This is a genomic window from Halarcobacter mediterraneus, assembly GCF_004116625.1.
Taxonomy (GTDB): Bacteria; Campylobacterota; Campylobacteria; order Campylobacterales; family Arcobacteraceae; genus Halarcobacter; species Halarcobacter mediterraneus.
Genome location: NZ_NXIE01000001.1, coordinates 461372 through 576714 on the forward strand (window position 1 = coordinate 461372; position 115343 = coordinate 576714).

Consider the following 115343-nt stretch of genomic DNA (forward strand, 5'->3'; position numbering starts at 1 on the left):
TTTACATAAATCTACACTTCCTTCTGTATGACCTGTTCTTACTAAAACTCCTCCATCTTTTGCGATTAAAGGAAATATATGTCCAGGCTTTACTAACTCTGTTTTCTTTGAAATAGGATTTGCTAAAATCTTAATTGTATCATCTCTTTCACCTGCACTAATTCCTGTTGCTGCATCTGCTGCATCTACAGATACTGTGAAAGCTGTTTCATAAGAAGAAGTATTAGATTCAACCATAGGATTTAAATCTAATCTTACTGCTGTTTGTTTAGGTACAGAAACACAAATTAAACCTTTTGCATAACTTGCCATAAAATTTACTTTTTCTGGACTACTCAAAGCAGCTGAATAAACTAAATCTCCTTCATTTTCTCTATCTTCATCATCCAACATGATTACCATGTTACCTTTTTGTATCTCTTCTATAGCTTCTTTTACTCTTTGTATTGCATTCATTATATTCATCTTTCATTAAATAAAATTTTATAAAGTTTATATCATTATAGCAAAAATTTTAAAATTTCTTCTAAAAACCCTTGACAAAAGATTCAAAATTAACTATAATTTCGTCACTTAAAAAATGGGGTATCGCCAAGCGGTAAGGCACTGGTTTTTGGTACCAGCATTCGCAGGTTCGAATCCTGCTATCCCATCCATTTTAAGAGTATCGCGGAATAGAGCAGTCCGGTAGCTCGTCGGGCTCATAACCCGAAGGTCGTTGGTTCAAATCCAGCTTCCGCAACCAATTTTATAACTGATGTCTTATGTCAAGGTAGCTCAGCTGGCTAGAGCGCTGGTCTCATAAGCCGGAGGTCGAGAGTTCAAGTCTCTCTCTTGACACCATTTAAAATATCTCAAATCGTGGGATTGGATAGACATCAATTATGTTTCCCTTTAAATATTTATATATTTATTTGCTGGTGTAGCTCAGTTGGCTAGAGCAGCTGATTTGTAATCAGCAGGTCGGGGGTTCAAATCCCTTCACCAGCTCCACTACATTTTAATCGACTTTATTATACTATTTCATAATGAAAACAAAACTTTTTTTAATTCCAGGTTTAATGTGTGATAATAATCTTTGGTCTAAACTAAATATTCATAAAGAATTTGATTTAGTTTATCTAGAACTTCCTAGTAAAAACTCTATAAATGAAATAGTATCTTCTTTTCACAAACTTTTAAAGAATGAAGAAAAAGTGAATATTTTAGGTTTTTCTTTAGGTGGATACTTAGGATTATATTATTTATGTAAATACCCACATAAAATAGAAAAGGCTTACATTATCTCCTCAGGAATAAACTCTTTAGTAGAAGAAGAAATTAAAAATAGAAAGAACCTAATTAAATTAATTGATAACAATAATATAACTTCAATAAGTACCAAATCTATAAATAAACTTTTAGAAAATAAAAATGATTTACAAAATATTGAAATTATCCAAGAAATGTTTATAAACTTGGGAATAAAGACATATAAAAATCAATTAATTTCTACATTATATAGAAAAGATTTGTACCCTACTCTTTCTAAAACTAAAACTCCAATAAAATTTCTATATTCAGAAAATGACTATCTATTTAATAAAAATCAATTAAAAAAACTTATTTTAGAAAATCATAACATAGAAGAAAAAGTTTTAAATTCTAATTCTCATATGCTACCCTTAGAATATAATGAATTACTATCTAATGAGATTAAAAAGTTTTTTAAAAAATAAGGATATAATTCATAATGTTAAAAATAAAAAGTCTAAAAAATTTATATATTACTTATTCAATTGTTTTTTTATCTCTTGTTTTCTGGGCATTTTTTGCCTTCACTACAATGAATCAAATGATTTCTACTCAAAAAAAATATGCAAAGATAATAAATATAACAGGTAAACAAAGAATGTTATCACAAAGAATAGTTTTAATGGCAAAATTTTATTATGAAGAAAATGATATTTATTATTTAGATGAAACAATGAAACTTCTATATGAAATGAAAGAAGATTATAAGTTTATTACATCTAATTTCACCTCAAAGAATATTAAAAATATATATTACACAGAAAAACAAATCAATCTTTTTACAAAAAGCTTTTTTAGAATAATTCAATCCTATATAAAAAATCCTCAAAAGAATAATCTTCAAAATTTAGAGACATATTCTAATATTTTACTTCCAAAACTTGATTATGCAGTAAAATCATATGAAAAAGAAAGTGATAATAGCATTGAAAAACTAAAAAAACGAGAATTATTTATTCTTTTAGGTACTTTATTAACATTACTACTTGAAGCTATATTAATTGTTCTCCCATCAATTTCTTTTAATAAAGAAAAGGAGGCACAATTAAAAAAGTTAAATAGACAATTAAAAGAAAAAATAGATATAGAAATAAATAAAAATAAAGCAAGAGACTTAATAATTCTTGAACAATCAAAAAAATCGACTATGCAAGAAATAATTAATAATATTTCTCATCAATTAAGACAGCCATTGTCTGTTATTTCAACGGTAATTAGTAGATTAAAATTGAAAAAAAGAAATGATGTAATTACCTTAAAAGATTTAGACTCAACAATTAATATAGCTCTTAATAACTGTAATTCATTATCTAATTTAATAGAAGAGTTAAGAAGCTTTTTTAATGAAAATGAAAATAAATATTATACATTTAAAGAAGCGATTGACAGAGTTAAACTTTTCTTATCACATAAATATATTGATAAAAGAATAGAAATCATAGAAGAAATACAAAATGTCTCATACAACAAAGACTTTAGTAAGCTAGTACAGATTATTTTCAATATTCTAAATAACTCAATAGATGCTTTAGAGCATAAACTATCAAAAAAATATATATTTATAAATATAAAAACAAAAAATGATTTAGTTTTTATACAAATAAAAGATAATGCAGGTGGTATCGCTGAAAATATAATAAATAAAGTATTTGAACCATATTTTACAACAAAAAATAAAGACTATATTGAAAGAGGAATAGGATTATATAGTAGTAGGCAAACAATAGAAACAATTTTTAAAGGTAAAATCATGGTTTCTAATGAAACATATTCTTATAAAAATAAAAATTATATAGGTGCTTGTTTTACTGTAGTTTTACCTAAAATAGTTACAGAAGAAGATTATTCTTCCTCTTCTGTCATTTTATGAATTGCTTTCTTTGTTGCTTTATAAGCCTTTTTAGTCTCTGTTTTAGTTGTTTTCCAAGCATCTGAGGAGTCTTTTTTTACTCCTTTCCATGTAGCACAAGCACTAAATAAAAAAATAGTGCTAAACAAAAGTAAAAAAGTTTTCATATTTGTCCTTAAAATAATTTAACTTATATTGTAATTTCTTTAATATCTGCAATTTCTTTAAATGTTTGATATATTTTACCAATAATATTTTTTCTATTTGCTTTAATACTATCATTTTCATGATTAACAAAAACATTATCAAAGAAATTATCAAGTTGTGGTTTTAAAGCAAATAAAGCATCTAACTCTTCTTCATAGTTAGAGTATTCTTTAGAAGTAACACTAGTAAATACTTCATATAACTCTATTTCTTCTTTGTCTTCTAGAAGCTCTGGTTTTACTTCTAGTTCTGAATTAATATCTAAATCTTTAATAATATTTGCAACCCTTTTAAATGTTGCAGAATACTCTTTAAAGTTGTCACTTAAAACAATTGGATTTAAAGCACAAAGTTTTTGAGAGATTTCATAAATATTACTTTCATTTGAACCAAGAACTGCTTTTAAAACAGATGGGTTTACATCAAAAATTTTAAATAGTCTCTCATTGAAAAACTCTACAAGTTTTGCTTTCTGTAAACCTTTATAGTTTAAGCTTAATGTATCAATAATCTCTTCTAAATCAATTGGTAATTTATGTTCAATTGCAATCTTTACAATACCAGCTGAAGCACGTCTAAGTCCAAATGGATCTTTTGAACCTGAAGGAATCTTTCCAACAGAAAATAGTCCCATTAAGTTATCAAGTTTATATGAAAGTGCAATAATAGAAGAGAATACAGTTGATGGCAACTCAGAATCTTCACCATCTGGTAAATATTGCTCTTTTAGTGCCGTATAAACTTCTTCTTTTTCTCCAGCAATTTTTGCATAGTAGTATCCCATAAGTCCTTGAAGTTCTGTAAACTCAAATACCATTTCAGACATTAAATCAGCTTTTGAAAGCATTACTGCTTTTTGTACTAATTCTTTATCTTCACCAAGTTTTTCTGCTAAGAATGTAGCTATTTTAGCTTCTCTTTCGCATTTTTCATACATAGAACCTAAACCTTCTACAAAAGTTAACTTTTTAAGCCCCTCATTTGAAAGTCCATTTGCAATATCATTTTTCCAGAAGAACATACCATCTGCAAGTCTAGGTCTAAGTACTTTCTCATTTCCAGCAATAATATAAGAGAAATCTTCAGTTTTAGAGTTTGATACAACGATAAAGTTATTTGTTAGTTCTCCATCTTTATAAACAGCAAAATATCTTTGATGCTCTTTCATTGAAGTTACAATAACCTCTTGGGGTAACTCTAAAAACTCTTCATCAAATTTACCAATTAAAGCAGTTGGATATTCAGTAATTGCAACAACTTCTTCTAATAACTCTTCATCAATATCAATTTTTACACCATTTGAAGCTTCAATCTCTTTCATTTGCCCTAAGATTCTTTTTCTTCTTTCATCTGGGTAAAGAATAACACCATTCTTATCTAGTTTGCAGAAATAATCACCTGCAAAATCATAAGTGAAAGGCTCATATGAAACCATTCTATGAGCATATGAAAAATTAGAAGATTTTACACCAAAAAGTTCTGCTTCCACTACTTCTTCACCTAATAAAATAGCTAAAGATCTAATTGGTCTAATAAAACTGTCAGTTCTACTTGCCCATCTCATTGATTTTCCAAAATCTAAGCTTGAGATAAACTCATTTACCATATCATTTAATAAATTCTTTGCTTCAATACCTGAAACTTCTTTTTTATAGTATAGAACTTCACCTTTACCTTGATCTTTTCTTTCAAGTTCCTCAACACTTACACCACATTTTTTTGCAAAACCAAGTGCAGCAGGAGTTGGTTCTGCATCTTTAAATGCAATTTTTACAGGAGCTCCAAACATTTCTTCAACTGAATCTTCTTGTTTAACTTGAAATTCTCTATGCCATAATACTAATCTTCTTGGTGTATAAAAAAAATCAAAATCACATAATAATCTATTTTCTTCCAATATTTTTGCCCATTTTTTTTCAATATTTGGTAGTTCTTTTAAAAATGGAATAGCTGGTAATTCTTCTACACCAATCTCTATTAATAATGGTTTATTCATTTATATTATCCTTAGTATTAACTCTATGAAGTATTTTATTATTTATCTTAAGAAGTAATTATTTTATCTAATGAAGGCTTATTTTTTGGTTAGTATTTAATAAAAAGATTTAGGCTTAACCTAAATCTTTTTATACTTTTAAGTATAAAGTTTTTTTTCAGTATTTAATCCCTTATATAAACTAATACACATTAGTATTAATATGATTGTAAAAGGTAATCCTGTTGAAATAGCTCCTGCTTGTAAAGCATCTAAGGCTTCTTTCCCTCCAATATAAAGTAAAGAACCAGCGATTAAACCTTCCATTGTTGCCCAAAAAATCCTCTGAGGAATTGGGGCATCAACTTTACCCCCAGAAGTAATTGAATCTATCACCAATGACCCTGAGTCAGAAGATGTAATAAAAAATACTAAAACTAAGATCACTGCTAAAAAAGAAGTAATTGCACTTAAAGGTAAATTTTCTAACATTTGATACATTGCTAAAGGAACTTTTGTAATACCATCACTTAAAGCACCTATATTATTCATTGTTTGATCTAATGCCGATCCACCAAAAGTAGACATCCATACTATAGTTACTAAGGTAGGAATAACTAAAACAGCAATTAAAAATTCTCTTACTGTTCTTCCTTTTGATACTCTTGCAATAAACATACCAACAAATGGAGACCAAGAAATCCACCAAGCCCAGTAAAATACTGTCCAACCATGAAACCATGTAGAATCTTCTCTATCAATCCAAGTACTTAAAGGAATAATATTTGTAATATAACTATTTGCTGTAGAAAAAACCCCTGAAAAAATATCAAGAGTAGAACCTGCAAAAAATACAAAAGATAAAAGTACTATTGCAATTAACATATTTATATTACTTAATAATTTAACTCCACCATCAATCCCTCTAATAACTGAGATAATTGCAACTGAGGTAACAAAAATTATAATTCCAATTTGTGTATTTATTCCTGCTTCAATATTAAAAAGATAACTTAATCCTGAACTAGCTTGTTGAGCTCCTAATCCTAAAGATGTAGCTAAACCAAAGATTGTGGCAAATACAGCTAGTAAATCAATTAAATGCCCAGGCCAACCCCAAATTTTTTCACCTAATAAAGGATAAAAAGCTGATCTTACAGTAAGAGGTAGACCTTTATTATATGTAAAGAAAGCTAACGATAATCCTACTACAGCATATATTGCCCAAGGATGAACACCCCAATGGTACATTGTAGCACCCATTGCTAAATCTGCTGCTTCAGCAGTATTTGCTTCGACACCTAAAGGTGTTTTATACCAGCCAGTATAATAAGCAACTGGCTCAGCAACACTCCAGAACATCAGTCCTATACCCATACCTGCTGCAAATAACATTGCAAACCATGATAATCTAGAGTACTCTGGTTTAGTATATTTACCACCTAATCTAATCTTACCTAAGGGAGAAAATATTAATGCGATACAAAATAATACAAAAATATTACCACCTAGCATAAATAACCAATCAAAATTATTTATTGACCATGTTTTCATTCCACCTAAAATCTCTTTAGACCCAATGGGGAAAACTATTGTAACAATTACAAATGACAAAATTATTAATGCACTAATAATAAATACAGGATTATGTATATCCATTCCAAAGGCTTTGAGGTTATCCTGTCCCACCTCATAATCGGTATCATATTCAATTCTTCTCATAAAACTCCTTTATACAAATTGTATAATAGAGTACAGAAATAAGCTTAATTAACAATTAATTAGAAACTTTTATGTAATTTTAATGATTATTTAGTATCTTTTTTGGAAGAATCAATTTTGTCTTTATATTTATCAATTTGCTGTTTATTAAAACCTTTTATAAACATAAAAACAAAAAAGACAAATAAAGCAAGAACTATAAAGTCTAAGATTTCTTTCATTTTTTTATTCTCCTATTAATAAAGAAGAGTATATAACTCCATCAATTTCATTTAAAGCAATTTTTTCTATTTCAGTATTATCATCAATTATTGCAAGAACTCTTGAGTCAAAAATATAATTGTCTGCAAGCTTTTGTATTGTTTTAGCAAGTTTCTTTTCACAAATAATATATTTAGAATTAAGGGCATTACAATAAATAGCTTCTTTTATTGAGTTAACTATAACAGCAAAATTCAAACTATTTTTACTACAATAAAGTAATAAATTTTCATCATAACTAAAAATTATTGTTGAATTTGCTAAGGTATGTTCAATATCTGCAATAGAATCAACAAAACTTAGTTCTTCATAGGGAATAATTTTATCACCAATTAAAATCAAAGAATCTCCTATTTATTTATTAAACATTCTTTTGAACAGTAAAACTGTCCATTACTTAAGATTGCTTCTTTTTTTGAAACAAATGTCCCACAAGTAGGACATTCAACCATTATGTCTTCTATTTTTTCATCTTTTTTATTCGTTTTTACTTCTTTTTCCCTATCTTTTTTAAATAAGACAATATAAATAAGAAAAAGTACAATTGCTGCTACTAGAAATTTTAAAATCATAAATTACCTTTTAAATAAAGATAGTTTCTATCTTTTCTTTTTTTTATAATACAATCTTCTAGTTTTGCATCTTCTACTTCTGTCTCAAGTAATGAGCCTTTGTAAAAAAGAAAAGATGTATTTTCTTTGGAAATATTTGTAGTTAAATCTAATAATAATTTTGTATTTGTAACAGCCCTTGAAGTAATAAGGTCAACTTTAATATTAGATACTTCTTCTACTCTTTTAGAAATTATTTCTATATTATTTAAAGCTAAAGTATTTTTAACAAAATTTAAAAAAGCAACCCTTTTTTGACGAGGTTCTATTAAATATGCTTTTTTATCTGCTCTTGCCATAGCTAAGATAAGTCCAGGATAACCTGCTCCTGTACCAATATCAGCAAAACTATTGTATTCATTAATAAATTCTAAAGGAGTAATTGAATCAATAATATTTTCTTCAATATCAATTTGTGTTAATTTTCCAGTTAAATTATGAACTTTACCCCACTTTTGTAAAAGTGAGATAAAAGTTTCACATCTAGAAAAAAATTCTTTATCTAAATTTAATTTATCAATATCAATTTTATTAAGCATTAGAACATATGTCCCATTTGCTCTTTTTTTGTATTAATATAATTCTTATTATGGTTATTAGCTTTTGTAATAGCTGGAATTCTTTCAACTATTTCAATACCTAAAGACTCTACGTATTTTATTTTTTCAGGATTATTTGTAATTAGTTTGATTTTATTAAGATTTAAATCTTTAAAAACCTCTTCAACTACACTATAATCTCTATCGTCTTCACCAAATCCAAGCTCTAAGTTAGCTTCAATTGTGTTTCTACCTTGGTCTTGTAAAGCATAGGCATTAACTTTATTTAGTAAACCTATGTTTCGTCCTTCTTGTCTGTGATAAATTACTAAACCACCCTCTTTTGAAATAAACTTTAAAGCTAAGTCAAGTTGATTTTGACAATCACACTTTAAGCTTCCTAGAGTATCCCCTGTTAAACATTCTGAATGAACTCTTACATAAGGAGCCTCGATATCTTCGAAGTTTTTACTCATAATAGCTAAGTGTTCTTGATTATCTTGTTTATAAGCTCTAATTTTAAATTTTCCATATTTTGTAGGTAGGTTAGCAATAGTTGATTTTTCTATATTCATATCTTTTTAAACCTTATATTGTTAAAATAAGCACGATTATAGCTAACAAAGGTAAATATAATGTTTAAAAGATTTAGAAGATTAAGAATTAATGAAACTCTAAGAAACTTAGTACAAGAAACTACTTTAACAACAAATGATTTTATATATCCACTTTTTGTAAAAGAAGGAGAAAATATTAAAATAGAAGTTTCTTCAATGCCTGGTGTTTTTCAAATGAGTATTGATGAAATCCTTAAAGAGTGCGAATATCTTTATTCAATTGGATTAAAATCTATTATTTTATTTGGTATTCCTGATGTAAAAGACTCTGTAGGAAGTGAATGTCTATGTGAAGAAAGTATAATTGCAAGAACAATTAAAGCAATTAAAGCAAAATTTCCTGATATGTTTATTGTTACTGATTTATGTTTTTGTGAATATACAGACCATGGACACTGTGGAATTTTAGACCCAAGAACAGGTACTGTTGACAATGATAAAACTCTTGAGATATCAGCACAACAAGCAATAGTTCATGCAAAAGCTGGTGTTGATATGATTGCACCTAGTGGAATGATGGATGGAATTATAGAAACATTAAGAACTGCTCTTGATGAGAATGGATATGAAGACCTTCCAATTATGGCTTATTCTACAAAATTTGCAAGTGCTTATTATGGTCCTTTTAGAGATGTAGCAGAATCAAGTCCATCTTTTGGTGATAGAAGAACTTATCAAATGAACCCAGCTAATAGACTAGAAGCACTAGAAGAATCATTAGAAGATGAAAAACAAGGTGCTGATATTCTTATGGTTAAACCTGCATTATCTTTTATGGATGTAATTAGAGATGTTAGAAATAATACTAATCTTCCAGTTTGTGCTTATAATGTAAGTGGAGAATATGCAATGATTAAACATGCTGGAAATGCAGGTTTAATTGATTATGAAAAAGTTATGATGGAAACATTACTTAGTTTTAAAAGAGCAGGAGCAGATTTAATTATCACTTATCATGCAAAAGAGGCTTGTGAATTATTAAATAAATAATTATTATGAATCAAACTTACCAAGAAGCAATTGAAAATTCAAATATTGTATCAAGAACAGATACAAATGGAATAATAACTTTTGTAAATGATGAATTCTGTAAAATTTCAGGCTTTACAAAAGAAGAGCTTCTTGGAAAGAATCATAATATTGTACGTCATCCAGATGTTCCAAAAGAGAATTTTACTACTCTTTGGCAAACTATCTTAAATAAAAAACCTTATAAAACCACTGTAAAAAACTTATGCAAAGATGGTTCAACTATTTACTTAAATACTACTATTACTCCAATTTTAGATGAAAGTAATGATATTAAAGAGTTTATTGCTATAAGATATGATGTAACAGAAGAAGTAAATTTAAAAAAGAATTTAGAAATAAAAGATAAAGAATTAAAACTTCTAAATCAAACTTTAGAAGAAAAAGTACAAAAACAAACAGCACAGCTTTTAAAATTAAATCAAACCTTAGAACATCGAGTTCAAGAAGAAATTGCTAAAAATGAGGAAAAACAAAAACTTCTTTTTTGGCAATCAAAAATGGCAAGTTTAGGACAAATGATTGCAAATATTGCTCACCAGTGGAGACAACCTCTTACAGAACTTACCCTTACTTTATTTAATATGAAAAAAGAGACTTCAAAAAATAATATAAAAAAATCAAACTTGTATTATGATGAATCTCTTAAAATAATAAATAATATGTCAAAAACAATTGATGATTTTTCTAATTTTTTTAATCCTAATAAAGAAAAAGAGTTTTTCTTTTTAGAAAATGCTATTAATGAGGCTTTATTTATTACAAAAAAAATGCTTGAAAAAGAGAGTATCTCTATTTATTCTAATTTGGAAAATATAAAAGTATTTGGTATTTCAAATGAATTATCTCAAGTTATTATAAATCTATTACAAAATTCAAAAGAGGCTTTTTCAAATAAAAATAATAAAGAAGTTAAAATAGATATCTCCAAAAAAAACAAATTTGCAATAATTGAATATTCTGATAATGCTGGAGGAGTAAAAGAAGAACTTTTAGAAAAGATTTTTGAACCTTATTTTACTACAAAACATCAGTCAAATGGAACAGGTTTAGGTTTATTTATGTCTAAAATGATTTTAGAACAAAGTTTAAATGCTGAAATTATTGTAAAAAACTTTTGTGATGGACTTAAATTTGAGATTATAATTCCTATGGAGAAATAAATGAAATATGAAATATTAAAAGATTTAAAGATTCTATTTGTTGAAGATGAAAATAATATTTCTAAATTACTTAAAAATGCAGTTAGTGACTATTTTTATTCTTTTATTACAGCAAAAGATGGTAAAGAAGGAATTGAAAAATATAAAAATACAAGCCCTGATATAGTTATATCAGATATTATGATGCCAAATCTTGATGGATTAGAGATGACTAAAGTATTAAGAGAAATAGATGAGAGCTTACCTATTATTATATTAAGTGCTTTTTCAGATAAAGAAAAACTATTAAAAGCTATAGATTTAGGAATAAACAAATATTTTATAAAACCTTTTAATCCTGAAGAGTTATTAGAATACCTTTCTACTTTGGCTGAAAAACTAGATAAACAAAGAATACTTTGTATAAATAAACATTTTTCTTATGATAAAAACTCAAAGAACTTATATGAAAAAGATGAATTAATTAAATTATCAAAAAGAGAAAAAATGTTTCTTTCTTTACTTATAAAAAATAAAAAAACTTTTGTATCAAATGAATTAATGAAAAAAGAATTATGGGAAGAAGCTGAGGTTTCACCTGAAAGAATAAGAACTTTTATAAAGAGATTTAGACAAAAAACAAAAAAAGAGTTGATAAAAAATATTTCAGGACAAGGATATCTAATTTCTAAAGACGACATCTAAAGTTTTATGAAGTTTTGTAGTATCAAAATTTTTTTTGCTATCTTTTAAATTTGCAAAATTCTCAGTTTCTAAGAAATTTTGAATAAAAAAAGTTTTATTATAGCCTTCATCTTTTAATACTTTTTGCATAAAATTAATATCTTCTTCATTTAATAAGTCTTTATGAAGAGTTGTTCTTACCTCATATTCAATAGAAGAATTTATTAAATACTTTAAAGATTTTATAAATCTATCATAAAATTTACCTTTTGTTATAAACTCATATTTTTCTTGTGTTCCTTTAAAATCTAAAGATACAAAATCAAGAAATTTCTTTTTTAACAACTGTTTTAAAAGTTCTGGATTAGTACCATTCGTATCTAATTTTATTTTAAAACCTAGTTTTTTTATTTTTTTACAAATTTCTAATAAATCATGAAGAGAGGCTTCTCCTCCACTTAAAACAACAGAATCAAGAAGCCCTACTCTTTTCATAAGAAAATCCATTAAATCTTCAACTGTATATTGTCCATTTTGAGATGTCACAATATCATAATTATAACAATATTGACATCTCATATTACAATGAACAAACCACACTATACAAGATAAATGGTTTTCATAATCAACAGTTGTAAAAGGTGTTATATTATAGATAATCTTTTTCAAGAAATTTTACCCTTTGTCTATGCTCACCTTTTTTACCAATGTTAAAACTTTCTACTGGTCTATGATATCCCATTACTCTCGTATATACAATACACTTTGTTCTTTTTTCTTGTAACTTTTTAGGCTCTAAGCTTTTCATTATTTAATTCCTCCTCTAGAATTTCTTCATCACATTTTGGACAATATTCATATTCTCCACTAATATAACCATGTTTTGGACATATTGAAAAAACTGGTGTAATAGTGATATATGGTAAAGTAAAATTTGAAATAACATTTTTTACTAATTTTCGACAAACTTCTGCACTAGATAATTTTTCTCTCATATACAAATGAAGTACTGTTCCCCCTGTATATTTCCCTTGCAAATCATCTTGTAAAGTAAGTGCTTTAAATACATCATCCGTATAGTCAACTGGAAGTTGAGAAGAGTTTGTATAATAAATATTTTCTCCAAAACCTGCTTGTAAAATATCTTTATATCTCTTTTTATCTTCTTTTGCAAAACGATAAGTTGTTCCTTCTGCTGGTGTTGCTTCAAGATTATATAAATTTCCAGTTTCTTCTTGATAGGAAATCATTTTATTTCGCATAAATTCTAGAATCTCATTTGCAAAATTTATCCCAAAATTACTAGTTATATCAAACTCTTTTTCTGAAAAATTTATTATCATCTCATTTATGCCATTAACACCAATTGTTGAAAAATGATTATTAAAATTTGGAAGATATCTTTTTGTATAAGGGAATAGTCCTCTTTCATACATTTCATTTACAAAAACTCTTTTTTTCTCTAAAGTAGATTTAGCTAAATCCATTAAGTCTTCTAATCTTTCAAAAAGTTTTTCTTTATTTGCTTTATATAAAAAGCCTAGTCTAGCCATATTTATTGTCACAACACCTATACTTCCTGTCATTTCAGCACTTCCAAAAAGTCCACCACCTCTTTTTAAAAGTTCCCGTAAATCTAATTGTAATCTACAACACATTGATCTAACATGTCCTGGTTTATAAGCTTTTTCATTTGGAATCAAATTACCATTATCATCTTTTATATATTGACTTCCTATAAAATTTTGGAAATAAGAACTTCCTATCTTTGCAGTATTTTCAAAAAGTAAATCTGTATTTTCTCCATACCAATCAAAATCTTCAGTTAAATTTACAGTAGGAATAGGAAAAGTAAAAGGTTGCCCTGTTTTATCACCTTCTGTCATCACTTCATAATATGCTTTATTTATCATATTCATTTGTTTTTGAAAAGCTTTATATGTCATATTTGTAAGTTTTTCAAAACCTTTAGATTTAGCTATTTCTAAAAGTTCTTCATCTTCTAAGCCTTCAAATAAATGTTTCTGATTTTTAGTAGGTGTTTGATCTTTTAAATCACTAGGAACTGTCCAATCAATTGTAATATTGGTAAAAGGGCTTTGTCCCCAACGGGCAGGAACATTTAAATTATAAATAAAACTTCTAATACTTTTTTTTACCTCTTCAAAAGATAATTTATCTTTAAAAACATATGGAGCTAAATAAGTATCAAAAGAAGAAAAAGCTTGTGCTCCTGCCCATTCACTTTGTAAAATTCCTAAAAAATTTGCCATTTGTCCTAAAGCTTCTCTAAAATGATTTGGAGCATAACTTTCAACTCTTCCTCTTACTCCATTAAATCCTTCATCTAATAAAACTCTTAAACTCCAACCTGCACAATAACCACTTAAACAATCTAAATCATGTATATGATAGTCTGCATTTCTATGAGCATAACCTTCTTCTTTTGAGTAAACCTTATCTAACCAATAATTTGCAATAACTTTTCCTGCTGTATTATTTATTAATCCAGCATGAGAATAACCAGTATTTGAATTTGCATTAATTCTCCAATCACTTCCATTTATATATTCTTCGATTGTTTGAGTAGAGTTAATATAAGTAGTATCTTCATCTAATCCTAATACTTGTTCTCTTTGTAATTTATGTAAATGCCTATAAAGCATAAAAGATTTTAATTCATCAAAATATCTTGCTTTAAATAATTCATTTTCAATAATATCTTGAATATCTTCAACTGCAACAACTCTTTTTTCTTCAATTTTTTCTAAAACATTAAAATAGATGGAGTAATCAAAAACAGTATGAACACTTTTAAAAGCTTTTTTTATAGCATCTTTTATTTTATAAGAATGAAATGCTTCATTTTTACCATCTCTTTTTAATATACTTTCTACCATAATTTTTCCTTTATTCGTAGGTAGAAGTTTAGAGCTTTCGTACTTAAAAAATAATAATTAAAATTGTCACAAAAATGTCATTATATAGACTTTTAAAATAAAAATACTTTCTTATGATTTTAAGAAAAAACTCATCTAAGAAAAGAGTAACATAGTTTTAGGTAATATTTATTCTTTTTTCAAATATAAAGGTAGACTATGAGACACTTTTTAACTTTAAAAGATTATACTAAAGAAGAAATTTTAGAAATTTTAGAATTAGCTTCAAAAATCAAAAAAGAAACAAAGAATAGAGTTTTTAAAGACTATATGCCAAAGCATACTTTAGGAATGATTTTTGAAAAAAGCAGTACAAGAACAAGAGTTAGCTTCGAAACAGGAATATATCAACTTGGTGGAATAGGATTATTTCTTTCATCAAATGATATTCAACTTGGAAGAGGAGAACCTATGTCTGATACATCAAGAGTTGTATCAAGTATGGTAGATATGGTTATGATTAGAACTTTTGCCCAATCAAAAATTGAAGAGTTTGCAAAATACTCAAAAGTTCCAGTAATAAATGGATTAACTACAGAATATCATCCCGTTCAATTAATGGCTGATTACTTAACTATTCAAGAAGCAGGATTAGATAAAGATTTAATTGTTTCATATATTGGAGATGGGAATAATCTTGCACATTCATGGTTAATGTTAGCTTCAAAACTTGGATTTGAACTTAGAATTGCAACTCCAAAAGGTTATGAAGTAGATGAAAACATTTTAAATGATGCTTTAAAATTTGCAAAAGAGTCTGGAGCAAAAATCACTATAGGAAATGACCCTAAAGAAGCGTGTAAGAATGCAACAATTATTACAACAGATACATGGGTTTCTATGGGACAAGAAGATGAAAAAGAACAAAGAATTAAAGACTTTGATGGATATATAGTTGATAGTAAAATGATGGCACTAGGAGCAAACAATGTAAAATTTTTACATTGTTTACCTGCTTACAGAGGCTATGAAGTAAGTGAAGACATAATTGAGGGGTCTCAAAGTTTAGTTTTTGAAGAAGCAGAAAATAGACTACATGCACAAAAAGGTGTTATGGTTTGGCTTAACAATATAAATAAAAAAGATAAATAATGATTGATTTTAAAAAATTTGAAAAATATTCAAAACCAGGTCCAAGATATACTTCTTATCCTACTGCACCTGAATTTACAGAAAGTTTTTCGCAGGAAGATTTAATTAACTATTTTAAAAATCAAGATAGTAATAGAAATTTATCTTTATATGTGCATCTTCCTTTTTGTAGAAGTGCCTGTTATTTTTGTGGTTGTAATGTTATTTTTACATCAAAAGAAGAAAAAAAAGTTACTTATTTAGAATATTTAAAAAAAGAATTAAATATTTTAAAGCAACATTTAAATACCAATAGAAAAGTTACTCAAATGCATTTTGGAGGAGGAACACCAACATACTTTTCTCCCGAACAATTACAAGCAGTTATTTCAATGATAAAAGAAGTATTTCCAAACTTTAGTGAAGATGCTGAAATATCTTGTGAAGTAGACCCTCGATACTTTACAAAAGAGCATATGGATGTTCTTAAAGCAGGTGGATTTAATAGACTGAGCTTTGGAGTTCAAGATATAAATGAAGAGGTTCAAAAAACTATTCACAGAATTCAACCATATGAAACAACTTTAAATGTAATGAATATAGCAAGAGATGCTGGAATTAAATCTATCAATATTGATTTAATTTACGGGCTTCCTCACCAAAATAAAAAAACTTTTCATGAAACAATTGAACAAGTAATAAAACTAAATCCAGATAGATTAGCTGTATTTAACTATGCTCATGTTCCATGGCTTATGAAAACTATGAGAAAGTTTGACGAATCAACTTTTGCTCCACCATCAGAAAAGTTAGAGATTTTAAAAGATACTATTGAGTTCTTTACTACTAATGGTTATAAAATGGTTGGAATGGATCACTTTGCAAAACCTGAAGATGAGTTATTTAAAGCCATTGAAAAAGGTGAGCTTCATAGAAACTTCCAAGGTTATACAACTAAAGGTGGTGCTGATTTAATAGGAATTGGTGTTACTTCTATTGGAAATGGTGTTGATTATTATGCACAAAACTTCAAAGACTTAAAACAATATGAAGCTGCAATTGATAATGGCGATTTACCAATTTTCAAAGGTTATAAATTAAGTGATGATGATATATTAAGACAATATGTTATTATGGAACTTATGAGTAACTTCTCTTTAAATATAAAAAGAGTAGAAGAAAACTTTAATATAGCTTTTAATGAATACTTTGATGATGCATTAGAAGCTTTAAATGAATTTATAGAAGCTAAACTTGTAGAGATTACAGAAGAAAAAATACAAGTATCTCAAACAGGAACAATGCTTATTCGAAATATTTGTATGCCATTTGATGCATATTTAAATAAAATTCCCGAAGATAAAAGAAGATTTTCTAAGACAATTTAGTCTTAGAAAATTCATAAAAAACATTCACTAACTCTTAACACTTTTTATTGTATAATCCAAGAAAATTTACAAAAATTATTTTAAATTTTATTTAACTAAGGTTATAAAAAAACAATGGAAAAATTTGACTATACCACAATTTCAGATGACTGTGTAAAATGTGGTAAATGTAAACCTGTATGTACAATCTTTAATATAAACCAAGATGAAACAACAAGTCCAAGAGGCTTTATTGATTTACTTGGAGCATATAAAAGAGATGAATTAGAACTTGATAAAAATGCTAAAGATATTTTTGAATCATGTTTTTTATGTACAAACTGTGTAGAAGTTTGCCCTAATGATTTACCAACTGATATGATTATCGAACAAGTAAGAAGTGATATTGCCCAAAAATATGGTATTGCTTGGTATAAAAGATTATTCTTTTTCTTACTTAGACATAGAAAAACTATGGACTTTTTATCAAAACTTGGATGGATGTTCCAAACATGTGCATTAAAAGTAAATGAAAAAAAGAAATCTGCACTTCCTAGATTTTCTTTACCAATTGTAAAGAAAGATAGAGCTTTACCTTATGCTGATTCAAAATCATTTTTAAATAAATATCCTGAAAATATTTCATCAAATAAAAAAGAGATTATAGATTCTAAGAAAAACAAAGTTGCCATTTTTATTGGATGTATGAGTAATTATACTTATACAAAAACTGGGGACTCATTAGTAAAAATCCTAAAAAAACTTGAATTAGATATTTTTATTCCTAAAAAACAATTATGCTGTGGTGCTCCTGCATATTTTACTGGAGCATTTGATACAGTTGATTTCTTAGTAAAACATAATATTGAGTATTTTGAATCTTGGATTGATGATGTTGATGCAATTATTATACCTGAAGCTACATGTAGTGCCATGATAAACCAAGACTGGGAACACTATTTACATAACCAACCTGAATGGAAAGAAAGAGCAGCTAAAATCTCTAAAAAAGTATATATGGCTACAAAATGGCTTGAAAATAATACAGAACTAAAAGATATATTAGCTAAGTCTAATAAAAAAATGAATGAGTTAGTAACCTACCATGATCCATGTCATGCTAAAAAAATGCAAGGTGTTTGGCAAGAACCAAGAACCCTTTTACAACAAAACTACAATTTACAAGAAATGAGTGATTCAAATAGATGTTGTGGTTTTGGTGGAGTTACAATGCAAACAGAAAAATATGACTTTGCAAAAGCAGCAGGACTACCGAAAGCTGCAATGATAAAAGAAACAAAGGCTCAAATTGTAAGTGCTGAATGTTCTGCCTGTAGAATGCAAATCACGAACTCTTTACATCTAGCTGATGTTGATGTTCAATTTAAAAATCCAATTGAATTAATTGCAGAGGCTTTAGATTAGGAGAAACATTGGAATATTGGCAAAATATATACTCACAATTTAACCCTGTAGCTTTTAATTTAGGTTCAATTGCTGTACATTGGTATGGAATTATGTATGCATTGGCTTTATTATCTGCTATTTTTGTTGCAAAATGGCTAATAAAAAAAGATAAATTAGCTATTTCAAATGAACTATTTGATTCTTATATATGGTGGGTTGAAATAGGCGTAATTCTAGGTGCAAGATTAGGTTATGTAATTTTTTATGACCCAAATACAATTTACTACTTAACTCACCCTTGGCAAATTTTTAATCCTTTTGTAAATGGTGAATTTACAGGTATTTCAGGAATGAGTTATCACGGTGCTTTTATTGGTTTCTTAATTTCATCAATTCTATTTTGTAGAAAAAACAAAGTTTCTTTTTGGTTTTTAGCTGATATTGCAGTACTTGGTATAAGTGCAGGATATGTTTTTGGAAGAATCGGTAACTTTTTTAATCAAGAGTTAGTTGGGCGAGTTACAGATGTTCCTTGGGGTATTTATGTAAACGGAGTATTAAGACACCCTTCTCAGCTTTATGAAGCAATATTAGAAGGAATTTTAATTTTTGTTATTCTATATATAGTAAGAAATAAAAAAAGCTTTGATGGGCAACTAGCTATTATGTATGGAATACTTTACTCCGTAGCAAGAATTATTGCAGAAATATTTAGGCAGCCTGATATTCAATTAGGTTTTATATATAGTGATTGGTTAACAATGGGAATGTTAATTTCTGCAGTTTTTGCATTTTTTAGTACAGTAGTTTTATTAATAATAATTAATAAAAAAAGAAAGTTTATCTAACGGTAATCTTTCCATACTGTTTTTCATAAGCTTCAATCAAATCTTCCAAGTTTTCTATTTTTTTTCTATATTCATCTATATAACTTTGTAAAGTTTTTATTGCTTCTTGTGATTTTTCTAATTTTTCAGTAATTAAAATATTTTTCTTTTTAAAGCTTTCATACTTTTCTAAAGATATAATTGCATTTTTATGAACTTTTTCAATTCTTTCTTGATAGTTTGTCTGCATATTATCTATTCTATCAACAGCATTTTTAAGTTTTCTTTCTAAAGAAAGGATTCTTCCTTTTCCATCATTATTTTTTTCTCTTAATGACTTTATTTGTTCATTAAGACCTTGTATAAACTTTGCCATTTTTTCATCATTTGCCATTTTTGCTGCATGAACAGCATCATGAAATTCTTCTTGTAATTGTTTTTCATGTTTCACTTGCAAAGATTTTTGATTCATTATATATTTTTTCAGTTTATGTTTTTCCTGTTCCTGCTCTGTGATTAAAAATCTACTTGAAACATATTTTTCTATTTCACCATCAGCATTTAATATAGGAAACATTGTTGCTTGAACATAGTAAGTAGTACCATCTTTAGTTAAATTTTTAAGTTTACCTTTCCAAGTTTTTTTATTTTGAATAGTATTCCATAATTCCTCATAAATTTTCTCAGAAACATCTGGATGTCGTACAATATTATGATTTTGACCTATTAACTCTTCTTTAGTATACCCTGAAACTTCACAAAAAATATCATTTACATATGTAATGAAACCTTTTAAATCAGTTTCACTCACTAAATTTTCTTTATCTAAAATATCTTTATATACTAATAGTTCATTTTGTTGTTTTTCTACAAGTTTCTTATTTTCAACATCTTCAAGAGTTTTTCTCATAATATTTAGAGTCGTATTAAATTGAATAGGTTTTAGTATATAGTCAGTAATTTTCAACCTTATTGCTTTCATAAGCTCTGAATTATCTTTAAAAGTAGTAACAAGTAAAATTGGAATATTAATATCTATTTCTCTTATTTTAGAAATAAAATCTATACTTTTTTTATCTAGATTAACTAATATAATATCAATTTTAGATTTATTTTGAGAATATAATTTAATACTGTCTTCTAAATCATTAGAGCTAAGTACTTCATTAAAAGTATCATTAAAAAGAGATAAAGCATTTGTTTCAATAACTTTATCATCTTCTAAATATAATAAGGTTACTTGATTTAATATTGTTTCTTTAAAATTTATTTCATTAGTTTGATTCAACGTATCCATACTCTATTGCCAATTCTTCAATTTTTTTTTGCAATAGATCTATTCTCCAACCATGCCTATTCCCAAAATTTTCTATTTCAAGTTCTCTTTGTTCAGGAGTACAAAAAACAAATATTCTCTTTAAAAATGGTTTAGGTACTTGAATTGCTATTAACTGAAAATAGTTTTCCTTACAACTTCTTGAGCAAAAAGCCTTACTCATCGCAATTTTCTTACCACAATATGGACAATGTGACATTATTTCTTCCCCTCTTTCGGTATTAGTTTGTAAAATTTAGCATTAGAAATATCTTGTAAATATTTAGGTTCGACATCATGTAGTGCAACAATCTCTACTTCTTCTTCACCCATTATCCAACCATTACCAGAATCAATAATTTTTTCTTCTTCAAATAATTGTATCAATTCTTCTTTAGATAAAACTTGTTCTTCCATATTTTTCTACATTTTTTAATTTTCGTCTAGGGTATAACCCTTATTAGAATGATTTCTTATTATTTCATAATAAGTTTTTTGTCTAATTTTATTAACAATATTTCTCATTGTATAAATAGACATATTCTTACCTTTCCATACTACATTCTTTATAGTATCATAATCAACCAATTCTCCTCTTTTAGAAATAAGAAGTTTCATAAAACCTTTTTCTAATCGAGTAAAATCAATTAAAACACCACCTGCTTTAAAAAATTGGTCTCTATATTCATCAAAATAAATTCCATTTTGAAACTCTACTTTATCTCCTCTTTTAGTCTGATTTAAACACATAATAATAGATAATCTGATATCTTCAGCTCTTAAAGGTTTTGTTAAAAAAGTATAAGCACTATTATTAATAGCAACAACAATATTTTCATTAGTTGCATTTGAAGAAATAATTATTTTAGGGAGAGTTGGTGCAACTTGTGTTATTCTATTACAGGTAGCATCAAAATCTTTTGTATTTATATCTGTATCAATAATAATCATATCAAAACTATGTTCTTGAACTAAGTGAGTAGCTTGATTTAGATCATTCACCAATTTTAATTCTTTGAAATAATCATCAAATTTTGTTTCTATTGTATTCTTTACTTCTTCATCACTACTTACAACTAGTAATTTTGCGTTATATAATTTTCTAATATTTTTTAAAGTTTTAAGCATAATTCAACTCTTTATATACAGGTTTTTGTGTATTTTATCAAAATAATATCTAATTGTCAAAGAAAAATTATTATAAAATAAATTTATTTTATATTTTTTCCTTTATTTTAATTCCTGCCAGCTTGAACCTATTGAACTAGTCACTCTTAGAGGAATATTTAACTCATATATATTTTCCATAATATATACTAACTCATTAGTTATTTTTTCTACTTCTGACTCTTTTATTTCAAAAATTAATTCATCATGAATTTGTAAAAGCATTTTAATATTATTATTATCCTTAAATTTTTTATAAATTTCTAACATTGATAATTTTATTAAATCTGCTGCACTTCCTTGAAATAAAGTATTTACAGACTCTCTTAAATATGCTGCTCTCATCATTGCATTTGCTGAGTCAAAATCAAAAAGCCTTCTTCTTTTTAATAATGTTTCAACATATCCATTGTCTAAAGCACCCTCTTCTACTGATTTAAAATAATCTTTTACACTAACAAAAGCTTTAAAATATGACTCAATATATGTTTTTGCTTCTTTTGTAGATATCCCTAAAGTATCTGCAAGTTTTCTACTTCCCATTCCATAAAGTAATCCAAAGTTAATTGATTTTGCAATAGATCTTTTTTCTTTAGCTTCTTCTTCACCAAATATTTTAACAGCGGTTTGGTGATGAATATCTAAATCATTTTTAAAAGCTTCAACTAAAGCTTTATCTTTGCTAAAGTGAGCAAGAAGTCTTAGCTCTATTTGAGAATAATCAATTCCAACTAATTTGTATCCTTCTTTTGGTATAAAGATACTTCTAATTAAAGCTCCGGCTTCACTTCTAACTGGAATATTTTGTAAATTTGGACTTTTTGAACTTAATCTTCCTGTTGCTGTTCCTGTTTGCAGGAATGATGTATATATTCTATTTTTTTCATCTTTTAATGCTAATTCTAATAAAGGTTCTATATATGTTGATTGTAATTTAAAAGCTTCTCTATACTTCAATAATAAAGGTATTACTTCATGTTCATTATATAATTTTTGTAAAACAACTTCATTTGTACTATAACCACTTTTTGTTTTTTTAGAAGGTGGCAATTTTAAAGTTTCAAAAAGAACCTCTCCTAATTGTTTAGGAGAATTTATATTAAACTCAACACCTGCAGTTTCATAAATTTTTGTTTTTAACTCTTGTATATTTAAAATACTTTTACTTTTTAACTCTTCTAATTTTTTTATATCAATTTTAATTCCATTTTCTTCCATATTTGCAAGAACATAAATAAAATCAAACTCTATATCATGAGCTATTTGAATTAAATGTTCACTTTTGTTTTCTTTAAGCTCATCAAGTAGTTTAAAGTATATAGCTCTAGTAAAAAGTGCATCTTCTGCTGCATATTTACAAGCTTCATTTATTTCTACATTAGAAAAGTTTTCACCTTTTTTGACAATACTCTTAAAACTTATCATTTCATGTTCAAAATATTTTAAAGCTAAAGCATCAAGACCTACTTTAGAACTAGTATCTAAAAGCCAGGCAAGAATCATTGTATCTGCATATAACTTTAATTCAAAGTTTAATTCATTTTTTATTATTGAATAATCATATTTGAAATTTTGTAATACTAATTTTTTCTTATTCAAAATTTCAATGGCTTCTTTTGCTACTTTTTTTGAGACTTGAGAGGGAACACCTAAATAGTTATGACCCATAGGTATATAATAAGCTTTACCCTCTTCAAAACAAAATGAAAACCCAACTAAAGAAGCATTTTTTACATCTAAATCAGTTGTTTCTGTATCAAAAGCAACAATAGCAATATCAGGAATAGAAGAAACTACTTCTAAAAGTTTTTTCTCATCATTTAATAAAATATATTCTTTTTTTAGTTCTTGTTTTACTTCTACAGGTTTTTCTTCATACCCTTTTGGTATAGTTGTTTTATAACTTAATCCATCTTTTTCAACTTTTGATATAATTCTATTTAAATCATATTCCATTAAAGTATCTGCTATTTTTAAAATAGGGTTTTCAGTAGGTAAAATATATTTATCAATATCATCAATACTATGACACTCGGTGTAAAGAGTTACTAATTTTTTTGAAATATATGCTAATTCTTTACCTTCAGTTAAAAGGTTTTTCCATCTTGTTTTTTCTATATTTTCAAGATTTTCATAAATATTGTCTAAAGTTCCATACTCTTTTATCAGGGCTTCTGCTGTTTTAGCTCCAACTCCTTTTACACCAGGGACATTATCAGCACTATCTCCTAGTAAAGACTGATAATCAGTAAATTGTGCTGGTGTTACGCCATATTTATCAAAACACTTTTCTTCATTAACAACTGTTTTTTTAATAGGGTCAAAAAGATAAACATCATCACCAATTAATTGATATAAATCCTTGTCATGACTTACAACTCTAACTTCAAGATTCTTTTCTTTTGCATCTTTTGCAATTGAGGCTATTACATCATCTGCTTCATAACCATCTTCCATAGCTATTTGAAAGCCCATCTTTTCAATCCATTCAATTGCTATAGGTAACTGTTTTAATAAGTCTTCGGGAACATCTGGTCTATGAGATTTATACTCAGTATATATCTCTTTTCTAAAAGTATCACCCTTTGAGTCAAGGGCAAAAACTAAATAATCTGTTTGAAAGTCTTTTCCTATATTTGAAATAAAGTTCATAAATCCTGTTAATAGTCCTGTTGGAAAACCGTTTTTTGATTTTAAAGGTGGAAGTGCATAGTAACTTCTAAATAAAAATCCAAATGTATCAATTACTGTAATTGTTTTTTTCATAAAATATTTCTCTCAAAATTATATTTTTTAAATAAAGTACTCTTGTTTAAAGATTTTATATTATAATAAAAAGAACTGAAAATAAGGTTTATAATATTGATAAATGAAGATATAGAAAAAATCAAAAAAAACAATGAAGAACTTCTAGAAATTATTAATAACTCATGGGATGGGATTGGAATAATTGACTCCAATTCAAAATTGATTTATGTAAATAATGCTTTCATGCCTATTTTAGGTTTTCAAAAAAATGAATTAATAAAACACCAATTAATAAGTTTTATGGAAAATAAATATATTGACTCTTTTTTAGAGCTTTTAAAACCTATAGAAAAAGATAAAAAGTATAAAGCAGAAATAGATATAGCTTGTATTAGAAAAGATCAACAAAAAGTATATTTAAAAATAACTATTTCTTCAATGATTAATAAAAACCTTTTTGTAATAAATACTAAAGATATTACTTCTTCTATTTCAGATGAACAAATAATTGATGATTATGTTGTTTCGATGCATACAGATTTACATGGACATATTTTAAAAGTTAGTAAAGCTTTTTTAGATTTATTTGACTTTACAAAAGAAGATATTATTGCTAAACATTTTTCTAAAATTATTCATAAAGATATAAATCCTATTGTAATTGAAAATATAAATAAATCTTTACAAACATATCAAGAATCAGATGGAAAAATAAAAGTAAAAAATAAAAGAAACAAAGCTATTTGGCTAAATTTCAAAGCAAAAGCAATTTTTAATAAATATGGAGATATTACTGCTTATACTTACTTGTTTTTTGATATTACAAATGAAGTTACATTAAACGATGAAAAAGATATTTTAAATAAACAAGTTGAAGTTTCAAAAGAAGAAATTCTACAAAAAAATAGACTTTTACAAGAACAATCAAAATTATCCATAATGAGTGAAACATTAAGAAGATTATCTCACGAGTGGAGACAACCTTTAAATTTTATTTCAATACAAGCACAAAAATTAGAATTAACATATGCAATGGGAGAAACTCCTTCCAATGAAGATATTATTGATAGTTTAAATAAAATAAAAAATGAAGCTACAAACCTGTCAAATACTATAGAAAACTTTCAAAATTTTTTAAGACCTAAAAAAGATAAAGATAAATTAGTTTTGAAAGAATTATTTTCAGAACTTTTAAATAAATTTAAAAAGTCAAATAAAAATATTGAGTTAAATATTTCTCAAGATAATCAATTAACTTTTTTTTCATATAAGCAAGATTTTGAGTTATTGTTTAATAATATTTTAAAAAACTCCGTAGAAAATATAGAAAAGAACTCTATTTTAAATTCTAAAATAGATATAATGTCACATTTTGAGAATGGAAGGTTATATATAAATTTTATAGATAATGCGGGTGGAATTGAAGATAGTATTATCAATAAAGTTTTTGAGCCATATTTTTCAACAAAAGAAGAAAAGAATGGTGTAGGATTAGGACTATATATTACTAAGATGATTGTTAACCTACATTTAAATGGTATTATTACTGCTATAAGTTCTAATAATACTACAACAATAAAAATATCAATACCAATAGAAGAAGAGGATTTTATTAAATGATTATTATACCAGCAAGACTGAATTCAAGTAGATTTGAAAATAAAATATTAGTAGATATCTTAGGATTACCAATGGTAATAAAAACAGCAAAACAAGTAAGTAAACTTGATAAAGTTGTTATTGCAACTGATTCTGAAGAAGTTGCAAATTTATCAAAAGAATATGGTTTTGATTCAGTATTAACCTCTACAGAGCATCAAAGTGGAACTGATAGAATAAATGAAGCAGTAAATAAACTAAATTTAGATGAAAATGAGATAATAATTAATGTACAAGCAGATGAGCCATTTATAGAAGAAAATGTGATAAAAGCTGTAATACAAAGAGTTGAGAAGATAAAAGAAAACAATGAAGATATAATGATTACAAGTTGTTATAAAAAAATTTCTTCAGAATTAGCTGATGATCCAAATCATGTAAAAGTAGTTTTAGATAACCATGAAAATGCAATTTATTTTTCTAGAGCAAAAGTACCATATCACAGAGATCACTATGAAAGTGCTCAATATTATGGACACCTTGGAATTTATGGATTTACAAAAAAAACTCTAAATGCTTTTTGTAAATTAAAAACATCAAAATTAGAAAATGTTGAAAAATTAGAACAGTTAAGAGCTATTGATAATGGATATACTATTACAATGGTAGAAGTAGAATCAAAATCCTTTGGAATAGATACAAAAGAAGATTTAGAAAATGCCCTTAAAATGTTTAATAAGTAATATTTGTTATAATTGTTATACAATTTAGTTTAAAAGCAAGGTACTTTAAATATGAATAAAGAAATCTTAAAAAATATTAATGTTTTATATGTGGAAGATGAAAAAGATGTGAGAGAATTCACAAGTAAAACAATAAGCACCATTGTAAATAAAATTATTACGGCAGAAAATGGTAAAGAAGGCCTTGATAAATTTAAGGAAAATAAAGATATTAATTTAATATTAACGGACATAAATATGCCTAAAATGGGTGGATTAGAAATGTGTTCAGAAATAAGAAAAATAGATGCTGAAGTTCCTATTGTAATTACCAGTGCTCATAGTGATCCAGATTTTTTAAAAAAAGCCATTGATGTAAAAGTAAGTGCTTATGCCATGAAACCTATTGATTTATATCATTTAATAGAGAGTATGATTAAAGCTGTTGAACCAATTTTTCTAAGAAAAGAATTAGAAATGATTAATCTAACTTTAGAAAATAGAGTGGAAGAAGCAATTAAACAAACAAAATCAATATTAGATGCACAAGATAATATGGTAATTTTAACAGACTTAAAACAAACTATTGATGCAAATAAAAAATTCTTTGAATATTTTCAAGTTAATAACTTAGAAGAATTTTTTAATAAATATGACTCTGTTGTTTCATCTTTTAAGTGTGAAAATGGTTTATTTAGTAAATCATGTATTGAAGATGAGTCTAAAAATTGGATTGAAACAATTTCAGAATTAAGTGAAATAGATAGAACTGTAAAAATAGAAAATAAAGATGGTGAAGATAGAATTTTTACTGTAAATATTGATGACTATGAACAAAAAGGTGAGCATTATGTAATTTCATTTACAGATATTACAGAATTAAAAGAAAAATCAAATTTATTAGAATATCAAGCAAACCATGACCAGTTAACAGGTCTTTTTAATAGACAAAAATTTAATGAAGTTTTTGCAAAAGAAATAAAAAGAGAAAGAAGATATGAAAATTGTTTATCTTTGATTATTTTTGATATTGATAATTTTAAAAAATTCAATGATACTTATGGACACAATATGGGAGATGAGGTTTTAAAAACTATTTCTAAAATAGTATTAAAAAGTATTAGAGAACATGACACTGTTGCAAGATGGGGTGGAGAAGAGTTTGTCGTATTATTACCTCAAACAGATATTACCGGAGCAAAGAATGTTGCTGAAAAAATAAGAAGAGCAATTGCAGAATATGAAGATGAAGTAATTCCAGAAAGAATCACTTCAAGCTTTGGTGTAAGTCAATTACAAAAAGAAGAAAATGAACAAAATCTTCTAAAAAATGCTGATATTGCACTGTATGAAGCAAAAGCTCAAGGTAAAAATATTGTTATACCATTTTATTAAAAACTAAAACTTTCTCCTAAATAGTGTTCTCTCACACTTCCATCACTTTTAATATCTTCGCTATTTCCTGATGCTAATAAAGTTCCATTTTTCATAACATAAGCTCTATGGCAGATTTGTAAAGTTTCCCTTACATTATGGTCTGTAATTAAAATACCTATTCCAAATTTAGTTAAAGTATCAATAATTTCTTGGATATCCTTTACAGCAATCGGATCTACCCCTGCAAAAGGCTCGTCTAAAAGTAAAAATTTTGGTTTTGAGACAAGAGCTCTTGCTATTTCCGTCCTTCTTCTTTCTCCACCTGATAAAGAAACACCTTTTCTTTGTCTAATTGGTTCAATATTAAATACTTCAAGTAAATCTTCTACCCTTTTTCGTTGCTCTTCCTTATCTTTAGTCACAATTTGAGCAGCTAACATAAGATTATCTTCAACACTTAAATCTTTAAAGATTGATGATTCTTGAGGTAAATAACCAATACCTTTTAAAGCTCTTTTATGTAAAGGAAGTTTTGTAATATCTTCGTCATCAAAAAAAACTTTTCCACTTGTTGGAGCAACAAGTCCACATACTGTATAAAATGTTGTTGTTTTTCCAGCTCCATTAGGTCCTAATAATCCAACAATTTCACCAGAACTAACTTCTAAAGAGATACCATGTAATATTTGTGTCTTTTTTATATTTTTTTTAATATCTTCTGCTCTTAATTTACTCATTTATTATATATTGCCTTTTATCTTTATCTTTTTTTATTTCTAATACAAAAACATCAAAACCATAAGACTTTAAAAGTTTTTCAAGCTTTTCATCACCCCACTCTACAAAATGAATACCTTCTTTTTCAAACTCTTCTAATAAGCCTAAAGAAATAAATTCTTCTAAACTTTTATTATAAATATCATAATGAAATACTTTTTCAGAATAAATCGATTGTATGGAAAAAGTAGGAGAAGTCACAATATCCTCTAAATTTAAATATTTTACAAAATGTTTTACAAAAGTAGTTTTTCCACTTGCTAAATCACCTTTTAAAATAACTATGCAATTATTATTTTTTGTTTTTGTAAGAGAAAAAACTTCATAAATAATCTTTTCAATTTCATTTAATGCTAAAATTAACATTTTACTACTTTAGTTTAGAAGAAACTTCAATAATTTGTTTTAATTTATCTTTTGCTTTTCCACTTAAAATAGCTTCACGTGCTATTTCAATTCCTTCTTTTATATCTCGTGCCTTTCCATCAACTTCTAAAGCTGTTGCTGCATTTAAAAGAACAATATCAAGTTTAGCACCATCTAAATTATTTTCTAAAATATCTTTTGTTATTTGAGCATTATGCTTACTGTCTGCTCCTATTATTTCATCTTTTGATGCAAGTTTAAATCCATAGGCTTGAGGATCAATTTCAAAATCTTCTATTTTCCCATTATCTAATTTAGTTGCATAAGTAATATCAGAAATTGAAATTTCATCCATTCCATCTTTTGAAGAAACAACAATTGCTCGTTTAGTTTCTAACAAATCTAAAGCTGTAGCTATTTTATTAATATAACTTTTGTCAAAAACTCCAATTAGTTGCTTAGAAACCGTTGCTGGATTTGATAAAGGTCCCAAAATATTAAAAATAGTTCTGTGTTCTATTGATTTTCTAATAGGCATAATATACTTCATTGCAGGATGATGATTTTGAGCAAACATAAAACAAAAACCTGTTTCTTCAAGCATTTTTGAAGTGTTTTCTAAAGTTAAATCTAATTTTATCCCAAGTGACTCTAGCATGTCAGCACTTCCACTTTTACTTGTTATGCTTCTATTCCCATGTTTAGCAACATATGAATCACAAGCAGCTAACAGAAGAGAAACTGTACTTGATATATTAAAACTATAACTTTTATCTCCTCCTGTTCCAACTACATCAATTGCTTTTTCTTTTAAATCATAATGAAGAGGTAAAGGTATTAAATGTTCTCTCATTGCACTTGCAGCACCTGCAATTTCTGCTGCTGTTTCACCTCTTTCATAAAGTTCAATTAAATAATCTCTGACTTCTTTTTCAGATAACTTATTTTCAAAAATATCATCAAACTTTAATTTTGCCATATTAAACATGTTTAATTTCCTCTTTTTTTAACATTTTTTTATGTACTCTTCCATTTTTGATTTTGGAGTGGACTTAGTAGTTGGTATTTGTAAAACTTGAAATTTATCAGTTTTTTCTAAATATTTTATTTCAATTATATCTCCAACTTTTACCTCTTTTGCTTTCTTAACAACCTGTCCATTTATAAAGACAACTTTGTGCTCAAGCATATCTTCAGCAACTGCTCTTCTTTTTGTTATATTAACTGCATTTAAATATTTATCTATTCTCATAGTATAAATTATATCTAAAACTATTTAAAAACACTTTTTTATAAATGAAAATAAATTTAAAAAAAACATAAAAGTAAAAGAAAATGATACTTTTAGAACACTATCTTCTATTATAATTTTTTTAACAATTGAAATATAAGTAAATAAAATTTGAATATCACATATTTCAAGTACTTAAAGGGAGGTACTTATTATGTTTAATTTAGGAAAAACACAGGAAGAATCAGGGAGATTACTTGCAATGGAAGAAAACTATGCAATTATATCTTTTAAACCTGATGGTACAATTATTCATGCAAATAATAATTTTTTAAATGCTCTAGGGTACTCTTTAGATGAAATTGAAGGGAAACACCACAGAATGTTTTGTGATAAAAATTATGCAAATTCTGATGAATACTCACAATTTTGGAAAGATTTAGCTAGTGGTAAATCAAATATTAATGAATTTGAAAGATTCAAAAAAGATGGTAGTTCAATCTGGATTCAAGCTTCTTATACTCCTGTAAAGAATAGTAAAGGTGTTGTAATAAGAGTAGTTAAATTTGCTCAAGATATTACAGACTCAAAAAGGGTAATTACGTCAGTAAAAGATGCTATAGATATAGCAAAAGAAGGTAATATGAATCAAACAATAGAAGAAAATACAAAAAATACAGCTATTGAAGAACTTAAAAATGGGATTAATGAACTGTTTAAAATTGTATCTTCTAAAGTCAATAATGATTTAAATGATATTACAAAGGCTTTAATCTCTTATCAAAACCTTGACTTTACATATAAAATAGCTGATAATAATAATTTAGGCGAAACAGCAATTGGGTTAAATAACTTAGCAGATGTTATTAATAAAATGTTATTAGATAACAAAAAAAATGGACTTACACTAGAAAAAAGTTCTAATGTCCTTTTAGCAAATGTTGATAGCTTAAATACTAATTCAAATGAAGCTGCTGCATCATTAGAAGAAACAGCTGCTGCTTTAGAAGAAATTACCTCAAACATTTCATTAAACACGCAAAATGTTATAAAAATGACTGAATTTGCAAATCAAGTTACAACTTCCGCAAATGAAGGAAAAGATTTAGCACAACAAACAACAACTGCGATGAATGAAATTGATGATGAAGTTAATGCTATAAATGAAGCAATTACAGTAATTGACCAAATAGCATTTCAAACAAATATTCTTTCACTAAATGCAGCTGTTGAAGCAGCTACTGCTGGTGAAGCAGGAAGAGGATTTGCAGTTGTTGCACAAGAAGTTAGAAACTTAGCATCTAGGTCTGCTGAAGCAGCAAAAGAGATTAAAAACTTAGTTGAAAAAGCTACAGACAAAGCAAATAATGGAAAAGTGATTTCAGATAAAATGATATTAGGATATAACTATCTAAATGAAAATATTACTAAAACAATTGAACTTATTTCAAATGTGGAATCTGCTTCAAAAGAACAGGAAGCTGGAATTGTTCAGATTAATGATGCAGTCAATAGTCTTGACCAACAAACACAACAAAATGCTTCAATTGCCAATGAAACTAAAACTGTAGCTCAACAAACAGACGAAATAGCTAAATTCATTGTCTCTGAAGCAAATAAAAAAGAATTTATTGGGAAAAATACTGCTTAAACAAAAAATAACATAATAAAAAAGAAGAAAGTTATATAAACTATTTTATAGCTTTCTTTTGATAAAATGCATTCTTTAAAATAACCGTTTTATAGGATATATTATGAACAAAAAAGATGTTAAAAAAGTAGTATTAGCTTACAGTGGTGGCTTAGATACTTCTACTATATTAAAATGGCTTCAAGACGAATACAATGCAGAAGTTATAACTTTTACAGCTGATTTAGGTCAAGGTGAAGAAGTTGAACCAGCAAGAGAAAAAGCACTTGCTTGTGGAATTAAACCAGAGAATATTTTTATTTTAGATATTAAAGAAGAGTTTGTTAAAGATTATGTATTCCCAATGTTTAGAGCAAATGCAATTTATGAAGGTGAGTATTTATTAGGTACTTCTATTGCTAGACCTCTTATTGCTAAAAAGCAAATTGAAATTGCTAAAAAAATGGGTGCAGATGCAGTATCTCATGGTGCAACAGGTAAAGGAAATGACCAAGTAAGATTTGAACTTGGTTATTTAGGATTAAATCCAGATATTACTGTAATTGCTCCTTGGAGAGAGTGGGATTTAAACTCAAGAGAAAAATTATTAGCATATGCAAAAGAGCATGGAATTGAAATAGATAAAAAACATATTGATGCAGATGGAAATCCTGCAATTTCTCCATACTCTATGGATGCAAACCTTTTACATATTTCTTATGAAGGTTTATCTTTAGAAGATCCTAATGCAGAACCAGAAGAAGCTATGTGGTTATGGACAAACTCACCTGAAGAAGCTCCTGATGAGCCAGAATATATTACAATTTCATATAAAAATGGTGATCCAATTGCAATTAATGGTGAGGAAATGTCACCTGCAACTATTTTAGAAACTTTAAATAACTATGGAAATAAACATGGTATTGGAAGAATTGATATTGTTGAAAATAGATATGTTGGTATGAAAGCTAGAGGTTGCTATGAAACTCCAGGTGGAACAATCATGCTAAAAGCTCACAGAGCAATTGAATCAATAACTTTAGATAGAGAAGCTGCTCACTTAAAAGATGAGTTAATGCCTAAATATGCTAAGTTAATCTACCAAGGTTACTGGTTCTCTCCTGAAAGAGAAATGATGCAAGCAGCAATTGACAAAACGCAAGAAAATGTAGAAGGAACTGTTAAGTTAAAACTTTACAAAGGTAATGTTATTGTTGTTGGAAGAGAATCTAAAAAATCTTTATTCTCTGAAGCACACTCTACTTTTGAAGAAGACGAAGTATATAACCAAAAAGATGCAGAAGGATTTATTAGACTTAATGCCTTAAGATTTATTATTGCTGGACAAAATAAAAAATAAATCAATACCTAATTAAAGAAGATTAATTACTTAATCTTCTTTATCTCTCTTGATATTTTCATATAATTTAAATAAATTATAACAAAGGTTTCAAAATATGCTTATAAAATTTAAAAATAATTATCCTAAAATTCACCCTACTTCATGGATTGCCCCAAGTGCAGATGTTATTGGAAAGGTTGAGATAGGAGAAAACTCTTCAGTTTGGTTTGGTTGTGTTTTAAGAGGTGATATAAATAATATTAAAATTGGTAAAAATACAAATGTACAAGATTTATCAATGATTCATATGGATACAGATTCTCAAACAATCCTAGGAGATAATGTAACTATTGGACATAAAGTTATGCTCCATGGATGTACAATTGAAGATAACTGTTTAATAGGAATGAGTGCTACTATCTTAGATCATGCAGTTATTGGTCAAGGAAGTATTGTTGGAGCTAATTCTTTAGTAACTTCTGGAAAAAAATTTCCACCAAAAAGTTTAATTATGGGAAGTCCAGCAAAAGTAGTCAAACAATTAACAGATGAAGATGTGAATAAATTAATTAAACATGCAGGTCGATATGTAGATTATAAAAATGATTACTGTTAAAATTAGAGTCTTTATTTACATAAGGCTCTTATTTCATATTTCCCTGTTCTATAGTTTAACACTTTTTCTTTTTTTAAACTAAGTCCTTGTTTTTTACACTCTTCTTTTGTTACATCTTCTGATGGAACACAAGCAGAAAATGAAAAAAGAATAAAAATTGAAAAAATAAATATTTTCATCATTACTAATCCTTTAAGAATTTTCTAACAATTCAACACTATTTTTTAAAAGATCTTCCATATCAAAAGGTTTTGAAACATATTTACAAATACCAATACTATTCGCCATTTCAACTAAATCCATATCAACAGAAGAAGTTACAATGCAAGGTAAAGTAGGATTTAATAATTTTATATCTCTTAACATTGAAAAACCATCTTTTAAAGGCATATTAATGTCAGTAATAACTAAATCAATATTTTCGTTGTTAAATTTTTCTAAACCTTCTTGCCCGTTTTTAGCAATAACTACATTAAAAAGAAATTTTAAACAACGTTCAACATTATCTCTTATTATATGTTCATCTTCAACATATAAAACTGTAAAATTTTTATAGCTTTTTGATGTATTTAACATGATACACCTCCACTAAAATAATTATAATGGAAAAGAGTATCGTAATAGTATCATTTTAAGTTTATTCTATAGCCAAAACCATATACATTTTCAAGATCTAATTCTGGAATTTTTCTTCTTAATCTTGAAATTATATTTTTTAGATTTGCTATATTTGAAGTATCTTCATCCTCTTCAGCCCACAGTACAGTGAGGATTTCCTCTATTGTATGCGTTTTCTCTGAATATTTTAAAAGTAATTCTATAAGAAGAATTTCTTTTTTTGTTAACTTTATATTTTCTTCATTTTTATATAATTGTTTATTTTCTTTATTCCAAGAAAGAGTATCATTTATAGTTAAAATAGTATCATTAATAGTATCATTTTCATTTCTATTTTCATGTAACTCTTTTAATTTTGTATATAAAACATGTACAAAAGAATCATAATTTAAAGGTTTTGAAATAAAATGTGAAATACCAATATTAACAAGCTCAAGTAAATAATTAGATTCACTATGGGCAGAAAGAATAACTAAAAGTTGATCTTTATTTATTTTATAAATTTCTTTTGTTAATTCAATACCATCCATCTTAGGCATTTTTATATCACTAATAACTAAATCATAATGTTTATTAGTTAAGTTATAATGTTTTTTATACTTATCTAGTCCTTCTTCTCCATTTGAAGCCACATCTACCTTTGCAAATATTAACTCCAAAAGTTCACTAGTCTCTTCTAATATATCTCCATCATCTTCAACAAAAAGAACATCTTTGTCTTTTGCATACTCCTCTAATAAAATATAATCAACCATTTTAGCTCCTAAAAAGTATTATTAAATTATACTAAAAAGATATTTTATTTTTATTAGGAAAAGTGTGAAAGATAATATTTTTAGAAACTTTTTTGATCATACAATAGAAGGTATATTAATAATTGAAGATGGTTTTATTTTAAATTTAAATAAAGCAATGCTTGAAATATTAAAATATGATTCAAAAGAAGAACTAATAGGTAACCTAGCAACAGGTATTTTAATACCTAACATACAACAAAAACTTTTGGAATATAATAATACTATTTTTGAAGAAATATCTTTATTGACAAAAGAGGGGAAAATCATTCCTGCAGTTATTAAAATAAAGGATTTCAAAGAAGATAATAAAAACTACAAAGTTGTTTTTATCCATAACTTATCAGATTTAAAAGAAAAAGAAAGTTTATTAATTGAACAATCAAGAATGGCTGCAATGGGAGAAATGATTTCTATGATTGCTCATCAATGGAAACAACCACTTTCATCAATAGGTACAGCTATTTCAAATCTAAAACTTCGTATTAATATGAAAAGATATGAAGAGAATATTTTTGAGAAAAAATTAGATGATATAGAAAGATATTTAAAATATATGTCAACAACTATTGATGATTTCAGAAACTTCTTTAAAAAAGATAGAGAAAAAGAGCTAAGTAATATATATTATATTGTTGATATTGCTCTAGAAATGTTTGAAGAAGTATTTGAAAGGCATGGTATTTCTATAATAAATAAAGATACCAAAAAACTAGAAAATGTTTTTTTATATAAAAATGAACTCTTACAAGTAATAATAAATATATTAAATAACTCAAAAGATGCATTTTTGGAAAAAGAAGTTACTCCTTTAAATAAAATTACTTTAGAGTATAAAGAATTAAAAAAAGTACAAAAAATTATAATTTCTGATAATGCAGGAGGAATAAAAAAAGAAATACTTGATAAAATCTTTGATCCTTATTTTTCAACAAAAAATAAACAAAATGGAACAGGTTTAGGTTTATATATGAGTAAAACAATTATAGAAAAACATTTTGATGGTAAAATAAAAGTATCAAATAAAAAAGATGGTGCTTGTTTTGAAATAACTATTTCAAAGTAAAGAATAAATCTTTACTTTTATTTTGAAGGATAGTTTTCTTCTAACTTGTTATATAAATCTTGAAACCCAACATTTTCCATAGTTTCAAGGATAGAAACCATAACTTCATTATCTTCTTTTTTATTCCAAGATTTTATATATGTTCCTTCTTTATATCCATGATCTTGTCTAAATTTATTTAAACAATTTTTCCCGATATAAAGTTTTTGTAGCCAAGTAAATGATAATCCTGAAATTTTACAACATCTGAAAAACTGGTCAATAAATCTCTCTATTCCACTAAATGTTGGCATATTACCAGTCTCTATTGCTAAGGAAATATATGATAGTTTTTCTGCCTCTTTAACCATTGCTTTAGAATCTATATCTTCTAAAGCTTCATAAATACAATGAGTATTAACTAAAGATACGGCTTTTGGAACATTTGTTTCTTGTAAAATATAAGACATAAGAAAATGCCAAATATCTACTAATTCTACATGAATATTATTCATATCAGGTTGAGCATTAATATTTTTCCAATGTTTCCAAGGAGTAGAATCAATTAGTTCAGCAACCTCCATATGTATACATCTAAGCCAATTTATCTCTTTACCAAATTTATTTCTTCCTAATTCCCAATTCTTACCATTAGTTGAGTCATTTAACTCTTTTTGTAATAAAAACATTTCTTCTAATTTATGAGGGAAAGAAGAAGCTTCTTCTAGTAATTCTGCTAAAGGTAAACACTCTTCAACTAAATTATCCAATGTAATATTGTTGGGTAGCCCTTTATCTCCTTTTAATAAATGAATTATTAGTGAAATAGTATAAGGAACTTCATCTTTTTCTTCCCATTCTAAAATATCAGAAGGAGTAACACCAATATAGTGCACAAAATCTTCAATTGTAAGAAAACCAAGAGATTTAATACTATCTTTTAAATCTTTATATAACAAATTTTTCTCCTAAATATGTACTCTTGTTTTTATATAATCAAATATTATACTCAAAAAAATCTTTACTTATTGTGAGGCTTTTTAAACTGAAAAAAAGAACAAGGGAAACCACTACTATTTTTTACAACTATTGAAGGTAACATTTTTGATTTGAATCCATATGCTTTACAACCATGTGGTTTTGCAGGTTGCCAAGTAACAAAATAAAATTTACATTTTTGACAAATAATTCTTTCTTCCATATTTACCCTAAATATCAACTTTGCTCTGTATTGCTTTTGCTAAAGACAACATATCAACATTTTCTAAACTAACTCCAGTAGGAACTCCTTGAGCTATTTTTGAAAATGATATTTTAAAATTTTTTAATTTATCTTCTATAAAAAGCATAAATGCATCATTTGATAAAGAAGGAGTTATTGCAAATATAATTTCATTTATAGAGTTTTCTTCTATAAAAGAGCTAAGTCTTTCCATACTTTCAATATCTAATTCTTCAATAACAAAATATAAACCATCAAACTGCTTTGATTCTTCTATAAGAAAAATATCTTTTGCACTTTGTACTAAACAGGCTTTATTTCTTACTCTTCTATCATCTAAACAAATTTCACAGATTTCATGCTCGCTCATTGAACCACATTTAACACATCTCTTTATATTTTTTAATGCATTTTCTATACTATGGGCTATTTTTATTCCTGTATAATTATCATTCATTACAATATGATAAGCCAAACGTAATGCTGATTTTTTACCTATAGTTGGTAAAGACTCAAACGCTTCAACTAAATCATAAAATTTTTCTAAACCTTTTTTCATAAACTATTTTATATTCTCTTTTTTGTATTATATTTCATTAAATAGTATATCAAATTTTTATAAAAAATTAGATATACTCGCGTCGATTACATATAAACAACTCTACAAAAGGAGAATTCTAATTGACTGAAATAGATTATTATGAATTATTAGAAATTAGTAAAGATGCTGAAAAAAGTACAATAAAAAAAGCTTATAGAAAAATGGCCATGAAATATCATCCAGATAAAAATCCTGATGATACAGAAGCAGAAGAAAAATTCAAAGCTGTAAATGAGGCTTACCAAGTTCTTAGTGATGATGAAAAAAGATCTATTTATGATAGATATGGGAAAGCAGGACTTGAAGGACATGGTCAAGGTGGTGGATTTTCAGGAGGCTTTGATGACTTAAGTTCAATTTTTGAAGAAATGTTTGGTGGTTCTGGCTTTGGCGGATTTGGTGGTAGTTCAAGAAGACAAAGAAAAACATACAACTACAATCTAGATATTGCTGTAGAAATAGAAATTGAATTTAACGAAGCAATTTTTGGATGTAAAAAAGATATAAAGTACTCTTATAAAGTTGCCTGTGATGATTGTAAAGGAACAGGAGCAAAAGATGGAAAACTAAGTACTTGTCCTCATTGTAATGGTCATGGACAAATACATATGAAACAAGGTTTTATGACTTTTGCTCAAACTTGTCCACACTGTCAAGGAACAGGACAAGCAGCAACAAATAAATGTAATACTTGTTCTGGAACTGGATATCAGGAAAAGAAAGACACTTTTGAAGTAAATATACCAGAAGGTGTTAATGATGGGAATAGAATTAGAGTTTCAAATAAAGGAAATATTGCACCTGATGGAACTAGAGGAGATTTATATTTACAAATCAAAGTAAAAGAAGATTCTCATTATGTAAGACATGAAGATGATATTTATATTGAGGTTCCTATTTTCTTTACACAAGTTGCATTAGGAGCAACTATTAAAATTCCTGGACTTAGAGGAGAACTTGAATTAAATATTCCTGCAGGAACAAAAGATAAAGAACAATTTAAATTTAGAGGAGAAGGCGTTAATTCTGTTCAAGGTTATGGAAAAGGTGATTTAATTGTACAGATAAAAATAAATTATCCTACTTCTTTAAATACAGAACAAAAAGAATTACTAGAAAAACTTCAAGAAAGCTTTGGAGTAGAAAGCAAACCACATGAATCAAACCTAGAAGGAATGTTTGATAAAGTTAAAAAGTGGTTTTCTTAAAATCTTATTTGGTATAATTACCAAATAAGGTTGTAAAATGAAGGAAATAATTAGTTTTTTTCTTTTTTTTCTTTTTTCTACTACATATTTATTTTGTAGTGAAACTTTCACCCAAAAAGAAAAAGAGTATCTTAAAAACAACCCAACTATCAAAGTAGGCATTGAAAAGGATTGGCCTCCTTTTGATTTCGTTAATGACAATATTCACAAAGGCTTAGTTAATGATTACTTGAAAATCATTAGCAAAAAAACAAACTTAGATATTGAGTATGTAACAGATACTTGGACTAACTTACTACAAAAAGCTAAAGACAAAGAGCTTGATTTACTTCCAGTAATAGCAAAAACAGAAGAAAGAAAAAATTTTTTACTTTTTACAAATAGATATTTAGAAATAAGAGACTACTTGTTCTCAAACTCAATGACTTTTAATAGCTTAGAAGATTTAAAGAATAAAACTATAGCTATACCCAAAGATTATGCATATGGCATATATATAAAAAACAATTATCCTGAAATAAAAATTTATGAGGTAAAAAATGTTTTAGAAGCATTAACTGCTGTTTTAGAAAATAAAGCTGACGCTCTTATCTCAAATCCTGCTGTAGTAAACTATCTAACAAAAAAACATAATATAAAAAATATTATTGGTAACTTTAATTTTGACTATAATAAAAACAGTTTATATATGGCTACAACTAAAGAAAACACTACTTTAAACAATATCATAAACAAAGTACTTAATAGTATTTCAAAAGAAGAGAAACAAAATATATATTATAAATGGGTATTTTCCACAAGTAAAGAAATGAATATAAATTCTACTCTTACTTTAACAGAAGAAGAAAAAGAGTTTATTTTAAATAAAAAAAGAGTAACAATAGCAAATGAATTTGATTGGGTTCCATATGATTATAATGAAAATGGCATTGCAAAAGGTTATATCATTGATTATATAAAACTTCTATCAAATAAGTTAGGTCTTAAACCTGTATTTATTACTGACAAATGGTCAAATTTACAAAATAGAGCAAAAAACAAAGAAATTGATATCCTTCCTGTTCTTGCTAAGAATAAAAAAAGAGAGGAATATTTAAACTTTACAACAAAAATTTTAACTCAAGAATTAACTATAGTTACAAAAATTTCAAAAAATGAAATAATAAACCTTGATGACTTAGCAAATAAAAAAATTGGTATGATAAAAAAATGGAATTTAACTGAACTAATAAAAAAGAATTATCCTTTAATCAAAGTTATAGAGTTTGATTCAATTGATGATATTTTAGATGCAATAAAACATAACTTTATTGATGCAACAATCCAAAATGAATTACTTGCTAGATATTATATAAATCAGAAAAAATATGAATCTGATTTAAAAACTGTAGGTATAATAGAAGTAAATGGTTTTAAAAAAGATCTTTTTATAGGAGTTAGAAAAGATTTAAAGATTCTTCAAACTCTTTATAATAAGGCATTAAAAAGTACAACAGATGCAGAAAAACTAATCCTAAAAAATAAATGGCATAATAGTTCTAAAGGCTTAATTCTTTCAGATGAAGAAAAAGAATTTATACAAAATAACGTAATAAATATCTCATTCACTTCAAATTGGAGACCTTTTAGCTACGTAAAAGATAATCAACCTCTAGGCTTAGCCTATGATTATTGGAACCTTATAAGTAATAAAGTTAATTTAAAAACAAACTATATTTTTGAAGATAAATTTACAAAATCATTAGATTTAATTAAAAAGAAAAAAAGAGATATTCTTTTATTAACATCAAACACTAAAGAAAGAGAAGAATACTCAATTTTTACTGATACAATATTTAAAACGCCAATTGGTATCGCAACTTTAAAAGATGAAAACTATATACCTAATGCTTCATATCTAGAAGGGAAAAAAGTTGCGGTAGGGAAAAACTACACTGCAGAAAAACTATTAAAAGAGAAATATCCAAAAATAATTTTTGTAGAAACAAAAAACTTAAAAGAAGCCCTTGAATTATTATCAGAAAATAAAGTTTATGCAGTAGTTGATAGTATGCCAGCATTATCTGATCAAATAAAAGAGTTTGCCTTTACTAATATTAAGATATCGGGAAGTACTAAAATTGTTTTTAATATGAAAATGATGATTAGAGATGATTATACTATTTTAAAATCTATCATTAATAAAGTACTTTTAAATATCACAGAAGAAGACAAAAAAATTATTAAAAACAAATGGATAAACTTAGAATATGAAGAAAACTTCAATTACTCATTAATTTGGAAGATTGTTTTAGGATTTACTATTATATTGATATTTGTAATTTATAAAAATAGACAACTTTTACAATACCAAGAAGAGTTAAATAAAACTAAAACAAATCTAGAAAACTCTATAAAAAACTTTAGATTATTACTTGATGTAAATATTGCAGGAATTGTAATAATAAATGAGAATAAAATCAAATATATAAATGATGAACTAACGAATATTTTAAAAATAAATTCTAAGGATGATTTATTAGGAAATGATTTTCAAGCATTATTTCAAAACTACAAAATAGAAGACTTATTACTAAAAACAAAAGATAATGAATCCTTTGAACTAGAATTAACATATGATAGTAAAATAACAATACCAGTGCTAATAAAAGTAAAAGATATTATATATGATAATAAAAAATCATACATTATTTCAATCATTGATTTAACTGATATAAAAAATAAAGAAGAGTTGCTTTTACAACAATCTAAAATGGCAAGTTTAGGTGAAATGATTGGAAATATTGCACATCAATGGAGGCAACCTTTATCTACTATTTCAACAGCAGCTTCGGGACTAAAGATACAAAAAGAGTTTGAAACATTATCAGATGAAATGCTTATATCTAGCCTTGATACAATAACCCAAACTACGCAATTTTTATCTCAAACAATCAATGATTTCCAAAATTATATTAAAGATGATAAGAAAAAAGTTTTATTTTCTATAAATGAGAGTATAGAAAAAGTATTATCTATTTTAAATACTTCTTTTATAAACCATAATATTGAAGTACAAAAAGATATAGAAGAATTAGAAGTTTACAGTTATCCAAATGAATTAAATCAAGTATTATTAAATATTTTTGCAAATTCAAAAGATGCATTAAAAGAACAAAAAAATAAAGATAAATATATTTTTATAAAAACTTATAAAAAAGATGATAATGCTTGTTTAGAAATAATTGACAATGGTGGTGGAATAAAAAAAGAGATTATAGAAAAAGTATTTGAACCATATTTTACTACAAAACATAAGTCACAAGGAACAGGTTTAGGCTTATATATGACACACAAAATTATTACTGAAAGTATGATGGGTAAAATTCAAATAGAAAACTGCAAGTATAAAGATTTTGATAATTGTACAAAAGTTATAATTTCACTTCCAATGAAATAAAACTCCTTAAATAGCCATATATAAAGGGCTATTTAAAAAAATATAAATATAATAATCAAAATAAAAAATTAGTTAATTACACATACGAAGGAAAATAATGTCTAGTTATTTAGAGAATACACCTGATAAAAATGGTTATTTTGGAAAATTTGGAGGTTCTTTTATTCCTCCTGTTTTAGAAAAACCATTTGAAGATATTAAAAATGCATATGAAAAAATAAAAAAAGACCCACAATTTATTGAAGACTTAAAGTATGTAAGAAAACACTATCAAGGAAGACCTACTCCCATTAGTTTCGCAAAAAATTTAACACAACATTGTGCTGGAGCAAAAATTTATCTTAAAAGAGAAGATTTAAATCATACTGGTGCTCATAAACTAAATCACTGTATGGCAGAAGTAATTCTTGCAAAACATATGGGTTTTAAAAAAGTTATTGCTGAAACAGGAGCAGGACAACATGGTGTTGCCCTTGCAACTGCTGCAGCATATTTTGGTTTAGAGTGTGAAATACATATGGGTGAAGTAGATATAAAAAAAGAACATCCAAATGTAACTAGAATGAAAATTCTTGGAGCAAAGGTAATTCCAGCAACACATGGTCTAAAAACTTTAAAAGAAGCAGTTGATTCAGCTTTTGAATCATATATTAATCAAGTTGATACTGCAATTTATTGTATTGGTTCTGTAGTTGGTCCACATCCTTTTCCAATGATGGTAAGAGATTTTCAAAGTATTATGAGTCTTGAAGCAAAAGAACAGTTTTTAGAGCATGAAAAGAAATTACCTGATAATGTAATTGCTTGTATTGGTGGTGGTTCAAATGCTATGGGAATTTTTGCACATTTTATAGATGAAGAAGATATTGAACTTTATGGTGTGGAACCTATGGGTAAAGGTGAGAATATAGGAGAACACTCTGCAACATTAAGTTATGGAGAAGAAGGGATTATGCATGGATTTAATTCTATCATGTTAAAAGACGCAAAGGGAGAACCTGCACCTGTACACTCAATTGGTTCAGGAATTGATTATCCTTCAGTTGGACCAGAACATGCTTATTTAAAAGAAATAGGTAGAACTAAAGTAGGACTTTGTACTGATGAAGAAGCAATAACTGCTTTTTATAAGTTGTCTCAATTAGAAGGAATAATCCCCGCACTTGAATCAGCCCATGCTGTAGCCTTTGCAATGAAATTAGCAAAAACATTGCCTAAAGATAAAACCATCTTAGTCAATTTAAGTGGTAGAGGGGATAAAGATATAGATTTTGTAATTGAAAATTATCCTTTAGAAAAACTATAGACAATTTTTAGTCTATAGTTTTTATTTACAATCTTCTTTTTTAGAAAGGAATTTCAACTCATCGCAAGAAAATCCTGCTTTTTTCCTTGCTTCAAAATTTAATTGTTGTTTCTTTAATGTACTTCCAGGATAAATTCGTTCTAATATTTCAAAATATGTTTTTTCAGGGCTTAAATTTTGTCTGTTACATTCAAACTTAAACCACCTATCACCTTTTGTAACATGATCAACTTCTTCTTCTAAAATTATTTCTAAAGTTTTTAATATTTTTTTATTAAACTCATCAGGGTTAGAATTTAACTTTTCCATAATTTTTGGATTTTGTTCCAAACCATTTGCTTCTAAAAACCTTGGAACAATTGCCATACGTGACAATAAGTCAGGTGTATTTTTCATAGCTTCAAATAAGTTTGTATGAACTTCTAGTTCTCCATAATAAGACCCAATTTCTTCAAGTAAATCTCTTAGCATTTCAAAATGTCTTACTTCATCATTTGCTACTTCTAACCAATCATCATAATATTTTTTTGGTAAACCTTTAAACCTAAGTGCAGCATCTAAAGCTAAGTCAATTGCAGAATATTCTATATGTGCAATTGTATGAAGTAATATTATTTTTCCCTCTTTTGTATTTACATATTTTGTTTTCTTTACATTCTTAGGTAAAACTATCTTTAAAATATTAAAATACGAAGGTTTATTTATTTCATATACTTTATGATTGTAATTAAATTGTAAAGCTCCCGATATATAGTCTTTATAGAAGATTTTAAAAGCTTTAATTTTTTCATCAATATTGGCTTCAAGTACGATACCTTCAAGCCTTTTATAATATTCCATAATCTTCCTTACAGTTATTTTTTTATATACTATAAATAAATTTTATCTAAGTAAGGATTAAAAAAGCATGTCATTAAAAATCCAACCAATGGGTGATTACCAAACAAACTGTTATATACTTACGGTAAATGGGAAAGATTTTATTATTGATCCAGGAGTAAATGCAACAAAATGGGTTTTACAAAATGTAAATAATCCTATTGCAATTTTAAATACTCATGGTCATTTTGATCATGTTTGGTCAAATAAAGAAGTTAGTGATAAGTTAAATTTAAAAATTTATACTCCAAAAGATGATGCCTTTATGCTGAAAAAAGACCCTTATGGTTTTGGTATGACCCCCTCTTCAGCAGACGTTTTAGTTGAACATGATGAAGAGTTTGATTTTGAGGGAGTGAAAGTAAAATTTCATTATTTTCCTGGGCATACACCAGGATGTTCTGCTATAGAAATAGATAATCATCTTTTTTCAGGAGATTTTATTTTTAATAACTCTATAGGGAGAACTGATTTTCCTTTCTCTAGTCCAGAGCAAATGAAAAGTAGTATTGATAAGATTTTAAAATGGGAAAGAGATATAAGAATTTATCCAGGTCATGGTTCTTCAACTACTTTAAATAGTGAAAGAGCTTCTTTAATTAACTGGAAAAACTATTTATAAAAGATAGGAAAAGCTTATGAACAATAACTTTAACTCATATAATTTTCAAACAATTATTGCTTTAAATGATCATTTAAAGAATTTAAAAAAATTAGATGATATTTTCCAGTATTTATCTACTTATATAAGTAAAGATTTTGGAATAAATAGATTTCAATCTTATATAAATGATAAAATGATTTACTCTAATTTTAAAGAAAATGAAGAAACATTAAAAAGTAAACAGTTTTTAATAAAACTAAACTATAATGATAATTTAGAAGTTGCTTTATTCTACAAAAATGAGTATGAACTAGAAAATATTGCAAATGTTTTTAATATTTTAAAAACAACTTTTAATTTAGTTTCACAAACTATTTATAACAAATATTTAGAATTTAAAATAAAAGAACTAAGTTTAAGAGACTCATTAACAGGTCTTTATAACAGGCAATATATAGATGAATATTTAAAAACAATATTACCTTTATCTTCAAGAGAAAAGAAAAAAATAGCTTTTTTAAAAGTTGGTATTGACCATTTTAAAGCTGTTATTGATGAATTTGATTATACTATTGGAGATAAAGTATTAAAAGAACTTGCAATTAGTTTAGAAAACTCTGTAAGAGAATCTGACCTTGTTGCAAGAATAGACTCAGATGAGTTTTTAGTTATTTTACATAATGTAATGAATGAAGAAAACGCAATTATGGTTGCACAGAAAGTTATAGAAAACTTTAAGAAGAAAAAAGTTATTGTTAACGAAGTTACAAATCAAACATTAATGAAAACCATTTGTACTGGTATTTCTATGTTTCCAGATGACGCTAAAAAAGTTGAAGATATTTTTAGATCTTCTGATATTGCTTTATATGAAGCAAGAAATAAAGGAAGAAGCCAATTGTTTAAATTTAAAAAAGAAGAATCAAATATAATAGAGCTATTTTAAGGGATAATATGAAGAACAATATTTTAAAATTAGTAAAGTCAGCAAGAACAAATGAAGAAGATTTTAAAGCATTAGAGAATATTTATAAACTTTATGATCAACTTCAATACTCTTCAAATTTGAAACAAATGGCTGAAGATATTTATTTATGGCTACATACAAATTTTGAAGTAGATAATGTTACTTTTGCTCTTTTTGATATTGAAAGAAACAGTAGGGAAAACATATTTATAGAAGGGGAAGAGTTTTTTTTAGATGACTCTTTATCTTTTTTCTTTATTATTAATACCCATACTAATTTAAATGCAATTGTATCTTTTAGTGCATCATCTAAAACACATCATCAAATTCTTTCAAAACAGTATAATACTATAGAGTCTGCCTTTTTTCAAATTTCACCAATTATTCAAAATGGTATTATAAAGAAAAACTTTATTGAGTCTCTATCTTTAGATTCAGTAACGAAGGTTTATAATAGACATTACTTAATAGAAAATCTAAATAAACAAATTTCACTATCTAAAAAAGAATATAAAAGAATTTATTTCCTAATGGTGGGAGTAGATCATTTCAAAGCTGTAATTGATGAATTTGACCATGAACTTGCAGACCAAGTATTAGTTGAATTAGCAAGAGTAATTCACTCAAATATTTCTGAATTTGATATGGTTGCAAGACTTAGTGGAGATGAATTCTTAATTTCTGTACTAAGTACAACAAATGAATCTGAAATATATAAAATGGCAGATAATATTATAAAAGATTTTTCAAAAATTAAAGTTGTTGTAAATGATTTAGGACATACCTTACAAAAAACTGTATGCATAGGATATGATGTTTATGAAACTTTAGATGAAAATGATAATATTGATAAAACAATAAAAAATGCAGATATTGCACTTTATGAAGCAAAAAATAGAGGAAGAAGTCAACTTTTTAAATATGAAGACTTAACTCCTGATGATACAATAGATTTATTTTAAAATCTATTGTATCTTTCTTGCTTTCATATAAACTCTTTTAGGAGCAGGATATCCTTCAACAGTTTTTGAGGGGTCATTTTTATCTAAAAAATCTTCTAAACTTTGATCAAAAGACCATTTTGTTTTTCTTTGTTCTCCACTTGTAGTGGTTGTTGTAGCTATTACTTCTATATTTTCAAAACCTGCTCGTTTTAACCAGTTTTTTAAAGCAGGAATAGTTGGAATAAAATAAATATTGGGGATTTTTGAATACCGTCTATCAGGAGTTAAACAAATTTCCTCATCTCCATCTATCATAAAAGTATCAATTAAGATTTCACCTTTTGAGTTTAAACCACGTGCTAAAGATTTCAAAGTTCCAACAGGATCTGGTCTATGATATAAAACACCTAACATAAAAATAAAATCAAATTTGTGATTATAGTATTCAAGATGCTCTACACCTAACATCTCATAAACTATATCTGATTTTACAAAATGATTTATAAATTCAAATTGATGTAAAGTTAAAGCACTAGGATCAAAACCAATTAATCTTTTAGGTTTATCCTCTAACATTCTAAACATATAATAACCATTGTTACAACCTATATCTGCAACTACCTTATCTTTTAGATTAAAATATGGTCTTATTAAATTATATTTAATATTACTTTGCCATTCACTATCAATGTCTAAACCAAAAATATTAAATGGTCCTTTTCTCCAAGGAATAAGTTTTTTTGCAGTTTCTTCAAGTAAGGCAAATTCACTATCACTTAAATTTTCTCTTTTTCCAACTGTAAACCAATCAGAATAACTTATATCTGGATTTTTAATATTTAAATCAAAAACCTTTAGTAGTTGAGTATACCAAGGTTCAACATTTTTCCATTTTCTGCACTCTATTTTTTTCTTTTTTAATTCTTCTAATTCCATTCTTGGATTATAATATTAATTTATTAAAAACTTGTTTTAAAAACTACAAATCAAGTCAAGGTAAAGTTTTTTCGTTATAATTATCCGATTTTAGAAAATTTTTTCTACACGTAGATTATATGAAAAAAACATATAATTACAACAAATTTTCATTTACTAAAAAGGATTGATATTGAAACAACTAACTGACGTCTTATTCTCCTTTAAGACAACACTTGTATTGTTAGCTATTCTAGCCATTGGAGCTGGTGTAGCTACATTTATAGAGAATGATTTTGGAACCTCTTCTGCTAGGGTTTTAGTTTATAATCATATCTGGTATGAAGCCGCTTTAGTTTTAACAACAATAAATCTAACAGGAATAATTTTTAAATATAAAATGTGGAGAAATAAAGCAAGATTTATTTTTCATTCTTCTTTTGTTGTAATCTTAATTGGTGCAGCAGTAACAAGATATGTTGGATATGAAGGTATTATGCAAATAAGAGAAGGAGAAATTCAAAATAGAATGATTTCTTTAGAACCTTATTTACAAATAAAAATAAAACAAACAGATGCTACTTATTATAAAGAGTATCCTATGGAGTTTACAGCTTTAGGTAATAATGATTTTTCTCATTCAATTGCTTTTGCAGACAAAGAATTAAAAATAGATTTTAATGATTATATGTATGCAAAAAAAGGGAAAAATGATATGGGAATTTTGACAGTTGATGCAACATTAAATGGTGAAACAAAAACTATTAAACTTCCAGGAAAAAGAGGAATGAAAGGAATCACAAAAATAGAAGATTTTGGTGATACTGTTGTGACTTTAGAATACGGTTCAAAAGTTTTAGAGCTTCCTTTTGCAATAAAACTTAGAGACTTTGAACTTCAAAGATATCCAGGGAGTATGTCACCATCTTCATATGCTTCTGAAGTTACTGTTATAAAAAAAGATGGACAAAAGTATGATTATAGGATTTTTATGAATAGAACTCTACATGAAGGAAACTTCTTATTTTTTCAAAGTTCTTATGACCCAGATGAAAAAGGAACTGTTTTATCTGTAAATAATGATCCAGGGAAATGGCCTACTTATTTAGGATACTTTTTACTAACATTAGGACTTATTTGGAACTTATTTGACAAAAAATCTAGATTTTGGAAATTAACAAAATATGTTAGTAATAAAAATCTTGCTTCAATTGCTGTAGCCTGTATAGTTTCATTTGGAACAGTAAGTTTAAATGCTCAAGTAGATTTCCAAAAAACTCAATTGTCTAAAGAAGAAATTCAAACTTATATGGAAAGTTTCAAAAATAATTCTCTTGAAGCAGCTGAAAAGTTTTCTAAAATTGTAGTTCAAAGTAATGGAGGAAGAATGAAACCTCTAAATACTTTAAATCATGAAATTTTAAGCAAGTTAACTGGTAAAGTTACAATGTTTGGAATGAATGCTGATCAAATTGTTTTAGGAATGCTTACAAGACCAGAAATTTGGCGAAACATGAGAATGATAAAAGTGAGAACTCCTAAATTAAAAGAATTTTTACAAGTAGAACCAGATAGAAAATATATTGCTTTTACAGAAGTTTTCAAAGATAATAAATATATTTTACAAGAAGAAACACAAAGAATTTCAATGATAGACCCTAGTCAAAGAGGAACTTATGAAAAAGATATTATTAGATTAGATGAAAGATTAAGTATTTCATATTTAGTATATAACGGAAACTTATTTAAGATATTTCCTCGAACAAATGCAACAAAAGAAGAAAACAATAGATGGTACTCTCCTTTGGAAGCAATTCAAAATTTTCAAGGAGAAAATCAAAAAGCAATTGAGACTTTAGTAAGAGGTTTCTTAAACTCTGTTATTTCAGAACAATGGGAGCTTTCTAATAAATTTCTTGATATGATTCAACAATATCAAGCTCAAGTAGGTTCTGAAGTTATGCCTTCACAGTCACATATTGATAGAGAAATAGCTTTTAATAAACTTGAAATTTTTGAAAAACTTACTGTTGCTTATCTTTTAGTAGGTTTTATTATGCTTGTTGTTGCATTTATCGTAGTATTCAATCCAAAAATTCAACCAAGAAAGACAACTTTATTTTTCTTTTTAATGCTTTCACTTTTATTTGCAGCACATACTTTTGGAATGGGCTTTAGATGGATTCTATCAGGGCATGCACCATGGTCTGATACTTATGAATCATTATTATATATTTCATGGTCAGCAGTATTTGCAGGAGTTGTCTTCTTTAGAAGATCTTTACTTGCTTTAAGTGCAGCTATTATTGTTGCAGCTATATTTATGTTTACTGCACACCTAACAAGTATTGACCCACAAATTACAAATTTAGTACCTGTATTAAAATCTTACTGGTTGACAATACACGTTTCAATATTAACTGCATCATATGGCTTCTTTGGATTAAGTGCTATTTTAGGATTCTTAACTTTAATCTTATTTATTTTTAGAAAAAGAAAACCCCATTTAGATGAAACAATTAAACATATAACAGCAATAAATGAAATATCATTAATAATAGGTCTTACAGCCATTACAATAGGAAACTTCCTTGGTGGTGTTTGGGCAAATGAGTCTTGGGGAAGATATTGGGGATGGGACCCTAAAGAAACATGGGCTTATGTTTCAATTGTAATTTATGTATTTGTTTTACATATGAGGTTTGTAAAAAGACTTAATACACCTTATGCTCTTTCAGTAGCATCACTTTTAGCTTTTTCTTCAATTTTAATGACTTACTTTGGAGTAAATTTCTATTTATCAGGACTTCACTCTTATGCAACAGGAGACCCTGTGCCTATTCCTATGTGGGTTTATTATGTAACTGCACTTGTATTTATTACTATTGCTTTAGCTTATAAAAATAGAAACTTAAAAGATGAAATCTGTCATACAAAAAATCAAAACCCTAAGAAATAATTTCTTAGGGTTTTCCCTTTATAAAATCTCTTAATCAATTTAAAACTATAAATTAACTATAATACTTTTATATCAAGGAAAAGTTATAATGAATCAGGAAATTCTTCAGAATATTATAAAATCTACCAAAAACCTTCATTTATTGTATATAGAAGATAATGAAGATGTAAGAGAACAAACTTTAAAAATGCTTCAAATCTTTTTTGATAATATTTCTATCGCAAAAGATGGAGAGCAAGGACTTGAAGAGTTCAAAAAAAATAATAAATTTGAATCTACTTCTTTTGATTTAATTATTACAGATATTGAAATGCCTAATAAAGACGGTATTTCAATGATTAATTCAATAAGAGAATATAATGCAGAAATACCTATTTTAATTTTTTCTGCCCATAGTAATACTGATTATTTTTTAAAATCAATAAATGCAGGAATTGATGGATATATTTTAAAACCATACAACATAGAACAAATTTCTAACTCTTTAATGAATATTATTGAAAAAAACAGACTTCTTCCTTCAAATGAACATATCATACATTTAGCAGATGGTTATATTTGGAATAATCAAGAACAAATTCTATATAAAGATGAGAAGGCAATAAAACTTACAAAGAATGAAACTAAACTTTTTATTTTATTTATAAAATCAAAAGGCGCATTAAAAACTTATGATGAAATTGATACTTTTATTTTTTCAGATTTTAGTGAAACAAATAAAAGAGTAAGAAATCTAGTATCAAGATTAAAAAGTAAATTAGAGTATGACCTTTTTGAATCAATTTATGGACATGGATATAAACTTAAATATAAAAAATTTATTTAGATTGGAAAAAATATGGCATTAATTATGTTTGATATGGATGGAACTTTAATAAATAGTAGTCATTCTATTGTAAATACAATAAATTATGTAAGACAAAATTTAGGATTTGAAGAACTTGAAAAGAACCATATTTTAGAAAAAGTTAACGACCCAAATATAAATGCTGCACAATATTTTTATGGTACAAATGATTTTACAATACAACAAAAAGAATTATTTGAAAACCATTACAATGCAACTTGTTTAGATAATTTAGAACTTTATGAAGGAATTAAAAAACTTATTGATGATTTAAGTTCAGATTTTACTCTAAGTGTCGCTACAAATGCAAACTCGACTTTTGCAAGAAAAATGTTGGAACATTTAGAAATTGAGCATTATTTTAAAAGCATTTTAGGATATAACGATGTTCAAAAGCCTAAGCCACACCCAGAAATGGTATATAAAATATTAGATACACATAATATAAAGAAAGAGAAAGCTCAATTAATTGGTGATTCACATAAAGATATAATGGCAGCTTCAAAAGCAGGAGTTGACTCAGTTTTAGTAAATTGGGGTTTTTCAAATCATGAAAAAGATGCTATTGAAACTATAGAAGAATTAGAACAAAAAATCCTTCAAAAATTTAAAGAATAAGAAGAGAAAATCTCTCCTTATTTTTAAAAGCCTCTATTTCCTTGTCCCTTCATTTTTCTATTATTAAATCTTTTTTCTTGATGTTTTTGTAGTTCTTCTTTATTGATTGAACCATCATTATTAAGATCTAAATCAGAAAAAGCAGGAGATTGTCCTACATTCTTCATTAATCTTCCACTATTTGCTTTTTGAGTCATTCTTTCTTCTTTTATTGAATTAAACTCTTTTTCTGAAATAAGGTTATTATTATCCTTATCATAAGTAGAAAATAATATAGGACCTCTAACTGGCAAAGTTTCTGCAGTTAATAAAACCCCACCAATAAAACATAAACATGCTGTGATAAGTTTAATTTTTTTCATAAATTACTCCTTTTGATATACTTAAGTATATCAAATATTTTTTTAATTTATAGGTCTTTAAAGATTTCTACTTTTTAATACTATATTTTTTAAGTCAAGAATAAATTTGTTTCCTTTTTTATTTGACTCAATTTGAATTAATATATTGTTTTGATCACAAAACTCTTTAACCATAGAAAGACCTAAACCAAAACCATCATTTGCACTATTTTCTTGAAAATATTTATCAAAAATTATAAAAAGATTTTTTGTATCAATCTCTTTTCCTGTATTAAAAAATATTAATTTTTCTTTTTCAAAACTTATATTTACAATTCCATTTTCTTTTAAGTTATATTTTATAGCATTTGCAAGAAGGTTATCAAGAACTTTTCCAAAACCATTGATATCAGTTTTAAGTTCTACTTCTTTATCTAAATTTACACTAATTTCAATATCTTTCTTAATATCTTCTACTTTTTCTAAACTATTTTCAATAAGATGCTTTAAACTAAATACTGTATTATCAATTTTATCTATCTCTTTTTTTATTTGATACTCCATATTTTCATATAGTTTTAATAATTCATTAGAAGCTTTTTTTATTCTATTTAATCTTTTTAAAGCCTTTTCATCTGTAATTTTTTTTTCAAGCATTTGAGTATTTAAATTAATTGTAGAAATAGGAATGTTTAATTCATGTAAAGTTTCTTTTACTGTTTTTTGTAAATTCTCATCACTTTTAAATAAAGGTTGAAAAATAGACTTACTAAGAGACAAATACAAAATTAGGCCAAATATCAAGACTGAAATAGTAATAAAAATAAAAGTATTTTGATTGAAACCAAAAAAAGAAGTTAAATAGAAGTTTAATAGTAAAGATAGCAATAATACAAATAATACAACAATAGAATTACTTATTAAAAAGTTTCTCTTTTTATAATTCAAATTTATACCCTATTCCCTTTAGATTTTTAATAGTATCTTTACCAAAAATCTTTTTTAAGTTATTAATATAAACTCTTATAGAACCTTCACTATAATCTTCACCATATCCCCATAAGCTGTTTATAATCATCTCTTTTGTAACTACAGAATCTTTTTTTTCTAAGAATAATTCTAATAAATCAATCACTTTATTTGTTAAATTTAAATCATCATTACCTTTTAATAATCTTCTATTTTTTAGATCAAAGACTAAATCATCTTTTAATATTAATTGTTCTTTAAATTTGCCAGTTCTTTTTAATAAAGAATTAATTCGTAATAATAATTCATCTAAATCAACTGGTTTTTTTAAATAATCATCACATCCTGTTAAAAAACCTTTTGTAAGCATCTCTTTATCTTTATAAGAAGTTAAATATATTGTAGGAGTATTATCATTGGCTGCCCTTAAAGTCTTTAATAACTCAATACCATTTAGTTTTGGAACATTAATATCAAATAAGTATAGATCATACTTTTCTTCAAAACAATAATCAATGACTTCTTCACCATTTGTGCTACATTTAACCTCAAATCCCTCATCAAGTAAAAAGTCTTCTAAAGTTTCTAAAAAAAGTTCATCATCTTCTAGTAACAAAATTTTTAACAAATATAATCCTAATTCTTTATTTTTGAAAGAAAATATATTATAATATTAAATGATTAAAAAAATGTTAATTCTCTTACTTCTTCTTATAATTGGTTTCTTTGTTGTTTCACAAGAAAATATTAAAATAATATTTTCTGGTATTGCTATATTTCTAATTGGTATGTATTTTATGGAACATGGATTTAAACTATTTTCTGGAGGAGCACTACAAAGAGTTCTTGAAGAATTTACAAATAACAATATGAGATCTCTTATTACTGGTTTCATTACAACAACTATAGTTCAAAGTTCTTCTTTAATTTCAATAATTGTAATCTCTTTTTTATCAGTTGAATTAATAAGTCTAGCTAGAGGCATAGCCATAATATTTGGAGCAAATTTAGGTAGCACAACAACCGCTTGGATTATTTCATCTATAGGCTTTGATATTAAAATCTCACTTTTCGCCATGCCAATGCTTATTTTTGGAGTAATATTTAGATTTTCAAAAAACAATACATATATAGGCTTAGGAAATGTTCTTTTAGGTCTAGGTTTTATTTTCCTAGGTATTTCCTATATGAAAGATGGCTTTGATACTTTAAAAGATTCTATTGATTTAGCTTCTTATTCAATAGGCGGGTATTTAGGGATATTTATATATATTTTAATTGGAGCAATTTCAACTATTGTAATTCAATCAAGTGCTGCAACAATGGCAATAATTATTACAGCTTTAGCAGGTGGAAATATTTTATATATTGATGCTTTGGCTTTAGCCATAGGAGCAAATGTTGGAACAACTGTAACAGCAGTACTTGCATCATTAAGCTCAAATGAAAATGGTAAAAGATTAGCCTTTGGACATTTTATTTTTAATATTTCAACTGGACTTATTGCTGTTTTTCTAATTTATACTTTAAGAGATTTAGTGGAATTCATCTCACCTTTTATAGGAATATCTAAAGATAACTATACTATGAAACTAGCTTTATTTCATACCATATTTAATCTTTTAGGAATAATTATTTTATATCCATTTATTTCTCAAATAGTAAAACTTGCCGAAAAATTTATTACTGATAAATATCAAAAGAAATCAAAGCCTTTATATCTTGCTCAAGCAAATATAAAAATACCGTATAATGCTATGGTTTCAATACAAAAAGAAACTATTAGACTTTATCAATTTGCTCAAAAAGCTATATTACATGCATTATCTGTTCACACAAGTCAATTAAATAATAAAGAAGATATAATTAAGGTTGTTAATCAAAATATTAAAATAGATACAAATTTAGATAATATTTACCAGAAAGAATTAAAATCTTTATATAGTGATATAATTGAATATGCATTAATATCTCAACAGAATATGAATTCTGAACAAAGTCAATATGTAACTGATTTAAAACATGCCTCAAATCTCGTAATAAAAATTTTAAAAGATACAAGAGATATTCAAAAGAATATTAACTTTTATTTAAATAGCAAAAATGAATTTATAAAAGAAGAATATAAATTTATAAAAACAGAATTAGTCACTTTTATTTTTGAAATTAATCAATTAAGAAAACAATTTGACAATGATATAGATGAAATAGAAGTTTCTACTATAATTCAAGTTGATAAAGATAGATTACAAAATCTAGATGTAATAGGAAATGGAAGAATAGACTCTTTAATAAAAGAAGAAAAAATCACTTCTAAAATGGCAACTTCTGTTATAAATGATACTTCAAATGCATATGAAATTTGTGCAAATCTACTCAATGTTGCAAATATTCTTTTTATTAAAGATAAAAAGTTAAGAGAACTAGGAGAATTAGAAGATGAAACTAAATGAAATAATAAAAAGTTTAAATAAAGTTTTTTCAGAAAGTGAAAATAATGATGAGCAAACAGAAGAGTTACTTCAAAAGCTTTGTGAAAAACGTAAAAAATTAAATAAAAAAGTCAAAAGAATAAAAAATGAAAGAGCTTTAAAAGAGAATAAAAAAAAATTAAAAGCAGTAAAAAAACTTATAAAAAAGCTTAAGAAAAATTTTTCTTAAGCTTCGTGAAGTTTTGTCTTAAAGCTTCATAAGCTACAATTGAAACAGAGTTTGCAATATTTAGACTTCTTGCATTATTTGTCATTGGAATAGTGATACAACCTTCTTTATTAAGATTTAAAATTTCTTCAGGTAATCCAGCATCTTCTCTACCAAAATAAAAAAAATCTTCTTCTTGATAATCTGCTTCAAAATATGTATTTGTAGTTTTTGTAGTAGCAAAAAAATGTCTTGAATTTAAGGGATGTTTTTCCCAGAATTTTTCAATATTTTCATATTCATAGACTTCTAAATCAAACCAATAATCAAGCCCTGCTCTTCGAACTTCTTTTTCTGTGATTTCTCCAAAACCATATGGTTTTATAAGATGTAGTTTACAATTTAAAGCAAAACAAAGTCTTCCAATTGTTCCTACATTTCCAGGGATTCTTGGTTCGTGTAATACAATATTAAACATTATAAAATTACCGTTTTATTTTCATATACAAATACTCTATCTTCTAATAAATATTGTAAAGCATTTGATAAAACAACTTTTTCAACATTTCTTCCTGCTCTTCGCATATCTTGCCACGAATAAGTATGGTCAACATTTACAACATCTTGAAAAATAATTGGACCTTCATCTAAATCATCAGTTACATAATGAGCTGTTGCTCCAATAATTTTCACACCTCTATGATGGGCTTGTTTATATGGATTTGCTCCAATAAAAGCAGGTAAAAAAGAGTGATGAATATTTAATACTTTTTTAGGAAAAGCTTTCACAAATTTTGGAGTTAATATTCTCATATATTTAGCTAAAACGATTAACTCAGGATTATACTCTTGAATCTTTTCAATAATTAAATCTTCATGAGCTTCTCTTTCCATATTTTCTGCACTGATACAGTAAAATGGAATATCAAATTTTTCAACTAAATCTTTTAAATAGTCATGATTTGCAATTACAGCTTTAATATTTGCATCAAGTTCACCATCAATATATCTAATTAATAAGTCCCCTAAAACATGAGATTCTTTAGTTGCTAAAATAACTATATCTTTTTTCGATTTTTGATTTAACTTTATTGTAGATTCTTTTGGTAAAGCTTCTTTTAGCTCTTTTAAAAGTAAATCACAATTTACATCTCCTGAGATAACTGTTCTCATAAAAAATTTATTTGTATCTTTATCAACAAACTCTGCATTTTGTTCTATATTCAAATGGTTTGCAAAAAGAATTTTAGAAACATTGTAAACAAGCCCAGTTGAATCGTAAGTATCAATTAAAAGTATATATTCTTTCATTTTATTCCTAAGTATTATTCCAATTTATTAAGACTGGAATAATACCAAAAAATAGATTTAAATCATTTTAGATAGTTTATTTTTGTAAGTTTCTAAATCAAATTCTTTTATTCTTGCAACACCTGTTTGTACAGCAGCATTTGCAACGGCACTAGAAACTTCTACAAAAAGCCTTTTATCAAATGGAACAGGAATAATATACTCTCTTCCAAAAGTTAAGTCACCAAACTCTTTTTTAAGGTCATCACTTAATGGCTCTTTTGCTAAATTAGCAATTGCTTTAGCAGCTGCCATTTTCATAGTCATATTTATTTTTCTAGTTTGTACATCAAGTGCACCTCTAAAAATAAATGGAAAACCTAGCACATTGTTTACTTGATTAGGAAAATCACTTCTTCCAGTACCAACTATTGCTTTTGGTTTAACTTCCTTTACTTCTTCGGGGAACAATTCAGGTGTTGGATTTGCTAAGGCAAAAACAATAGGTTCTTCACTCATAAGTGAGATATGCTCTTTTGTAAATGTTCCAGGTCTTGATAATCCTAAAACCATATCAGCATCAGTAAATGCCTCTTCAACAGTCATTGCAGTTTCAGCCATAAATGCTTTTTTATATTTATTTAAATCAGTTCTTCCTTTATGAATAACTCCTTTAGAGTCACACATAATTAAGTTTTTTACACCAAACTCTTTATACATAGTAGAACAAGCAATAGCAGAAGCCCCTGCTCCCACAACTACAACTTTCATATCTTCTGCTTTTTTATTCATCATTTCACTTGCATTCATTAATGCAGCAGTAGTAATTATTGCTGTTCCATGTTGGTCATCATGCATCACAGGAATATTTAATTCTTCAATAAGTCTTTTTTCTATATCAAAACATTCAGGTGCTTTAATATCTTCTAAATTTATTCCTCCAAAAGTAGGAGAAATAGCTTTAACAGCCTCACAAAACTTATCTACATCTGTTGCATCTATTTCAATATCAAAAGAATCAACTGCTGCAAACTTTTTAAATAATACAGCTTTACCTTCCATTACTGGTTTAGAAGCAAGTGCTCCAATATCACCTAGTCCAAGTACAGCTGTACCATTTGAAATAACAGCAACAAGATTTCTTTTTGAAGTATAATCGTATGCCAATTCTGGATCTTTTTTTATTTCTTCACAAGGATATGCTACACCTGGTGAATATGCTAAAGATAAATCTCTTTGTGTTATTAGTTTTGTAGTTGTAGAAATTGCAACTTTACCCGGATTGGGTCCTTTATGATAATTTAAAGCTTCTTCCCTAGTCACTTTTACACTCATTTTATAACCTTTCTTAATAAAATTTGTTAAAATTGTAACTAATCGAAACTTAATATTTATAGAATTATATAACTTCTACTTATAAAATTTTACTTTAAGTTAAATAATACATTATTCATACATATTCTTTACATTTTTCCTACATAATACTATTTTATGGTAATTAAACCACTAAACCTCCCACAGGTTTTATCTTCTCTAAAAGAGAAATATGCTTCACCTGAACACTTTGTACAAGTATTAGATATACTTATATTTCTAACATTTTGTTCATTTAGTAACATTTTATTTATTCCTTGTAAATCAATATTGTTACCATTTATAAACTCTTCTGAAAAACTATTTTTAACTACTGATTTCAATTCTTCATTTACTTCATAACAACACTTTTGAATAGAAGGTCCCATTATTACTTCTATATCAAGAGGATTACAAGAAAACTCTTCAATCATTTTTTTAACTGTAACTTGAACAATTTTTAAAAAAGTAGAATTTCTCCCAGCATGAACAGCTGCAATTACACCTTTTTTTTCATCTTTCATCAAAATTGGAATGCAATCAGCAACCATAACCATCAAAGTTAAATTTTTAGAAGAAGTAATTAAACCATCACAATTATCTATCAATCTTGGAGAACTTTCATTTACTACTTCCACATTATTTCCATGCACTTGATTCATATAAATTAAATTATCTAACTTTATTGAATATTTCCTAACTAATTTTCTTCGATTTTCATCTACATTCTCTTTTTTATCATTTACATGATATGCTAAATTTCCATCATTTTTATTTGTAAAAAAGTACTCTATTTTTTTCATTTTTTGACCTATTAATCTTTTCTATATTTATTTTACTATTTGAAAATTAAACTTTAATCTATTCTAATTATACTTTTGATAAAATCGCCCAAATAAAGGATTAAAATGAGTAAAGAAACATTTGTAATATTTGGTAACCCTGTTGAACATTCAAAGTCTCCACAAATGCAAAATGCAGGTTTAAAAGAATTGAATTTTAATGGAATATATAAAAAACATCTTTTAGAAAATGGAAATGAAATAAAAAATGTTTTTTTAGAAAATAATTACAAAGGTGCAAATATAACTGTTCCCCATAAAGAGTTTGCATATACAAATGCTGATGAAGTAAGAGGTATTGCAAAAAAAATTCATGCAGTAAATACTTATATAAATGAAAATGGAAAAGTTATAGCTTATAATACTGATGCTCCAGGATTTTTAAAAGCAATTGAAAGTTTTGGCGAAGTAAAAAATGTCCTACTTCTAGGAGCTGGAGGTACGGCAAAAGCTATTTCACTTGCTTTACAAGAATCAAATATAAAAGTCACAGTTTTAAATAGAAGTGCAGAAAAATTAGAATTTTTCAAAAATGAAAATATCAAATGCTCAACTTGGGATGAATTTAAACCTGAAGAGTTTGATTTAATAGTAAATTCAACAAGTGCAGGACTAAAAGATGAATATTTACCAGCTCCAATTGAAATTTTAGAACCTATTTTAAAAAATGCTTCTTTTGCTTTTGATTGTGTATATGGGAAAGAAACACCATTTTTAGCCTTGGCACGTGAAAATAATTGTAAAATAAAAGATGGGGAAGATATGCTTCTTTATCAAGGTGTTTTAGCATTTGAATTATTTACAAATACAAAGGCAAATAAAGAAACTATAGAAGCTATGAGACAAGGTTTAAAAGGAGAATAAATTCTCCTTATTAAATATCTCCATTTAATAGATCAATTAAACCTTTTTTTACTTCATGAAATTTAAATATTCTTCTTCCATTATTTTTTTTAGCGAATTCCTGTGCATGAGAGTATAACTTAAATGCAGGTAAATCATCTCCAGCTAAAGATACTTTATTACTACCATAAACAAAATATGCTTCTTTTGCTTTTATTGGTTTAAGAGTAGAATAATCAGTAACAACTATACTCTTAAGATTTTCAATATCTTTCACTTTAGTTATAGGCCATTTACTAGGATTAAAATAAAATTCAAACATAGATTTAGGACTTAAAAAATAGTACTCTTTAGATTCTTTCGTAGTAATTTTACAGACCCAAGAAGGATCTTTATAAACCAACATTTTTCTTACTAAACTTTTTGTTTTTTTATCATAATTTAGTGAAATCTCATTAGCACTTAATGTAGAACTAATAAAAAAACAACTAAAGATACTAAAAACTAAAACTTTTTTTAACATAAAAACTCCTTTATACTAAATCTTTTTTTGAAAAAATTGAAAACCCTAAAAGGGCAAAAACTAAACCTAGAATCATTGGATATAATATTGAAAGTAAAACAAATAGTTTTTGATTAATATTATCTAAAATGTAAAATGCAACTGGTCCCATTACTGTTAAAGAAGGATCAAATAAAGAAATAGCTGCAACTCTGAAAATTTCCATTGGGTTTAAAAGTGCAATTGTTATAATTAAATTTTCATCTAGTCTATTTTGTAACATTAAGGAAATAAGAGCTATATCAATAAAAGCTAATAAAAATATCCAAATAAAAAAAGATACTCCTAATGCAATTTCACTTGTTTTTACAAAAGATGAAATAAAAAATGCAATTCCTAAAAAAGAAGAAGAAAGTGAAAATAACAATCCAGTATATAATAAAAAAATATTCCAAGGAACAGAAGCACCAATAAATACACCATAAATAGTTGCAACTATCATTGCAAAAAAGACAGGCAAAAAAACAGTAACAAATCTACCAAGAATTTTTCCCCAATAGTATTGTTTCAAGGAAATAGGAAAAGAAAGCATATATTCCAAAATATGGGTATCTCTATCTCCTGAAATTGAACGAACAGTTGATATAAGAATAAAAATTGGTAATATTACAATTGTTACTTGTATATACATTAAAAGTAGTCTACTTAAACCACTAAAGCCCATAACTTGTGACTGAGTTACTCCAGCCACAAAAAATAAGGCTATCATTCCTCCAAAAACTAAAGAATAAACTATAAACCAGTTTGCTCTTATTGATTCTTTTAAATCAAGATATGCTATTAAAAATAAATTTTTCATAACTTTTATTTCCATTATATATTTTAAGTAAAATATTTATTACCTATTTCTTTTTAAAATTCTTTTTTCAACTTCTTCAAAATTGATTATTTCTGAATTTTCATCATTTATTGCTTCTTTTGTTTTATTTGCAGAGAAACCATATCCCATAGGAGTTTTATGTGAAGTATCAAAATATGCTGTTCTTACATCAATCCATTTACCAGTGTTAACATCAGTAATCAAAATTTTGGCCTCATTTTTCCATGTAATATCATTTTCTTTAAACCACATTATTGTACAACCAATGTCATCAAATTTATACACTTCTTCATCCTTTGGATTTATAACTTGTACAGCATGATTTCTGACACTTACTACCATTTTACATCTTTCACACATATCTCTATCCCAATGCATTTTATGTGCTTCACCGTTATTACTATTATCATCACAAGCAATAAAACTCATTGCTATTATAAAAATAGTACTAATATTTAAGATTATCTTTTTCATTCTAAACCTTTCATTTTTTCATCAGTAATAATTTTTCCTAAATCCATATAGATTTGCCTATTTACGATATCTTTTACTTCTTCAAGTCTATGTGTTACAAATATTGAAACTTTTCCATTTTCATTATCTTTAATTAATCGATAAAAATCATCTCTAGCTTTTGGGTCAAGATTTGCTGTAGGTTCATCATAAATGATAATACTGCTTTTTTTTGCTAGACTAATTGCTATCAACATTTTTTGCTTCATACCTCCACTTAGTTTAAAAAAAGATTTTTTTAAATTACTTTTTATATCTAACTTTAACTCATTTGCATAATAGAAAATCAATTCTTTTTCTACATTTGAACTTACCTCTATATACTTAATTAATTCTTCAAGGTTAAGTTTTATAGGTGGTGGTAATTGAGGAACAAAAGAGACTAAACTTAAAACCTCTGTTCTTTTTTTAATTGGGTTTTTCCCATCTATTAAAACTTTTCCATAAGTAGGATGATAATATCCCATAATAGTACGAATCAAGGTTGTTTTCCCTGCTCCATTAGGTCCCATCAAAGCGATATAATCATCTTTATTAAAATCTACATTTACATTATCAAGCGATTTATGTGAAGCAAATTTTTTTGTTAAATTTAATACTTTTATCATTTTATATTAAACCTTTTAATCTAAAATCAAATTTCAAAGCATCTGAATGACAAACATCAATGCACCTTCCACAAAGAGTACAGTCAGCTCCTGTGATATATTGTGTTTTTATTCCTTTTTCTTTTCTTTCTTTGTCATATTTACCTTTTGTTAATTCTAAAACTTGATTTTCAAAACATACATCATGGCAAACCATACAATGATCACAATTATCATTCCATTGCACTCTAAGGGCACTAACTTTTCCTATATATCCATAAGTAGTTCCAATTGGACATATATAAGTACACCAAGCTCTTCTTGAATAAAAAACCTCTATAAGAAAAACAATTAATACCCAAGAGATAGCTAAACTCCATCCATAAGTAATAAATCTACTCATTATTCCTACTATATTAAAAGTTTCAAAAACCAAATATCCACTTGTAATTGCTAATATCATAAATATAATCCAAAAAACATGTCTTATTCTATGATTAAATTTTCTTTCTTTAATTATTTTTTTATTTACTAAAAAGTTATGTATTTTTTCACCAACTTCACTTAAAATACCGTATGGACAGACCCAAGAACAATATGTTCTTCCTCCAACAAGTAAATAGAAGACTATTATAGTAGTAGTACCTATTATTATATTAACTGGCATATGATAAGTTGCCAAAAACATTTGAATTGTTGTAAAAGGATCAATTAAATGAAAACCTAAAAATCTAGATCCATTTAATGTTCCTTCTAAGGTCTGAATATCAATTGCAAATGATAAGAAAAAAAGTAAATGTATTGAAATAACTACTATCCATCTTTTCATTCTATAAGAAAAATATACTTTTCCTTCTCTTGTTTTATCAAAAAAAGTAGAAAAGAAAGTTGAGTTTTTTATAGTTTCTCTATTGTTCCATTTATCCATTATTGCTTCCTATTTACTTTATAACTATTTATCTAAAGCTTTTTTTCTTGATTTAAACTGTGCTATTTCTTTAGCAAAACTTTTCAAATCATCATCAGAAAGATTCATTAATAAACCTTTCATAATAAGATTTTCTCTTCGTCCATTTTTAAACTCCACTAAACTTTTATATAAACTTTCTTCCGATTGTCCTATAAGTTTAGAACCCATTAATTTCTTACCATTTTGCATTCCTGAAGCATCAAGCCCATGACAAGATGCACATTTACTTTTATAGGCATTACTTACTTCAAATGAAGCTGTATTACCTGCTTTATCCCTTAAAGCTTTTAATTTTTCACCTTCTATATCTTTTTCTTTTATTGGTTCAATTTTTGTTTTCTGCTGAATTGTTTTAATATCTTCTATTACTCGACCTGCTTCACCACCTTGGAAGGCTCTTCCATTAATAAAAGTTAATATCATTAACCCAAAAACAACTATTGTTGAAATTACTGCAATTATATTTTTCATTTTAATTTCCTAACTTTTTTATTGAACTCATATATTTCATCAGCTATTTTTCTTATTTCTTTTTCATTCATATTATTAACAAGTTCTGTCATCAAGACATTTAAACTTTTATCTTTTTTAAATTTCATTATGCTATTAAATATTGAATCTGAATCTTTATCAAGAAGAGAAGGTCCAATTATTCCATTTGCATAATCATTGTGACATGCTGAACATCTAGTAATAAAATCTTTACTAAGTTTCTTCACTAACAATGAAATTTTAACTTTTTCATAAGGACTTCGTATATGCATATTTGCATCTATTGAAGTTCTTGGTTTTACTCTAATTGAAGCATCTTTATTTGCTGGTTGAGAATTTTGAGAGTATTCACTTTTTACATTATAATCAAGATAATATGAGTTTTGTTTATTCTCAACTTTTATTTTTTCTTCGACTTTTAGCTCTCTTGCATTTTTATTTTCTTCCACTTCAATGTTCAAAGGTTCAGCAATTTTTTCATTAGTTTTTATTGTCTCATCTTCTTTATTATCACCACAACCTACTATAAAAAGTGATATTAATAACATTCCTAATAAATTTTTAAACATGATCTAAACCTTTTTTATAATAATCTTCAAAAGATAATCTTGGTTTTATAACAATTGCACTCTCATTCACTGGACATAATTCTTCACAGACTCCACAACCAATACAGCCTTCATAAATCTCAGGTTTTTTGCCATTTCCTTCTCTTATCATAGTAATAGCACTTAATGGATTAGGAATAGGACACATATCTGCACAAATAGTGCATTGTTTCCCTTCAAATTCATTTAATTTATTTAACATATCTAATTCTAATTGGGTAACATTGTTTTGTTTGTTTATAAAATCTTGAACCCTTTTAGAATGACCTTTTGGAACAATTGTATTAGTAGTTGCTAAACATTTATTTGGAAATTCTAAAACTGCAATTCCCATCTTTATATCACTTGGTTTTTCAACTTTATGATCTAAAGCTCCACTGGGACAGGCAAGGACACAAGGAACTGCTGTACAGGCATAACATCCTCTTTCTCTTGCATCAATATATGGTGTTCCTACACCATGACCTTTTACCATATCAGATAATTTTATTGAATGATAAGGACACACTTGCAAGCATTGACCACACTTTATGCATAATGCTAAAAATTCTTTTTCAGAAACTGCACCAGGAGGTCTCAATCTCATTTCAGCACTTAAAGCATAAGGACTAATAACTACACCTGTACCAAGCACTGCTCCTAATATACCTAAGGTTGAAAATTTAATAAACTTTCTTCTATTTTCTTTCATTTCTTTCATTTCAAAATCCTTACAACTTCAACTTTGGTTTTTTATCTTGCATTAAAAATATTGGTTCACTAAATGGAGCTAATTTTGCAAGAAAATTAAGTAAAGAGATTACAGGAGAACCATAAAAAAATTTAACATCAGGATTATAGACCCAAAGTTGGTCTGCATACTGATAAACCTTATGAGCAGTATCTCCTATATTATCTTTGTTATCATCGAAGCCTTCATAATTATCCCAATAATTACCTTCTATTATATTTTTATCTGTTTTTGAGCCTCTACTATCATTGATTATATCTTCAATATTTCCTAATATTGTGTTATTTTTTATAATATTATTTTCACTTAGTGAATGAAAATGCATAGCTTCTGAATTATATAAAATCTTATTATTTTCTAACCAGTTATTTGTGTCAGGTTCAAAAGGTGATCTATCGATATAAATACCTTGTGCACAATAAATTATAGTATTATCTTTTATTTCAAAATTTGAAACATCTTTTAATCCTATTCCCATGCCTGTTGCACCCAGAGAACTTTGTATTATATTTCCAGTTGCTATGGTATCTTTACTATACATAAAAAAAATACCTACTGAATTAAATTTATATGTATTATTTCGAACATAATTCTTCCCAGCATACATAAAATGTAATGAATATCTATTATACTCTCCATAGTTTTCAACTATTTCATTTCCATGGGAATACCATACAACCATATCTCTTGATTTAATCAATTTATTTTTTTTTATAATATTATCATTTGAATACCATAACCTAAGACCATCACCTCTTAATCCTAAAGCTAGTTTTTTTGAAGTAATATAATTATTTGATATGATAGAATTATTTGTCATTGATAAATCAATACCAAATAAAGAGTCTTTGATAATACAATCAGATATTTCAGATTGTTTAGAGTTATTTACTTTAATTCCCGCATCAAGTCTTTCATGTCTATCTCCACTACCTTGAATAGTCAAATTTTTTAATGTAACATAAGGACTATTAACTTGAACAACAGTACCTTTTCCTTCACCATCAATTATTACTCCATCTTCTTTACCTATTATTGACAATGGTTTATTTATTGTTATTCCACCAGAATATAAACCTTTTGAAAGTCTAAGTATTGATCCTTCTGGAGCTTTATCTATTGCTTCTTGTAAAATATTAGCAAATGACATAACAGTTAAAATTAAATATAAAGTAATAATTCTTTGTAACATGCTAATCCTTATTATTTATCTTTGTTTCTCTCATTGCTTTATTTCTAGACAATATTGCTAAAAGACTAAAAACACCTATAATTAACAACATATAAAAACCTATTGTAGGATAAGAATGAGTAGTAAATTGAGCAATTTTTCCATCACCAAAAACTGTAGGCATAAAAGGTTTAATCTTAAAAGCACCCCAATCATGTAAATTATGTCCAAACCAATATAACCAATATGAATAATCAGCTATAAAAAGTAAAGGTAATGAGGCAGGAATAATCATTATATATGTTAATATTTTTTTATGAAATAAAATGAAATAAATCATAAATAAAGATAAGCCTAGAAGAGCATATATTCCTATTTCTCTTTCAAGTTTTCCACCAGTCCACATAGGGTCCATTCCTACATAATGATTGATAGTATTCATTTCATGGACTTCACCTGAAAAACCATCAAAGTGAAAAAATACAGGTATTCCTTCTGGAAAAGCTTTTTTAGGATAGTTAGGTGCTTCTAAAGAACATGTCCAAATAGGAAAAGAAGCCACACCTATCTCAGAAGAACTTTTTATCATTTTCTTCAAATCATTATGAGCTTCCTTAGGAGTTGTTGTACTTTTATATCTTCCTTGATTATAAAAATTCCAAACTTTTATAGCTAAAGGAGATATTTCATCTACTTTATTATCATAAATTTTATTTAATGTTCCATGAAAAGTCACCATAGGAAATGTAAAAGCAATTGTCATTACAAATAATGCTATAGCTGCATAGATTTTTGATTTAATAAAACTTGAATCCATTTTTATCCTTCTTTATAAACTTACAATATAAGTTGACTTACTTATAATAAAAAGAAAGAGAAAAACTCTTTCTTTTTATTTCAAAACTTTAGATTTTAGAAAAGATTCGCATTTTCATCAACCCATTTAAGATATTCAATAATATCATCCACTTCTTCTTCACTCATATGTTGATTAGGCATTTTTAAATTAAAATAATCAATCATTGCTTTAACATATGGATCTTTATACATTGATTCAGGAGATAAAATAAATCTACTAACCCAATCTACACCATTTTCATGTCTCATTAATACCCCAGTTAAATCAGGACCTGAAGATACTTTTCCTATAACGTGACAACCATTACAACCACCTTCAGCAAATGCTGTTTCTCCTCTTACAGCAGAACTGCTTTGTTTTGTTGCAATAACTCTAACTAAGGCATCTTTTGCTCTAATTCCAACATCTGCTGTTTTAACCATCAATTGCCAAATCATATTTTCAAATAAAATTGCTTTTTCTACATCACCTTCTTTTAAGGCAGCATTAGCTTTTTTCTTTTGTTCTGGTATTTGATTATATTGATCAAAAGCATCTGTTACTAAGTCTGATACTACTTTATGTTCTTGATATTTATTATCTTTTAAAAATTTAACAACTGATTGAATAACTGCATCTGTCGAATTATTAACTGCAACTGTTTTGTCATACTCAGCTTTTAACTCTTCAGGAGTCATTGATTTCATTTTTAATTTTTGTGCACTTTCATATTTTTTATTAGGATCTTTAACCAATAAATAACCCATCATTTCTAAATGAAGTGCCGAACAAAATTCTGTACAGTAATAAGGGAACACACCTTCTATATCAGCTTCAAATTTTAAAGTCGCTGTTTTCCCTGGTTCTAGAGAACTATGTAAATCATAATTATCTATTGTAAACCCATGTGTTTCATCTTGAGCTCTTTCTAGATTTGTCATATATATTGTTACTTTATCACCTTTATTAACAGTGATTCTTTCAGGATTAATATGAGATCTAACTAGTGTTGCATATACAGTTACATTTTTTCCATCTCTTTCTATTCTTTCTTCTCCAGCTAATGTTTTACCAATATGTTGTTCCCCTGTTCTTGTATTTGTACCCATTTCATATCTTACATGGGGATGAAGTTTACTAGCTCTAATTGCAACTGCTTGATGTGGTTCACCCAAAGGAAGAGGCATATCAACTAATAAATCCATAGTCTTTCCACTAATATCAATTAATTGATGATTTTGGGGATGCAATGGACCAACATTTTGAAATCTGTCAATTGATAATTTATTTAAAGCAATAATATAATCACCTTGAGGATCTGCTGTTTTACCTTCCATTCCAGCTAAGTGACCAATGTTATAATGAACATTTTCTTTATCAATTACTTTTAATTTTTTAAAATTCCATTTTACAACTTGTGAATCAACATATAAAGAAGTATAAACTTCACCATCTACAGGAGAGTATTGGTTGTGTAGAGGTCCAAGTCCCAACTCAACTTGACCATGAAGAGACTTTTTCATATCTAAAATTGGTATACCATATGGATCTTTTCCTACATACTCTTTATTTTTAATTAATTTTTTAATTTTTTTGAAATCATAAACTGAAGCATGTGTATCTAATTTACCACATACAATTAAATACTGACCTGTTGGATCAACATCTACTCCATGAGGTGACTTTGGTTCAGGAATTAAAAATAATGCATCATTTTTAACTGCAATATCCATAGGAATGACTTTATGGTCATTTATTATCTTAACATTTTTTGCGTCTTTTGATAATTCATAAAGCTTTTTCCAATTATATACATGTAAAAAATCTGTATCATTTCTTGACATTCCTGCCTCATTTGGTGGCATTCCTATCTCTATTCCTCCTGTATACATTTCTGTATTAAAAGAGTTAGTAAATCCCCAACCATCACTAATTCCTTTACCTGAGTCTGATAAATCTTGCATATAAGGAGGCATTTCTATAGTAAAAGAGTCTTTTGGTTTAATTCTTCCAATTTTTGGATCAAACTTCCAGACTGTAACACCTCCTCTATAAGCTTCTTTATACTCTTCAATTGGATGGTAGTTATTATCAAAAGGTGCAGCATATTGTGCAGCTTCTAAAATATGTTCTGAGTTTTGAGTAAAAAAAGAACCACCATGCTCAGATTTAAAAACTGGATTAACAACAATTTGCTTTGTTTCAAAATCTGCTAAATCAATAACTGCAATTCTTGGGTTTGCTTTATCATTAATTACAAGCCATTTACCATCATATTTTCCATCTGTTTCAGAAAGTGCTGGGTGGTGTGTATCTCCCCAGTTAATTTCTCTTCCTCTAATATTTCCTTGTCTTAGTACTTTTTTACTCTCTTCATCAAAGCCATATCCTTGCCAAGGTTCAGGAGTAAAAACTCCAATATATTTTAAAAGTCTCATTGATGGCACGCCATATACAATCATTTGTCCTGATTGCCCACCAGAAGAAAATACTACATATTTATCTTTAACCCCAGTAGGATTATAAGTTTTAGCAGCACGAACTACGTCTATTTCAGATAGACCTCTTTCTTTCATAACTTTAGATAACTCATTAGTTGCACTTGATGCAATTGTAGCACCTACAGCTGTACCTAAAAGAACTGAAAGAAATTTACTAGGAAACCTTTTCATTTAATCTTCTCCTTTTTTTGCTAGTGTAATTATACTATTACAAAGAACTATACAAATTGATCAATATCAACTTTATAAATTTAATCTTTAATTATAAAGTTAATATTTAATCTTAAAAGAAGTTTACAATAGGTCAGGTATCTTTTGGGTCGCTGTTAATATTTTTTTAGATATTTTATTTAAGTTTTTATTTATTCTATCATATAACCATGTTTTGATATTGTTTTGATAATATCAACTTTTATTTTTTTTCTTAACTTAAAAACAAGGTTCTTAAGAGCACTTGGAGGAACTTCATCATAAATATATAATTTATCCTCTATATCATTTTTTGTAACTAAATCTCCTCTATGGGCTAAAAGTATTTCAAAAAACTCTGCTTCTTTATTTGTTAAGAGGACTTTTTCATTTTCTAAAATAAAACTTTTATTATCATAATCATAAAATTGATTATTTGCAAATGTTATAATAGTTTTAGAACTTTTTAATAAAACCTTTGCACAGCGTTCAAGCAACTCTGATAAATTTACTTCACTAATTGGTTTTACTACATATTCAACCAATGATAGCTTAATAGACTCTAATAAGAACTCTTGATCTGTATATGCACTAGTCACTATAATTGGTATATCTTCATTTTTCTTTCTTATTATTTTTATTAAATCTAAACCATTTAATTTTGGCATCTTTAAATCAGTGATTAATATATTTGGATTATATTTTTTATAAAGCTCCAAAGCCTCTTCCCCATCTGAAGCACAATAAACAGTTCCAACATATAATAATAGAATTCTTTTAAAACTATTTCTTAAGTTTTCCTCATCATCAACTAAAAGGATAGAAGACTTTTTTAATCTAATCTCGTAATTTTCTGTCATTTTTACTCTTTCATTAAATATTCTTTAAAATATTATGATAACATTATATCTTTAAAAAATATTTAGGATCACTATGTTTGAAAGTTTCAGCTTTACAAAAAGATATGTTTTAGCTTTAACACTTATTGCTTTCTTATCTCTTTTAGCATTTTTCAATTTAAGTAAATTATTATCAATTCAATCAAATGATGCAAAACTTGTAAATATGAGTGGTAATCAAAAAATAATTACTAGAGAAATAGCTTTTTTTGCAATATATTACAAAATTGATAAATTAAAACCAAAAATTTATGAAATGGAAGAAACACATAAAAAATTAACATCTTTAAAATCATCAAATCAATTAAAAGCAATATATTATGGGAAAGAAGTAAATTTAGATGAAAAAGTAAAAAAATACTTATTTCATGCAAAGAGATTTTATGTTAATAGAGATGGTCGTAGCCAAAACTATGTATTAAAGAATTCTGAAAGTTTATTATCTGATTTACAAAAAGCCGTAGAAGTTTATTTAAAAGAAGCACAAGATAATACAAAAAAAATACAAAAAATTGAGACCTATATATTACTTTTAACTTTAACAACACTATTTTTCGAAGCTATATTTATTTTTATGCCAGCTAATAGAAAAATTAATAAACGTACTAATGAATTAATAAAAGAAAAAGAGTTTTCAAATGCAGTAATAGAATCAAGTACTAATGCAATTATTACTTTAGATAGTGAATTGAAAATTAGAACATTTAATAAAGAAGCAGAAAATATATTTAAATATACTAAAAATGAAATGTTAAATAAGTCGAGATTTCATGAATTAGTTCTAGGAGAGTATAGTATTTTTGACTCTGATAAATTAAATAAAACTCAAGAACTAAAAGGGAAAAATAAAAAAGGTGATATTTTTCCTATTCGTATATCATTTGGAAAAAGTGGAGAAAATAAAGATGTTGCAATAGTCACAAATATTCAAGATATTTCAAAAGAAAAACTAAATGAGAAGATACTTGAACAACAATCTAAATTTGCAGCTTTAGGAGAAATGATTGCAATTATAGCCCATCAATGGAGACAACCTCTAGCACAATTAAGTTTTAATTGTATTTATATTAGAAAAAAATCAAAAGATAAAGAGATTATTAAAGAAACACTTGATAATGAAGAGATAATACAATTTATGTCTAAAACTATTACTAACTTTCAAGATTTTTATAAAAAAACTGATAATACAATATTCAATCCTATTATATCAATAAATCAAGCATTAAAAATTTTAGACTCAGTACTTAAGTCAACTCAAGTAAAACTTATAAAAGAAATAGATTCAGAAATAACAATTTATGGAAACGCAAATAGCCTTGCACATATAATATTATCAATCATCCAAAATAGTATTGATATTATAAAATTAAATAAAATTCAAGAACCTTCTCTTACAATAAGTTTAAAAGACTCACCCAAATATATAATTTTAAATATAATTGATAATGCAGGAGGCATAAAAATTCATCCAATTGAAGATATTTTCAAACCTTTAAATACTAAAAAAGAAAAATCCTCTACAGGAATGGGACTATATATGTCTAAAATTATTATAAAAAATCAATTTAAAGGAACAATAAAAGCTAAAAATACTAAAGATGGGGCAAATTTTACTATCTTATTACCCCATTAATTTTTATTCTGGTATATAAATTAGGACATCACTTTTTAGATTTTCCATCAAATAAGAAGCAGTAGAACCATAAAAAAATGAACCTGTATAATTTACACCATTTGAACCAATTACTACTAAATCATTATTATTTTTTGTACTATAAGATAATAAAGCATCATTTAATCCAAAAGACTCTTCTATCAACTCATTATCTTTAAAATGATGTTCATTTGTGAACTTTTTGAACTTTTCTTCTTCTTTTTTCTTAATTCCTAATTGAATTTTATCTTTGTTTTCAAACTCATTGTAATATCTAAAAGCTATTTCACTTATTTGTTTATAAATATATACAACTTTTATTTCTTGCTTAAAAAATTTCCTTGAAAAGTTTATACTCTTTAAAGAAACTTCTGATAAATCAGTAAAAGCAACTGGTTTTTTATAATTTTCATTTTCACAAGGATTTTTAACTATCAAAAGAGGAAGTTTAAAGTTTTGCGCTATTTTATGTGCAGTAGACCCTAAAAGTGAAATTTTTCTATCATCTTTTTCATTAGCACCAATTATAATTAAATCAGCACCAATATTTACTGCTGTATCAACTACATAAGTTGAGGCTGCTTCTTTATCAACTTCAATTGAATATTCAATACCCTTTGTATCTATTAACTCAATTTGCTCTTTTATATTAATTAAAGCTTGTTCTTTTAATTCATCTAAATTTGAATCAGAAAAAAGTTCACTAAACCAATTTGTGTCTATTGCATGTACAATAGTTACTTTAGAGTTATTATTCTTTGCAAGTAGAAATGCTCTTTTTAAAACAAAAAGACTACTTTTTGAGATATCTAATCCAACTACAATATTTTTAAAACTATTCATATTTTACTCCTACAAAGATTTGTAATATAATAACTCTAATTATCTAAAAACTATCTTTATACAAGACCTTGTTCAATCATGGCATCAGCTACTTTTTTAAAACCTGCAATATTTGCACCAAGTACAAGGTTTGTTGGTTCACCAAACTCTTCAGCAGTTTGACTGGCAGTATCAAAAATATTTTTCATAATTTGTGAAAGTTTTTCATCAACTTCCTCAAATGTCCAATTTACCATTGAAGCATTTTGAGCCATTTCAAGTTGACTTGTAGCAACTCCACCTGCATTTGCTGCCTTTCCAGGCCCATATGCAATTTTCTTTTCAATAAACAACTCTACAGCTTCTGGAGTTGATGGCATATTTGCCCCTTCACTAACACATATACAGCCATTTGATAAAAGGTTTTGAGCATCTTTTACATTTAACTCATTTTGTGTAGCACTTGGAAAAGCTGCATAACAAGGTACAGCATAAACACCGTTAGTCCCACTTTCATAGCTTTCTACTGGAATATATTTAGCATTTGGTCTATTCTTTACATATTCAGTTAATCTTTCTCTTTTTACTTCTTTCAATTCTTTTAAAAGGTTTAAATCGATTCCTTCTTCATCTATAATCATTCCTTTTGAATCACTACAAGTAATAGGTAAGGCTCCTAAATGATAAAGCTTTTCAATTGTATATATTGCAACATTTCCACTTCCTGAAACAACACATTTTTTGCCTTCAAGACTTTCACCTCTTGATTCAAGCATATATTTTGCAAAATAAACTGAACCATATCCTGTTGCTTGTGTTCTTCCTAAAGAACCTCCCCAATTTAAAGACTTACCAGTAAATACACCTTCATATCTATTTACTAATTTTTTATACATTCCAAACATATACCCAATTTCTCTAACTCCAACACCAATATCTCCAGCTGGAACATCTGTATTTGGTCCAATATGTCTATAAAGTTCAGTCATAAATGCTTGACAAAACCTCATTATTTCATTATCTGATTTGCCTTTAGGGTCAAAATCACTTCCCCCTTTTCCGCCACCTATTTGAAGACCAGTAAGTGCATTTTTAAATATTTGTTCAAAACCTAAAAATTTAATTACTCCAGCATTTACACTTGGATGAAATCTTAAACCACCTTTATATGGTCCTAATGCCGAGTTAAATTCTATTCTAAAACCTTTGTTAACTTGAATTTCACCCTTATCATCAACCCAATTTACTCTAAATAGAATTTGTCTTTCAGGTTCAACAATTCTTTCTATAATTTTATATTTTTGATATTCTGGATGTTTCGCAATTAAAGGTCTTAATGATTCTAAAACTTCTTCTGCAGCTTGATAAAACTCAGTTTGAGAGGGACTTGTTCTTTTTAAGTAGTTAAATACTTCATTTACATATGGCACATATATCCTTTTTTATTAAATTGAAAATAGTGATAAACTTTAATAGAGATTTATACTATTCTTAGTAAGTACTTATATTTTATTAGTTTTTTCTAAATTTATCATAAATTTCTGAATATCTTATATTCATTAATACATTTTATATACATAATGTTTACTTATTATACAAAAATTGTAACAATAGATTTTTAATAATAATTCTTATTTTATTTGCTTCATCATTTTAATAGATAATATTTAGTAATATATGCCTTATTTTACTCTAGGACATAAATAAAGGATAAACAATTGAATAAAAACAAACAAATTAAGAAATTTTCAAATTATGCAATGGTAGGTGGACTTAGTGCTTTTTTAGTCACTGGTCTTACTGGTTGTTTTGATTCAGGTTCAAATAATAATCAACAAGGGCAAAGTGATGCCTTTACAAATGCTTCACAAAAACAAGGTGCTTTTGTAGTTATTGAAGAGTCTACAGATGGTAGATATGCAATTGCTGATGAATTCCCAGCTTCTAAAACAACAATCGTTTTAAGAAAACCTGATGGAAGTGAAAGAATTCTTTCTCAAGCTGAAATTGATGCTTTAGTTAAAAAAGAAGCAGAAAAAATTGATGCAGGGACATCTGCTCTTACAAATCCTGATCAAGCTCAAGTTTCAAATGGAGGAATGGGTCTTGGTGGAGTATTACTTTCTTCTATTGCAGGGGCAATGATTGGTTCTTGGATTGGAAATAAACTATTTAATAATCAAAACTATCAAAATCAAAGAAAAGCACAATACAAATCTCCACAAACATATAGTAGATCACAAAGTTCATTTAAAAATGCTTCAAAAGCAACAACAAGTTCTTCTAAAAAAAGTGGTTTTTTTGGAAACAAATCTTCTTCAAGTAAATCAAGAAGTTCATTTGGTTCTTCAAGATCATTTGGTGGCTGAAAATGAAACTACAAAAATTACAACCATTAACAAATGAATACTTAGAATCAATTGGTTTTGTATGGCATACAGATGAAGACAATACTTCATATATTGCAAATGAAGTTGTTGAAATATCAGAAGAAGAAGCTAATGCTTATTATGAAGCAACAAATGAACTTTATGATATGTTTTGTGAAGCTGGAGAATATGTAATAGAAAATGACTTATTCCATGAATTGAATATCCCTTTTAACCTAGTAGAGATGATTAAAGAATCATGGGAAAATGATGTACACTGGCATCTTTATTCAAGATTTGACTTAGCTGGAGGAATTGATGGAAAACCAATTAAACTTATTGAATTTAATGCAGATACACCAACTTCACTTTTTGAAACAGCTATTATTCAATGGGCTTTATTAAAAGCTAATAATCTTAATGAAGCAAGCCAATTTAATAATTTATATGATGCGCTAAAGGATAATTTCAAAAGAATAATTACTTTAGATAGTGATATTGAAAAATTTGAAGAATACTACTCAAAACTAGGCTGGAAGATTTTATTCTCTTCTATTTCTGGACTCCCAGAAGATGAGAATACAACAAAACTTTTACAGCACCTTGCAAATGAAGCTGGATTTGATACAGACTTTGAATTTATAGATAAAGTTGATTTTAGTGATGATGGAATATTTAAAGAGGACAAAAATTTTGAGTTTTGGTTTAAACTTATTCCTTGGGAAGATATTGCAATTGATGAAAGCGAACTAGCATTACTTTTGACTGAAATTGTAAAAGAAAAAAAAGCAATTATTTTTAATCCTGCTTATACTTTAATGTTTCAATCAAAAGGTTTTATGAAAATACTTTGGGATCTATATCCAAATCATCCCCTTCTACTTGAAACTTCTTTTGAACCTTTAGAAAATAAAAAACAAGTTGAGAAAAGATGTTTTGGAAGAGAAGGAGCAAATACAAAAATTATAAATGCTGATGGCTCAATTGATGTTGAGACTGATGGAGAATATGAAGGACATAAAGCTATTTACCAAGAGTTTGTAGAGCTTCCAAGAGATGAAGAAGGCAACTACTATCAAGCAGGAGTTTTTTATGCTTATGAAGCATCAGGTCTTGGATTTAGAAGAGGTGAAAAGATTTTAAATAATATGTCAAAATTTGTAGGTCATATTATTAAATAACTAAAGGAAATTCCTTTAGTTATAAATCATAATTTTTTATATAATCATCAATTTTTATTATCTTATTTTCATCTTCTATTTGTAATTCAAGATTCATTAAATATACATCTTTTAAATCAAATTTTTGTAATTTTACATAATCTTTTTCTGTTGTAATTATTGAATAATCTTTATAATAAGCTTTTATTCTATTTATATCATCCTTAGAAAAAGTATGATGATCTTCAAATGCTTCCATTTTAATATTCTCTGGTAAGAAAGTTAAAAGTCTTTTTGGCTTTGATATCGCAGTTAGTAAAAGTAATTTTGAAGGCAAAATATCTATATATTTTCCATCTTTTGAAAAAGAAACTATTCTCTTAAAGTCTTTTCCTTCTTTTAATACTAAATCAGCATAAGAATATGCCATTTTAGGCTCTCTATATCCCCCACTAGGAAGACAAAAAAGATTTGAAGGTTCTTTATTGGGTCGAATTAAAATATCAAATTTTCTAATATCATATTTAGAAAAACCATCATCTAAAAAAATAATTTGACTACCTAATTCTTTTGCTTTTAAAATAGCTTTTTTTCTATCTTCACTTACAATTATAGTTGCATTAGGTAAAGAGTTTGATAGAAGCATTGCTTCATCTCCACTTACTTTCACATCTTCTAAAATTTTACCTTTATTTGATACAACATAAAGCCCTTTTGAATCTCTACCAAAACCTCTTAGAATTACACATACATTAGAATATCTTCTTGCTAAATAAATTGTCAGAGGTGTTTTTCCACTTCCTCCTACAATAATATTTCCTATTGAAATAATAGGTAATCCAAAATCAACTACTTTTGCATTTGCTCTTTTTAAAGCAATTATTAACATATATATAAAAGTAAAAGGTAGAAATAAAAAAGAGATAAATTGTTGAAAAATATTCGGGAAGAAGAGATAATCTTCAACCCATAAAAATATTTTTTGTTTCAAATATTATATCCATTCAGAAGCTACATCAATTATTTGATCACAAATATAATTAACTTCTTCATCTGTTAAACCTGGATACATTGGTATTGATAAAATTTGTTGATATGAAGTAAGAGCTGAACTAAATTCAGTAATTTTTATAGAGTACTTGTTTTTATAATAAGATAAAAGATGTAAAGGAATATAGTTTAATCCTGTTGATATCCCTCTTTCTTTTAATGCTCTTGCAAAAGCATCTCTATTTCTTGAAATTTTAATTATAAAGTGTGTAAAGATATGCTCTTCTTTATGTTTAGGAATAGTAACATGTTTTATATCACTTAATCTTTCTTTATAAATTTTTGCAATCTCTTTTCTTCTTTTTATAAATTTATTTGTCTTTTTTAATTGAGCTAAAGAAAAAGCAGCATCTAATTCTGAAATATCATATTTATGACCAATATCAACAACATCATAAATATAATCTAGGTTTCCAAAATCATCATAAGTTGTTGTAATAGCATGTGTTCTTAAAAGTTTTGCTCTTTCTGCTATTTCTTCATCATTTGTTACGATAATTCCTGATCTACTAACAGAATATTTACTATTAGATGGATTTGTAGAAAAAATAGTCATATCAGCACGTAAAGATCCTACAGTTTCATCATTATAAGTAACTCCTAAAGCACAAGTTGCATCTTCAATAAGAATAATTCCATATTTTTGTGCAATCTCATAAATTCTATTTAAATCAGGAGTTTGTCCGGCTACAAATGTTATAATTGCACCTCTTAATTTTTTTGTTTTATTTTCAGAAAGTGCTTTTTCAAATTTATTAATATCAATATTCATATCATCAGTATTTATATCAATAAAAATAGGTTCTGCATCAAAATGTCTTACAACTTCAGGAACATTTACAAAAGAGTTAACTGACATTAATATCTTATCACCTCTTTTTAATTTTATTGCACTTAAAGCTAAATGAATTGCAGATGTTGCATTACATGTTGCTACTGCATATTTAGCTCCAACAAAGTTTGCAACATTTTCTTCTAACTCTAAAACTTTGTTATTATCTTTGTCTTGTTCTAAAACTATTTTTATTTGTTCTAATTCTTCATCTGCAATTGATGGTTGATAAAAAGGTATTTCTTGCATTTTAACTCCATTTTATATTTGCTATTACAGGTAACTTACCTTTAAAAGCATTTGTTTTCATTTTATGTTCTAAAAGATTTATTAGTTCTTCATTATATCCCAAATTAGCTACTTCTTTTCTTGTTTTCTTTTCATCTACAAGTAGTTTTAAAACTTCATCCATTTCTTTATATGAATATCCTAATTCCTCTTCATCACTTTGACCTTCCCATAGGTCAGCACTTGGTTTTTTATTTATAATTGCTTCTGTTACATCTAAATACTTTGCAAACTCAAATTCATCACTTTTATAAATTTGTCCTATTGGATTTATTGCACATGCTATATCTCCAAAAATTGTTCCATATCCTAATAAAAGTTCACTTTTATTTGAAGTTCCAACTACAATTGAAGAATCCCTTGAAGAAATATCGTATAAAACAGACATTCTCATTCTTGCAGAGAAGTTACCTATTCTAAGTCTATCTTCATCCATATTTTCAATATATGACTCCACCATAGGAGCAATAGATTTTATTTCATATTTTATATTAAATTTTTCACAAAGTTCAATTGCATCATCGATACTTTCTTTTGAAGAAAATTGTGAAGGCATTAATACACAACTCATATTTTCACCGAAAGTTTCCTTGCAAAGAATAGCAACTACAGCAGAATCTAAACCACCTGAAAGACCTACAGTAACTCTTTTTAATCCAGTTTTTTCTAATTCACTTTTTAAAAAGTTTTGTAATTGTTCTTTTATATTTTTCCAGTTAATCAATTTTAATCCTTTGATAATTTTTATTATATAGAATCTTCCTTTGTTTTTTCATAAATTTCATCTAAATAATCAAAAGTATTTTTCCTAATATTATTTTTCTTTTCTATTAATTGTTCTTTTATTGAAGTTAACTCTTCTATTTGAAAATAGTCCAAAAAATTTGGATTAATATCTATAACATCATTTTTGTTACTAGATATTAATATTTTTATCTCATCTATTAATTTTTCTTTTTCATTCTTCATTTTACAAACTTCTTAATAATATCATCTATATATAATTCCATTTTTTCACTACCAAAATCTTCATCAGCACTTTTACAACATCTACAACAGGTTCCTGCATCAGTAATTTCACCTATATCTTCAACTGTTTTAGCACCTTTTTCTTTAATTGCATAAATTATTTCACCTAAAGTAACATGTTTACATTTGCAAACTTCAAAAGAATGGGGAAAACTTTTAGCCATTTAATACCTCGTTTAATATTGTTTTACAGTAAATTTTTTTCTTTATTTTTCCAAAATCACCTTCAGGGAAAATACAATGTCTACATTCAGTACCTGCTTTTGTAATTTCTTGTAATTCTCTTAAAGACTTTATTTCTTTTTCTTTTACACTTTTTATAATATCTTCAATAGTAACTTTAACACAATTACAAACTTCATAATCTAAATTTATCTCTTTAAGCACTTAAATCCCTCTATCTTTTTTAATTAATTCATATGCTTCATTTATTTCTTGAAGTTTCTTAGTAGCATCATCTATAATACTCTGACTAGCACCTTGCCCTGATACAATATCAGGATGATATTGTTTTACAAGTTTTCTATAATTTTTCTTTAAAGTATTATTATCATCATCTTTATTTGATTCTAAAACTTCATATGCTTTATCTAATGATAAAGCTTTATTTTCTTTTTGCTCTCTATAGAAGTTTTCAAAAGCATTAATAAGATTCTCAAAATCTGTTCTTTTTATTTTTAAAGCATTTGCAATATCTTCAGCAATCATAAACTCAGTTTGGGAAAACTCTTTATCAATAAATGCTAAATTTAAAAGATATTCTATAATTTTAACTCTCTTTTGGTAGTGATTTTTTGTTATTTTATATAATTTTTCACAAATTTCTAAAGTATTATCAAAACTCTCTTTCTCTTTTGAATAAATCACTTTTAATTTTTCTCTTATTTCATCACTATTTTCAAAATGTCGTGAAATATCTGTAAAAGTATGTTTCAGCATTTCAGCTTCCAAATCACAAACTTGCCCATCTGCTTTTGCAACTTTAGCCATTAAAGCAACTAAAAGACCTGCTTCATGATTCATTAAATCTCCATCAAATTTCTCTTTTACATTTAATTTAATATTTTCAAATTTTTCAGTTTTATAACCTTTTGCAATTAAGTATAATACAATTCCTACAAATAGTAAAAAAAGTAATTTCATAGTTTTTCCTTATATATATTTTTTTAATAATAGAGAGATTTTATCAAAAATAAGGTAAAATCTCTACCTTTAAATAGATTGTGGAGTGTTATAAATGTTTGGAATGGGTTTTATGGAAATACTTTTAATTGCAATTGTTGCAATTATAGCTTTAGGTCCAGAAAAATTGCCTGGGGCAATGGTTGAAATAGCTAAATTTTTGAAAAAGTTTAAAGCAGGTGTTGAAGATGCAAAGTCTACACTTGATAATGAACTAAATATAAGTGAGATGAAAGAAGAAGCTGCCAGATACAAAGCTCAAATTGAAAATGCAAAAAATACTCTAAATGTAAAAGAAAATCTTGATTTAGGATTAAATAATATTATAAACGATGATGAAACTTCTTTAGAAAATAATACGGATACAAGTAAAGAGAAAAAAGAGCAAGTATCCTTAAAAGAATCAAAATCAAAAAAGCAAAAAGAAAATACTAAAGTAGATTCTAATGTAGAAGTTAAGGAAAAAGAATAATGCTTGATGATTTAAAACCCCATATAGCTGATTTAAGAAAAAGACTAATAAATTCAGCATTAATGCTCATTGTGGCATTTTTTGCTTGTTTTTTCTTTTATGAACCAATTTTGCAATGGATGATGATTCCAGTAGAAGCTGTACTTCCACCAAATTCTCAAATGGTTGCAGTTGAAATTCAAGAAACATTTTTTACAGCACTTAAAGTTGCTTTCTTTTCTGGTTTTATTCTTTCATTACCAGTAATTTTTTGGCAATTATGGCTTTTCTTAGCTCCAGGACTTTATGAGCATGAGAAAAAACTTGTTATACCTTTTGTTTTCTTTGCAACTTTAATGTTCTTAATTGGTGCAGCATTTGCATATTATATAGTTATTCCTTTTGGTTTCGAATTTTTAATTAACTTTGGTTCTGCTGTTGTAACTATATTACCAAGTATTGGTAAATATGTTGGTTTTTTTACAAAACTTTTATTTGGTTTTGGTGTTTCATTTGAATTACCAGTTATTACTTTCTTCTTAGCAAAAATCGGACTTGTTGATGATAAAACATTAAAAGATTTTTTTAAATATGCAGTTGTATTAATTTTTATTTTTGCATCATTATTAACACCTCCTGATGTATTAACACAATTCTTAATGGCTGGACCACTAATTTTTCTTTATATAGTTTCAATCTATATTGCCAAAGTATTTAACCCTCATAAACCAATTAATGACGATGATGAAGAGTAATTTAGACCCACTTAAAACTTCTAGCTATGATTATAATTTGCCAAAAGAACTCATAGCTACGAAGCCAGTTTACCCAGCAGATAGTGCAAAGCTTTTAGTTTATAATAGAGAAACTGACACCATAACTCATACAACTTTTAAGTCTTTAATGCATGTACTTCCTGATAACTTATCTGTATTTTTAAATGATACAAAAGTTATAAAAGCAAGAATCTTTGGAGAAAAAGAATCAGGTGGGAAAGTTGAATTACTATTTAACAAACCTCTATTTATGGATAGATATTTAGTGATGATTAGAGGGAAAGTAAAAATAGGAACAAAGCTATTTTTTCCAATGAACTTACAAGCTGAAGTTTTAGAAGTAAATGATGATGGTAGTAGAGTTGTAAACTTTATACAAAATGATAAAAAGCTAGATTTTTTATCTTTAGTTGAAATTTTAAATGAAATAGGACACTTACCTCTTCCACCTTATATGAATAGAGAAGATGAAGAAAAAGACAATGAAGATTACCAAACTTTATTTGCTAAAAACTATGGTGCAGTTGCAGCTCCAACAGCTTCTTTACACTTTACAGAGGAACTATTAGAAAAAATCAATAATAAATATGATGTAAACTATTTAACACTTCATGTAGGAGCTGGAACATTTAAACCAGTAGATAGTGAAGATATTTTATCTCATCCTATGCATAGTGAATACTTTGAGATAGGAAGTGAAGCTAAAAAATCTTTAGATGAAGCACAAAAAGTTCTTGCAGTTGGTACTACTGTTACTAGAACAGTTGAATACTATGCAAGAACAAATAAAATACAAGGTGAATGTGATTTATTTTTGAATCCTGCAAATAAGCCTATAAAAGTAGATCATTTGCTTACTAATTTTCACCTTCCTAAGTCAACATTAATTATGCTTATTGCATCATTCGTTGGTTTAGAAAAAACACTAGAAATATATGAAGAAGCCATCAAAGAGAAATATAGATTTTACTCTTATGGTGATGGTATGCTTATTATCTAAATCAAAAATAATTTATACAACTTTAACACGAAAAACGGTTCCCCTTTCAAGTGGGAACCAATTTAAAGGAATACAATGCCACACTACGTACTATTTGATACAGAAACAACAGGAAATCAAGAAGAAGATAGAGTAATCCAATTTGGAGCAATGATTGTTGACCAAAAAGGTAAAATAGAAGCATATGATGAATTTTGTTATTCAGATGTTGAAATAAAAATTGAAGCAATGGAAGTTCATAATATAACTCCTGGTTTAATCGAAGGAAAACCAAAAGCTACAGAAACTACTTTTTATAAAAGACTAGAAGAATTAAACAGTAATGAAAACTTTCTAATTGCTCACAATATCTCTTTTGATATGGGGATGATAGAAAAAGAAGGATTTATTAACAGTTATCAGATTATTGATACTTTAAGATGTGCAAAACATCTATTCCCTGAAATGCCTTATCATAGACTACAATATTTAAGATATGCTCTTGAATTATATAAAGTAGAAGAAGCTGAAGCAGCTAAACACAATATCACAATAAAAGCCCATGATGCTATTGGTGATGTTTTAGTTATGAAATTATTTTTAACTAAACTTGTAGGAAAATGTAGAGAAATTTATCCAGATTATAATCCTATGGAAAAATTAGTAGAACTAACAAAAACACCTGTTTTACTAAAAAGTTTTAGATTTGGAAAATACAAAAATAAAGAGATTGCTAAAGTTGCACAAGAAGACCCTGGATATTTAAATTGGATGAGAACAAATATGGACTTAGATGAAGATTTAAAATATACTTTAGATAAAGTACTTGGATAAATTAAAGTTTTATTAAAATTTCATAATAGTTTCATTTTGAATTCATTATAATTTCAAAAAATCAAAGGATTATAGTGAAGATTAATAAATTCTCAAGAATTGGATTTATACTCGCTGCTGCTGGTTCAGCTGTTGGTTTAGGTAATGTATGGAAATTTCCATATGTTACAGGAGAATATGGTGGTGGAGCTTTTGTTTTAATTTATTTATTAGCTATTTTATTTATTGGACTTACAGTATTTATTGCTGAAACAATTATTGGACAAAATGGACAAGCTGATGTTTCATCTTCTTTCATAAATTTATCAAAAACAAAAAATGAAAACTGGAAATTTGCTGGCTTTATGATTATTACTGCTTTAATAATCCTTTCTTTTTATTCTGTAGTATTAGGATGGATTTTAAACTATATTATTACTTCATTTTCTTCTCTTCCAACTGAAGCAAAAATTGCAGGAGCTAATTTTGAAAAATTAATATCAAATGATATTTTTTTATTAGTTATATATCATACGATAATAGCTGGTTCTGTAATTTTCATTGTAATAAAAGGAATAAAAGAAGGAATAGAAAAAGTTAATTTTATTTTAATGCCATTATTAGCTCTCATATTAATTGGTTTATTAATATACTCATTTAGTCTTGATTCTTTTTCTAAAGCTATTTCTTTTATGTTTACACCTGATTTTAGTAAAATTGATGGGAATGCTCTACTTGCAGCTTTAGGACAAGCTTTTTTCACCCTTTCTTTAGGAGTAGGTACAATTTTAACTTATTCTGCTTCACTTCCAAAAGAAACAAATTTCTTTAAATCTTCAATATATGTAGCTATTTTGGATACTGCAATTGCACTTATAGCTGGGTTAATTATTTTTTCTTTCCTTTTTGAAGCAGGAGCTCCTAGTACAGCTGGACCAGGACTTGTTTTCATTTCATTACCTGTAATATTTTCTGCTTGGGGAGTATGGGGACAAGTTATTGCTATTTCATTTTTTATAGCTTTGATTTTTGCAGGAATAACGTCAGCAGTTTCAATGATAGAACCATCATTAAGATTCTTTATTGAGAGATTTAAAATGACAAGAATAAAAGCAACAATTCTTTGTGGTAGTATTTTTTATATTCTTGGAATTATTGCCCTACTTTCTATGAGCAAAACTTTTGGTACAGAACTTACTTTTTTTGATAAAAGTGTATTTGACTTAATGGACTTTATGACTTCCACTATTATGATGCCTATTGCTGCTATTCTAACTTGTATTTTTCTAGGTTTCTTTGTAGATAAAGAATTTTTAAAAGGAAAGTTTATAAAACATACTAATATATTTGTATTTAACTCTTGGTATTTTTTAGTAAGATTTATAGTACCTATTGCAATTACAATATTACTACTAAATAAACTTGGAGTAATCTAATAGTTTAGGATAATCCTAAACTATTTACTTTCTTCTAAAACTTCTATTAGAGTCTCTTTTAGTAGTTTTTTTAGATTTTGCCCCTGTTTTTTTAGGTTCACTTGAAGAAGTTTTTCTTCCTTTTTTTTCACTAAGCTTTTTCTTTGTTTGGATTCTTTGTCTTGGTTGTCTATCTTTTAAAGGAAAATCTTCATGTATTTCTCTTTTGATATTTAGTCTTAAGTTTCTTTCTATTTTTGTAAAATGATTATAATCTTCAACTGTTAAAATTGTAATTACTTCACCCCTATTACCTGCCCTACCTGTTCTTCCCACTCTATGAGTAAAGTCATCAGTTGATTCAGGTAAATTATAATTAATTACTAAAGGAAGTTTTTCAATATCTAATCCTCTTCCTGCAATATCAGTTGCAATTAATACTTGAATCTTTCTATTTCTAAAATCTTTTATTGCTTGAACTCTTTGTTTATATTCTATTTCTCCGTGAATTGTTGCTGCTTTAACTCCATGGGTATTAAAATGTTCTAAAGCAGCATCAGCACTCTCTTTTTTATTTACAAATAAAAGTATTTGATTATAAGCTGAATCTTTAATAAGCTTAGTAACTAATTCTTTTTTCTTTTTTATATCAATTTTATATGCTTTATGATCAATTAGACTAACAGTATCTCTTCTATCATGAATTTGTACAGTTACGGGCTCTTTCATAAATTGTTTAGCTAATTTTTGTATATTTTGAGAAATAGTTGCAGAACACATTACAATCTGTTTATAAGGAGAGCAGTAAGAAAAAATTTCTTCAACTTCTTCTAAGAATCCCATTTCTAGCATAGTATCTGCTTCATCTAAAACAAGGTAATTTACACTACTTAAATCTAATATTTCACTTTCAACTAAATCTTTTAATCTTCCAGGAGTAGCAACAATAATATCAATTCCACCTTCTATTATTTGCTCTTGTTTTGATTTGCTTATTCCTCCCATGATTTTTGTATGTTTTACTTTTAAAAACTTTCCATAATCATTTAAAGATTTAGAAACTTGTTCTACAAGTTCCCTTGTAGGAACTAAAATCAATCCTCTTAAAACTCTATTATTATAATTTAATTTTGAGTTTACTTTATTTAATAAAGGCAATACATACGCAGCTGTTTTACCTGTACCAGATTTTGAAGCGGCAATTACATCTATATTCTTATTAATAAGCGGTATTACTTTTTTTTGAACCTTAGTAGGAATTGTGTAAGCTTTCTCTTCAATAGCCGCATTTATTGACTTATGAAAATTAAATTCTAAAAACTTTTCTATAATTTATCCTTTTAATAAACATTTGCTAATTCATCATCTAAATATGAATCAATTTTTTCAACTAAAGTTTCATAGGAAATCTTACCTTTTTTGTTAAAAAGTACCATTTCTTCACCAAACTCATCTTTAATATAATGATTTTCATCACTTTTTATTTTATTATATAACTCTTTTATATCTTCAGCTGAATCAATTGCATTATATAAAAACCAATTTGCAGTTGTATTTTCATATCTAATTAAACCATAAGTTTGTGCTTCATCAATATAATCTTGAATTGTTCCATTTTCAAACTTTGCACCAACTACTATATCATATTCATTTAATACCATTTCCATAAAAATAAACCTTAACTACTATATTTATTACGCAATCATATCTAAATAGTAGTTACTTATTTCTTTAAGAGTAAAGTTTACAATTCTAATATTGTTTTTAAAAGATTTTTTGTATGATTAAGTAATGAAAAAGTTTATCTTAATAACTCCTCTTATTTTTTTTACAGCTTGTAGTGTAAGTGATTTCCAAACTATAACAAATGCTGCTTTAAGTAAAGACCCTTCACAAGCTTTACAATCCTTAGCAAAAACAAGGGTTACAAGTTATGCTACAAATCCAAATAAACTTGTAAGTGATATTAAATTTCTTTCTTCTTTGATAAAAAATATTGATAAAAACTGGGGTAAAGATAATAGAAAAGTTCCTCAACCTAAAGAGTATGTTAAATATTTACAAAACTATAAAAGTAGAGCTTACATTGATTTTGATAAGGGTATTGTAACTGTTGAAACACTTGATGAAAAAAATACAAAAAAGAGCTTAAAGAATGCTATTATAACTACTTTATTACTTCCTGAAGATCCTAGATCTTTTGATTTATTTGGAACAAAAGAAGTTAAATTAGGTAAAACTCCTTATTTATTAGGAGAAGTTAAAGATGATCAAAATAAAAATATAAGATGGCAGTGGAGAGCAAATAGATATGCTGATATTTTATTAAAAAATAAGTTAAGAACAAAAAATATAAAAAGAAATAATAAAACACTTAAAGTATCTTATGTACAAATACCTATGTCAAAAGACCATACTGATACAAGAATTGAAAAAGTTAAACCTTATGTAAAAGAGTTTGCAAGAAAATATAAAATAAGTGAAACTCTTGTTTATGCAATTATAAGAACAGAAAGTAATTTTAACCAATTTGCAGTAAGTCATGCAGGAGCTATAGGCTTAATGCAAATTGTTCCAAGTAGTGCAGGAATTGATGCTTACTCTCATATAAAGGGTAAAAAATGGAAACCTACTAACTCTTATTTATTTGATGCTAAAAATAATATTGAATTAGGTACTGCTTATATTGATATTTTAAATTCTAAATATTTAAAAGGTATATCAAACAATATTTCAAAAGAGTATTGTGTAATAAGTGCCTATAATACTGGTTCAGGAAATGTTTTGAAAACTTTTTCTTCCAATAGAGCAACAGCTATAAACAAGATTAATTCAAAAAATCCTAGAGAGGTTTATAATACCTTAAGAAGTGACTTACCTTATGAAGAAACAAGAAATTACTTAAAAAAGGTAATTACTTATAAAAAAGAGTTTACAAACATATAAATATTATAAATTATCATTAAAAAATTTAAGATAATAAAAGCTTTTTTACTAAAAATACTTAGTAAAGAAAATAAAATATAAATTATAAAAAACCAAATAGATGTCGAAAACTCAAAAACACTCATTTTATAGTTTAAAAATAGCAAAATATATTTATCAAAATAGTCTGCAAAACCAAAAAGATGTAAAAAAGCTTCGAGAGGATAAAAAAAAGTAAAAAATATTGTTAAAAATGGAGAAAATAATTGTTCATAAGAAATATTATAAAAAAAGAAATGAACAATAGGATTAAAAACAAAAAATATCCAGAAGTTAAATAAAAAAATTGCAAAGATCTTAGATATATTTTTAAAATAATGAATATATAAAAAGATATAAAACACTCCTATAATAGAAAACCATAAAGAAATAGAAAAAAGATATTTAGGGAAAATAGCGATAATTATAAGTAAAGTTATAGCTAGTGTCTCAAAAGATAAGACTTTAATATTAGTTCTTAAATAAATAAAAGCTAAAAAAAACATAATAAATGAACGAAGTAATGAAGGAACGATATTTGTTAAATATAGATAATAAAGTAAAATAACTATAGTAATAATCATTACATCTACTTTTATATTTCTATAGGGAAAGTATCTTTTTTGAAAATAAGAATAAGGATAGTAAAAAACAACAAAAATAATAAAAGAAATAATAGATAAATGAAAACCAGATATAGCTATTAAATGGCTAATTCCAAAATCTGTATAGATTTGTCTATTATCTTTAGAAATAGGAATCGCTAAAAAAAGAGCATTAAAAAGTTCTTGTATTCTTTCATCATTATGGCTTTCATTGATTTTATTAAAAATACTTCTTTTAAAACTTTTATTAGTTTTTATTTCTTCATAAAAAATTGATTTACTATAAAAACCTTTTAGAAATTTATAAAAAGATACACCTTTAGATAAAACTGCAATTGTTATTATATCTAGTTTATTAATTTCTTCTTGTTTACTAATTGAAGTAAAAAAGCTCAATTTATCATTTTGTAATTTTAATATATAAAAGTCTTCTTTATCATAAATATTTATTATTTCAAATTTATCTAAATAAAGCTCTTCTTTTTTAAAGTCTTTGTATTTAAAATATTCATAAAATATATTAAATATAAAAATACATATAAGAATTGAAAAAAAACTAATTAATTGTTTTTTATTGGAGATCAATTGTAAACTATCCATAAAGAGTAGTTTACAATTTTTTATTTTATAATCTAATTTATTATTTAAACTTCTTCCAAATACTCATTTGTGAAACAGTGTGTTGATGTTTTCTTGCTGTTTCTCGTATAACAAAAGGAACATCAATAGTTTGAATTAATTCAAATCTATCTTTAAGCTTCTCTTTTAAAGTATCTAAAGTTTTTATTTCCTTATTATCTTTAATATAACCACCTAGCCAATTCTCTTTGGGAGTATAATCTTCAAGCCAAGTATAAGGAGATAAAAGTACAAGTAAGCCATCTTTATTTACTCTATTAGGGATATCATCTAAAAACTTTTGAGGATAATATAATCTATCAATCAAGTTTGAACAAAAGATTAAATCATAAGCAGAATATAACTCTTTTAAATTGCAGGCATCTCCTTGCATAAAACTTACTTTTTCTTTTGTATTTTCTAAATCAAAGTCTTTTAAAGAAATTATTTTTTCTTCAAAAAGTTCTCCTTCTGTTGCAACTTTGTAAGTTAAAGTATCATATTTTTTAAGTTTAACCCCTACATTAATAAAGTTTGCACTAAAGTCTATTCCTAATACTTCATCAAAATATTTTGCTAATTCAAAAGTACTTCGACCAACTGAGCATCCTAAATCAAGTGCTTTTTTTGTTTTAATATTCTCAAAATAAGGTTTTAATAACTCAACACTTTGTTTTGGAAAATTTTTAACTCCAAAATTTTCTTCTCCATAGTGAAATTCACAGTATTGAGAAATTTGCTCATCTGTTTCATATACATTATCATTAAGCTCTGTTCTATAATCATTAGAACTTTGAACATATCTAAAACCTGCATGTTGAAAAAAATGTTTTCTAAAAGCATACCTTGCACTTCTTAAAACTTCATTTCCCAAAGAAATGAAAGAACCACCTTTCATAAGAGCATGTCTATCATCAAAAGTAGGAGTAGTAAAATCGTCATACACAGGATGTGTTTTAAAACCATCAAAAGGATAAGTTGGAGTAAGACTCCACTGCCAAACATTTCCAACTACATCATAAAAATCATCCATTTTATATTTATCAACAGGAGTTTGATTAAAGTATTTAAGACCAATATTTGCTTCTTGTTCTTGGGCTTTTACAAAATCATTTAATCTATAAAATTCATCTTCACTAGGAAGTCTTACTTCAAACCCTAACTTTTCACTTTTATATTTACAAAAAGCTTCTGCTTCATATACATTTATATCTACAGGAAAGTTTAAAGGTAAAGGAACAACTCGATTTATTTCCCTTAAATAATACCTTCCTTCTTTTTTTATCCAAAAAACTGGATGTTTTGCTTGTGAAACCTCTAACCATTCTTTTCCATCTTCTGTAAAATATTCAGGTTTAGAATAAGCACCATCTTTAACAAACTCTAAAAATTCTCCATTTGAAACAAGATATTTTGAAGCTTTGAAGTCTTTTATTGAAGCTTTATGAAAAGAAAATTCATTATCCCAACCATAATAAATAGGATTATCAAAATCTTTTTCTAAAATTACTTCACCACCTTTTACTTCCACTAATTCATTTTGAGGGAAAGTACTTGAAAAATCATTACAGTAAGGAAATATCTCTTTTTCATCTAAATATTTTATATTTAATTCTCTAAGTAAAACAGATGATGTTTCAATATGAATATTTTCATGCTCAATTCCCATTAAAATAACCCACATAGGACTATCCCAATTTATTGGCATAGTAAACTCCAAAGTTTCAATAAGTTCTAATACTAAATTTTTAACTTCATCTCTATATGCTTTTGTCTCTTCAAAACTTGGCCAAGTATAATGCTTATTATTTAAATCATCCCAACTCATTTCATCAACACCAATCGCAAATATAGCCTCATAAGTTTTATTAATTCTTTTATCAATAATATTTGCAATATTCAATTTATTTATAAAAAAAGTAGCTGTATGTCCAAAATAAAAAATTAAAGGATGTCTTAATCTATTTGGTTGTTTAAAGATATGTTTTTTATCTTTTAATATTTCAAATAATTTTTCATCTAGTTCATATGTTTGTAAAAAATATTTTTTAATTTCTTCTCTTTTTTCTTCAACTGTACCCTCATATAAATTTATTGTACTTTTTTTATAATTCATTAATTCCCTTTATCATTTCAAAAATCAGTAATTGACATTTTATTAGTTTTTTTTAACTTTTTGTATTAGATTAATAGTCATCTTAACTTCTTTTTTATTTACTTTATTTATAGAAGCTTCCCTTTAGAAAGTATGATTCCATCTACATCAGCATATACAAAATCCCCATTATTAAATTGTACTCCACAAAATGAAAGTTCAAGATCTCTTTCCCCTTTAGTTTCAGGAATATATTTTCTAGGGCAAGTTCCCCTTGCATAAAGAGCTACAGGAATATCTTTGATTTGTTCTGTATCCCTTACATAACCATTTACAAGTATAGCTTCATAGTTATTCGAATAAGCAAACTTCATTAAATTTTCACCAACTACAGCAAAATACTCATCATCTACATCAACAACTACTATTTTCCCTATTCCATCTTCATCTCTTAAAATTTTAATAAGTTCACTATTATTTTTATCAAGTTTTACAGTTATAACCTGTGCACAAACTTTATCTTTTGCTCCATAATTTTTAAATTCATTATCAAGAACATGAACTTTGTCAGGATATTCATCACATAAATCAGCAGTAAAAAAACTCATTGTATTCCTTTTTTATTTTATTTTTATATTATCTCAAAATAATTTTAAGTTAGTCTTATTTTATTTTGCAAAAATTAATATAAAATAATATATAATGAAATCATTATGGTGAAACTACTTATTTTATTATTACTTCTTTTAAATGCTCAACTATTTGCCCAAAATAAAATTATATTAACCAACGAAGAGAAAGACTTTTTAAAAAAAAATACACCTTTAAGATTACATAATGAACTAAACTGGCCTCCTTACAATTTTTATGAAAATAATGAAGCAAAAGGTTTTTCTGTAGACTACATAAATCTTTTAGCCAAAAAACTAAATATCAAAATAAAATATATTACAGGTCCTTCATGGGATGAGTTTATGGAAATGCTACAAAATGATGAACTTGATGTAATAATTAATATATCAAAAAATAATAAGAGAAATAAAGACATAGCCTTTACCTCTGTTTTTCATACGGCAGCTAATGCAATTTATGTAAAAGTAGGTAATGAAAAAATTGATTCACTAGAAAAACTTGAAGGCAAAACAATTATAATGCCTAAGGGTTTTTTTGCTCAAAAAGCTATTGAAAAATACTACCCTAAAATAAATCAAATTCATGTAAAAGACTCTTTAGAAGCATTAATGCAATTATCTCTAGGGAAAGCAGATGCAACCATTGGAAAGAAAAATGTTCTTGATTATATAATTGCTCAAAATAATATTTCAGGAGTTATACCTACAAACTATATTGATGATAATAGAATTGTAAGCTTAATAAGAATTGGAACCTCAAAAAATAAAGTTATTTTAAGGGATATATTAGAAAAAGCCCAAAGAAGTATCTCAGATGAAGAGTTATTAAGTTTAAAAAGAAAATGGTTTGGAAGTCATAGTAATATAAATAATTCATTAAAAAAAGAGTTTTTAAATGAAAAAGAATTAAATTATATTTCTAAAAGGAATATAATTAGAATGTGCAATATAAATGACTTAACTCCTATTTCTTTTAAAGAAAATGGACAAATAAAAGGAATTTCAATTGATCTTATAAGAAAAATAGAAAATCTTATACATGTAAAATTTCTTCCTATTGATACTGTTTCTTGGGAACAAGCAAAAGAGTTTTTAAAAATAAAACAGTGTGATTTAATCCCTACAATAACAAATAGTACAGAACTCATTGATTTTGCAAATTTTACTAAGCCTTATTTAAATTATAAACAAGCAATAATAACTCAAAAAGATGAATCTGTAGTTTCAAGTTTAGAAGATATTCTTGATAAAACTATGGCAGTAAAATATAATTCACAATTAATTAAAATATTAAAATCTACACATCCTGATTTAGATGTTTTACTTACAAAATCAAATAGAGAAACTTTAGAGATGGTAAGTAAAGGAAAAGCATATTTTACTGTACAACCCTTACCAATAGCTTCTTATTATATTTCCAACTACGCTTTAAAAAACCTATACATTTCCCGATATACAAATATGAACTATACTGTAAATATGGCTATTCATAAAGATAATGAAATTTTACTTAATATTCTAAATAAAACTTTAAGTCAAATAAGTCCCCATGAACATAGAGAGATATTTAATAAATGGACTGCTGTATCTTTTGAAGAAGGCTTTGATTATACTTTAATGTGGCAAATTATAATTATAGTATTAATTGTTTTTATTATTGTATCTTATAGACAAAATATCCTTAATAAACATAATAATAAATTACAAGAAGCCAATAATAAAATAGAAGAAAAAACTCTTGAACTTGCAAAACAAAAACTTCTTTTTGAAACTTTATATAACAAATCCTCTGACGGAGTATTTTTAATAAAAGAAAAAAAAATTATTGATTGTAATGAAGCTAGTTCTAAAATATTAGGTTTTCATAAAATAGAATTACTTGATAAACATTTATATGAATTAGCTCCAGAATATCAACCTGATAATACATCTTCTCATAGATTATTTGAAAATAAAATTGAAAAAGCACTAATTTTTGGAATGAGTACATTTGAAGCAGTTCTTAAAGGAATTGCAGATAAAAAAATTTGGGTTGAACTTGTATTAACAGCAATTGAGATAGAAAACCAGAGAGTTATCCATACCGTAATCAGAGACATTTCAAAAAGAAAAGTCTTAGAAAAACGACTTGAAGACTTAAACACTAATCTAGAAGAAAAAATCAAAAAAGAAGTAAGAAAAAATGAAAACAGTACAAAACAGTTAATTCAACAAAGTAGATTAGCCCAAATGGGAGAAATGATTTCCATGATTGCTCACCAATGGAGACAGCCTTTATCAGCGATATCTGCAACAACAAATAATCTTTTAATAAAATTAATGATAGAAAATAAAATTGAGAAAGAAACCCTTGAGAAAGAATTGAATTTAATAACAGACTATTCTCAACATCTGTCCTCAACAATAGATGATTTTAGAAACTTCTTTAAAAGTGATAAAGGAAAAGAAAAATTTAATATAGAAGAAATGATTCTAAAATCAATTAATATTATAAAAACATCTATTGAAGCAAAAAATATAAAACTGGAAATATACTTTGAAAAAGATTTAGAAATTTATTCTTATCCCACAGAAATACAACAAGTTGTTTTAAATATTTTAAAAAATGCTGAAGATGTTTTATCTGAAAAAGACTTAGATGAAAAAAAGATTTCTCTAAGTACTTATAAAAACAAAGAAAATATAATAATAGAAATACATGATAACGGTGGAGGAATAGATAAAAAAATTATAAAGAATATATTCGATCCATATTTCTCTACAAAAAGTGCACAAGATGGAACAGGATTAGGTCTTTATATGAGTAGAATCATTATAAATGACCATTGTAATGGAGATTTAAAAGTTTTAAATGAAAAAGATGGAGCAACATTTTTTATTCAATTACCCATTAAATAATAAGAAAGGAAAATAAATGAGTTCTAACTTAAAAGAATTAGTAGAATATAGTAAAAAACTTAACATACTTTTTATTGAAGACAATAATGAAGTAAGAGAACAATTATATAAATTATTTAAAAATTTTTTTGAAAATATTGATAAATGTTTTAATGGAGATGAAGCATTAGAAAAATATAAAAAAAAAGAAAAAAACTATTATGATTTAATTATTAGTGATATTAGTATGCCAAAACTTGATGGAATTCAATTATGTAAAGAAATTATAAAAATAAATAAAAAACAAGAAATATTAATTGTATCTGCCCATACAGAAAAAGAAAAATTATCACAGTTAGAAGAAATTGGGATTGAAAACATTCTTCAAAAACCAGTTGAGCATATAAGTTTAATTAATACTCTAAGTAAAATTATAAACAATATAAAAAGAAATAAAGAAGAGAGTTAGAGTTCCTCTAACTTCTTATCATATAAAGCCATTAGCTCATCTAATTTAAGTTGATTCTCTTCTAAAGACTCAAACATCTGCTCAACTTCATCTTCATGTTTTTTGATTATTTGAGACAGTTCTATAATCTTACTATTATCACCTTGATTTGAAGCTTGTATAAGTTCTGCTTGATATTTTTCAATATCGTCTTCTACTTCCATAATAGAATTTTCAAGCTTTTCAATCTTCTTTTTTAAAGGATTTGTTTCTTTACTTCTTTCTTGGATTATTGAAGCTCTTAATTTTTTATTCTCTTTTTTGTTTACTTTTGCTTGTTTTGGTTTCTCTTTTTGCTCTTCACCTTCTTCATCTTCCCAACCAATTTTTTCTAAAAACTCATCATATGTTCCATCAAAATAATCAGCTCCATCTTTTGCAAAAACAATAAGTCTATCACATACTTGTCTTAATAACTCTTCTGAGTGAGTTACTATAATACAAGAACCCTCAAAGTTTTTAATAGCTTTTGTAAGTGAATCAATTGATTGCATATCTAAGTGGTTTGTTGGCTCATCAAGAAATAATAGGTTTACATCTTTTGCTAAGATTTGTCCTAGCATTACCCTACTTTTTTCTCCCCCCGATAATAAAGAGATTTTCTTTTTAACATCATCTCCACTAAACATCATAGAACCACAAATACCTCTTACTGTAGATTCAGAAAGTTTTGCATTAGAAACATAGATTTCATCCATTATTGTATTGTTTGGATTAAGATGGGAAATATTTGTTTGCCCAAAGTGTCCAAAGGTAGTAGTTCCATGATAATCTATAGTTCCACTAAGTGGTTTTAGCTCTTTTGCAATATTATTTAGAAGTGTAGACTTACCCTTACCATTTTTACCGATAATTCCTAAAGTCTCACCCTTTTTTAAAGTAAAAGAGATATCTTTAAAAAGTATTTCATTTTCTTTGTATCCAAAACTTAAATCTTTTACATCAAGTAAAACTTTTGCAGGAGTATCTTTATAGTTAAAATCAAACTCTAAAGTTGATTCATCTACAATAGAATCCATCTCATCCATTTTTTCTAAAAGTTTTACTTTTGATTGAGCTTGAGCAGCTGTTGAAGCTCTTGCTTTATTTTTAGCAATGAACTCTTCTAACTCTTTTCTTTTTTTATCTTGTGCTTCTTTTTGTTTTTCATAGTGTTCATCATTTGCTTCAAGTTGGGCATAAAACTTATGAGTATTTCCTTCAAGCATAAATAAAGACTGTCTTACAATACCCATTGTATGAGTACAAACAGTATCCATAAAGTCTCTATCGTGAGTGATAATGATAACTTCTCCATCAAAGCTTTTTAAAAAGTTTTTTAGCCATCTTAAAGATAAAATATCTAAGTAGTTTGTAGGCTCATCTAGAAGTAATAGATTTGGTTCAGTAATTAAAAGTTTTGCTAAGTTGATTCTAATTTGATAACCACCAGAAAAAGATAGTGGATCTTTTTGTAAGTCTTCATGACTAAACCCAAGACCAAAAAGTATCTTCTCAACTTTATAAATAGAGTACTTATCATCTTCAGCTAAAGCCAAAGCTGTTTCATCTACTAATGTCTTTTCACTAAATTCCAAATGTTGTTTTAAAGCACCTATTTTATAGTTTTTAGGAATTAAGATTTCCCCATCATCAGCTTGCTCTTCACCTAAAATAAGTTTAAAAAGTGTTGACTTACCTGTACCGTTTCTTCCTACAAGCCCAACTCTTTGACCTTGTCCTAATATTAAATTTAAATCTGTAAATAGTGTCTTTTCACCAAAATGTTTTGAAAGATTTTTTAGTTGTATCATAATGCTCTTTATATTTTTTGTTTTAAAAAGTGATTGTACAGTAAAGTCAATTATAGATTACTCAAAGAAATATTTACCAGCTTTCATCAAAACTTTTATTATTGGAAATATCTTTTGTAAGTTCAGTAAGTCCTGTTTTTTCTAATACTTTATTTACTTTTACAGGCCAAGTTTTTCTATAGTTAAAAGAGTTCTTCTTTCCACCAACATGATTTATAAACTCTTTATTTAGCTTTTTTGTAAAAAGTATCTCTTTCCCATGTTTTTTAACTTGCTCATCTAAAAAGGCTCTTGCACAACTAAAAGCTTTAAACCTATTGTTGTAACTTATCCAAAGAGTGCAAAACTCCTTTATATTTTGTAGGTTTGCTTTTATCTTTGCTTGTTTATTGTAATCAAAATAATCTAGGTTTGTAGTAGTTCCTGCAATTCCTTTAGGTCTATAATCTTTTTTTAGACTCTTTGGTCTTTGTTTCCAAAAGAGTTCTTCTTTTTTATAACTTTTTATCTCTTTTGTATTATATATTACTTTATAAGGGTTTTTAGTATTAGGTAAATATAAAGAAGGAAGAGCAATATCATTCTTATTTGCTCCAAGGCTTAGAATATTTCCAGAAATAGAAGCTACATAACCTCTTCCATACCCAGATTCAACACTTGCTATTGCTAATATAGCTGCTGGTGGCATATTGTATTTTAAAGCTATGTCAACGGTTTCTTTTACTAAAGAAGAGTAAAATTTCTTTACATGAGTATATTTTCTATATGAAAAATTCTTGTCATATGAAAATAAACAGTTTGTAAGTATAAGTACTAATAAAATTTGTTTCATATTTTATTGTAACATAATATTAAAAAGTATTACAATTTATAAATAATTTATTTATAAACATAAACTAATATTAAGTTAATTAATATTACAATTCTTAATATTAGATTAATAAAGGATTAGTATGTTTATTAACTCTTCCACTAACATAATAAACTCTTTTAAAGAGATATTACCTTTGCCTGAACCACAAGAACTTGACCAAGAAACAGTAGATAAAATAAATTCTTCTATTGCAAATATTGAAAATGATAGAAAAGAGTATCAACCAACAAAAGAACAATTAGAAGAAAATCCTTGGTTAAAAAATGCTGTAAATGGCATAAGAAAAGTTTCAGACATAATTGAAGATTTCAAAAATGGTAAAGATGGTTCAGGAGATTTTACTATAACATCTTATTCTCAAGATAGCTTTGATGTACATGAGGATAATATAAGAACTCATTACTATAATATATATGCACAAGCAGACTATACTACATCACACTTAGCATATGATGATGAAAACTTCACAAGAGAAGGTCAAACAAGAGTTAGTAAAATTGCTTTTCATGCTAGTTATTATGAAAAAAGTGTAAATGAACAAAAAGAGCTTCAATTAAATTTTACACTTGAAAAAGATACAGAAAGTGTAGATTTTAATAAATTATATGAGAGATTAAAAACTAACAAAAGTTTTGAAAAAAGCTTTATAGCTAATATTGAAAGTCATTTATACAAAGGGGATAGTTCAAAATTAATTAAGCAATTGGAAAAAGTATTAGAACTTGATGATTCTACTTTAAAATATAGAGATTCTAAAAATTCAACACTTTTAGATATTTTTGTATAATAATTTCCTTAATTTTTTTTAATTTAAAATATATTATAAAGGTAACTAGAAAAGAATCAAAAGGTAAAGCTAAATGGAAAAATCTCATAAAATAATTTATGGCATTTATATATTGATTTGGATTATCCTAGCAATAAATCCTAAATATCCAGAAGATTGGTTTTTAGAAAATATATTAGTATTTCTATTTTTTCCATTTGTTCTTTGGAGTGATATAAAATATAAATACACACTTTTAAGTATCATTTTTCTTTTAATATTTGCAAGCTTACACTCACTAGGTGCTCACTTTACTTATGCCGAAATGAAATACTTTAATTTCGTATCAGAACTTTTTGGATTTGAAAGAAATCATTTTGATAGATTAGTACATTTTCTTTTTGGATTACTTATTTTTAGAATTTTATTTGAAATAGTCCTTGTTTATTCAAGTAGTTTTAGAAGTGCCCTATTTTTTACTTTTTCTTTAGTTGTTTGTATTGCTACAATTTATGAATTAGTTGAATGGTTTGCTGCTATTACTTTCTATCCTGAATTAGGAATGGCTTTCTTAGGAACTCAAGGAGATATTTGGGATGCACATAAAGATACATTTTTAGCTTGTATTGGTGCTTTGATAAATATTATATTTTATAGAAGTTATAAAAAACTATGGATTTTAAAGAGATAAAAACCCTACCTTCAAAAAGAAGATAGGCTTTATTTTAAATAGTTAAAAAGACTTAAACTATTTTTTCTTTACAGCTTTTTTGTTTGGTAAGTCAGTAATACTTCCATGGAAGATTTCTGCACACATACCAACAGATTCATGTAAAGTAGGATGTGCATGAATTGTTAATCCAATATCTTCAGCATCACAATCCATTTCAAGAGCTAATGAAATTTCACCAAGTAATTCACCTGCGTTTTCACCAACTAAAGAACCACCGATTAACTGCTCTGTATCTTTATCAAAGATTAGTTTTGTCATACCTGTTTCAGATACATCTGAAGCTAATGCTCTACCTGAGGCAGACCAAGGGAATGATGCAACTTCATAGTTGATTCCAGCTTCTTTTGCTTCAATTTCACTCATACCAGCAGTTGCAATTTCTGGGAATGTATATGCAATACCAGGAATTTGTTTAGGTTCAAAGAACACTTTGTGACCTGCAATAACTTCTGCTGCAACATGACCTTCATGTACTGCTTTATGAGCAAGCATTGGTTGACCGATAATATCACCAATAGCATAAATATGAGGAACATTTGTTCTCATTTGATTATCAACTGCAATGAATCCTTTCTCATCAACTTCAACACCAGTATTTTCTAAGCCTAGGTTTAATCCATTTGGAGTTCTTCCCATAGCTACTAATACTGCATCATAAGTTTGAGGTTCTGCAGGTGCATTTTCACCTTTAAACTCTACATAGATACCTTCTTGTTTAGGAATAATAGCTTGAGTTTGAGTTTTAAACATAAAGTTAAACTTCTTCTCATTTGCTTTTGTATATACCTTAACGATATCTTTATCAGTACCTGTCATAACTTGAGGACCTCTAACTACTACATCAATCTGTGAACCTAATCTTTGATATACTGTAGCCATTTCAAGACCAATAATTCCACCACCCATTACAAGTAGTCTTTTTGGAACTTCTTTTACTTCAAGTGCATTTGTAGAATCCCAAATTCTTGGATCTTCATGGGGAATGAATCCCATTTTAGAAGATTGAGAACCAGCTGCAACAATACAATTATCAAAAGAAACTTTAGTTTGCTCACCTTCTTTATCTGTATGATCAACAATTACTGTGTTTTTGTCTATAAACTTTGCAACACCTTGAACAACAGTTACTTTTCTCATTTTAGCCATAGCAGATAGACCATCAGTAAGTTTTTTAACAACTCCTGATTTATATGCTGCTACACTTGGTAAATCAATTTCTGGTTTAGAAAACTTTATTCCAGCATGTTCAATATGAGCTGCTTCATCAATAACTTTAGCAACATGAAGTAATGCTTTTGAAGGAATACAACCAACATTTAAACAAACTCCACCTAAAGTTGGATGTCTTTCTACTAAAACAGTATCTAAACCTAAGTCAGCACATCTAAATGCAGCAGAATAACCACCAGGACCAGCTCCAACTACAAGAACTTGACCTTTTATTTCTTTTGCATTAGCATTTACTTCAACATTTGTAGGTTCTTTTTTAGAAGGAGTACTTGAAGCAACAGCTGGTGCTGGTACTTCTTTAGCCTCTTCTTTTGCAGGTTCACTATCTGCTTCACCTTGAACTTCTACACGTGCAATTATATCACCAGAGTTTACTTTATCACCAACTTTTACAAGAATTTCTTTAATAACTCCTGCTTGGGTTGTTGGAACGTCCATTGAAGCTTTTTCAGTCTCTAAAGTGATAAGTCCATCTTCTACTTCAACTTCATCACCAACTTCAACCATAACTTCGATTAAGTCTACGTCTTTATCTGCACCTAAATCAGGAATATGAATATCAACTATTTTACCCATCATTACTCCTTATAGACTTAATAGTCTGATGTCACTTAAAAGCTTAGATAATGTAGTAGTAAATCTAGCACCGTCAGCTCCATCAATTACTTTGTGATCATAAGATAACGATAATGGTAACATTAATCTTGGCACAAAGTTTTCTCCATCCCACACTGGTTTCATTTCAGATTTAGATAATCCTAAAATTGCAACTTCAGGAGCATTAATAATTGGAGTAAATTTAGTTCCTCCAATTCCACCTAAAGATGAAATTGTAAATGAAGCACCCTGCATATCATCAGATTTAAGTTTTCCTTCTCTTGCTCTGCTTGATACATCAGCCATTTCAAGAGCAATCTCTTTGAAACCTTTTTTATTAACATCTTTAATTACAGGAACTACAAGACCATTTGGAGTATCTACTGCAATTGCGATATTGAAGTATTTTTTCATAATTAAGCTTTGACCATCTGTGCTTAATGATGAATTAAATTTAGGATGAATTTCAAGTGCTTTAGCTACTGCTTTTACTACAAATACTAGTGGAGATAATTTAAATCCATCAGCAATTGCATTTTGAGCTTTTCTAAACTCTTCCATTTCTGTAATATCTGCTTCATCAAATTGAGTAACGTGAGGCATTGAAACCCAGTTTCTATGTAATGATGGACCAGAAATTTTCTGAATTCTACTAAGCTCAACAGTTTCAGTTTCACCAAATTGTGAGAAGTCAATCTCTTTAAGCTCAGGGAAGTTGAATCCAAGACCAGTTCCAGTTCCTGCAGCTGCTACTGCTGGTTTAGATAATTGCTCTTTTACATAAGCTTTAATATCATCTTTAAGGATTCTTCCTTTTCTACCAGTTCCTTTTACAAAACCTAAATCAACACCAAACTCTCTAGCTACTTTTCTAACAGAAGGAGAAGCATAGATTTTCTTAGCTTTTTGGGTTAATACAGATGTAGCTTCAGGAGAACTAACTGCTGCAACTTCTTGAACTGTAGTTACTTTCTTTGGCTCTTCTTTTTTAACTGGTGTTTCTTCTTTTTTAGCTGGAGTTGGAACTTTTGATTCCATAACTACAGTTTTAACCATTTTTGCAATTAAATCACCAGAATTTACTTTCATTCCAGCTTCTACAAATAATTCAATAATTTCTCCTGCAAATGGAGCTGGTACATCCATAGAAGCTTTTTCAGTTTCTAAAGTAATAAGACCATCTTCAAATTCTACAGTATCTCCAACTGAAACCATTACATCAATTAAATCAACATCTTTATCTGCTCCTAAATCAGGAACATGAACTTCTTCAACAACTGAACAAACAGTTTGTTCATTTACAAAATGACAAGAAACTTGTGCACCTGCAGCACTAATAGCTTGTAATTCAGCTTCTGCTGCTTCTAGTCCCATTGCTTCAGAAGAACTTGCTGCTGGAGCTGATTCTTCTTTTTTTGGTTCTTCTTTTGCAGATTCAGCTACTACAGGTTCTTCAGTTTTATCTTCTGCGGCACCCTCTTCTTCAATTTCAACTCTAGCAATTAAATCCCCAGAGTTTACTTTATCTCCAACTTTTACAAGAATTTCTTTAATAACACCTGCATGAGTTGTAGGAACGTCCATAGAAGCTTTTTCAGTCTCTAAAGTAATAAGACCATCTTCAACTTCTACAGTATCTCCAACTTCAACCATAACTTCGATTAAATCAACGTCTTTATCTGCTCCTAAATCAGGAATAAAAATATCTACTAAAGTACTCATCTTTTACTCCTTACGCTTTTACTGGGTTGATTTTATTTACATCAATATTATATTTCTTAATAGCTTCATTAACAACTGATTTTTCAATTTTACCTAGCTTAGCTAATTGTGCTAATGTTGTAAATACAATAAAGTTAGTATCAACTTCAAAGAATGTTCTTAAGTTAGCTCTTGAATCTGATCTACCAAATCCATCAGTTCCTAATGCTTTAAATGATCCTTTTACAAATGGAGCAATTTGCTCAGAATAAGACTTCATATAATCAGTTGCAGAAATAATAATATTTTCATCATCACTTCCAAGAACTTGATCTACATATGCCACTTCATCTTGGGCATCTACATTTAGTAAGTTTCTTCTTTCAACATCTTGAGCTTCTCTTGTTAATTCATTGTATGAAGTTGCAGAGTAAATATCTGTAGCAATTCCATATTCATCAGCTAAAATATCAGCTGCTGCTAATACTTGTTGGAAGATTGAACCAGAACCTAATAATTTAACTTTATAATCATTTTTAGCTTCTACAGTTTTTAATTTATAGATACCTTTTAAGATACCTTCTTCAACACCTTCTGGCATAGCAGGTTGTTTATAGTTTTCATTTAATGTTGTAAGATAATAAAATATATTTTCTTGGTTTTCACCATACATTCTTTCAATACCTTTTTGAACAATAACTGCTAACTCATATCCAAATGTTGGGTCATAAGTTACACAATTTGGTACTGTATTAGCAATAATATGAGAATGTCCATCTTCATGTTGTAAACCTTCACCATTTAATGTAGTTCTACCTGATGTTCCACCAACTAAGAAACCTCTTGCCATTTGGTCACCAGCTGCCCAAGTGATATCACCTGTTCTTTGGAACCCAAACATTGAATAGAAGATATAAAATGGAATCATTGGACAATCATTAATTGAGTATGAAGTTGCTGCTGCAATCCAAGAACCCATAGCTCCAAGCTCATTAATACCTTCTTGAAGTACTTGACCTTTTTTATCTTCTTTATAATATGCAACTTGATCTCTATCTTGAGGAATATATCTTTGCCCTTCAGAAGAATAAATACCTAATTGTCTAAACATACCTTCCATACCAAAAGTTCTTGCTTCATCAGGAACAATAGGAACAATTCTTTTTCCAATTTTTTTATCTTTAACTAATACATTTAAAATTCTTACAAATGCCATAGTTGTAGAAATTTCTCTATCTCCACTTCCATCTAAAACAGCTTTAAATTTATCTAATGCTGGAATCTCAAGTTTTTCAGAAAATTTTGGTCTTCTTTGAGGAAGAGGACCATGTAGTTCAGCTCTTCTTTCTTTCATATACTTCATTTCAGGAGAATCTTCTGCAAATGTATAATATGGAAATTTTTCTAATTCCTCATCTGAGAAAGGAATTCTAAATCTATCTCTAAATTGTTTTAGTGAATCAGTATCAACTTTTTTAACACCGTGAGCAATATTTTTACCCTCAGCTGCTTCACCCATTCCATAACCTTTAATTGTTTTAGCTAAGATTACAGTTGGTCTATCTTTAGTTTCCATAGCTGCTTTATATGCTGCATAAACTTTTAATGGATCATGTCCACCTCTGTTTAATGCAAAGATTTCATCATCTGACATATTTTCAACTAATTTTGCAGTTTCAGGATATTTATTAAAGAAGTTTTCTCTTGTGTAAGCTCCACCTTTTTGTTTAAAGTTTTGGTATTCTCCATCAACTGTTTCTTCCATAAGTTGAAGAAGCTTTCCTGAAGTATCTTTTCTTAGTAATTCATCCCATAATCTTCCCCAGATTACTTTAACTACTCTCCATCCATTTCCTCTAAAGTTACCTTCAAGTTCTTGAATAATCTTACCATTTCCTCTTACAGGGCCATCAAGTCTTTGTAAGTTACAGTTAATAACAAATACTAAATTATCTAATCCTTCTCTTCCAGCAAGTCCAATTGCACCTAAAGATTCTGGTTCGTCACACTCACCATCACCCATATAACAATAAACTTTTTGTTCAGAACAATCTTTAATTCCTCTATCTGTTAAGTATTTTAAAAATCTTGCTTGATAAATTGCTTGAATTGGTCCAAGTCCCATTGATACTGTTGGAAATTGCCAATATTCAGGCATAAGTTTTGGGTGTGGATAAGAAGATAAACCGTCTTCTAAAGCTTCTTGTCTAAAGTTGTCCATTTGAGCTTCAGTAATTCTACCTTCAACAAAACTTCTTGCATAAATACCAGGAGCAATATGTCCTTGATAAAAAACTAAATCTCCACCATCTTTTTCATTTGGTGCTCTAAAAAAGTGGTTAAAACCTACATCATATAATGTTGCAGATGATTGAAAAGATGCGATGTGTCCACCAAGTTCTAAATTCTTTTTAGATGCTCTTTGCACCATTATAGCTGCATTCCATCTAATTGCAGATCTAATTTTCTTTTCAATATCTCTATCACCAGGCATTTTTGGTTCATCATTTACATCAATACTATTTAAGTATGCTGTAGTAGCCTTAAAAGGTAAGTAAGTTCCTTTTCTTCTAGCTTTATCTATTAATTTTTCTAAAAGATAGTGTGCTCTTTTAGGTCCTTCCGTTTCTAATACTGCATCCAGAGCCTCTATCCACTCTTGCGTTTCAGCTGGATCAATATCATTTAAGTTTAAATCTGACATTTGCACTTCCTTGTAAAGAATTTAACTAGAAAATCTAGTTTTTAGAAATGAACATATGTTCATTGTGTAAAAATTGTGTAGTCATTCGTACCGTCAAGTCGAATTATGAACATATGATACTTTAATATTATTAATCTTTTCTTAATATACTTTTTACTATATTTGGGTTAAGTTTTATAATAAAAAAATCTAAATATAATGAAAAATAAAGTCAATAACTATTAATTTTTTAATAGTAACAATAGGATTATAATAAGAAAAAGTTATGAAAGAATTACAAAGTGAATTTAGAGTAATAAACTCTGGCAGAAACAATGCAAAAAATAACATGGCTACAGATGAGGCTTTATTATCTTGTTATGAAAATGAAGAGCAAGCAATTCTAAGGGTTTATTACTGGAACAAATCCTTTACTATAGGTATTTCTCAAGATTTTGAGACATACTCATATTTAAAAGAGTATACAGATTTCGCTAAAAGAATTACTGGTGGAGGAGTATTATTTCATGGACATGATATTTCATACTCCTTAGTTATACCTACAGTTTTTTTAAAGGATTTAACTATAAAAAAATCTTATGAATTTATTTGTCAATTTATACTTAATTTTTACAAAAAATTAAATTTAGATGCAAATTATGCAAAAGATTGTAGTGATATTACTTTATCAAAAAGTGATTTTTGTCAAGTGGGTTTTGAGGCTTATGACATTATAGTAAATGGAAAAAAAATTGGTGGTAATGCACAAAGAAGAACCAAAAAAGCAATATTTCAACATGGTTCAATTCCATTAGAATCACTAAACAATTCTTTTGATAAAAAAATTGGAACTACACTTAAAGAATTTGATATAAATTTAGACTATAAAAAAGCTTGTTTGTTACTTATTGAAGCATTTAATGAAACTTTTAATGTTCATTTAATTGATAGTAAACTAACTAAAAAAGAAGAAAATAAAAAAAATCAACTACTAAAGGATAAATATGACTATTGCAGAAAATAAACTTACACCAAAAAAGAAAGTAGATTTCAAAAAACCTCAGTGGTTAAGAAAAAAACTTGTACCAAATGCACAAAAAGAGATGGAAGAATTACTTGGAGAACATGGACTTCACACTATTTGTCAAGAAGCAAAATGTCCAAATATTTCAGAATGTTATGCAAAAAAGAATGCAACTTTTCTTATTTTAGGGAATATTTGTACAAGAAGATGTTCTTACTGTAATGTACTTACAGGTAAACCTACTGAAGTTGATTTAGCAGAGATTGATGGAGTTACCCAATCAGTAATCAAATTAGGATTAAAATTTGTTGTTATTACAAGCCCTGCTAGAGATGATTTAAAAGATGGTGGAGCAAAACAGTTTTACAGAGTTACAAAAAATATTTTAGAAAAATCACCTGGAACACAAGTTGAAATTTTAATTCCTGATTTTCAAGGAAAAGAAGAATCATTACAAACTGTAGTTGATAGTGGAGCAGTAATTATTGGTCACAATATTGAAACAGTGCCTTCTTTATATAAAATTAGAAAAAATGCTTCATATAAAAGATCTTTAGAAGTTCTTAAAAAGTTAAAGGAAATAGGTAAAGATAAAATAAAAACAAAATCTGCACTTATGGTAGGACTTGGAGAGACAGAAGAAGAAATGGTTCAAGTATTTAAAGATTTAAGAGAAGTTGGCTGTGAATTTTTAAGTATTGGTCAATACCTTGCACCTTCAGGAGACTATGAAAAAGTTAAAGAATTTGTAACACCAGAACAATTTGCAAGATATAAAAAACTTGCTTTAGATTTAGGGTTTAGTTTTGTACATTCAACTCCATATGCAAGAAGCTCTTATTTAGCTCATGAATATTTATCAAATAATCAAGGAACTCTTTAAAGTTCACTTGATTATATATTATATATTATATTTATTTACAGTTAAAAATATTTCTTGCCCCAATTTATGTAGCTTTTCTAAGTCAAGCCTTACTGAAAGTCCAGAAATTCCAATCGTTGCAATAAGTTTGTTTTTTTGATTAAAATAAGGAACTGCAACAGACCTTAATCCAAACTCATACTCTTCATTACCAATAGCATAACCTCTTTCTTGAATTAAATCTAACTCTTTTTGAAGTTTTGATGTAGAAGTTATTGTATTACTTGTATATTTTTTTAGTTTTAAATTTTTCAATTCAATATCTGAAAAGGCTAATAATATTTTACCAAAAGCATTTGTATGAATAGGACTTTTTAAGCCTACTGAATTTCTAGTTTTTAAAACTCTATTAGAATTATCAATTTGATTTAAATATAATAAAGACCCCTCTTCAAAAACACCTAAATAAGAACTTTCACTTGAAAGTTCATGAACTTCTTCTAATATTACTTTAGTTTTTTCTACTAATCTATCTCTATCTTCATCTTCTAAAATACTTTGCATAAAATCACTTAAAACTATTTCTTTACTATTTTCTTTATATTCTATAAAACTTTCATCAATAAGTGTAGAGATTAATCTTGACATAGTACTTTTATCTATAAGAAGTTTTTGACATAGAGTATTTGCAGTAAGTGGTTGATTTGCCATCATTATCTCTTTTAGAATTTTTAAACCTCTAGATAAAGACTTATTTCTACTATTTTGCACTTAAAGAAACTCCCAATCATTTATTTGATTTATACTAGCATTTTTTATCTAAATATCAGAAAAAAGTAACAGTATATAGCTATTGGTTACATTTTTTTTTACAAATTTAAAAAAAAATATTTTATTATTTGTGACTCATTTTTAATATTTTCTCACTATATGCAACTTTTTAATGAACATATTCTAAAATCCCTTTTTTATGGTATCTTGAGACTTTATTAAAATATTCTTAATTTTAATATATAATTTTATTTTTTTGGTTATGTTTATATTTTCTATGGATTAATTTCAGTGTCAGAAGAAAAATTACATATTAAAAGTATCTAATTTTTTTCAAAAAAAATGAAAAGAGGTAACTATCATGACTGCATCAGTTGTAGATTTATCAAAACTAACAGCAAATGATGATTTAACTCCTGTGTTAGGTGGACACTGGCCTGGAATTCAAATCTATTATCCACCAATCAAATATAATCCATTAGATGGAAGTTATGAGACAATGGAACAAGCAAAGCTTAGATTACAAAAGCATGCTTATAAAACAAAAGCTCATACTGTTTTATTTGATTTAGAAGATGGTTGTAGACAAAAAGCTATGTCAAGAAAACTTTTAATTGAGGAATTACCAAAGTTCCCAGAAAGAGATTTTCAAATAGCTATTAGAATTAACCCTTTTAGAACAGATGAATATGAAGAAGATTTAAAAATGATTAAACAAGTGCATAAATACATCGATGCAATTGTTTTAGCAAAAGCTGGGGAAGTTTATGGAAGTGCAGAGATTAGAGATTTATCTTCTTGGTTAGTTTCTATTGGAAGTAATTTACAAATTCAACCAATTATAGAACATCCAAAGTCTTTACAAATTGCAGACAAATTAATGAGTCACTCTACAGTTAAACATGTAGTATTTGGTATTCACGATTTCTCTAAAGCAATGGCTTATAAAATCACGCCTGAGGGTTGGATTGATGAGTTAGAGACTTTCTTTAATATGCTTACTATGGAAGCAAGAGTTAAAGGAAAAGGTGTAATTGGTGGGGTTGAAGTACTATTAACACCAAACTCTTTACCTGATTCTTGTGTTGAGAAAAAAGATATTAGAAGATGGTTGGATTTACATGGTGATGATGCTTCAAGACATGTTTATGCCCATGCAAAAAGAGAAACTGCAATGGGATTAACAGGTAAACAAGTTATTACTCCAAATCATATTAATGTTTGTAAAGTTGCATTTACACCATCTCCTAAAGAGATTGCAAAAGATGTATCTATTTTAAGAGCTGCTATAGAAGCAGATGCATTATTATCAGGAGCAATTAGATATGAGGGAGAAATGTTAGATCCTCCAATGTTTGGTAAATCTTTACAAAACTTATTAAGAGCATATGCTTTAAATAGTCTTTCAAAAGAAGATGAAGCATTTGCAGTAAATGTATTAAATAGAATGCCATTACATACATTTAAAGAAAACTGGCCATACGGTCTAATCTAAAGAAGGGAGTTAATAAATATGAGTTCAACTATTGAAATCGAAGTACCAGAATTTTTAAATATTGGTGTTGCTTGTACATCTGCACATCTTGGTACAAAAAAAGAAAACAATACTGCAATGATTATTGAAGATGATAAATTAGGAACTGATGAAATAACTTATAAAGATTTAGCTGAAAAATCTGACCAAGTTTGTAACTTCCTTACATCTATAGGAATTGGAGCTAGAGATAGAGTTTTAGTTTGTCTAAAAAATTCTTTAGCTTATCCAATTTCATTTTTTGGAAGTATTAAAGCAGGAATTATTGCTGTACCAACATCAACACTTTTAAGTGGTTCTGAAGTTAAATATTTAGCAGAAGACTCACAAGCAAGTGCAATTGTATTATCAGCTTCTATGTATGAAAACTTAGTTCCATACTTAGAAAATCTTGATAACTTAAAAACAATTATTGTTGCAGCAACAGATAGTGTTGAAAATTTAAATAAACCTAAAGGTATTAAAGTTTATGCCTTAAATGATATCTTGAAAAATACAGATAAAACACCTAATCATTATAATTCAAAAGCTGGTGAACCTGCATACTTAGTATATACATCAGGAACAACTGGTTTCCCTAAAGGTGTTTTACATTCTCATAGATCATTAGTTGGAAGAACTCCTGCTACTGAATATTGGTTTAATTTTAAAGAGAATGATAGAATCATGCACTCTGGTAAGTTTAACTGGACATATGTATTAGGTTCTGCATTAATGGATCCATTATTTAATGGACATACTGTAATTGCATATGAAGGTGCAAATGATGCTTCTACATGGATTGATTTGATTAAAAAACATAAATGTACAATTTTTATTGGTGTACCAACAATTTATAGACAAATTATCCAAAAAACAGATTTCACAATTGAGAATTGCCCTAGCTTAAGATATTGTATGTCTGCTGGGGAGCACTTATCAACTGAAATGATTGAATTATGGAGAGAAAGATTTAAACAAGATATCTTTGAAGCAATTGGTATGTCTGAGTGTTCATACTACATTTCACACTCTGTTAATAATCCAATTAGACCAGGAAGTGCTGGTTTTGTTCAGCCAGGGCATACTGTTAAATTATTAAATCCTGAAACACTTGAAGAAGTTGGTGTTGAAGAAGAAGGTATGATTTGTATTGGAATTGATGACCCAGGTTTATTTTTAGAATACTGGCAACTTGAAGATGAAACAGCAAAAGCTAAACATGATGGATACTTCTTTACAGGAGATTATGCAAAAAAAGATAAAGATGGATACATCTGGTTTATTGGTAGAAAAGATGATATTATCAATACTTTTGGATTTAGAGTATCACCACATGAAGTTGAAAGGGTTGTAAAAACTCATCCTTTAGTAGCAGATTGTGTAGCATTTGGTTTTGAACTTGCAAAAGATAAAACTTTAGTAGCTATTGCTGTAATTGGACATGAAGAATTAAATGAAGAACAACAAGAAGAAGTATTAAAATATTCTCAAGATAATCTTGCAAAATATAAAGCACCAAAGAAAATTTTTGCAATGAAAGATTATCCAAGAACTAAAAATGGTAAAGTTCTTAGAAAACAACTTGTAAAAAATATTCATGAAGAAGAGCTTGCACACTCAAAAGGTGAAGAAGTAATAGAATATAAAGCTAGAAGATCTATGTTATTCGTACCGTCATACAATAAACATAATGTAGAAAAAGCTAAATCTGTACTTGCTGACACTGTGATATTTGACCTAGAAGCTATTTTGCATGAGCAAAGAGAAGTTGGAAGAGAAGTTGTAAAAGATGTGTATAAAAACCAAGGTTGTAAGTTTGGTGAATCTGAAAGAATATTAAGAATCAACAATTTAGGGAGTGAAGACTTACAAAAAGATATTGAGTTAGCAAAAGAGATTGAACTTGATGGTTTATTATTTTCTAAAATTGACTCAAAAGAAGATGTTCTAGAAGCAGCAAGAATTATTGATGAAGTTAATCCTGAGCTAACATTAATGATTATGATTGAAACTCCAATGTCAGTATTAAATATTCAAGAAATTTGTGCTGCCAGTGATAGACTTGAAGTTGTAGTAGTTGGTTCAAATAAATTAGCAAATAGACTTCAAATTGATATTAAAAAAGGTTCTAAAGCAATGTTTAATTACCTATCACAAGTTGCACTTGCTGCTAAAGCATATGGTAAAACTGTTATTGATGGACCACATTTTGATGTTCATGATGAGTTTGCTTGCGAAGATTCAACTAAAGATGCATTTAATTTAGGTTTTGATGGTAAATCACTGATTCATCCTGTTCAAATTGAGTATATCAATGATATCTTTACGCCAAAACAAGCTGAAGTTTTAGAGTATGAAGAGATGATTAACTCTTATGAAGAAGCTAAAAAGCAAGGAAAAGAAGTAATTATGCACAACAATAAACTTGTTGATGGTTCAAGAATCAAATGGGCTAAAAAAATGATTACTCTTTATGAAACATACAAATCATTAGGTCAAAACCTATTTGATAAATAAGGAGAGAGACGTGTCTAATAAGATAAATATGGGAAACTTTTTTGAAGATTTTTCAATAGGACAAAAAATAGTACACCCTCTTCCTAGAACAATCACTGATGGTGATGTATCTTTATACATCGCTTTCACTGGTTCTAGATTTTCTTTACACTCATCTGATGTAGTAGCAAAAGAAATGGGTTATGAGAAAAGACCAATTGATGATGTACTAATGTTCCACTTAACTTTTGGAAAGTCAGTACAAGATATTTCATTAAATGCCATTGCTAACTTAGGTTATGCAGAGATTTCATTCCCAAATCCAGTTTATATTGGAGATACAGTTTCTATGACTTCAACTGTGATTGGATTAAAAGAGAATTCAAATGGTAAATCTGGAGTTGTTTATGTTCACTCTATTGGTGTAAACCAAAAAAATGAAGAAGTACTTAACTTCAAAAGATGGGTTATGGTTCATAAAAAAGATAAGACTACAACTACAGGTATCAAAGAGATCCCAGAGTTTAAAGAATCAACTCCAATTTTAGATGAGATTAATATTCCTCAAATCAAATGTGTTGATACTAATGCTTCTGGTGGAAGCTTCTTTTTTGAAGATTATGA

Annotated in this window: 113 protein-coding genes, 4 tRNA genes and 1 pseudogene (2 of these 118 running past the window's edge); 50 read left to right on the forward strand and 68 right to left on the reverse strand. The window is 27.0% G+C overall.

Going from position 1 to position 115343, the window contains the following annotated elements:
• On the reverse strand, positions 1-456 hold the 5' portion of the coding sequence (locus CP965_RS02400; RefSeq protein WP_129060808.1) for a bifunctional 3,4-dihydroxy-2-butanone 4-phosphate synthase/GTP cyclohydrolase II. 576 nt of this gene lie to the left of the window's left edge; 456 of the gene's 1032 nt are visible here — the first part of the coding sequence; the start codon lies at positions 454-456; its stop codon lies off the left edge, out of view.
• 125 nt (positions 457-581) lie between these two features.
• Between CP965_RS02400 and CP965_RS02405 the strand changes: the two genes are divergently transcribed.
• The 6 genes from CP965_RS02405 (at position 582) to CP965_RS02430 (ending at position 3163) form a co-directional block, all read left to right on the forward strand.
• Positions 582-656: transfer RNA gene (locus CP965_RS02405), tRNA-Gln, on the forward strand.
• A gap of 12 nt (positions 657-668) precedes the next feature.
• A tRNA-Met gene (locus tag CP965_RS02410) sits at positions 669-745 on the forward strand.
• A 21-nt stretch (positions 746-766) separates the two neighbouring features.
• A tRNA-Met gene (locus CP965_RS02415) sits at positions 767-843 on the forward strand.
• Between the two features lie 73 nt (positions 844-916).
• Positions 917-993, forward strand: a tRNA-Thr gene (locus CP965_RS02420).
• Positions 994-1028: 35 nt separating this feature from the next.
• Positions 1029-1718, forward strand: coding sequence for an alpha/beta fold hydrolase (locus CP965_RS02425; RefSeq protein ID WP_129060433.1), 690 nt, complete (start codon positions 1029-1031; stop codon positions 1716-1718).
• A 14-nt stretch (positions 1719-1732) separates the two neighbouring features.
• Positions 1733-3163 carry an ATP-binding protein gene (locus CP965_RS02430; protein WP_129060435.1) on the forward strand — a complete coding sequence of 477 codons (1431 nt, stop codon included), beginning with the start codon at positions 1733-1735 and terminating at the stop codon, positions 3161-3163.
• Here the strand turns inward: CP965_RS02430 and CP965_RS14080 are convergent.
• The 8 genes from CP965_RS14080 to ribA all read right to left on the reverse strand — a co-directional run bounded on the left by CP965_RS14080 (position 3136) and on the right by ribA (position 9032).
• On the reverse strand, positions 3136-3309 hold the full coding sequence (locus CP965_RS14080; RefSeq protein ID WP_164970980.1) for a hypothetical protein: 174 nt from the start codon (positions 3307-3309) through the stop codon (positions 3136-3138). The genes CP965_RS02430 and CP965_RS14080 overlap by 28 nt on opposite strands.
• 23 nt (positions 3310-3332) lie before the next feature.
• Complete coding sequence (glyS, locus tag CP965_RS02435; RefSeq protein ID WP_129060437.1) at positions 3333-5345, reverse strand: glycine--tRNA ligase subunit beta; 2013 nt, start codon at positions 5343-5345, stop codon at positions 3333-3335.
• Positions 5346-5483: 138 nt separating this feature from the next.
• Complete coding sequence (locus tag CP965_RS02440) at positions 5484-7046, reverse strand: BCCT family transporter (RefSeq protein ID WP_129060439.1); 1563 nt, start codon at positions 7044-7046, stop codon at positions 5484-5486.
• 86 nt (positions 7047-7132) lie between these two features.
• Entirely contained in the window at positions 7133-7267 is a 135-nt protein-coding gene (locus CP965_RS14405) for a hypothetical protein (RefSeq protein ID WP_267285273.1), read from the reverse strand.
• A gap of 4 nt (positions 7268-7271) precedes the next feature.
• Entirely contained in the window at positions 7272-7649 is a 378-nt protein-coding gene (locus CP965_RS02445; protein WP_129060441.1) for a hypothetical protein, read from the reverse strand.
• 8 nt (positions 7650-7657) lie between these two features.
• Positions 7658-7879 (reverse strand): PP0621 family protein, encoded by a 222-nt coding sequence (locus CP965_RS02450; protein WP_129060442.1) that lies wholly within the window; start codon positions 7877-7879, stop codon positions 7658-7660.
• Positions 7876-8457, reverse strand: a complete 582-nt coding sequence (rsmG, locus tag CP965_RS02455; RefSeq protein WP_129060443.1) for a 16S rRNA (guanine(527)-N(7))-methyltransferase RsmG — start codon at positions 8455-8457, stop codon at positions 7876-7878. Before rsmG ends, CP965_RS02450 begins: the two co-directional genes overlap by 4 nt.
• Positions 8457-9032, reverse strand: a complete 576-nt coding sequence (gene ribA, locus CP965_RS02460; protein WP_129060445.1) for a GTP cyclohydrolase II — start codon at positions 9030-9032, stop codon at positions 8457-8459. Before ribA ends, rsmG begins: the two co-directional genes overlap by 1 nt.
• Before the next feature lie 60 nt (positions 9033-9092).
• On the opposite strand from ribA, the gene hemB reads away from it, so the two are divergent.
• The 3 genes from hemB to CP965_RS02475 are packed head-to-tail and all read left to right on the forward strand — an operon-like array spanning position 9093 to position 11950.
• Positions 9093-10064, forward strand: coding sequence for a porphobilinogen synthase (gene hemB / locus CP965_RS02465; RefSeq protein WP_129060447.1), 972 nt, complete (start codon positions 9093-9095; stop codon positions 10062-10064).
• A 5-nt stretch (positions 10065-10069) separates the two neighbouring features.
• Positions 10070-11266 carry a PAS domain-containing sensor histidine kinase gene (locus CP965_RS02470; RefSeq protein WP_129060448.1) on the forward strand — a complete coding sequence of 399 codons (1197 nt, stop codon included), beginning with the start codon at positions 10070-10072 and terminating at the stop codon, positions 11264-11266.
• On the forward strand, positions 11267-11950 hold the full coding sequence (locus tag CP965_RS02475; RefSeq protein ID WP_206732234.1) for a response regulator transcription factor: 684 nt from the start codon (positions 11267-11269) through the stop codon (positions 11948-11950). It begins immediately after the preceding gene.
• Here the strand turns inward: CP965_RS02475 and CP965_RS02480 are convergent.
• From CP965_RS02480 to CP965_RS02490, 3 genes are read right to left on the reverse strand one after another with little or no spacing between them, the layout of a single operon-like run.
• Complete coding sequence (locus CP965_RS02480; RefSeq protein WP_129060449.1) at positions 11927-12598, reverse strand: anaerobic ribonucleoside-triphosphate reductase activating protein; 672 nt, start codon at positions 12596-12598, stop codon at positions 11927-11929. The two genes, CP965_RS02475 and CP965_RS02480, sit on opposite strands and share 24 nt — an antisense overlap.
• Positions 12579-12737: an anaerobic ribonucleoside-triphosphate reductase gene (gene nrdD / locus CP965_RS14410; protein WP_129060451.1), complete on the reverse strand. Its 159-nt coding sequence runs from the start codon at positions 12735-12737 to the stop codon at positions 12579-12581. Before nrdD ends, CP965_RS02480 begins: the two co-directional genes overlap by 20 nt.
• Positions 12718-14829, reverse strand: a complete 2112-nt coding sequence (locus CP965_RS02490; protein ID WP_129060452.1) for a ribonucleoside triphosphate reductase — start codon at positions 14827-14829, stop codon at positions 12718-12720. Before CP965_RS02490 ends, nrdD begins: the two co-directional genes overlap by 20 nt.
• A 198-nt stretch (positions 14830-15027) precedes the next feature.
• On the opposite strand from CP965_RS02490, the gene argF reads away from it, so the two are divergent.
• The 4 genes from argF to lgt all read left to right on the forward strand — a co-directional run bounded on the left by argF (position 15028) and on the right by lgt (position 19561).
• A complete protein-coding gene (gene argF / locus CP965_RS02495) occupies positions 15028-15960 on the forward strand; it encodes an ornithine carbamoyltransferase (RefSeq protein WP_129060454.1) in 933 nt (310 codons plus the stop codon).
• Positions 15960-17327 carry an oxygen-independent coproporphyrinogen III oxidase gene (hemN, locus tag CP965_RS02500; RefSeq protein WP_129060456.1) on the forward strand — a complete coding sequence of 456 codons (1368 nt, stop codon included), beginning with the start codon at positions 15960-15962 and terminating at the stop codon, positions 17325-17327. Before argF ends, hemN begins: the two co-directional genes overlap by 1 nt.
• Positions 17328-17441: 114 nt before the next feature.
• Entirely contained in the window at positions 17442-18731 is a 1290-nt protein-coding gene (locus tag CP965_RS02505; protein WP_129060457.1) for a (Fe-S)-binding protein, read from the forward strand.
• Between the two features lie 8 nt (positions 18732-18739).
• Positions 18740-19561, forward strand: a complete 822-nt coding sequence (gene lgt / locus CP965_RS02510) for a prolipoprotein diacylglyceryl transferase (protein WP_129060459.1) — start codon at positions 18740-18742, stop codon at positions 19559-19561.
• Here lgt and CP965_RS02515 read toward each other — a convergent pair.
• The 5 genes from CP965_RS02515 to polA form a co-directional block, all read right to left on the reverse strand.
• Complete coding sequence (locus CP965_RS02515; protein WP_129060461.1) at positions 19554-20837, reverse strand: hybrid sensor histidine kinase/response regulator; 1284 nt, start codon at positions 20835-20837, stop codon at positions 19554-19556. The two genes, lgt and CP965_RS02515, sit on opposite strands and share 8 nt — an antisense overlap.
• Positions 20815-21075, reverse strand: a complete 261-nt coding sequence (locus tag CP965_RS02520) for a DUF2116 family Zn-ribbon domain-containing protein (RefSeq protein ID WP_129060462.1) — start codon at positions 21073-21075, stop codon at positions 20815-20817. Before CP965_RS02520 ends, CP965_RS02515 begins: the two co-directional genes overlap by 23 nt.
• Entirely contained in the window at positions 21075-21272 is a 198-nt protein-coding gene (locus CP965_RS02525) for a hypothetical protein (protein WP_129060463.1), read from the reverse strand. Before CP965_RS02525 ends, CP965_RS02520 begins: the two co-directional genes overlap by 1 nt.
• 15 nt (positions 21273-21287) lie before the next feature.
• Positions 21288-21983 (reverse strand): response regulator, encoded by a 696-nt coding sequence (locus tag CP965_RS02530; protein WP_129060465.1) that lies wholly within the window; start codon positions 21981-21983, stop codon positions 21288-21290.
• Between the two features lie 102 nt (positions 21984-22085).
• Positions 22086-24788 (reverse strand): DNA polymerase I, encoded by a 2703-nt coding sequence (gene polA / locus CP965_RS02535; RefSeq protein WP_129060466.1) that lies wholly within the window; start codon positions 24786-24788, stop codon positions 22086-22088.
• A gap of 96 nt (positions 24789-24884) precedes the next feature.
• Between polA and CP965_RS02540 the strand changes: the two genes are divergently transcribed.
• The 3 genes from CP965_RS02540 to CP965_RS02550 are packed head-to-tail and all read left to right on the forward strand — an operon-like array spanning position 24885 to position 28486.
• Complete coding sequence (locus CP965_RS02540; protein WP_129060468.1) at positions 24885-26390, forward strand: PAS domain-containing sensor histidine kinase; 1506 nt, start codon at positions 24885-24887, stop codon at positions 26388-26390.
• Positions 26387-27112, forward strand: coding sequence for a 3-deoxy-manno-octulosonate cytidylyltransferase (gene kdsB, locus CP965_RS02545; protein WP_129060470.1), 726 nt, complete (start codon positions 26387-26389; stop codon positions 27110-27112). Before CP965_RS02540 ends, kdsB begins: the two co-directional genes overlap by 4 nt.
• 51 nt (positions 27113-27163) lie before the next feature.
• Positions 27164-28486 (forward strand): GGDEF domain-containing response regulator, encoded by a 1323-nt coding sequence (locus tag CP965_RS02550; protein WP_129060471.1) that lies wholly within the window; start codon positions 27164-27166, stop codon positions 28484-28486.
• Here the strand turns inward: CP965_RS02550 and lptB are convergent.
• From lptB to CP965_RS02570, 4 genes are read right to left on the reverse strand one after another with little or no spacing between them, the layout of a single operon-like run.
• The gene (lptB, locus tag CP965_RS02555) at positions 28483-29205 is read right to left on the reverse strand and encodes an LPS export ABC transporter ATP-binding protein (RefSeq protein ID WP_129060473.1); all 723 of its coding nucleotides are present in this window, start codon (positions 29203-29205) and stop codon (positions 28483-28485) included. The two genes, CP965_RS02550 and lptB, sit on opposite strands and share 4 nt — an antisense overlap.
• Positions 29198-29611 carry a tRNA (adenosine(37)-N6)-threonylcarbamoyltransferase complex ATPase subunit type 1 TsaE gene (gene tsaE / locus CP965_RS02560; protein WP_129060474.1) on the reverse strand — a complete coding sequence of 138 codons (414 nt, stop codon included), beginning with the start codon at positions 29609-29611 and terminating at the stop codon, positions 29198-29200. Before tsaE ends, lptB begins: the two co-directional genes overlap by 8 nt.
• Before the next feature lie 4 nt (positions 29612-29615).
• Entirely contained in the window at positions 29616-30599 is a 984-nt protein-coding gene (trpD, locus tag CP965_RS02565; RefSeq protein ID WP_129060475.1) for an anthranilate phosphoribosyltransferase, read from the reverse strand.
• Between the two features lie 18 nt (positions 30600-30617).
• Entirely contained in the window at positions 30618-30863 is a 246-nt protein-coding gene (locus CP965_RS02570) for a S4 domain-containing protein (RefSeq protein ID WP_129060476.1), read from the reverse strand.
• Between the two features lie 241 nt (positions 30864-31104).
• Here CP965_RS02570 and CP965_RS02575 point away from each other — a divergent pair.
• The 3 genes and pseudogenes from CP965_RS02575 to CP965_RS02585 form a co-directional block, all read left to right on the forward strand.
• A pseudogene (locus CP965_RS02575) lies at positions 31105-32484 on the forward strand (methyl-accepting chemotaxis protein); the annotation flags it as partial.
• Between the two features lie 112 nt (positions 32485-32596).
• On the forward strand, positions 32597-33832 hold the full coding sequence (locus CP965_RS02580) for an argininosuccinate synthase (RefSeq protein WP_129060478.1): 1236 nt from the start codon (positions 32597-32599) through the stop codon (positions 33830-33832).
• A gap of 97 nt (positions 33833-33929) precedes the next feature.
• Positions 33930-34430 (forward strand): gamma carbonic anhydrase family protein, encoded by a 501-nt coding sequence (locus tag CP965_RS02585; RefSeq protein WP_129060480.1) that lies wholly within the window; start codon positions 33930-33932, stop codon positions 34428-34430.
• 11 nt (positions 34431-34441) lie between these two features.
• Here the strand turns inward: CP965_RS02585 and CP965_RS14085 are convergent, their stop codons facing one another.
• Genes CP965_RS14085 through CP965_RS02595 form a run of 3 tightly spaced genes read right to left on the reverse strand, consistent with a single transcriptional unit; the run spans position 34442 to position 35803 of the window.
• Positions 34442-34612 carry a hypothetical protein gene (locus CP965_RS14085; RefSeq protein ID WP_164970981.1) on the reverse strand — a complete coding sequence of 57 codons (171 nt, stop codon included), beginning with the start codon at positions 34610-34612 and terminating at the stop codon, positions 34442-34444.
• 10 nt (positions 34613-34622) lie between these two features.
• On the reverse strand, positions 34623-35006 hold the full coding sequence (locus CP965_RS02590; RefSeq protein ID WP_129060482.1) for a response regulator: 384 nt from the start codon (positions 35004-35006) through the stop codon (positions 34623-34625).
• 50 nt (positions 35007-35056) lie between these two features.
• Complete coding sequence (locus CP965_RS02595) at positions 35057-35803, reverse strand: response regulator transcription factor (protein ID WP_129060484.1); 747 nt, start codon at positions 35801-35803, stop codon at positions 35057-35059.
• Positions 35804-35867: 64 nt separating this feature from the next.
• On the opposite strand from CP965_RS02595, the gene CP965_RS02600 reads away from it, so the two are divergent.
• Entirely contained in the window at positions 35868-36908 is a 1041-nt protein-coding gene (locus CP965_RS02600; protein WP_129060485.1) for a PAS domain-containing sensor histidine kinase, read from the forward strand.
• A gap of 17 nt (positions 36909-36925) precedes the next feature.
• Here the strand turns inward: CP965_RS02600 and CP965_RS02605 are convergent, their stop codons facing one another.
• From CP965_RS02605 to recR, 3 genes are all read right to left on the reverse strand, one after another.
• On the reverse strand, positions 36926-37846 hold the full coding sequence (locus CP965_RS02605; RefSeq protein ID WP_129060486.1) for a dUTP diphosphatase: 921 nt from the start codon (positions 37844-37846) through the stop codon (positions 36926-36928).
• 62 nt (positions 37847-37908) lie between these two features.
• Complete coding sequence (locus CP965_RS02610; protein WP_129060488.1) at positions 37909-38088, reverse strand: uracil-DNA glycosylase; 180 nt, start codon at positions 38086-38088, stop codon at positions 37909-37911.
• A 7-nt stretch (positions 38089-38095) separates the two neighbouring features.
• Positions 38096-38668 carry a recombination mediator RecR gene (gene recR / locus CP965_RS02615; RefSeq protein ID WP_129060490.1) on the reverse strand — a complete coding sequence of 191 codons (573 nt, stop codon included), beginning with the start codon at positions 38666-38668 and terminating at the stop codon, positions 38096-38098.
• A gap of 122 nt (positions 38669-38790) precedes the next feature.
• Here recR and dnaJ point away from each other — a divergent pair, with 122 nt between their 5' ends.
• The 3 genes from dnaJ (at position 38791) to trpB (ending at position 44663) form a co-directional block, all read left to right on the forward strand.
• Positions 38791-39918: a molecular chaperone DnaJ gene (gene dnaJ, locus CP965_RS02620; protein ID WP_129060491.1), complete on the forward strand. Its 1128-nt coding sequence runs from the start codon at positions 38791-38793 to the stop codon at positions 39916-39918.
• A 37-nt stretch (positions 39919-39955) separates the two neighbouring features.
• On the forward strand, positions 39956-43357 hold the full coding sequence (locus CP965_RS02625) for a transporter substrate-binding domain-containing protein (RefSeq protein ID WP_129060493.1): 3402 nt from the start codon (positions 39956-39958) through the stop codon (positions 43355-43357).
• 94 nt (positions 43358-43451) lie between these two features.
• Positions 43452-44663, forward strand: a complete 1212-nt coding sequence (gene trpB, locus CP965_RS02630; RefSeq protein WP_129060494.1) for a tryptophan synthase subunit beta — start codon at positions 43452-43454, stop codon at positions 44661-44663.
• Between the two features lie 21 nt (positions 44664-44684).
• Here trpB and CP965_RS02635 read toward each other — a convergent pair whose 3' ends face one another.
• Entirely contained in the window at positions 44685-45503 is an 819-nt protein-coding gene (locus CP965_RS02635) for a ferritin-like domain-containing protein (RefSeq protein WP_129060496.1), read from the reverse strand.
• Positions 45504-45570: 67 nt separating this feature from the next.
• Between CP965_RS02635 and CP965_RS02640 the strand changes: the two genes are divergently transcribed.
• From CP965_RS02640 to CP965_RS02650, 3 genes are read left to right on the forward strand one after another with little or no spacing between them, the layout of a single operon-like run.
• Positions 45571-46164, forward strand: coding sequence for an MBL fold metallo-hydrolase (locus CP965_RS02640; protein ID WP_129060498.1), 594 nt, complete (start codon positions 45571-45573; stop codon positions 46162-46164).
• 16 nt (positions 46165-46180) lie between these two features.
• Positions 46181-47092, forward strand: coding sequence for a GGDEF domain-containing protein (locus tag CP965_RS02645; protein ID WP_129060499.1), 912 nt, complete (start codon positions 46181-46183; stop codon positions 47090-47092).
• Positions 47093-47100: 8 nt separating this feature from the next.
• A complete protein-coding gene (locus CP965_RS02650; protein WP_129060501.1) occupies positions 47101-48075 on the forward strand; it encodes a GGDEF domain-containing protein in 975 nt (324 codons plus the stop codon).
• Between the two features lie 3 nt (positions 48076-48078).
• On the opposite strand, the gene cmoB is transcribed toward CP965_RS02650, so the two are convergent.
• Positions 48079-48993: a tRNA 5-methoxyuridine(34)/uridine 5-oxyacetic acid(34) synthase CmoB gene (gene cmoB / locus CP965_RS02655; protein WP_129060502.1), complete on the reverse strand. Its 915-nt coding sequence runs from the start codon at positions 48991-48993 to the stop codon at positions 48079-48081.
• Between the two features lie 172 nt (positions 48994-49165).
• Here cmoB and ccsA point away from each other — a divergent pair, with 172 nt between their 5' ends.
• From ccsA to CP965_RS02670, 3 genes are all read left to right on the forward strand, one after another.
• Positions 49166-51931, forward strand: coding sequence for a cytochrome c biogenesis protein CcsA (ccsA, locus tag CP965_RS02660; RefSeq protein ID WP_129060504.1), 2766 nt, complete (start codon positions 49166-49168; stop codon positions 51929-51931).
• Between the two features lie 88 nt (positions 51932-52019).
• Positions 52020-52757 (forward strand): response regulator transcription factor, encoded by a 738-nt coding sequence (locus CP965_RS02665; protein ID WP_129060506.1) that lies wholly within the window; start codon positions 52020-52022, stop codon positions 52755-52757.
• A 12-nt stretch (positions 52758-52769) separates the two neighbouring features.
• On the forward strand, positions 52770-53396 hold the full coding sequence (locus CP965_RS02670) for an HAD family hydrolase (RefSeq protein ID WP_129060507.1): 627 nt from the start codon (positions 52770-52772) through the stop codon (positions 53394-53396).
• Positions 53397-53419: 23 nt separating this feature from the next.
• Here CP965_RS02670 and CP965_RS02675 read toward each other — a convergent pair whose 3' ends face one another.
• The 3 genes from CP965_RS02675 to CP965_RS02685 are packed head-to-tail and all read right to left on the reverse strand — an operon-like array spanning position 53420 to position 55334.
• A complete protein-coding gene (locus CP965_RS02675) occupies positions 53420-53758 on the reverse strand; it encodes an EF-hand domain-containing protein (RefSeq protein ID WP_129060509.1) in 339 nt (112 codons plus the stop codon).
• A 57-nt stretch (positions 53759-53815) separates the two neighbouring features.
• Complete coding sequence (locus tag CP965_RS02680) at positions 53816-54685, reverse strand: sensor histidine kinase (protein ID WP_129060510.1); 870 nt, start codon at positions 54683-54685, stop codon at positions 53816-53818.
• Entirely contained in the window at positions 54675-55334 is a 660-nt protein-coding gene (locus CP965_RS02685; protein ID WP_129060512.1) for a response regulator transcription factor, read from the reverse strand. The genes CP965_RS02680 and CP965_RS02685 overlap by 11 nt, the downstream gene beginning before the upstream one ends.
• A gap of 61 nt (positions 55335-55395) precedes the next feature.
• Between CP965_RS02685 and CP965_RS02690 the strand changes: the two genes are divergently transcribed.
• Positions 55396-57159: a Na/Pi cotransporter family protein gene (locus CP965_RS02690; RefSeq protein WP_228712658.1), complete on the forward strand. Its 1764-nt coding sequence runs from the start codon at positions 55396-55398 to the stop codon at positions 57157-57159.
• On the forward strand, positions 57146-57367 hold the full coding sequence (locus tag CP965_RS02695; RefSeq protein WP_129060514.1) for a hypothetical protein: 222 nt from the start codon (positions 57146-57148) through the stop codon (positions 57365-57367). The genes CP965_RS02690 and CP965_RS02695 overlap by 14 nt, the downstream gene beginning before the upstream one ends.
• Here the strand turns inward: CP965_RS02695 and CP965_RS02700 are convergent.
• From CP965_RS02700 to pgeF, 4 genes are all read right to left on the reverse strand, one after another.
• A complete protein-coding gene (locus CP965_RS02700; protein ID WP_129060515.1) occupies positions 57348-57824 on the reverse strand; it encodes a tRNA (cytidine(34)-2'-O)-methyltransferase in 477 nt (158 codons plus the stop codon). The genes CP965_RS02695 and CP965_RS02700 overlap by 20 nt on opposite strands.
• Positions 57824-58657 (reverse strand): formyltetrahydrofolate deformylase, encoded by an 834-nt coding sequence (gene purU, locus CP965_RS02705; RefSeq protein ID WP_129060516.1) that lies wholly within the window; start codon positions 58655-58657, stop codon positions 57824-57826. The genes CP965_RS02700 and purU overlap by 1 nt, the downstream gene beginning before the upstream one ends.
• 57 nt (positions 58658-58714) lie before the next feature.
• Entirely contained in the window at positions 58715-59971 is a 1257-nt protein-coding gene (locus tag CP965_RS02710) for a malic enzyme-like NAD(P)-binding protein (protein WP_129060517.1), read from the reverse strand.
• A gap of 149 nt (positions 59972-60120) precedes the next feature.
• The gene (gene pgeF / locus CP965_RS02715) at positions 60121-60792 is read right to left on the reverse strand and encodes a peptidoglycan editing factor PgeF (protein ID WP_129060518.1); all 672 of its coding nucleotides are present in this window, start codon (positions 60790-60792) and stop codon (positions 60121-60123) included.
• 105 nt (positions 60793-60897) lie between these two features.
• Between pgeF and CP965_RS02720 the strand changes: the two genes are divergently transcribed.
• Positions 60898-61695 (forward strand): shikimate dehydrogenase, encoded by a 798-nt coding sequence (locus CP965_RS02720; protein ID WP_129060519.1) that lies wholly within the window; start codon positions 60898-60900, stop codon positions 61693-61695.
• A gap of 10 nt (positions 61696-61705) precedes the next feature.
• On the opposite strand, the gene CP965_RS02725 is transcribed toward CP965_RS02720, so the two are convergent.
• From CP965_RS02725 to CP965_RS02780, 12 genes are all read right to left on the reverse strand, one after another.
• Positions 61706-62197 (reverse strand): nitrous oxide reductase accessory protein NosL, encoded by a 492-nt coding sequence (locus CP965_RS02725; RefSeq protein WP_129060520.1) that lies wholly within the window; start codon positions 62195-62197, stop codon positions 61706-61708.
• Positions 62198-62207: 10 nt separating this feature from the next.
• Complete coding sequence (locus CP965_RS02730) at positions 62208-63035, reverse strand: ABC transporter permease (RefSeq protein WP_129060521.1); 828 nt, start codon at positions 63033-63035, stop codon at positions 62208-62210.
• Between the two features lie 39 nt (positions 63036-63074).
• Positions 63075-63530 carry a nitrous oxide reductase accessory protein NosL gene (locus CP965_RS02735; RefSeq protein ID WP_129060522.1) on the reverse strand — a complete coding sequence of 152 codons (456 nt, stop codon included), beginning with the start codon at positions 63528-63530 and terminating at the stop codon, positions 63075-63077.
• Positions 63527-64177, reverse strand: a complete 651-nt coding sequence (locus tag CP965_RS02740; RefSeq protein WP_129060523.1) for an ATP-binding cassette domain-containing protein — start codon at positions 64175-64177, stop codon at positions 63527-63529. Before CP965_RS02740 ends, CP965_RS02735 begins: the two co-directional genes overlap by 4 nt.
• Position 64178: 1 nt before the next feature.
• Positions 64179-65084: a NapH/MauN family ferredoxin-type protein gene (locus CP965_RS02745; protein ID WP_129060524.1), complete on the reverse strand. Its 906-nt coding sequence runs from the start codon at positions 65082-65084 to the stop codon at positions 64179-64181.
• A 24-nt stretch (positions 65085-65108) separates the two neighbouring features.
• Positions 65109-65597: a c-type cytochrome gene (locus CP965_RS02750; protein ID WP_129060525.1), complete on the reverse strand. Its 489-nt coding sequence runs from the start codon at positions 65595-65597 to the stop codon at positions 65109-65111.
• Positions 65594-66187 carry a c-type cytochrome gene (locus CP965_RS02755; protein ID WP_129060526.1) on the reverse strand — a complete coding sequence of 198 codons (594 nt, stop codon included), beginning with the start codon at positions 66185-66187 and terminating at the stop codon, positions 65594-65596. The genes CP965_RS02750 and CP965_RS02755 overlap by 4 nt, the downstream gene beginning before the upstream one ends.
• The gene (locus tag CP965_RS02760) at positions 66180-66926 is read right to left on the reverse strand and encodes a 4Fe-4S dicluster domain-containing protein (RefSeq protein ID WP_129060527.1); all 747 of its coding nucleotides are present in this window, start codon (positions 66924-66926) and stop codon (positions 66180-66182) included. The genes CP965_RS02755 and CP965_RS02760 overlap by 8 nt, the downstream gene beginning before the upstream one ends.
• A 10-nt stretch (positions 66927-66936) precedes the next feature.
• Positions 66937-68148 carry a nitrous oxide reductase family maturation protein NosD gene (locus CP965_RS02765; RefSeq protein WP_129060528.1) on the reverse strand — a complete coding sequence of 404 codons (1212 nt, stop codon included), beginning with the start codon at positions 68146-68148 and terminating at the stop codon, positions 66937-66939.
• 1 nt (position 68149) lies between these two features.
• Positions 68150-68944 carry a cytochrome C gene (locus CP965_RS02770; RefSeq protein ID WP_129060529.1) on the reverse strand — a complete coding sequence of 265 codons (795 nt, stop codon included), beginning with the start codon at positions 68942-68944 and terminating at the stop codon, positions 68150-68152.
• Between the two features lie 95 nt (positions 68945-69039).
• Positions 69040-71637: a Sec-dependent nitrous-oxide reductase gene (gene nosZ / locus CP965_RS02775; protein WP_129060530.1), complete on the reverse strand. Its 2598-nt coding sequence runs from the start codon at positions 71635-71637 to the stop codon at positions 69040-69042.
• Positions 71638-71828: 191 nt separating this feature from the next.
• Entirely contained in the window at positions 71829-72515 is a 687-nt protein-coding gene (locus CP965_RS02780; RefSeq protein WP_129060531.1) for a response regulator transcription factor, read from the reverse strand.
• Positions 72516-72588: 73 nt separating this feature from the next.
• Here CP965_RS02780 and CP965_RS02785 point away from each other — a divergent pair, with 73 nt between their 5' ends.
• On the forward strand, positions 72589-74187 hold the full coding sequence (locus CP965_RS02785) for a PAS domain-containing sensor histidine kinase (protein WP_129060532.1): 1599 nt from the start codon (positions 72589-72591) through the stop codon (positions 74185-74187).
• Between the two features lie 3 nt (positions 74188-74190).
• Here the strand turns inward: CP965_RS02785 and CP965_RS02790 are convergent, their stop codons facing one another.
• Together CP965_RS02790 and gdhA are read right to left on the reverse strand one after the other, a co-directional pair.
• Positions 74191-75051 (reverse strand): universal stress protein, encoded by an 861-nt coding sequence (locus CP965_RS02790; protein ID WP_129060533.1) that lies wholly within the window; start codon positions 75049-75051, stop codon positions 74191-74193.
• Positions 75052-75107: 56 nt separating this feature from the next.
• Positions 75108-76460 carry an NADP-specific glutamate dehydrogenase gene (gdhA, locus tag CP965_RS02795; RefSeq protein ID WP_129060534.1) on the reverse strand — a complete coding sequence of 451 codons (1353 nt, stop codon included), beginning with the start codon at positions 76458-76460 and terminating at the stop codon, positions 75108-75110.
• 288 nt (positions 76461-76748) lie between these two features.
• Here gdhA and CP965_RS02800 point away from each other — a divergent pair, with 288 nt between their 5' ends.
• Both CP965_RS02800 and CP965_RS02805 read left to right on the forward strand, forming a co-directional pair.
• The gene (locus CP965_RS02800) at positions 76749-77399 is read left to right on the forward strand and encodes a UPF0323 family lipoprotein (RefSeq protein WP_129060535.1); all 651 of its coding nucleotides are present in this window, start codon (positions 76749-76751) and stop codon (positions 77397-77399) included.
• A gap of 2 nt (positions 77400-77401) precedes the next feature.
• Positions 77402-78580, forward strand: coding sequence for a glutathionylspermidine synthase family protein (locus CP965_RS02805; RefSeq protein WP_129060536.1), 1179 nt, complete (start codon positions 77402-77404; stop codon positions 78578-78580).
• Positions 78581-78599: 19 nt separating this feature from the next.
• Here the strand turns inward: CP965_RS02805 and CP965_RS02810 are convergent, their stop codons facing one another.
• Genes CP965_RS02810 through CP965_RS02840 form a run of 7 tightly spaced genes read right to left on the reverse strand, consistent with a single transcriptional unit; the run spans position 78600 to position 82901 of the window.
• A complete protein-coding gene (locus CP965_RS02810; RefSeq protein WP_129060537.1) occupies positions 78600-79550 on the reverse strand; it encodes a tetraacyldisaccharide 4'-kinase in 951 nt (316 codons plus the stop codon).
• Positions 79551-79553: 3 nt separating this feature from the next.
• Positions 79554-80690, reverse strand: a complete 1137-nt coding sequence (locus tag CP965_RS02815; protein WP_129060538.1) for a DegT/DnrJ/EryC1/StrS family aminotransferase — start codon at positions 80688-80690, stop codon at positions 79554-79556.
• A gap of 1 nt (position 80691) precedes the next feature.
• Positions 80692-81453 carry an NAD+ synthase gene (locus CP965_RS02820; protein WP_129060539.1) on the reverse strand — a complete coding sequence of 254 codons (762 nt, stop codon included), beginning with the start codon at positions 81451-81453 and terminating at the stop codon, positions 80692-80694.
• 23 nt (positions 81454-81476) lie between these two features.
• Positions 81477-81698, reverse strand: coding sequence for a hypothetical protein (locus CP965_RS02825; protein WP_129060540.1), 222 nt, complete (start codon positions 81696-81698; stop codon positions 81477-81479).
• A complete protein-coding gene (locus tag CP965_RS02830; protein WP_129060541.1) occupies positions 81695-81922 on the reverse strand; it encodes a (2Fe-2S)-binding protein in 228 nt (75 codons plus the stop codon). The genes CP965_RS02825 and CP965_RS02830 overlap by 4 nt, the downstream gene beginning before the upstream one ends.
• Positions 81915-82145 carry a (2Fe-2S)-binding protein gene (locus CP965_RS02835; protein ID WP_129060542.1) on the reverse strand — a complete coding sequence of 77 codons (231 nt, stop codon included), beginning with the start codon at positions 82143-82145 and terminating at the stop codon, positions 81915-81917. The genes CP965_RS02830 and CP965_RS02835 overlap by 8 nt, the downstream gene beginning before the upstream one ends.
• The gene (locus CP965_RS02840) at positions 82146-82901 is read right to left on the reverse strand and encodes a TerB family tellurite resistance protein (RefSeq protein ID WP_129060543.1); all 756 of its coding nucleotides are present in this window, start codon (positions 82899-82901) and stop codon (positions 82146-82148) included.
• Between the two features lie 94 nt (positions 82902-82995).
• On the opposite strand from CP965_RS02840, the gene tatB reads away from it, so the two are divergent.
• From tatB to CP965_RS02865, 5 genes are all read left to right on the forward strand, one after another.
• Positions 82996-83412 (forward strand): Sec-independent protein translocase protein TatB, encoded by a 417-nt coding sequence (gene tatB / locus CP965_RS02845; RefSeq protein ID WP_129060544.1) that lies wholly within the window; start codon positions 82996-82998, stop codon positions 83410-83412.
• Complete coding sequence (gene tatC / locus CP965_RS02850) at positions 83412-84146, forward strand: twin-arginine translocase subunit TatC (protein ID WP_129060545.1); 735 nt, start codon at positions 83412-83414, stop codon at positions 84144-84146. The genes tatB and tatC overlap by 1 nt, the downstream gene beginning before the upstream one ends.
• On the forward strand, positions 84133-85167 hold the full coding sequence (gene queA, locus CP965_RS02855; RefSeq protein ID WP_129060810.1) for a tRNA preQ1(34) S-adenosylmethionine ribosyltransferase-isomerase QueA: 1035 nt from the start codon (positions 84133-84135) through the stop codon (positions 85165-85167). The genes tatC and queA overlap by 14 nt, the downstream gene beginning before the upstream one ends.
• A gap of 75 nt (positions 85168-85242) precedes the next feature.
• Positions 85243-85980, forward strand: a complete 738-nt coding sequence (locus CP965_RS02860; protein ID WP_129060546.1) for a 3'-5' exonuclease — start codon at positions 85243-85245, stop codon at positions 85978-85980.
• 74 nt (positions 85981-86054) lie between these two features.
• Positions 86055-87395: a sodium-dependent transporter gene (locus tag CP965_RS02865; RefSeq protein WP_228712659.1), complete on the forward strand. Its 1341-nt coding sequence runs from the start codon at positions 86055-86057 to the stop codon at positions 87393-87395.
• 24 nt (positions 87396-87419) lie between these two features.
• On the opposite strand, the gene CP965_RS02870 is transcribed toward CP965_RS02865, so the two are convergent.
• Complete coding sequence (locus tag CP965_RS02870; protein ID WP_323807966.1) at positions 87420-88706, reverse strand: DEAD/DEAH box helicase; 1287 nt, start codon at positions 88704-88706, stop codon at positions 87420-87422.
• A gap of 8 nt (positions 88707-88714) precedes the next feature.
• Positions 88715-89041 (reverse strand): hypothetical protein, encoded by a 327-nt coding sequence (locus CP965_RS02875; protein ID WP_129060548.1) that lies wholly within the window; start codon positions 89039-89041, stop codon positions 88715-88717.
• 124 nt (positions 89042-89165) lie between these two features.
• On the opposite strand from CP965_RS02875, the gene CP965_RS02880 reads away from it, so the two are divergent.
• Positions 89166-90320: a murein transglycosylase domain-containing protein gene (locus tag CP965_RS02880; RefSeq protein WP_129060549.1), complete on the forward strand. Its 1155-nt coding sequence runs from the start codon at positions 89166-89168 to the stop codon at positions 90318-90320.
• Here CP965_RS02880 and CP965_RS02885 read toward each other — a convergent pair.
• The 3 genes from CP965_RS02885 to rraA all read right to left on the reverse strand — a co-directional run bounded on the left by CP965_RS02885 (position 90293) and on the right by rraA (position 94264).
• Complete coding sequence (locus CP965_RS02885) at positions 90293-91543, reverse strand: ComEC/Rec2 family competence protein (protein ID WP_129060550.1); 1251 nt, start codon at positions 91541-91543, stop codon at positions 90293-90295. The genes CP965_RS02880 and CP965_RS02885 overlap by 28 nt on opposite strands.
• 40 nt (positions 91544-91583) lie before the next feature.
• Complete coding sequence (gene ovoA / locus CP965_RS02890) at positions 91584-93677, reverse strand: 5-histidylcysteine sulfoxide synthase (protein ID WP_129060551.1); 2094 nt, start codon at positions 93675-93677, stop codon at positions 91584-91586.
• A 107-nt stretch (positions 93678-93784) separates the two neighbouring features.
• Positions 93785-94264 (reverse strand): ribonuclease E activity regulator RraA, encoded by a 480-nt coding sequence (gene rraA / locus CP965_RS02895; RefSeq protein ID WP_129060552.1) that lies wholly within the window; start codon positions 94262-94264, stop codon positions 93785-93787.
• A gap of 105 nt (positions 94265-94369) precedes the next feature.
• Here rraA and CP965_RS02900 point away from each other — a divergent pair, with 105 nt between their 5' ends.
• Both CP965_RS02900 and CP965_RS02905 read left to right on the forward strand, forming a co-directional pair.
• Complete coding sequence (locus CP965_RS02900) at positions 94370-97186, forward strand: transporter substrate-binding domain-containing protein (protein ID WP_129060553.1); 2817 nt, start codon at positions 94370-94372, stop codon at positions 97184-97186.
• Positions 97187-97202: 16 nt separating this feature from the next.
• A complete protein-coding gene (locus tag CP965_RS02905; RefSeq protein WP_129060554.1) occupies positions 97203-97634 on the forward strand; it encodes a response regulator transcription factor in 432 nt (143 codons plus the stop codon).
• Here the strand turns inward: CP965_RS02905 and CP965_RS02910 are convergent.
• A complete protein-coding gene (locus tag CP965_RS02910; protein ID WP_129060555.1) occupies positions 97631-99466 on the reverse strand; it encodes an ABC-F family ATP-binding cassette domain-containing protein in 1836 nt (611 codons plus the stop codon). The genes CP965_RS02905 and CP965_RS02910 overlap by 4 nt on opposite strands.
• Before the next feature lie 73 nt (positions 99467-99539).
• Positions 99540-100298, reverse strand: coding sequence for a lysozyme family protein (locus CP965_RS02915; protein ID WP_129060556.1), 759 nt, complete (start codon positions 100296-100298; stop codon positions 99540-99542).
• Positions 100299-100419: 121 nt separating this feature from the next.
• On the opposite strand from CP965_RS02915, the gene CP965_RS02920 reads away from it, so the two are divergent.
• Both CP965_RS02920 and CP965_RS02925 read left to right on the forward strand, forming a co-directional pair.
• A complete protein-coding gene (locus CP965_RS02920) occupies positions 100420-101127 on the forward strand; it encodes a hypothetical protein (RefSeq protein ID WP_129060557.1) in 708 nt (235 codons plus the stop codon).
• Between the two features lie 73 nt (positions 101128-101200).
• Entirely contained in the window at positions 101201-101797 is a 597-nt protein-coding gene (locus tag CP965_RS02925) for a DUF2238 domain-containing protein (protein WP_129060558.1), read from the forward strand.
• A gap of 57 nt (positions 101798-101854) precedes the next feature.
• Here CP965_RS02925 and lpdA read toward each other — a convergent pair whose 3' ends face one another.
• From lpdA to aceE, 3 genes are read right to left on the reverse strand one after another with little or no spacing between them, the layout of a single operon-like run.
• Positions 101855-103645 (reverse strand): dihydrolipoyl dehydrogenase, encoded by a 1791-nt coding sequence (lpdA, locus tag CP965_RS02930; RefSeq protein WP_129060559.1) that lies wholly within the window; start codon positions 103643-103645, stop codon positions 101855-101857.
• Between the two features lie 9 nt (positions 103646-103654).
• Complete coding sequence (gene aceF, locus CP965_RS02935; protein ID WP_129060560.1) at positions 103655-105388, reverse strand: dihydrolipoyllysine-residue acetyltransferase; 1734 nt, start codon at positions 105386-105388, stop codon at positions 103655-103657.
• Positions 105389-105398: 10 nt separating this feature from the next.
• Positions 105399-108071: a pyruvate dehydrogenase (acetyl-transferring), homodimeric type gene (gene aceE, locus CP965_RS02940; RefSeq protein ID WP_129060561.1), complete on the reverse strand. Its 2673-nt coding sequence runs from the start codon at positions 108069-108071 to the stop codon at positions 105399-105401.
• Positions 108072-108336: 265 nt separating this feature from the next.
• Between aceE and CP965_RS02945 the strand changes: the two genes are divergently transcribed.
• Positions 108337-109074 carry a lipoate--protein ligase family protein gene (locus CP965_RS02945; protein WP_129060562.1) on the forward strand — a complete coding sequence of 246 codons (738 nt, stop codon included), beginning with the start codon at positions 108337-108339 and terminating at the stop codon, positions 109072-109074.
• Complete coding sequence (gene lipA / locus CP965_RS02950) at positions 109055-109957, forward strand: lipoyl synthase (RefSeq protein WP_129060563.1); 903 nt, start codon at positions 109055-109057, stop codon at positions 109955-109957. Before CP965_RS02945 ends, lipA begins: the two co-directional genes overlap by 20 nt.
• Positions 109958-109975: 18 nt before the next feature.
• Here the strand turns inward: lipA and CP965_RS02955 are convergent, their stop codons facing one another.
• Entirely contained in the window at positions 109976-110707 is a 732-nt protein-coding gene (locus CP965_RS02955; RefSeq protein ID WP_129060564.1) for an IclR family transcriptional regulator, read from the reverse strand.
• A gap of 361 nt (positions 110708-111068) precedes the next feature.
• On the opposite strand from CP965_RS02955, the gene CP965_RS02960 reads away from it, so the two are divergent.
• The 3 genes in view from CP965_RS02960 to CP965_RS02970 are tightly spaced (at most 18 nt apart) and all read left to right on the forward strand, a layout consistent with a single transcriptional unit that may run on beyond the window.
• Positions 111069-112202: an HpcH/HpaI aldolase/citrate lyase family protein gene (locus CP965_RS02960; protein WP_129060565.1), complete on the forward strand. Its 1134-nt coding sequence runs from the start codon at positions 111069-111071 to the stop codon at positions 112200-112202.
• Positions 112203-112220: 18 nt separating this feature from the next.
• Positions 112221-114740, forward strand: a complete 2520-nt coding sequence (locus CP965_RS02965) for an aldolase/citrate lyase family protein (protein ID WP_129060566.1) — start codon at positions 112221-112223, stop codon at positions 114738-114740.
• Between the two features lie 10 nt (positions 114741-114750).
• Positions 114751-115343: the 5' portion of a MaoC family dehydratase gene (locus CP965_RS02970; RefSeq protein ID WP_228712660.1), read on the forward strand. It continues 469 nt past the right edge of the window; only the first 593 of its 1062 coding nucleotides appear in the window; the start codon lies at positions 114751-114753; its stop codon lies off the right edge, out of view.

Coding starts and splice junctions, on each gene's coding strand:
- cmoB (WP_129060502.1), bottom strand. CDS start 48,993: ATGGAATTAGAAGAATTAAAAAAGAAAAAAATAGAGTGCAGAAAATGG.
- nosZ (WP_129060530.1), bottom strand. CDS start 71,637: ATGAAAAGGTTTCCTAGTAAATTTCTTTCAGTTCTTTTAGGTACAGCT.
- hemB (WP_129060447.1), top strand. CDS start 9,093: ATGTTTAAAAGATTTAGAAGATTAAGAATTAATGAAACTCTAAGAAAC.
- CP965_RS02525 (WP_129060463.1), bottom strand. CDS start 21,272: ATGGAAGAACAAGTTTTATCTAAAGAAGAATTGATACAATTATTTGAA.
- CP965_RS02425 (WP_129060433.1), top strand. CDS start 1,029: ATGAAAACAAAACTTTTTTTAATTCCAGGTTTAATGTGTGATAATAAT.
- CP965_RS02790 (WP_129060533.1), bottom strand. CDS start 75,051: ATGAATAGTTTTAAAAATATTGTAGTTGGATTAGATATCTCAAAAAGT.
- CP965_RS02915 (WP_129060556.1), bottom strand. CDS start 100,298: ATGAAACAAATTTTATTAGTACTTATACTTACAAACTGTTTATTTTCA.
- CP965_RS02530 (WP_129060465.1), bottom strand. CDS start 21,983: ATGCTTAAAACTTTAAAAAATATTAGAAAATTATATAACGCAAAATTA.
- glyS (WP_129060437.1), bottom strand. CDS start 5,345: ATGAATAAACCATTATTAATAGAGATTGGTGTAGAAGAATTACCAGCT.
- CP965_RS02830 (WP_129060541.1), bottom strand. CDS start 81,922: ATGGCTAAAAGTTTTCCCCATTCTTTTGAAGTTTGCAAATGTAAACAT.
- CP965_RS02750 (WP_129060525.1), bottom strand. CDS start 65,597: ATGAAAAATATAATTGCAGTAATTTCAACAATAGTTGTTTTTGGGTTA.
- CP965_RS02645 (WP_129060499.1), top strand. CDS start 46,181: ATGAACAATAACTTTAACTCATATAATTTTCAAACAATTATTGCTTTA.
- pgeF (WP_129060518.1), bottom strand. CDS start 60,792: ATGAAAAAAATAGAGTACTTTTTTACAAATAAAAATGATGGAAATTTA.
- CP965_RS02900 (WP_129060553.1), top strand. CDS start 94,370: ATGGTGAAACTACTTATTTTATTATTACTTCTTTTAAATGCTCAACTA.
- CP965_RS02945 (WP_129060562.1), top strand. CDS start 108,337: ATGAAAGAATTACAAAGTGAATTTAGAGTAATAAACTCTGGCAGAAAC.
- CP965_RS02595 (WP_129060484.1), bottom strand. CDS start 35,803: ATGGTTGATTATATTTTATTAGAGGAGTATGCAAAAGACAAAGATGTT.
- CP965_RS14405 (WP_267285273.1), bottom strand. CDS start 7,267: ATGAAAGAAATCTTAGACTTTATAGTTCTTGCTTTATTTGTCTTTTTT.
- CP965_RS02730 (WP_129060521.1), bottom strand. CDS start 63,035: ATGAAAAATTTATTTTTAATAGCATATCTTGATTTAAAAGAATCAATA.
- CP965_RS02760 (WP_129060527.1), bottom strand. CDS start 66,926: ATGAAAGAAATGAAAGAAAATAGAAGAAAGTTTATTAAATTTTCAACC.
- CP965_RS02430 (WP_129060435.1), top strand. CDS start 1,733: ATGTTAAAAATAAAAAGTCTAAAAAATTTATATATTACTTATTCAATT.
- CP965_RS02570 (WP_129060476.1), bottom strand. CDS start 30,863: ATGAGAATAGATAAATATTTAAATGCAGTTAATATAACAAAAAGAAGA.
- CP965_RS02720 (WP_129060519.1), top strand. CDS start 60,898: ATGAGTAAAGAAACATTTGTAATATTTGGTAACCCTGTTGAACATTCA.
- CP965_RS02780 (WP_129060531.1), bottom strand. CDS start 72,515: ATGACAGAAAATTACGAGATTAGATTAAAAAAGTCTTCTATCCTTTTA.
- lptB (WP_129060473.1), bottom strand. CDS start 29,205: ATGAGTAAATTAAGAGCAGAAGATATTAAAAAAAATATAAAAAAGACA.
- tatB (WP_129060544.1), top strand. CDS start 82,996: ATGTTTGGAATGGGTTTTATGGAAATACTTTTAATTGCAATTGTTGCA.
- CP965_RS02880 (WP_129060549.1), top strand. CDS start 89,166: ATGAAAAAGTTTATCTTAATAACTCCTCTTATTTTTTTTACAGCTTGT.
- trpD (WP_129060475.1), bottom strand. CDS start 30,599: ATGTTTAATATGGCAAAATTAAAGTTTGATGATATTTTTGAAAATAAG.
- CP965_RS02910 (WP_129060555.1), bottom strand. CDS start 99,466: ATGATACAACTAAAAAATCTTTCAAAACATTTTGGTGAAAAGACACTA.
- CP965_RS02815 (WP_129060538.1), bottom strand. CDS start 80,690: ATGCAAGAAATACCTTTTTATCAACCATCAATTGCAGATGAAGAATTA.
- lipA (WP_129060563.1), top strand. CDS start 109,055: ATGACTATTGCAGAAAATAAACTTACACCAAAAAAGAAAGTAGATTTC.
- CP965_RS02875 (WP_129060548.1), bottom strand. CDS start 89,041: ATGGAAATGGTATTAAATGAATATGATATAGTAGTTGGTGCAAAGTTT.
- tsaE (WP_129060474.1), bottom strand. CDS start 29,611: ATGTTAATTTTAGCATTAAATGAAATTGAAAAGATTATTTATGAAGTT.
- argF (WP_129060454.1), top strand. CDS start 15,028: ATGAGACACTTTTTAACTTTAAAAGATTATACTAAAGAAGAAATTTTA.
- CP965_RS02520 (WP_129060462.1), bottom strand. CDS start 21,075: ATGTCACATTGTCCATATTGTGGTAAGAAAATTGCGATGAGTAAGGCT.
- CP965_RS02770 (WP_129060529.1), bottom strand. CDS start 68,944: ATGGATTCAAGTTTTATTAAATCAAAAATCTATGCAGCTATAGCATTA.
- CP965_RS02650 (WP_129060501.1), top strand. CDS start 47,101: ATGAAGAACAATATTTTAAAATTAGTAAAGTCAGCAAGAACAAATGAA.
- CP965_RS14085 (WP_164970981.1), bottom strand. CDS start 34,612: ATGATGAAAATATTTATTTTTTCAATTTTTATTCTTTTTTCATTTTCT.
- CP965_RS02925 (WP_129060558.1), top strand. CDS start 101,201: ATGGAAAAATCTCATAAAATAATTTATGGCATTTATATATTGATTTGG.
- rraA (WP_129060552.1), bottom strand. CDS start 94,264: ATGAGTTTTTTTACTGCTGATTTATGTGATGAATATCCTGACAAAGTT.
- CP965_RS02665 (WP_129060506.1), top strand. CDS start 52,020: ATGAATCAGGAAATTCTTCAGAATATTATAAAATCTACCAAAAACCTT.
- CP965_RS02740 (WP_129060523.1), bottom strand. CDS start 64,177: ATGATAAAAGTATTAAATTTAACAAAAAAATTTGCTTCACATAAATCG.
- CP965_RS02735 (WP_129060522.1), bottom strand. CDS start 63,530: ATGAAAAAGATAATCTTAAATATTAGTACTATTTTTATAATAGCAATG.
- CP965_RS02860 (WP_129060546.1), top strand. CDS start 85,243: ATGCCACACTACGTACTATTTGATACAGAAACAACAGGAAATCAAGAA.
- CP965_RS02670 (WP_129060507.1), top strand. CDS start 52,770: ATGGCATTAATTATGTTTGATATGGATGGAACTTTAATAAATAGTAGT.
- CP965_RS02905 (WP_129060554.1), top strand. CDS start 97,203: ATGAGTTCTAACTTAAAAGAATTAGTAGAATATAGTAAAAAACTTAAC.
- polA (WP_129060466.1), bottom strand. CDS start 24,788: ATGAAAAAAACAATTACAGTAATTGATACATTTGGATTTTTATTTAGA.
- hemN (WP_129060456.1), top strand. CDS start 15,960: ATGATTGATTTTAAAAAATTTGAAAAATATTCAAAACCAGGTCCAAGA.
- aceE (WP_129060561.1), bottom strand. CDS start 108,071: ATGTCAGATTTAAACTTAAATGATATTGATCCAGCTGAAACGCAAGAG.
- CP965_RS02490 (WP_129060452.1), bottom strand. CDS start 14,829: ATGGTAGAAAGTATATTAAAAAGAGATGGTAAAAATGAAGCATTTCAT.
- CP965_RS02765 (WP_129060528.1), bottom strand. CDS start 68,148: ATGTTACAAAGAATTATTACTTTATATTTAATTTTAACTGTTATGTCA.
- CP965_RS02755 (WP_129060526.1), bottom strand. CDS start 66,187: ATGTTTAAAAATTTATTAGGAATGTTATTAATATCACTTTTTATAGTA.
- CP965_RS02805 (WP_129060536.1), top strand. CDS start 77,402: ATGAAACTACAAAAATTACAACCATTAACAAATGAATACTTAGAATCA.
- CP965_RS02640 (WP_129060498.1), top strand. CDS start 45,571: ATGTCATTAAAAATCCAACCAATGGGTGATTACCAAACAAACTGTTAT.
- CP965_RS02725 (WP_129060520.1), bottom strand. CDS start 62,197: ATGTTAAAAAAAGTTTTAGTTTTTAGTATCTTTAGTTGTTTTTTTATT.
- CP965_RS02505 (WP_129060457.1), top strand. CDS start 17,442: ATGGAAAAATTTGACTATACCACAATTTCAGATGACTGTGTAAAATGT.
- CP965_RS14080 (WP_164970980.1), bottom strand. CDS start 3,309: ATGAAAACTTTTTTACTTTTGTTTAGCACTATTTTTTTATTTAGTGCT.
- CP965_RS02885 (WP_129060550.1), bottom strand. CDS start 91,543: ATGGATAGTTTACAATTGATCTCCAATAAAAAACAATTAATTAGTTTT.
- CP965_RS02470 (WP_129060448.1), top strand. CDS start 10,070: ATGAATCAAACTTACCAAGAAGCAATTGAAAATTCAAATATTGTATCA.
- CP965_RS02590 (WP_129060482.1), bottom strand. CDS start 35,006: ATGTTAAATACATCAAAAAGCTATAAAAATTTTACAGTTTTATATGTT.
- lpdA (WP_129060559.1), bottom strand. CDS start 103,645: ATGGGTAAAATAGTTGATATTCATATTCCTGATTTAGGTGCAGATAAA.
- CP965_RS02710 (WP_129060517.1), bottom strand. CDS start 59,971: ATGAGTGTAAAAGTGACTAGGGAAGAAGCTTTAAATTATCATAAAGGA.
- CP965_RS02450 (WP_129060442.1), bottom strand. CDS start 7,879: ATGATTTTAAAATTTCTAGTAGCAGCAATTGTACTTTTTCTTATTTAT.
- CP965_RS02785 (WP_129060532.1), top strand. CDS start 72,589: ATGTTTGAAAGTTTCAGCTTTACAAAAAGATATGTTTTAGCTTTAACA.
- purU (WP_129060516.1), bottom strand. CDS start 58,657: ATGAAAGAATATATACTTTTAATTGATACTTACGATTCAACTGGGCTT.
- CP965_RS02675 (WP_129060509.1), bottom strand. CDS start 53,758: ATGAAAAAAATTAAACTTATCACAGCATGTTTATGTTTTATTGGTGGG.
- CP965_RS02965 (WP_129060566.1), top strand. CDS start 112,221: ATGAGTTCAACTATTGAAATCGAAGTACCAGAATTTTTAAATATTGGT.
- CP965_RS02825 (WP_129060540.1), bottom strand. CDS start 81,698: ATGAAGAATGAAAAAGAAAAATTAATAGATGAGATAAAAATATTAATA.
- CP965_RS02920 (WP_129060557.1), top strand. CDS start 100,420: ATGTTTATTAACTCTTCCACTAACATAATAAACTCTTTTAAAGAGATA.
- CP965_RS02695 (WP_129060514.1), top strand. CDS start 57,146: ATGAAACTAAATGAAATAATAAAAAGTTTAAATAAAGTTTTTTCAGAA.
- CP965_RS02745 (WP_129060524.1), bottom strand. CDS start 65,084: ATGGATAAATGGAACAATAGAGAAACTATAAAAAACTCAACTTTCTTT.
- CP965_RS02610 (WP_129060488.1), bottom strand. CDS start 38,088: ATGGAAGAAAGAATTATTTGTCAAAAATGTAAATTTTATTTTGTTACT.
- CP965_RS02585 (WP_129060480.1), top strand. CDS start 33,930: ATGCTTATAAAATTTAAAAATAATTATCCTAAAATTCACCCTACTTCA.
- recR (WP_129060490.1), bottom strand. CDS start 38,668: ATGAAAAAAGGTTTAGAAAAATTTTATGATTTAGTTGAAGCGTTTGAG.
- CP965_RS02440 (WP_129060439.1), bottom strand. CDS start 7,046: ATGAGAAGAATTGAATATGATACCGATTATGAGGTGGGACAGGATAAC.
- CP965_RS02475 (WP_206732234.1), top strand. CDS start 11,267: ATGAAATATGAAATATTAAAAGATTTAAAGATTCTATTTGTTGAAGAT.
- nrdD (WP_129060451.1), bottom strand. CDS start 12,737: ATGAAAAGCTTAGAGCCTAAAAAGTTACAAGAAAAAAGAACAAAGTGT.
- CP965_RS02840 (WP_129060543.1), bottom strand. CDS start 82,901: ATGAAATTACTTTTTTTACTATTTGTAGGAATTGTATTATACTTAATT.
- CP965_RS02580 (WP_129060478.1), top strand. CDS start 32,597: ATGAACAAAAAAGATGTTAAAAAAGTAGTATTAGCTTACAGTGGTGGC.
- CP965_RS02960 (WP_129060565.1), top strand. CDS start 111,069: ATGACTGCATCAGTTGTAGATTTATCAAAACTAACAGCAAATGATGAT.
- ribA (WP_129060445.1), bottom strand. CDS start 9,032: ATGAATATAGAAAAATCAACTATTGCTAACCTACCTACAAAATATGGA.
- CP965_RS02635 (WP_129060496.1), bottom strand. CDS start 45,503: ATGGAATATTATAAAAGGCTTGAAGGTATCGTACTTGAAGCCAATATT.
- tatC (WP_129060545.1), top strand. CDS start 83,412: ATGCTTGATGATTTAAAACCCCATATAGCTGATTTAAGAAAAAGACTA.
- rsmG (WP_129060443.1), bottom strand. CDS start 8,457: ATGCTTAATAAAATTGATATTGATAAATTAAATTTAGATAAAGAATTT.
- CP965_RS02690 (WP_228712658.1), top strand. CDS start 55,396: ATGTTAATTCTCTTACTTCTTCTTATAATTGGTTTCTTTGTTGTTTCA.
- CP965_RS02515 (WP_129060461.1), bottom strand. CDS start 20,837: ATGGATACGTTGAATCAAACTAATGAAATAAATTTTAAAGAAACAATA.
- kdsB (WP_129060470.1), top strand. CDS start 26,387: ATGATTATTATACCAGCAAGACTGAATTCAAGTAGATTTGAAAATAAA.
- CP965_RS02700 (WP_129060515.1), bottom strand. CDS start 57,824: ATGTTTAATATTGTATTACACGAACCAAGAATCCCTGGAAATGTAGGA.
- aceF (WP_129060560.1), bottom strand. CDS start 105,388: ATGAGTACTTTAGTAGATATTTTTATTCCTGATTTAGGAGCAGATAAA.
- CP965_RS02550 (WP_129060471.1), top strand. CDS start 27,164: ATGAATAAAGAAATCTTAAAAAATATTAATGTTTTATATGTGGAAGAT.
- CP965_RS02625 (WP_129060493.1), top strand. CDS start 39,956: ATGAAGGAAATAATTAGTTTTTTTCTTTTTTTTCTTTTTTCTACTACA.
- queA (WP_129060810.1), top strand. CDS start 84,133: ATGATGAAGAGTAATTTAGACCCACTTAAAACTTCTAGCTATGATTAT.
- ovoA (WP_129060551.1), bottom strand. CDS start 93,677: ATGAATTATAAAAAAAGTACAATAAATTTATATGAGGGTACAGTTGAA.